Raw genomic sequence first — 112,848 nt, 5'->3', positions numbered from 1 at the left:
GTCCTGACCTACAGCGGCGTGCGGCCGTACGCGCCGGGGTCCTCGGCCATGACCTTGGCCCGGGTGCGCACGCGGTAGCGCCAGATCTGCGTGATGCCGACCGCCCACAGGACGTACTGGAACGACATCGCCCAGCGGAAGGCCTCGGGCGTGTAGGACGTCCCGCCGCCCGGCGTGCGCCAGTCGAGGATCAGGCCGATCGCGATCACCAGCACGAGGCTCGCGATGAAGCCGCCCTGGTTGATGATCCCCGTGGCGCTGGACATGCGCTCGATCGGGTTGGACGTGCGCCCGACGTCGAAGCCGATCATCGAGGCGGGGCCACCGACCCCGGTCACGAGGACCAGGACGACCAGCAGCCAGGCGGGCGCGGTGCCCGGCCAGCAGAGCACGATCGTCCACACCGCGACGATCGAGCCGATGATCGACAGGACGAAGGTCGAGCGGTGCCACGGGTGACGCCCGATGGCCCAGCCGAGGAGCGGGCCCGCGGCCATCATGGCGACCACCATCAGCGTCAGCAGGAGACCTGCGAAGCCCTTGGACGTGTGCTCGCCGCGCACGAAGAACGGATAGCCCCACAGCAGGCCCAACGTCGTCGCGCTGAACTGGGTCGAGAAGTGGATCCAGAAGCCGAGGCGGGTGCCGGGCTGCGCCCACGACGCGCCGAGGCTGCTGCGGATCTGCACGAACGACAGTGCCGGACCCTGGGTGGAGCGGGCGTCCGGCCGGTCGCGGACCACGATCGCGAGGGCGATCGACAACACGATGCCGATCGAGGCCGCCAGCAGGTACGCCTTCGTCCAGCCGAGGTGGCTGAGCGCCGCAGTCATGGGCACCGCGGCGATGATCGCCCCGAGCTGCCCGATCATGCCGGTCAGCTGGGTGATCAGGGGGATGCGCCGCGGGGCGAACCAGGTGTTGACCAGGCGCAGGACACAGATGAACGTCATCGCGTCCCCGATGCCGACGAACACGCGGGCGACGAGCGCGAGGGCGTAGGTGTCGGCGAACGCGAAGCCGGCCTGCGCGACGGTCAGGGTGATCGCGCCGGTCAGCAGCACCCGGCGCGGACCGAACCGATCGACCAGCAGGCCGACCGGGATCTGCATCGCCGCATAGACCAGCAGCTGCAGCATCGTGAACGTCGCGAGCTGCGACGCCACGATGCCGAACCGGTCGGTCGCGGCAAGACCGGCGACCGCGAGGGACGAGCGGTGGAACACCGCGAGCACGTAGACGAGGAGGGCCACGACCCAGATGGCGTACGCCCCGCGGTGGCGCGTCTCGGTCGCTTGGCTCACCGGTCGAGTTTAGTCCTCGCCGACCAGGCCGCATTCGCGGAGTCCTGCACGCTTCCGCGGGCGGATTCGGTGCAGGACCCCGCAAATCTGGGCGGGGTTGGGCGGGGCGGGGTGGGGCGGGCTAGTGGGTGAGCGCCATGGCCGGGTCGCGGAGGATTCCCGCGACGTCGGCCAGGAAGCGCGAGCCCTGCTCGCCGTCGACCACGCGGTGGTCGAAGCTCAGCGCGAGGGTCGTGACCCAGCGCGGCACGATCTGGTCGTTCTCGTCGACCCACGGCCGCCGCTCGATCGCTCCGAGCGCCAGGATGCCGGACTCCCCCGGGTTGAGGATCGGGGTGCCCGCGTCGACGCCGAAGACGCCGATGTTGGTCAGCGAGAACGTGCCACCGGCCATCTGGGCGGGCTGGGTGCGCCCGGCCCGTGCGGTGGCAGTCAGCTCACCCAGCGCCTTCGCGAGCTCGACGAGCGACATCGAGTCGGCGCCGACGATGTTGGGGACCACCAGTCCGCGGTCGGTCGCGGCGGCGATGCCGAGGTTGACCGACTTCTTGATCACGATCTCCTGGGCGTCCTCGTCCCACCGGGCGTTGAGCTGCGGGGTCGTGCGCAGGGCGAGGCAGATCGCCTTGGCCGCGATGAGCGTCGGTGAGACCTTGAGGCCCTCGAAAGATCTGCTCGCACGCAGCGTCGCGACGAGCTCGACCGTGCGCGAGACGTCGAGCGTGACCCACTCGGTCACGTGCGGGGCCGTGAACGCCGAGCGCACCATCGCCTCGGCGGTCCACTTGCGGACACCCTTGATCGGGATCCGCTCGTCGCCCTCGGACGTCGTCTGCCGTGGAGCGTCGACCACCTGCGCGAGACCAGGGGCCGGGGCGGAGTCGGCGTGCGCGTGCACGTCCGCGCGGGTGATGACCCCGTTGGCCGTGCGGATCTCGGCCAGGTCGATGCCGAGGTCCTTCGCGAGCTTGCGGACCGGCGGCTTGGCCAGGGGACGCGGCGCCTTCTGCGCCTGCAGCGCCGGCGCCACAGGCGGAGGGGGCGCCTTCTGGGTGACCTTCTCGGTGTCGACCGACGACACCCGGGCAGGTGCCGCAGCGGCGGGCACCCGGCGACGACGGACCGGGACGTCCGTGCGCGGGCCGTAGCCGACGAGCATCGCCTGGCGCTCGGGTGCCTGCGGCGACGGGTCAGGACCACCGACCGGATCCACCTCGGGGACGGACTCGTCGGGCTCGGGCTCCGGGGTCCCGGCCCCGGGCCCACCGATCGAGATGATCGGCGTGCCGACGTGGACGGTGTCGCCCTCGGCCACCATGAGGGCGTGGACCTCCCCGGCGTACGGGCTGGGCAGCTCGACGATCGACTTGGCGGTCTCGATCTCGACCACGATGTCGTTGATGTCGATCGTGTCGCCCACCGCGACGCACCACCGCACGATCTCGGCCTCGGTCAGCCCCTCGCCGACGTCCGGCAGCTTGAACTCGTTCATGGGTGTCTCCCTCTCAGTACGCGCGAGCGCGGTCGACGGCGTCCAGGATGCGATCGAGCCCCGGCAGGAACTCCTCCTCGACCCGGCTGGGCGGATAGGGCAGGTCGTAGCCCGTCACCCGCTGCACGGGCGCCTCCAGCGAGTAGAAGCACTCCTCGGTGATGCGCGACGCGATCTCGGCACCGAGCCCGAGCGTGCGCTGCGCCTCGTGGACGACGACCGCGTGCCCCGTGCGGCGCACCGACTCGAGCACGGGGCCCAGGTCGAGGGGAGACAGCGTCCGCAGGTCGATGACCTCGAGGTCGAGGCCTTCCTCCGCCGCGGCGGCAGCCGACTCGAGGCACGTCTTGACCATCGGGCCGTACGCGATGAGGGTCGCGTCGGCGCCGGACCGCACGACCCGGGACGTGAGGAGCGGGAGCTCGGTCGAGGCCGTGTCGACCTGGCCCGACTCCCAGTAGCGCCGCTTGGGCTCCATGAAGACGACCGGGTCGTCGGACTCGATCGCCTGCTGGATCATCCAGTGGGCGTCGTGCGGGTCCGCGCACGAGACCACCTTGAGCCCTGAGGTCAGCGCGAACTGCGCCTCCGGGCTGTCGGAGTGGTGCTCGACCGCGCCGATGCCGCCGCCGAACGGGATCCGGATCACGATCGGCATCGGCACCCGCCCGCCGCTGCGGAAGTGCATCCGCGCGACCTGGCTGACGATCTGGTCGTACGCGGGGTAGACGAAGCCGTCGAACTGGATCTCCACGACCGGGCGGAAACCGCGGAACGTCATCCCGATCGCGGTGCCGAGGATCGCCGACTCCGCGAGGGGCGTGTCCATGACCCGGCCCTCACCGAAGTCCTTCTGCAGCCCCTCGGTCACGCGGAACACGCCGCCGAGGCGGCCGACGTCCTCGCCCATCACGATGACCTTGGGGTCCTTGTCCATCGCGGCGCGCAGGCCCGTGTTGAGCGCCTTCACCATCGTCATCTTCTCGGTCATGCGACGCTCCCCTCCAACGAGTCGCGCCAGGCGACGTACTCGGCCTTCTGCTGCTCGGTCTCGGGGGTCGTGTCGACGTGGACGTGGTCGAACAGCGCCGCGAGATCGGGCTCGGGGATGTTCTGGCACGCCTCGCGCAGGTGCACCCCGAGCGCGTCGGCCTCGGCCTGGACGCCGTCGAACCAGTCCTGCGACACGCCCTCGGCGGCCAGGTACAGGCGCACCCGCTCGATCGGGTCCTTGGCCCGCCAGCCGTCCGCCTCCGCGGCCTCGCGGTAGCGGGTCGGGTCGTCGGACGTGGTGTGCGGACCCATGCGGTAGGTCACGGCCTCGATCAGGGTCGGGCCCTGACCGTCGCGCGCCCGCTGCAGCGCCGCGGTGGTCACGGCGTGGCACGCAAGCACGTCGTTGCCGTCGACGCGTACGCCCGGCAGGCCGAAGCCGTCCGCGCGCTGGACGATCGGCACCCGGGTCTGGCGCTCCAGCGGCACCGAGATCGCGTAGTGGTTGTTCTGGCAGAAGAACACGACCGGCGCCTGGTGCACCGCGGCCCAGTCGAGGGCCTCGTTGAAGTCGCCCTGGCTCGTCGCACCGTCGCCGAGGTACGCGATCGAGGCCGCATCGCGCTCGGGGTCGCCGGTGCCGACGAGTCCCTCGATCGTGAGCGCCATCGCGTAGCCGGTCGCGTGCAGGGTCTGCGCGCCGATGATGATGTTGGGCAGCGCGACGTTGTGGTCAGCGGGATCCCAGCCGCCGAGGCTCGACCCGCGGAAGATGCTCAGCAGGTGGACCGGGTCCTCGCCGCGGCACAGCACCACGCCGTGATCGCGATAGGTCGGGAACGCGAAGTCCTGCGCGCGGAGCGCACGCGCCGAGCCGACCTGGGCGGCCTCCTGGCCGAGGGCCGGCGGCCACAGGCCGAGCTCGCCGTGGCGCTGGAGTGCGAACGCCTCGGTGTCGAGGCGGCGGGTCATCACCAGGTCGCGGAAGAGGTCCTGGATGTCGGCGAGCGAGCCGTCATAGGCGTGCTCGGGGCTCGTGGTGCGGACACCCTCGGGGGTCAGCAGCTGGACGAGCGGGCTGTCGGCGACAGCGTGGACGGACGGGTCGGACATGCGTCTCCCTCAATCACCCGGGAGGCGGGGTCCCCGCTCCGGAGTCGAAGTCTGCGCGGCCCGTCCGTCGTCACAGGGTGGTGGACGGCGTCAGGGACGCACGAACGTGACAGGCGTCACGCTCACGACCCACCGTAGCGGTCCGGGGGGCCCAGATCCACCCGAACGCCCCTCAGGAGATGCCGCGCGCCGACCGCCAGGCACCGGCCAGCTCGATGAGCTGGGCGTTGACCGCGGGGGTGCCGACGCTGATGCGTACGCCCTCACCCGCGAACGGCCGCACCGACACCGGGTCGCACGCGGTCGCGAAGTCCAGCGCGTGCTCCCCCAGCGGCAGCCAGACGAAGTTGGCCTCGGTCCGCGGCACGTCCCAGCCCTGGGCGCGCAGCGCCTCGACCATCGCGCCGCGCTCGCGCACGATCGCGGCGACCCGCTCGTCGAGTGCGTCCTGGGCGTCGAGGGACGCGAGCGCCGCCGCCTGGGCGACGTCGGTCACCGTGAACGGCGCCGTCGCCTTGCGGATCGACTCCGCGACCTCGGGGCGGGCGATCGCGTAGCCGACCCGCAGGCCCGCGAGGCCGTACGCCTTGGAGAACGTCCGCAGGACCACCACGTTGTCGTGCCCGGCCAGGGCGTCCAGGCCCTTCGCGGCGTCCGGGTCGCCGACGAACTCGACGTACGCCTCGTCGACGACGACCAGCACGTGATCGGGAACCCGGTCGAGGAAGCGCTCCAGCTCGTCCGCCGTGACGACCGGTCCGGTCGGGTTGTTGGGGGTGCAGACCAGGACAACCTTGGTGCGCTCGGTGACCGCGTCGGCCATCGCGTCGAGGTCGTGGGTCGCGTCGGCGCGCAGGGGGACGCGCACGGTCGTGGCGCCGGTCAGGTCGACCGCGATCGGGTAGGCCTCGAACGAGCGCCACGCGTAGACGATCTCGTCGCCGGCCTCCAGGTGCGCGGTCAGCAGCGAGAACAGCACCGCGACCGATCCGGTGCCGGCCGCGAAGTGCTCCTCGGACAGGCCGAGGCGCTCGGACAGGGCGCCGTAGAGCGCCGTCATGCCCGCGTCGGGATAGCGGTTCATCCGGCCGAGCTCCGCAGCCGCGCGCTCCATGACCCCCGGCAGCGGAGCGTACGGGTTCTCGTTGCTGGAGAGCTTGTGCTCCTCGGTCAGCGCGGGCTTCCCGGCGCGGTAGAGGGGGATCCCGTCGAGGGCCTTGCGAGGACGTGGTGCTGGCATGCAGCCCAACGTAGTCCTGACCGGTCCGGCTGACAGAATCATGCGCGTGCCAGCCCGCAACCCGCGCCTCGGGTACGCCCTCGTGATCGTCGCGGCGGTCCTGTTCGGCATCAACGGCGGCGTCTCGCGCGTCGCGATGGGGTCGGGGCTGGGCCCCGAAGGGTTCACGACGCTGCGGATCACCGGCGCGACGGCCGTGTTCGTCGCGTACGCCGCATGCTTCAGACGGACCGCGCTGCGCCGGCCGCGAGGCTCCGCGCTGATCGTGGTGATCGCGCTCGGCCTCGTGGGGGTCACCGGGCTGCAGCTGACCTACAACGTCGCGATCGACCGGCTTCCGCTGGGCATCGCTCTGCTGATCGAGTACCTCGCGCCCGTGCTCGTGGTGCTGTGGGTCCGGTTCGTCCGCAAGGAGCACGTGCGCCCGCGGATGTGGGGCGCGGTCGCGCTGTCCGTCGTCGGGCTCGCGGTGGTCGGACAGGTGTGGAACGGCATCAAGCTGGACGCCCTCGGCGTGTTCATGGCCCTGCTCGCGGCGGTCTGCTTCGCGGCGTACTTCCTGATCGGTGAGCACAACGTCGGCTTCGACGACCCGCTGCGCGTCATCCTGTGGGCGTTCGTCGTGGCGACCGTCGCGATGAACTTGATCCAGCCCATCTGGACGACACCGGACCTGCCGGGCAGCACGTCGATGCTGGGCCGGCTCGAGGAGCACGCGGTCAACCCGTGGCTCGTGGTCGGCGTCGTCATCGTGATGGGCACGGTCCTGCCGTTCTTCCTGGAGATGATCGCGCTGCAGCACCTGCCGGCCACCGTCGTGACCGTCGTGGCGATGCTCGAGCCCGTCATCGCGAACGTCCTCGGCTGGGCGTGGTTCCGCGAGTCCCTCAACCCCGTGCAGCTGGTCGGCGCCGCGGCGGTGCTGGCCGGCATCGTCCTGGCCCAGACGTCCCGCCGGACCGAGCTGACGATCCCGGCACCCTGAATCGCTCCCGCATCTTGGCGTCCGGAGGTGCGACAATCGACGGCATGGAGCGTTTCATCTCGACCTGGTTCGTCAGCGCCGTGGCCCTGTGCGTCGCGGCGTGGCTGCTCGGTGAGCACATGAACATCGGCGACTCCGCCGATGGGACGGGTCCCCGCGTGCTCACGGTGCTGGTGGTCGCCTTGGTGTTCACGGTCGTCACCGCGATCGTCGGACCCGTCGTCAAGCTGCTCTCCCTGCCGTTCATCATCGTCACCCTGGGGCTCGCGCTGCTGGTGATCAACGCACTGCTGCTGCTCCTGACCGAGAAGATCGCCGAGGCGTTCGACGTCTCGTTCCATGTCGACGGCTTCTGGTGGGCCGTGCTGGCCTCGATCGTCATCTCGCTCAGCCAGACGATCGTCAACGCGTTCGTGAACCCGCCGCGGCGGGAAGTCCGCGTCTTCCGCGGCTGATCGGTGACCTATCGCATCGCCGTGGTCTGCCTCGGCAACATCTGCCGCTCGCCCATCGCCCACGTGGTCCTGGAGGACCGTCTGGCCGCGGCCGGTCTCGACCACCGCGTCGAGGTCGTGTCGTCCGGCACCGGAGACTGGCACGTCGGCCAGCCCATGGACCCGCGAGCCGCCGCGGTGCTGCGCGACGCCGGCTACGACCCGTCGCGCCACCGCGCGAGGACGTTCGACGTCGACTGGTACGCCGAGAACGACCTGCTGCTGGCCATGGACCACACCAACCGCGCCGACATGCTCGATCTCGCGCCGACCGTGGCCCAGCAGTCCCAGGTGCACCTGTTCCGCGAGTTCGACCCCGAGGCCTCAGAGGACGATGACGAGGTGCCGGACCCGTGGTACGGCGGCGACGAGGGCTTCGCGCTCGTCCTGGCGATGATCGAGCGCACGAGCGACGAGCTGGTCAGGCGCCTCCCCGATCTGATCACCCCCTGACGGTGGCCCCCGGGCGAGGGACCGCGACCCGGTAACGTCGGAGGCATGGCACGCATGGCAGGAACCGCCGCACGAGCCGAGGCCCTCCTCGGTCTCGGCGTCGTCTCGACGACGCCTGTGGCCGGCGGCGACATCTGCACCGCGACCCGTCTGCGACTGACCGACGGTCACGGCGCGATCATCAAGACCCGTCCCCACGCCCCCCAGGGCTTCTTCGCCCGCGAGGCCGAGGGGCTGCAGTGGCTCGCCGAGGCCGGTGGCGCGAAGGTGCCCCGCGTGCTCGCGGTCGCGGACGACTGCCTGGTCGTGGACTGGATCGAGCCCGGCAAGCCGACCACCGAGCTCGCGGAGCGGTTCGGGCGCGATCTCGCGACGACCCATCGCGCCGGCGCCGACGCATTCGGCGCCGCCAAGGACGGCTTCATCGGCCTGGCGCCGCTGCCCAACCGCACCCTGCCGACGTGGCCGGAGTTCTTCGCCTCCCGCCGGGTCATGCCCTACGTCCGGGCCGCGGTCGACCGGCGGGCGCTGACGCCCGAGGAGGCCGCCACGATCGAGACCGCGATGCGACGCATCCACGATCTCGCCGGGCCCGCCGAGCCGCCGGCCCGCATCCACGGCGATCTCTGGTCGGGCAATCTCGTCTGGGGCTCCGACGGCGACGTCTGGATCATCGACCCCGCTGCGCACGGCGGTCACCGCGAGAGCGATCTCGCGATGCTGTCGTTGTTCGGCGCCCCGCACCTGCAGCGCATCCTCGACGCGTACGCCGAGGCGTACCCGCTCGCCGACGGCTGGCACGACCGCCTGCCGCTGCACCAGCTGCACCCGCTGCTCGTCCACGCGGTGCTGTTCGGCGGCACCTACGGTGCCCGGGCGGCCGCTGCTGCGCAGGCTGTGCTGTCGGCCTGATCATGGATCGCCGGGATCTCAGGACTCCCTCAGGCACTGCGGGCAGACTGTCACCCATGCGCATCCTTGTCGTCGACGACGACCGCGCCGTGCGCGACTCGCTGCGCCGGTCGCTCGAGTTCAACGGCTACACGGTCGACCTCGCATCCGACGGGGCCGAGGCCCTGGCCCGGGTGCCCCAGATCAACCCCGACGCCATCGTCATGGACGTCATGATGCCCCGCCTCGACGGCCTCGAGGCGACGCGCGCGCTGCGCAATGCGGGCAACGACGTGCCGATCCTGGTGCTCACGGCCCGCGACGCGGTCTCGGACCGCGTCGACGGGCTCGACGCGGGCGCCGACGACTACCTGACCAAGCCGTTCGCCCTCGAGGAGCTGCTCGCCCGCATCCGCTCGCTGCTGCGCCGCTCGTCCCGTGCGGCCGCGGTCGAGCCCGACGAGGAGCCCTTGACGTTCGGCGACCTGTCGCTCGACCCGGTCACCCGTGACGTGACCCGGGGCGGCCGGCCGCTGTCGTTGACGCGCACCGAGTTCGCGCTGCTCGAGCTGTTCCTGCAGCGTCCGCGGCGTGTGCTGGAGCGCTCGTTCATCCTCGAGGAGGTCTGGGGCTTCGACTTCCCCACCACCGCCAACTCGCTCGAGGTGTACGTCGGCTACGTCCGGCGCAAGCTCGAGGCGGAGGGCGAGCCCCGCCTGCTCCACACCGTGCGGGGCGTCGGGTACGTCCTGCGCGAGACCCCGCCGTGATCGAGAGCGTCCATCGCGTCCTGCAGAAGATGACCGGGCGCATGACGCTCGCGCTCCGCGTCGCGATGCTCACCACGATGGCGGTCGCGGCGGTGCTGGGCCTCGTGAGCGCACTGGTCTACGTCGTGGTGCGCGCCGAGTTCGAGAGCTCGCTGGACGAGTCGATGCTGCGCCGCGCCGACGCGGCTGTCAACGCCGGCATCGCCCGGACCGCGATCTCGCGGGGCCTGCCCGCCCAGCTGCAGGAGATCGCGGACGTGCAGATCTTCATCGTCAAGGGCGGCCAGCTGTTCGCGAGCGACGACAACTCCGCGGACCGGGTCGTCCCCTTCAAGAGCTATCGCGAGGTCGAGGTCTCGGTCGGTCAGACCTCCCAGTCCATGCGGACCGTCCGGATCGACGGGGCCCCCTACCGGGTCGTCGCGGTGCGGGCCGGCACCGGCACGGCCCTCGTGGTGGCCCAGTCGATGGAGTCGATCGACCGCGCGCTGGAGCGGCTCAAGCTCATCCTCCTGCTGTCCAGCACCGCCGGGGTGGCGATCGCCGGCCTCGCGGGCTGGGCCGTCGCGACCAACGGCCTGCGACCCGTGCGGCGGCTCACCGCGGCGACCGAGCGCGTCGCGCGGACGTCCGAGCTCGAGCCGATCGAGGTCACCGGCCATGACGAGCTCGCCCGCCTGACGACGTCGTTCAACGCGATGCTCCAGGCGCTCGACGCCTCGCAGGAGCGTCAGCGTCAGCTCGTCGCCGACGCGGGGCACGAGCTGCGCACGCCCCTGACCAGCCTGCGCACCAACATCGAGCTGATCGGCCAGGCCGCGGACAGCAGCGATCGGCAGCTCAGCGCCGAGCAGCGCCACGAGATCATGGACGACGTGCGCGCGCAGCTCGAGGAGCTGACCACGCTCGTCGGCGACCTCGTCGAGCTGGCCCGTGACGAGCCGATGTCGCGGGCGCCCGAGCCGCTCGACCTGGCCGACGTCGTCCGTCAGGCCGTCGAGCGCGTACGCCTGCGGGCGCACGACGTGCAGCTCGACGTCGACCTGCGCTCCTGGATGGTCATGGGCGAGCCGCAGCTGCTCGAGCGGGCCGTCACCAACCTGCTCGACAACGCGGCCAAGTGGAGCCCGCCCGCGGGACGGATCCGCGTCCGTCTCGACGGCGGGGTGCTGACGATCGCGGACGAGGGACCGGGCATCAGCGCCGAGGACCTCCCGCACATCTTCGACCGCTTCTACCGCTCGAGCGAGGCGCGTACGCTGCCCGGCTCCGGCCTGGGGCTCTCGATCGTCAAGCGGGCCGCGGAGCGTCACGGGGGGACCGTCGAGGTTTCGTCCCCGCCCGAAGGGGGCACCGTCTTCACGCTCACCCTGCCCGAGACCGCGGCAGACGACTGACCTCCGAGGTTCTTGCCTCGCTCACACTCCGCTCTCAGAACATCCTCAGCGATAGGCGAGAATCTATGTCCATGACCGATTCGAACGATCCGTTCGCCGCCAAGCCGTACGTGCCGCCGGCGGACCGCGACAACAACCCCCACACCGCTGATCCCGAGGCGCAGTCACCGCAGCCCGCGGCCCCGGAGGGAACGACGTCGGACCCGGTTTCCTCCGAGCCCCCCGCGCCCCCCGCACCGTCGGGCCAGGAGCCCACGATCGTGTCCCAGGAGCCGCTGTACTCCGCCCCGCAGGACGATCCCCCGCCTGCGGCGGACGACCACACGCACCGCTACGAGAGCATGGCGTCGGATCCCCAGCCCGCCCAGGGCTCGTACTCGCCCGGCCCCACGGGCCAGCAGGGCTACCCGCAGGGCCAGCAGGGCTATGAGCACACCGCGCCCCTGCCTCCCTTCGCCGGTGACAACGGCGGCAACGCCGGCACCGGGAACGGCGCCGGCACCACGGGCTCCACGCCACCGCCGAAGAAGAAGAACCGGACCGGCCGCGCACTGGCCGGTGCGCTCGCCCTGATCGTGCTGGCCGGCGGCGCCGGATTCGGCGGCGCGTACGTGTACGACCAGACCAACGACGACGGCGACAGCAACGGCAGCACGATCAGCTCGCTGGACAGCGGCAGCTCCGCCACCGACACCAAGGTCGCCTCCGGCACGGTCACCGCCGTGGCCGAGAAGGTGCTGCCGTCGGTCGTGCAGATCAACGTCAAGGGCCAGCAGGAGTCCGGCTCCGGCACAGGCATCATCATCAGCAACGACGGCAACATTTTGACCAACAACCACGTCGTCGACGTCGCCGGCAACGGCGGCACCATCACGGTCGCGTTCAACGACGGCAGCAACGCCAAGGCCGAGATCGTCGGCACGGACCCCAAGACCGATCTCGCCGTGATCAAGGCCGAGGGCAAGACCGACCTGGAGCCGGCAACGCTCGGCAACTCCGCCGATCTGGTGGTGGGCCAGGAGGTCATCGCGATCGGCTCGCCGTTCGGGCTGGAGAGCACCGTGACCCAGGGCATCATCTCGGCCCTCAACCGTCCGGTGTCGTCCTCGGACGGCAGCGCCACCGGCACGCCCACGACGTTCCCGGCGGTCCAGACCGACGCCGCGATCAACCCGGGCAACTCCGGCGGTCCGCTCGTCGACCTCCAGGGCAAGGTCATCGCGATCAACTCCGCGATCCGCTCCGGCGGCTCGACGTCCGGTGAGGCCGGATCGATCGGCCTCGGGTTCGCGATCCCGATCGACCTGGCCAAGAACGTCGCCAAGCAGCTGCTGGACGGCAAGAAGGTGCAGCACGCCCAGATCGGCGTCAGCGTCGACAACTTCCTCGGCGAGGACGGCATCACCGGCGTCGGCGCCCAGGTCCAGAGCGTGACCGCGGGCGGTGCCGCGGAGAAGGCCGGCATCAAGAAGGGCGATGTCATCACCGCGGTCAACGGCAAGCTGATCCCGAGCTCCGAGGCGCTCGTCGCGGCGGTCCGCGGCTTCAACCCCGGCGAGAAGATCACGCTGACGTACACCCGTGACGGCAAGAAGGCCGAGACCGACGTGACCCTCGGGTCCGACGGCGGCAAGACCGAGTAACGGTCCCCCTCGAACGGCCCCGGCACTCGTCCCCCGACGAGTGCCGGGGCCGTTCGTTCTCGTCAGAGGTCGTGACTAGCGTGGGGCCATGACGACCGACCGCGATCTCTCGCTGCCCGCCATGCTGGTGACGGTGCTGCTGTGGGCCTCGGCGTTCGTCGCGATCCGCGCGGTGGGCGACACCTACTCCCCCGGATCCCTGACGCTGGGTCGTCTCGTCGTCGGCGCGATCGTCCTGGTCGCCCTCGCTCGACCCACCGCGGCCACGCTTCCGCGCGGCCGGGTCCTCGGCCTCGTCGCGGTGTACGGGCTCACGTGGTCGGTCGGCTACAACATCGCGCTCAACGCGGCCGAGCGCGATCTCGACGCCGGCACGACGGCCCTGATCGTCAACATCGCCCCGGCGCTGATCGCCCTGCTGGCCGGGGTCATCTTCAAGGAGGGCTTCCCCCGGCCCCTCGTGATCGGCATGCTGGTCGCGTTCGCCGGGGTCGCACTCATCGCGGTCAGCACCGACCGCGGCGCGGGCGAGGCCCCCGGCGCGTCGACCATGGGCGTCGTGCTGTGCGTCGTCGCGGCCTTGTTCTACGCCACCGGGGCGCTCGTGCAGAAGCCCACTCTCGCGTTCATGAGCCCCGTGATGTGCGTGTGGCTCGGCTGCACGATCGGTGCCGTGGCCTGCCTGCCGTTCGCTCCCACCCTGATCGACGAGGTGTCGACCGCCTCGGTGCAGGACCTGCTCTGGCTGGTCTACCTCGGCGCGTTCCCGACGGCGATCGGCTTCAGCACCTGGTCCTACGCATTGCAGCGGATCTCCACGGGCCAGGCGGCCTCGACGACCTATCTCGTGCCGGCCGTCGCGACCCTGATCTCCTGGGCGGTCCTCGACGAGGTGCCGGCCGCGCTCGCATTCGTCGGAGGGGCGCTGTGCCTGGTCGGCGTCGCGATCACCCGGTACCGCCCGCGAGGAGCTCGCCCACCAGCGACGAACGGGGCGACGGCTCGTCGATGAGCTCATGCACCAGGCGCTCGGCCCGGTCCTCGCCGAGACCGGCGCCGAGCAGGTTGGCGCGCGCCTTGGCCAGCACCGCGGCGGCGTCGACGGGCCGGCCGGCCCCACCGATCACGTCGTCGACCGACGACTCGACCACCCGACCATCGGTCAGGGTCACCTCGATCCGCGCGGGGAACCTGGCCGGGAAGCCGGAGTCCTCCCACACCTCGTAGGAGATGCGGGTCGACAGGTCCAGGCGCTCACCGCCCACCGGCGTGTCGAACAGGTCGAGGTCGACCCGTCCGTCGACCGCGCGGCCCGCCAGGACGTACGGCAGGCTCCAGCGGGCGTCGTGCGGCGTGCGCGGCGTCTGCCGGTCGGCCCACGGCTCGGCGATGACCGGCACCGCACCCCGGGGGACGTGGCAGTGGATGCCGGCGATCTCCCCGGCCTCGATCCCCGCGTCCAGCACGAGTCCGAGCGCCTCGACGAAGGGGTGGATGAAGTGACAGCAGGGGATCAGCTTGAAGGCGGCGTCGGTCAGGTGCCAGCGGTCGCCGAGGGTCGTGAGCTCGTCGCGCAGCCGATCGGGTGCTCCCGGGTCGTCGGCGTAGAGCTGGAAGAAGCCACGCTCCCCCTCGAGCACCCGCGACGGGCCGGTCATCCCGGCCCGGGCGAGCTCGGCCGCCCACAGCCCCGAGTGCGCCGCCCAGGCGGGCTGCCCGGCCTTGACCGTGCTGCCCTCCTCGAGGAAGGCGAAGGTGCCACCGGGCTGGCTGCCCGCGATGCCCAGCGCGTTCACCGCGAGGTCCGGCTCGTCGCCGTGCAGCAGCGACGACACGAGCGCCGCGGCGAACGGTCCCGCCGTCGACGTGGTCTGGAAGCCGCGGGCCTGCAGCGTTCCCGGGCTCGCCTGGCCCATGCGGATGAGGATCTCCCACGCGATCGCGTACGCCGACAGCATCGCGGCCCCGTCGGCGCCCGTCTCCTGCGCGACCGCGAGGGCGGCCGGTGCGAGGGTCGCGCTGCCGTGCATCACGGACGCGACGTGCGTGTCGTCGAACTCGAGGGAGTGGATGTAGGAGCCGTTGACCAGCGCCGCCACGGGCGCGGGCGCCGTGCCGGTCACGCCCAGCACGCTCGATCGGCCGCCTGCGTGCACTCCACCGGCCAGCCGCGAGAAGCCCTTCAGCGGACCACGCCGGGCGCCGAGCGCCCCGACACCGAGGGCGTCGAGCAGGTGAAGTCGCGCGGAGCCGAGCACCTCGTCCGGCACCGCGCCGTGCAGCGCTTGCGCGCGGGCCACGAGGTCTGCCGTCAGGCTCACCCCGGTCATCGCTGCCACGCCTCGGCGAGCACGACGCTCCACGGCTCGCCGTCCAGCTCCCGCGTGGCGACCACGCGGTGGGCGACGGATGCGAGCCTCGGCGCCGCCGACGTGAGCTGGGTGATCTTGTCGAGCACCTGGTCCTCCTCGAGTGGTCGGTCCGGCCCGCCGACCGCGCTCAGGACCTGGGCCTCGAGCGACGTCGCGGACTCGTCGGTGAGCGTCACCGTGAGACGGGCAGGACGATCGTGCGGGGCGGCCGGCAGCGGCTCGAACGGCGCGAGGCGCACCCGCTGACGCAGGCTCGCGACCGCAGGATCGTCGAGCAGCTCCTCGCCGAACGTCGCCGGGTCGGTCCGGCCCGTGACGAGCACCGCGGCCACGACGTGCGGCAGGGAGAACTTCCCGGCCAGGGTCGTCGTCGGCTGCCGGTTGTCGAGCGAGTATGCGAGCGGGTGGGTCGAGACGACGACCTCGGCGATCTCGTCGACCGAGCGTCCCTCGAGCGGACCCTGTGCCAGCTCGAGCGCCGCCTCGAGGGCCGAGTGCGTGTACTGACAGGCCGCGTAGACCTTGTGGTAGCCGTCCAGGATCGCCCACGACCCGTGCGGTCCCGCGAGCTCGAGGTCGTCGGCCGCCTGGCCGTAGCCGGCCGCGAACACGTCGACCGGCCCTGTGGGCTCGCCCCCGAGACCCGCCGAGGCGAGGTCGGAGGCGAGGAAGCCGAGCACCGCGCCCGCTCCGGCCCACGCGTTGCGGACCAGTGCGCCCGAGACCGCGTGGCTGAACGGACCCGACATCGACAGGGTCGCGGCCACGTCGACCGCCTGCATCACGCGCGCGGCCGACCCCGTGCGCAGCCAGGTCACCGCGGCTGCGGCACCGATGGGCGACAGCGTCGCGTGCGGGTGCAGCACGAGCGGTCGGGGGGCGGGGAAGGCGCGGGCGAACGCCGTGACGACCTCATAGCCCACCACGACCGCGGCCAGGACCTCCTCGAGCGTACGACCCGTGGCCTCCGCCTCGGCGATGACCGCGGGCACAGTGTAGAGACCGCCGTGGCAGGTCGCGGGACGATAGCCCTCGTCGAGCTCGTCCCACCCCGCTGCGGCGGCGTTGACCGCGGCGACCTTGTCGCGCGGACCCCTGCTCCCGAGCGCCGTCATCGACTCGCCCGGCGCGATCGGCGACGCGAACGACTGGGCGAGGGCGATGACCTCGGCGTGGGACGCGCCGACGTGCATCGCCGCGAGGTCGTCCATCAGGACGAGGGCGGCCTTGCGGCGCAGCGCGTCGTCGGCCAGCAGCGACCCGGGGGTGACACCCTCGATGCGGGCGGCGAGGCGTTCTCGCCAGGCGGTCCAGTCGGCGGGCACGCCCGTCACGGCTGCACCGTCGCGGCGATCCCCGCGAGCCGGCCCAGCCCGACCGCCGTCAGGAGCCCGTTGCCCGAGGAGTAGCCACGACCGCCGTGCTGGCCGCTGACCCCGGCGGCCACGCCGCCCACGGCGAACAGGCCGGGCACCGGCGAGCCGCCGTCACGCAGCACGCGCCCGTCGACGTCGATGTCGAGACCGCCCTGGGTGTGGAAGAGGCCCGGCGACACCCGTGACGCGACGTACGGCGCCGTCAGCGGCGCGAGGCCGAAGTCGGTCCGGCCGTGGACGTCCGGCTGCTCGCCGCGGGCCGCTGCCGCGTAGTCGTCCAGCGTCGAGCGCAGCGCATCGGCGTCGACGCCGATGAGCGAGGCCAGCTCCTCGAGCGTCGCGCACTCCTTGGCGCCACCCATCTCGACGAGCTCGGCGAACTCGTCCTCACGCAGCGTGATGTCGCGGATGCGCGTGTCGTAGACCGCCCAGATCGGCGCCGTGCCCTTGACGACCTCGGCCGCGAACCCGGAGTAGCCGACGATCTCGTCGCCCAGCCGCACGCCGCGCGAGTCGACGATGACGCCGCCCTTCTCCTGCGTCGTCCACGACAGGATCGAGCCGTGGGGGTATGCGACTGCGGCATAGCCCTGGAACGCCCCCTGGTTGCGCAGGCGTCCGCCCAGCTCGAGGCCCCACTCGATGGCCTCGCCGGTCGAGCCGTGCGCGCCGAAGTACTCCAGGCCCGCGAGCTCGGGGGCCCACTGGGCCACGAGCTCGCGGTTGGCCGCGTAGCCGTTGGCGGCCAGGATCACCGCGTGCGCACGGATCGTGTAGCGCTCGGTGCGCTCGCCCTCGACGACCACGCCGCGCACGACGCCGTCCTCGACGAGCAGCTCGGTGACCGGGTTGCCGGTCACGACGTCGACGCCCGCGCGTCCACAGGCAGCCACGAGGTCGTTCGTCAGGTCGATCCCGCGGCGCGAACGAGGCGCGTGCAGCCGGGTGACCGAGTGGCCCACGTGCTTGTAGTCCGTGATCAGCGCGAGCCCGATCTGGTGGTCGTCCACGAGCCACTCGACGAGCTCGGCCGACGTCTCGGCCAGCCGGCGCGTCAGGTGCTCGGCCTCGTGCGGCCCGCTCTGCCGCAGCAGGTCGGCGGTCATGCGCTCGGGATCGTCCTCGACCCCCGCCTCGCGCTGGAAGCGCGAGCCGGCGGCGGGGATCGACCCGGTCGACAAGGCGGTGTTGCCACCGGGAGCATCGAGCTTCTCCAGCACGACGACCGAGGCGCCGGCGTCGGACGCCGCCAGGGCGGCAGCAAGGCCGCCTCCTCCGGCTCCGACGACGATGACGTCGACGTCGACTTCTGGGGTGGACTGCTGCGTGCTCATGGTGATTCCTTCCGCCGCCGGGGGCGAGCTGTTTCTACGATCTGGACGGTGTCGCTGTGGTCAGGCGGGCACCTTGGCGAGCAACCCGCCGTCGACCAGCAGCGAGGTGCCGGTGACGAACGACGCGTCGTCGGAGGCCAGGAACGCGATCGCGCCGGCGATGTCCTCCGGCGATCCCATGCGACCCAGGGGGGCCGCCGCCCCCGCTCCGGCTGCTGCGCCCGCAGGATCGTCCTGCGCGTCGAAGTAGCCCTGCAGGTTGGGCGTCAGGATGAAGCCGGGGCACACCGCGTTGACCCGGATGCCGTGCGGTCCGCCGTCGAGCGCCATGGCCTTGGTCAGCGCGAGGATCGCACCCTTCGACGCGACGTATGCCGCATCCTGCGGGAAGGCGGCGAACGAGGCCGTCGACCCGAGGGTCACGATCGAGCCGCCGCGCGGCACCATCGCGGGCCACAGGTGCCGGTTGAGCAGGTACAGGCTCGTCAGGTTGACGTCCATCTGGTGGTGCCACTCGGTCGGGGTCAGGGCGTCGAGCGCTCCGACCACCGTGATGCCGGCGGCGTGCACGACGATGTCGGGCGCGCCGTGCTCCGCGAGCAGGCCCGGGACGTGGGCCTCGACATCGGCCTCCGAGGCGACGTCGAACGCGCCGGTGACTGCCTTCGGACCGCAGGTGGCAGCGGCCTCCGCGAGGCGTGCCTCGTCACGACCGAGCAGCACCACCGTCGCGCCCTCGGCGGCGAGCCGCTCGGCCGCGCCACGTCCGATGCCCGAGCTCGCACCGGAGACCCAGGCGATCTTGCCGTCGAAGCGTCCGCTCATGCGTCGCCGCCCATCGGCAGCGCGGGCTCGCCGGCGGTCCAGCCGCCGTCGACCGCCATCACGACGCCCGTCACGGCCGACGACCACGACGAGGCGAGGAAGGCGATCGTCTGACCGATCTCCTCGGGCTCGAACATGCGGCCCAGCGGGACGCGACGCGAGACCGCGGCGTCCAGCTCCGGCGTCATCTGCTGCTTGGCCATGGGCGTCAGCGTGAAGCCGGGGCAGACCGCGTTGACGCGGATGTTGTCGGGCGCCCAGTCGATCGCGAGCGACCGCGTGAGAGCTGCGACGGCGCCCTTCGACGCCGAGTACGCCGACTGGTCGGGCAGGCTCACGAGCGCCGCCTGCGACGCGACGTTGACGATGGCTCCCGCGCCGGACGCCTTGAGCGTCTCGTACAGCGCCTTGCTCGTGTTGAACGAGCCCACGACGTTGACGTCGTACGTGCGGCGGAAGTCCTCTGGATCGACCTCGTGGGCCGGGAGGTTCGCGGTGATGATGCCGGCGCAGTTGACCAGGATGTCGACCTGGCCGTGCTCGGCGACAGCCGCCTCGGCTGCTGCCGTGACCGACGCGGAGTCGGTGATGTCGGTGCCGACGACGCCGGGAGCCTCGTTGAGGTCCCACGCGATGACCGTCGCGCCGGCGCCCCGCAGCACCTCCACGGTTGCCGCGCCGATGCCGGATGCGCCGCCGGTGACGACGGCGACCTTGCCTGAGAGATCGACCATGATGTCGTTTCCTTTCGTCAGCGCTGGGTTGCGCTGGGGTAGTCGGTGTAGCCGCGCTCGCCGAGGGTGTAGAACGTGTCCTCGTCCCACGCGGCGCGCTCGATGCCGTGCCGCCACCTCTCGACCAGATCGGGGTTGGAGATGAACAGCCGTCCGACGCTCACGAGGTCGGACTCGCCCGCCTCGACGATGGGACCGAGGTCCTCGAGCTCGCTGCGGCCCATGTAGCCGGTGTTGATGACGTACGTCGACGACCAGCGCCGGCGCATCTCGACGTGGAGCGTGGACGTCCGCCCGCGCAGGGTGTGCAAGTAGGCCAGCCCGTCGTCGTTGAGCTCGTCGACGAGTGCGAGGTAGGTCTCCTCGTTCCCGCGGTCGCTCATGTCGTTGAACTGTCCGCCGGGGGAGATCCGCAGGCCCACGCGGTCGGCACCGATCCGGGCCGCGACGGCGCGGACGACCTCGACCACGAAGCGTGCCCGGTTGACCGGCGATCCGCCGTACTCGTCGGTCCGCAGGTTCGTCGACGGGCAGAGGAACTGGTGCAGCAGGTAGCCGTTGGCGCCGTGCAGCTCGACGCCGTCGAGTCCGGCCGCGACGGCGCGCTCGGCGGCCGAGGCGAAGTCGTCGATCGTGGTCCTGATCTCCGAGGCCGTCATGGCGCGCGGCTCCAGGGCCGGGACCATCTCGCCGGAGAACGTCGCGACCTCGAGATCCGCGGTCACCGCGCTGGGGGCGAGCAGCTCGCCGCCCTCGGGCAGCAGCGACGGGTGCCCGATGCGCCCGGTGTGCATCAGCTGGCAGAAGACCCGGCCGTGGGCCTCGTGCACCGCCGTCGCGATGTCGGCCCACGCGGCCTGCTGGGCGTCCGTGTGGATGCCGGGGGTGTGGGGATAGCCCTGGGCGGCGGCGCTGGGGTGCGTGCCCTCGGTGACGATCAGGCCGGCGCCGGCCCGCTGGCGGTAGTACTCGGCAGCGCTCGCCGGCAGGACGCCGTCGACGTCGGCCCGGTTGCGCGTCATGGGAGCCATGACGACGCGGTTGGCCAGCTCGATGCGGCCCAGCTTCCAGGGGGTGAAGATCACGTCAGCCATGGGGTTCCCTTCGGGGTGTTCGGATCGACGGCCTGCAGCATCTGCATCGTGTTGTGCAGGGAGGCCGTCAGGTGGCTCTTCATCGCGACGCGGGCGCCTTCGGCGTCGCGCGAGGTCAGATAGGTGATCAGCTCGCGGTGCTCCTCGACCGCCTCTTGAGCCCGGCGGACCGTGGCCCCGGAGCGGGAGCGGGCGAGACGCAGCTCGACATTGACCTGGGTGACGGCCTGCGCGAGGCGATCGTTGCCCGCGTGCCGCACGATCAGGTGGTGCAGGTCCAGGGTGTCGAACACCCCGGGCCGCCGGCTCTGCCGCACCTCGGACGTCGACTGGTCCTGGAGCCGGGCCAGATCGGCCAGGCCCGTGCGGTCGATTCGCATCGCGGCCAGCTCCGCAGCCTCGCACTCCAGCGCGATGCGCAGCTCGAAGAGCTCACGCACCTCGCCGAGGTCGAGGCTGCGGACGAAGGCTCCTCGGTGTGACTCCAGGGTCACCAGCCCGAGGTGTGCCAGGCGCTGGAGCGCCTGGCGGACCGGGCCGCGGCTCACGCCGAGATCGGAGGCGATCTCGACCTCGTTGAGCCGCGACCCGGTGGGACGTTCGCCCTGCACGATCTGATCGCGCAACCTGGCCTCGACCTTGTCGGCCAGGGTCAGGTTGCTGCGGTCGATCGGCGTGACGCCGTCCCCCTTGAAGCTGTTGTCAGGCATCGATGTTGACGCACACCGTCTTGACGTCGGTGTAGTCGTGCATCACGTCGTGGCCCATCTCGCGGCCCCAACCGGACTCCTTCATGCCGCCGAACGGCATCGACGGGTCGAAGACGCCGTAGGAGTTGACCCACACCGTGCCGGCCTGGATCCGCGCCGCGACCGAGTGAGCCGTGGCGACGTTGCTGGTCCAGACGCCCGACGCGAGACCGTACCGGGTGTCGTTCGCCTGCGCGATGACGTCCTCGGTGTCGCTGAACCGCGAGGCCACGACGACGGGGCCGAAGATCTCCTCCTTGATGATGCGGGAGTCGGGCGCCGCGCCCGCGAAGATCGTCGGCTCGATGAAGTAGCCGCGCTCACCGATGCGGGCGCCGCCGGTGACGACCTCGCCCTCACCCTTGCCGACCTCGAGGTAGCCGCTGACGCGCTCGAAGTGCTCCTTGCTCGCGACCGGGCCGATCTCGCTGCTCGGGTCGAAGCCGTCGCCGACCTTGATCTGGCGAGCCTTCTCGGCCATGCCCGCGACGACCTCGTCGTACACGTCGTCGTGGACGTACAGGCGCGAGGCCGCGGCACAGGCCTGACCGGCGTTGAAGAAGATGCCTGCCGAGGAGCCGGCGATCGCGGCCTCGATGTCGGCGTCCGGGAAGATGATGTTCGCGCTCTTGCCGCCGAGCTCGAGGGTGACCCGCTTGAGGTTGCCCTTCGCCGAGTCGAGGATGCGACGTCCGGTCGCGGTCGAGCCCGTGAACGACACCTTGTCGACGTCCGGGTGCTCGGCCAGGCGCTGCCCGACCGTCGATCCGTAGCCGTTGACGACGTTGAAGACACCCGGGGGGATGCCTGCCTCGAGCGCCAGCTGGCCAAGACGCAGCGCCGACAGCGGCGTCGCCTCGGCGGGCTTCAGGACGACCGTGTTGCCGGCCGCGAGGGCCGGGGCCAGCTTCCAGGCGCTGATCGTCAGGGGGAAGTTCCACGGCACGATCAGGCCGACGACACCGAGCGCCTCACGACGCGTGTAGGTGTGGAAGTTGCCCGGCGCCGAGATCGGGATCGTGGCGCCCTCGAGCTTGGTCGCAAAGCCCGACATGTAGTGGAAGAGCCCGGCCGCGGACGGCACGTCGCCGCCCTTCGCGAACGCGAACGGCTTGCCCTGGTCCAGGGTCTCGACGCGACCCATCTCGTCGGCGTCGGCGAGCAGCAGGTCACCGAGACGCCACAGGGCTGCAGCGCGCTCATTGGGCTTCATGCGACGCCACGGGCCGTTCTCGAACGCCTCGCGGGCGACCGCGACCGCGCGGTCGACGTCGGCCGCGCTGCCCTCGGCGACCTGGGTGATGACCTCACCGGTGGACGGGTTGATCGTGTCGAAGACCTTGCCGTCGAGAGCGTCGACGAACTCGCCGCCGATCAGGAGCTTGGTGTGCTCGATGGGCGCGCTGATGTCAGGTGTAACAGTCATGGGTTCTCCTCAGTAGGGCGGGGAAGCGGAGCTGGAGCCGGCCGGCTCAGTGCTCGTGGATCACGACGCCGCGGATGTTGCGTCCCGCGTGCATGTCGGCGACGGCCTCGTTGATCTCGTCGAGCTTGTAACGGCGGGTCACGAGCTCGTCGAGCTTGAGCGTGCCGTCCTTGTACATCTGCAGCAGCTGCGGGATGTCGGCGGTCGGGTTGCAGTTGCCGTACATGACGCCCTGGAAGTGCTTCGCGAAGTTGGTGAAGTCCTGCGGGTTGATCGAGATGCCCTCGGTGGACTGGCCGACCGAGACGAGCACGCACGTGCCGGACTTGCCGACGGCGCGGAACGCGTCGCCGATGATGTCGCCGTCGACACGGCCCACGGTGATGATCGCGACGTTGACGCCCTGGCCGTTGGTCAGGTGGTCGATGCGGGACTGGGCCTCGGGGATCGACGCGTACACCTCGGTCGCGCCGAAGACCGCAGCCTGGTCGTGCTTGGCCGTGACGGGCTCGATGACGATGATGTGATCGGCACCTGCGTGCTTGGCACCCTGCACCGCGTTGGCGCCGACGCCACCGAGGCCCAGGACCAGCACGACGTCGCCGGGCTTGACGCCACCGTTGACGGCCGCGCCGAATCCGGTCGCCACGCCGCACGAGGCAAGGCACGCGAGCTCGAACGGGATGTCCTCGGGCAGCTTGACGGTCTGCATCTCGTGGCACACGAGGTAGTTCGAGAACGTGCCGAGGCGCGTGACGCCACCGACCGGGTTGCCGTCGGCGTCGTGGAAGCGCGGGGTGCCGTCCATGCCCATGCCGGTCTCCATGCCGGCGCCGTTGTTGCAGATGTACTGCATGCCGCGGGCGCAGTACTCACACTGGCCACAGGCCGGGATGAACAGGGTCGAGACGTGGTCGCCGACCTTGACCTTGGTGACCTTGGAGCCGACCGCCTCGACGATGCCGGCGCCCTCGTGGCCACCGACCATCGGCAGGTCGACCGCGATGTCGCCGGTCACGAAGTGGTCGTCCGAGTGGCACAGGCCGCTGGCCATGACCTTGATGCGGACCTCGTTGTCACCGGGCTCCTGGAGGTCCAGCTCCTGGACCTTCCACTCCTCGTTGAGACGGTGGATGACGGCTGCGCGTGTCTTCATGGTGGTGCCTTTCGTGGGGTTCGAGTCTGCGGGTGCGGGATGTTGCTAGGTCGCCACGTCGGGTCGGACCTCGGACTGGCGACGGCGTTCGCCGCGGCTCTTGACGAGCTTGGACAAGATGACGGCGATGACGAGCGCGCCGCCGTAGAAGAGCTGCTGGACGTACTGCTGCGCGCCCATGAGCTGCAGACCGGTGATCCCGGTGACCAGGAAGTAGACCGCGATGAGCGTTCCCCAGGGGTTGAAGCGACCGATCTTCAGAACGGTCGAGCCGAGGAAGCAGGCCGCGAACGCGGGCAGCATGAACGCCTGGCCCGACGTGGGGTCGGCGCTGGCGGTGGTGCCGGCGTAGATGACGCCGGCGACACCTGCGACACCGCCCGAGATGATCATCGAGGTCCAGCGCAGGCCCGAGACGTTGACGCCGTTGAGGCGAGCCACGTCGCGGCTCTGGCCGGCGAACAGCAGGCGCTGACCGAATGCCGTGTGGTCGAAGACGTACCAGATGATCACGCACAGGGCGACGGCGTAGTAGAAGTCGAGGGGGATCGACAAGAAGGGCTGCGTCAGCATCGTCTCGGACAGCTGGCGGTCGACGCCGGTGATCGTCACCGAGTTCGAGACCCAGTAGATGATGCCCTGCACGACGGTGCCGACACCGAGCGTCACGATGAACGGATCGATGTCGAACCGGGTGATGATGAAGCCGTTGACGACGCCCACGAGCATGCTGACGACGATCGCGGCGATGACCGCGGTCCAGATGTTCCAGCCTTCGTTGACGTTCAGCACCGCGACGACGACCGCCGACAGGTTGAGGGTCGAGGCCACGGACAGGTCGTAGTCGCCGGCGCGCAGCGGGACGATGAGTCCCAGCGCGAGCACCAGGAGCACGGCCTGCGAGCCGAGCATGTTGGAGATGTTGGCCGAGGTCGGGAAGGTGTCCGGCTGCAGCAGCGCGAACACGATGAACAGCACGGCCCACACGCCGAGGAGCGCGAACCTCTCGGGCTCCCCGGTGCGCTTGCGCCCGATCTTCTTCTTGGTGGTGCCCGGCGATGCCGGCGTGGTCGTGGTCATGACGCTTCCTCTGCATAGACGGCGGACGCGAGGGCGTCCTTGGTGATGTCGTCCCCGTTGAGCTCGGCCCGGACGTGGCCCTGGTCGAGCACGATCACGCGATCGGCCATCTCGACGAGCTGCTCGTAGTCGGACGTGGCGCACAGGACCGTCATGCCCTCCGCGACCGCGGCCCGGATGAGCTTGAAGATCTCGCGGCGGGCGCCGATGTCGACGCCTTGGGTCGGCTCGCTCAGCAGCATGACGCTGGGCGCGGTGTCCATCCACTTGCCGAGCAGGGCCTTTTGCTGATTGCCACCGCTCAGGTGACCGAACTGGGCGTCCGGGTTGGGCGGCACGACGTTCAGCCGGTCACAGGCTTCCTGCGCCTGGACCGCGAGCGCCTTCCAGTCCACCCGGAAGCCCTTCGCGCGGTCGGTCAGGAACGGCAGCGACATGTTCTCCTTGACCGTCAGGCCGAGCACACCGCCTTGTCCCTTGCGGTCCGCCGGGATCAAGATGACGCCGCGGCGCATCGAGCTGATCGGCTTGGGCTTGGAAACGGTCTCGCCGTTCTGCAGGATCTCGCCCGCACGGGCACGGCGCGCACCGTAGAGCAGCTCGGGGAGCTCCTCGAAGCCCGAACCGGCCAGACCCGTGATGCCGACGACCTCGCCGGCGTACAGGTCGAGATCGAGGTTGTCGATCCGGTTGCCGGTCAGCCCGCGCGCCGACAGCAGCGGCGGCCGGTCGTCGCGGACGACCGCGGTGCCCTTGGCCACGTGCTCGTCGCGAGCGCCGAGGATCAGCTGGACCAGGTCGTCGCGGGTCGATCCCGCAGTCGCCCGGGTGCCTGCGGTCTCGCCGTTGCGGAAGACCGTGACCCGATCGGTGACCTGCAGGATCTCGTCGAGATCGTGGCTCACGAGGAGCACCGCGTCGCCGTTGGCACGCAGGCGACCCAGCAGGTCGAACAGCAGACCGACCTCGTGCCGCGGCAGGAACACCGTCGGCTCGTCGAGGACCAGGATCTGTCCCCGTCGGTCCGCGTCGGAGCTCCGCTCCTGACCGCCCACCGCGCGGATCACGGCGACCATGGCCCGCTGGACGGGGGTGAGCATGTCGATCGTCGCGTCGACGTCGACGCCGACCTCGAAGCGTTCGATGAGGTCGTTGACCCGGCGGCGCTCAGCCGCCCAGTCGACGCGACGCATCGCGCCGGCGTCACCGAAGGCGTCGAGCGCCATGTGCTCCAGGACCGTGCCGGCCGGAGCCAGACCCAGGTCCTGGTGCACGAAGCCCATGCCCTGGTCCCGCAAGCCGCGCGGCCCGAACGGGCTGCGCAGCTCGCGGCCATGGATGCTGACCTGCCCGCCGTCGGCGTCGTGGAAGCCGGCCAGCACCTTGATCATGGTGGACTTGCCGCTGCCGTTCGCTCCGAGGAGACCGTGCACCTCCCCGGGAAGGACGTCGATGTCGACGCCGCGCAGGGCGGGCACGCCGTTGAAGGCCTTGTGAAGGTTCGTGACCCGGAGCAGCGGGGCGGGCGTGACCGCCCCGCTGCCGACGGTCGAGCTTCGAGTAGTCATGGGTTACTTGAGGCCCCACAGCTTGAGGAACGCGTCCGGGTACTCGTCGCCGAATCCCTTGCCGCTCTGCGGCGGGTTGCCGGTCTCGTCGACGTTCGAGGCGTCGATGAGGCGCAGCGGTCCGGTCTCGCCCTTGATCGGGTCCTCGCCGAGCATCGCGCGGAACGCGACGTCCAGGTTGACGTACGAGACCCAGTCCGGGTTCTCCGCGACGTTGACCGCGACCGAGCCCTCCTTGACCATCTTGAGGATGGCCGGGGTGCCGTTGAACGAGTAGACCTTGATGTCACGGTTGGGCGCGGCCTGCTTGATGCCGGGCACCGCGTAGAGCGCCATGTTGTCGTAGATCGGCAGGACGGCGTTGATCTTCGGATCCTTCAGCAGAGCCGACTGCACCTGGCCCTGGATCTGCGTCGACCACTGGGCGACGGGCACGTTCATGACCGTGGTCTTGGAGCCGCTGGGGCCCTCGGACTTCAGGGTGTCCTGGATCGTCTTGACCATGCCGGCCGACGGGCCGGTCTCGGAGGACTGGATGACCAGCGCGTGGACCGGATCGCCCTCGAGGTTGGCGATCGCGTACTGCGTGAACAGACGGGCTGCCTGGTTGAACGGGGCGAACGCCTCGTACTCCAGACCCGGGGTGCCCTCACCCTCGCTGTCGCTGAGGTGGAGCGGGATGACGGGGATGCCGGCCTTCTTGGCCGCGTCGATCTGCGGGCCGAGGGTCTCCGCGAGCGGACCGTTCAGCATGATCGCTCCGGCCTTGGCGTTGATCGCCTGCTGGATGCCCTGCTGGAACGAGGTCTGCGTGCCGTCCGAGGGGAAGGTCACGAACTTGATCCCGGCCTCGGCCGCGACCTTCTTCATGGCCTTCTCGCCGACCGAGTAGAACTCGGCCTTGCTGTCGATCGGGATCGAGTAGATCGTCTTGCCCTTGAGGGACGAGACGTCGATCGGCGAACCGAGGTCATCGGTTCCGGGGACGCCCTTGGCCTCCTCGACCTTGGCCTTCGCGGCCTCGGCCTTTGCGGAGTCACCTCCGCCTCCCGAGCCGCCGTCGGACGAGCTGCTGCCGCAAGCACCGAGCACGAGCAGCGCGGCAACGCCGGCCGCCAGTGCCGAGATCTTCTTGGTCTTCATCAAAAACTCCAATGTGTGGGGGGTGGGGCAGGTGATGTGCTGTCGATCGCCCTCGAAGTGCCGCTATCGGTTCGCGAGAGTGGGGTCTTCAACGAGGTCGTCGTAGATCCGGGCGATGGATCGACGCTGGAACATCTCGACGAGGGAGTCGGGGTAGCCGACGTACTCGTCCGTGTCGACGTGGATGTTGTCCTCGAAGCGGATCTCGTCACACGCCTGATCACGGTTGTGGCCTGCCGCGATCGCGGAGGCAACCTGCGACACGACCTCGCGACCGAGCGAGCGGTAGTGGTCGACCACCGCGCGATCGGCGACTTCGCCGTGTCCGGGAACCAAGTACTGGAAGTCGTACGCCGCGACGGCGTCGATCGCGTCGAACCAGTTCGCGAGGCGCGAGTCCTGGAACGACGGGAGGCCGGCCTCGCACACGATGTCACCGGTGAAGATGACCGCGTCCTGGGGGAACCAGGCGAGCAGGCTGTTGGCGGTGTGGCCCGGACGGAACGTGAGCTCGAGGCTCGCGCCGGGGACGTGGAGGTCGAGCTCCTCGCTGAACACGACGTTCGGCACGCGCACCGAGTAGTCGTCGACGAGCGCGACGGCATCCGGATCGATGCGCGCGAACAGGTCGCGCAGGTACTCGTCGGTCGGCGCATCGGTCAGCAGGCGCTCACGGGTGCCGCGGTGCGCGACGACGTCACCGCCCATCCAGAAGTTGCCGATCGTGTGGTCGGGGTGGTGGTCGGTGTTGACGATGAACCGGGTCTCGCCGAAGGCCGAGACCGTCTTGTTCCACTGCATCGCGTCGGTCGGGCGGTGCGGGGAGTCCACCAGGATGAGCTGGTCGTCGCCCACGATGATCGAGTTGTTGCTGCCCAGGTGGGCGGTCTCGACGTGGACGCGGGACGTGATCTGCTGCAGGGTCATGCGGGGTCCTCCTGGTTGGGCATCGACGGTCCACCGAGGAAACCGACGAGGTTCTCGATGCGCAGCGGGGCGAACACCTCGACGAAGACGGCCTCGCCCTCGATGCTGTGGCCGCCGTGGACCGCGCCACGCGGCACGATCGCGACGTCGCCCGCGCTGAGCGTCAGGTCGGTGCCGTCGATCGTGAACGCGATCTGGCCGCTCAGCATCACGATGGCCTGCTCGGCGTCCTCGTGGGTGTGCGGCGGCAGCTCGGTGGGGTGGACCCAGCGGATGTGGTTGACACCCATCTCGCGACCGGCTGCGGCGCGCCGGAAGTTGTTGGGCAGGCCCTCGACCTCGGGCAGCTGATCCCACGCGGTGACGTACATGCGTCCTGCTTCCGCTCGACGAACTATGACGCGTGTCACGCTATATCCGTCAACTGCAAACTGTCAACAGTTTTCAGTAAACGTCACGTTACGAAGCGAAAGTTCGCCGGGAAAACCCGAGAGGCCCGCGACATCACCCCCCACGGGGATGTCGCGGACCTCTGGTTCTTGGGTGCAGCGTTCAGTTCCCGGCCCGCTGGGCCAAGACCATTGCCTTGGCCGCGGCCCTCGCTTGACGCTTGCGGACGAGACGAGAGAGCACGACGGCAAACACCAGCGCTCCTCCGTAGAACAGTTGCTGCACGTAGTTCTGCGCTCCCAGCAACTGCAGCCCGGTGATTCCCGTGATCAGGAAGTACACCGCCACGAGCGTGCCCCAGGGATTGAAGCGGCCGATCCTGAAGGCCGTCGACCCCAGGAAGCAGGCGGCGAATGCGGGAAGCAGGAAGCTCGACCCAGAGGTTGGATCCGCGCCGCCGAGGGTCGCGCCGTACATCACGCCGGCGACGCCGGCCAGAAGGCCGGACACCGTCAGTGAGCCCCAGCGGACTGCCTCGACATTGACGCCGTTGAGACGAGCCATTTCCCTGTTCTGACCCACGAACAGCAACTGCTGGCCAAGGGGGGTGAACTCGAAGATGTACCAGATCACCAAACACAGGATGAACGCGTAGAAGAAGACGTTCGGCAGACCAAACAGCGAGCGATCGACCACCACGTCCGACCAGCCCTCCGAGAGCCCGGTGATCGTCTGCGAGTTCGAGATGCCGAAGACGAGCCCGGTCGCGACGGTCCCCATGCCCAGGGTCACGATGAACGGATCGATCTCGAATGCCACGACGATCCAGCCGTTGATGAACCCGATAAGCAGGCCGACAGCCAACCCGCCCAGGATCGCCACACCGATCGGCAGGTCGTGGTTGACGTTGAGCACGGCCGTCGTCATCGCCGACAACGTCAGCGTGCTCGCCGCCGACAGGTCGTAGTCGCCCGCACGCAGCGGCGTGAGAAGTGCCAGTGCCGCGATCAGCAGCACCGACTGCGAGCCCAGCATGTTGGTGAAGTTGGACGTCGACATGAACGTCTGCGGCATGAGGATCGAGAAGATCACCAGGAGGGCGACCCACGCGACAAGGAGGGCGTACTTCTGGGGCTCGAACACCTTGCGCGACGGCGCCTTGGCATCCGGTGCCGGGCTGGAGCCGGCATCTGGGGTTTGTTGGATGGTCATTGGAAGGTCTCCTTAGTAGCCGTAGACCGCGGAAGCGATCTCGTCCTTGCCGATGTGGTCGCCGGACAGCTCGGACCAGACGCGCCCCTCGCGGAACACGATGACGCGGTCGGCCACCTCCAGCAGCTGTTCGTAGTCCGATGTGGCACACAGCGCAGCCGCCCCGTCGTCGACCGCGCGGCGCACGAGCGCGAAGATCTCCGCGCGCGCGCCGACGTCCACGCCTTGGGTGGGCTCGTTGAGCAGCAGGATGTCGGGTTCGACCTCCAGCCATTTGCCGATGATGGTCTTCTGCTGGTTGCCGCCGCTCAGGTTGCGAAAGATCGCTTCGGGGTCCTGGGGCTTGACCTTGAGTGAGGCGCACACCGCGGCGATGCTCTCGCGCAGCTTCGCCCAGGTGATACGTCCCCGAACGAAGTTGCGGGACACGAGTGGTAGCGCCATGTTCTCCAGCACGCTCAGCTCGGTCGCCCCGCCCTTGGTCTTGCGGTCCGCCGGCACCAGCACGACGCCGGACTCGATCATCGTGCGCGGCGCAGCAGTCGTTACCTCCCGGCCGCCCACTTCGAGCCTGTCGAACGTCGCCGGCTGCGAGCCGTACAGGAGGTCAGCGACCTCCTCGTACCCTGAGCCGGCAAGTCCCGTGAGGCCGACGACCTCACCCGATCGGAGTGCAAGATCCACCCCGCGGGTGCGCACCCCGGAGAGGCCCTTCACCCGCAGCACCTCAGAACCAACGTCCGACGGTGCCCGTAGCGTGGCCCGGGCCCCTCGCAGCTCGTTGCCAAGGATCATCTGCACGAGGGCGCCGCGGGTGAGTCCTGCGACCTCAACTGTCCCGACATTGCGCCCGTCGCGCAGGACGGTGACCCGGTCCGCCATCTCCAGCACCTCGTCGAGGTCGTGCGAGACGAGCAACACCGCGTCCCCGCGGTCACGCAACCGGACGATCAGCGTCTTCAGGCGCTCGACATCGTGACGCGGCAGGAACACGGTCGGCTCGTCGAGGACAAGCAACCGGGGCAACCCGTCCGACGAGCCGCCCTGGTCGAGAGCACGAATGATGGCGACCTGGGCGCGCTCGATCGGCGACAGAGAGCCTGCTGGGCTATCGAGATCGACGTCGAGCTCGTACTCCGCCAGGAGCGCAGTGAGACGGGCCCGCTCTGCCCTCCAGTTGATCGGTGTCAACCGCTGACCGTTCTCGGGGCGCAGCACGAAGTGCTCCACGACCGTGGCATCTGCCGTCAGGCCGAGGTCCTGGTGGACGAAGCTGAGGCCGCGCTCACGCAGTCCGGCCGCGGAGATGTCACTTGTGACGTCGGCACCGTTCACGCGCACGGTGCCCTCATCGAGCGGGTGGAAGCCGGACAGGATCTTGATGAGGGTCGACTTGCCACAGCCGTTGGCGCCCAGCAAGCCGTGCACCTCGCCCGGCTCGATGACGAGGGCGGCGTCCTGCAGGGCGGGCACGCCGCTGAACGCCTTGTGGACCCCCCGCGCCTCCAGGACAGGAGCCGCGGGGGAAGACGTCGACCCGTGAAGAGATCGGCTCATTAGAGTGGCAGCCCCACGAACTTGCGATCGTCACGGTTGTCGACCGGAGATGGCCACGCACGCTTGGAGTGCGTCAGGCCCAGATCGACAACTGTCTCCGCCACGCGGAGGGCGAGCGGGCCCGGGTCGATCAGAGGGATAGGGCTGTTCGGCTGGGCGAGGCTTGCCGACTCGTGCATCGTCGTCGAGCCGAGCAACACGACGTCCGCGCCGTCCTCTTCCGCCGCCAGCCGGGCCTGCTCCACGATGTTGGCCGCCGTCTCCTCAAGCTTGCCGTCGAGGAGGTTGTTGAGATCGGGCGTCATCCCAAGGGAGCGGACCGAGGCCAGCTTGTCCTTGATCCCGTAGTTGGTGGCGCCCTTCTCGTACAGGTATGCCCACTTGTCCCACATCGTGATGACCGAGAACTTGCGACCAAGCATCCCGGCGAACGCGTAGGCCGCGGACCCGGGACCGATGACCGGGATGTTGAGCCGCGAGCGCAGGTGGAACAGGCCGGCGTCCGACACCGTGTCCATGACGACCGCGTCGAAGCCCTCCTCCTCCGCGTGCATGCCTTCGACGATGACGCCGTAGTCGTGGAGGATGTCCTTGAAGTAGGAGTCGAGCATGTCGCAGCTCGACGAGACCGGGCGGCAGACGATCTCCGTGGTGTCTTTGAGCTGAGCCTTCAGAGCCTGCTCGCGCCGCTTCTCGACGCCCTCTGCGTCGACGGGGACAGGAAGAATGTACAGGATTTTCATTGAATTTCCTTTCGGGAGGACGACTCAGGCGCCGTCAGTGATACGTCCGACAGAACGCTCGTGGGCATGACCGGCGTCGAGCATCGCCGAGAACAGATCAGGCTTGTCGAGCGTCCCCTTGCGGTACGCCGCTCGACTGTGGGTGAGGCCGAGGCTCAGGACCGATTCCGCCAGCTGGTAGGACACCGGGCCGGGGTTGAGCACCGGCACCGGCAGCCGCTCCGCGAGGTAGGCGTGCGCCTGGTGCATCGTCGTGGAGGCCATGAGGATCACGTGCGCCCCGTCCTCCTCGACGCACTGCTCCGCCAGCCGGAGGAGCTTGGGGTAGAACTCTTCCTCCTTGCCGGCCAACAGGTTCTCGACGTCAGGTGTGAAGTCTGTGAGCGAGCGCACCGACGCGCACTTGGCCTCGAGCCCGGAGTCCTTGAGCCCCTTGCGGACCGCCAGCTCCCAGGGGGCCCACATGCTGACGACCGAGAACTTGTCTCCGAGCGTCAGAGCCAGGGCGAACGAAGCCTTCCCGGGCCCGATGACCGGGATGTCCAGCACCGACCGGAGGGCCCAGAGACCGCTGTCGCTCACCGTGTCGATGCACACGGCATCGAAGCCCTCCTCCTGCGCCCGCATCCCGGCCTCGAAGATCGAGACGTCGGCGACCAGCAGGTCGTGGTTGCTGTCGAAGAGGGTGGGACCGGCCTTGACCCCGCGGTAGACGAACTCGATCTTGTCGCTGATCCCGGCGGACTGGGCCGCCCTGTTCGCGAGACCCTGCTCGCCGAACGGGAAGGGGACGATCACTAGGACGCGCTTCATTGGGGACTCCTTGTGGTGTCAGGTGTGGACGCTGTGTGGTCGTGAAGCGTGGTCACTTGGCGACGCCCCAGAGCTCTTCGTAGCCCTTGACGTACGCGTCGCCGTAGCCCTTGCCGAACTCCGGCGGCGTGCCGACCTCGGCGATGTTGCTGGAGTCGAGGATTCGCGTTGCCGTCTTCGGATCGTTGTTGGGCAGCGGCTCGAGGCCGGAGAGCACCCGGAACGCGAGGTCCATGCCCGCCCACCCGAGCCAGACGATGTCCTCGCCGACGTCGGCGACGTACACGTCCTTTTTCTGGATCATCTCGAGCGGCGCGAGGTTGCCGTTGAACGACGCCATCTTGACGCGATCCTTGGCACCCGCCTGCTTGACGCCCGTCGCAGCAAGAGTGCCCATGAAGTCGTAGTGGGGGGCGATCCAGTCGATCTTGGGATTGGCGGTCAGAGCCGTCTGGACCTGCGGGGTGATCTGCTGCGCCCACTGCGTGACCGGGACGTCGATGTGCTCGGTTGTGCACCCGGGGCAGTACTTCTTGATCTCGCCGTTGAACGCCTTGGTCATCGGGTTGTCCGGCGACAGATCGCTCGATCGGATCTCCAGGATGTTTGCCTTGCCCTCGGATTCAGCGATGATGTAGTCAGCCATCAGACGTGCACCACGCTCGAATGGGCCCCGGGTGAAGCCGGCCAGCAGGCCGTCGAGGGCCTTGGGCACCTCTTGGGTGTCGGTGTAGTTGTGGACGCTGATGACCGGGACGCCGGCCTCCTTCGCCTCACGCAGCTTCGGCGCGACCAGACGAGGATCGGTGCCGTTGCCGAGGATGATCACGTCAGCCTTGCGCGAGATCGCTTGGGCAATGCCGGAGGACCACTCGGTGGCCGCACCGTTGTTCTCGTACTGGATGAAGTTGATGCCGAAACGCTTGGCGACATCCTTCATCACCTTGTCCTGGGCGATGTTGAACGGCACCTGACTGTTGTTCGGGATGTTGAAGATCGTCTTGCCCTTGAGCGCGGCGACGTCCACGGGCGGCGCGTCGAGGTCGAACGTCGGCTCTGCCTTGTACTTCTCGACCTGAGCCTTCGCGTGCTCGAGCTGCGCCGGGTCGGACGCAGCATCGTCGTTGCCCGAGCTCTTCTCGCCGACGCCACACCCGGCCAGCACAAGGGCGCTCAGCGCCCCCGCTACGAGGGCTCGCGGTGCCCGCGACATCTCTGTGGTGATCCTGCTCATGATCGGTCCTTCGGTTGGTGAGGACCCGCGGCCGGCCAGGAACGCGTCGTACGACTACAGCGCGTCTCCCGAGCAGACGCATCGTCCAAGCCGCGGCGGGTGTTCGATGCGTCACACCTAAACAGTCTTCACAGCGTGCTGTCAACAGTTGGCAGCAAAACCGACAACAAATTATTTTGTTGTTTACATCGTGTGTTTTCAGACAGAAATCCGGCCCTGGGCGAAAGGGCACAACAAATTCCGGGCACGCCGAAGGCCCTCCGCTCCTGATGCTCAGCGGAGGGTCACGCGACCGGACAGGCCAAAGCCCTGCTCGCGAGGGGTGGCAAAACAGACCGCACGAGCGCACGTCTTGGTGATGGCCAAGAAGGCTCGGGCAAGCCCGGTTTCGGGCGTGCCGTGTCGGTGTTCGCCGGGTCGCGCGCGGACGCGGCTAGAAGGGCTTCAGCGCGTGCTTGGCCTTGAATTTGCGCAGCACGGGTCCACTCCAGTCGACGTATTGGTCGTACTTCTCGCGGCCGCACTGCACCGATGCCTCAGCGACGGTGCAGTGCGGCCCACGGATGGCCATCAGGCCTCGATACCTTGCAGGTGGTAGACGTGAGACGTCGCGGAGTCGTGACGGAACCCCACGACGGCCTGGTAGTCGGCGGAGTCATAGAACTCGGTCACCCGCTCCAGGCTCTCGAACTCGACGAGCACGAGGCGCTCGAACTCCCGACCGCCCTCGCGGACGACGAGCTCACCCTGCGCCGGGAAGGCGTGGGCCAGCAGCCGGGCGCCGTACTTCTCCAGGACGGGCCCGCTGCGCTCGACGTACTGCTCGTAGGTCTCGTGGTCGTGGACCGTGACCTCCGCGACGATGTACCCGCGACCCTGCCCGGCCGTCATGAGCCGATCTCCTGCAGGGTGCCGAGCAGATCGGCGGTCGTCGAGACGTCCGCGTACTTCTGGCCCATGTCGAACAGGTTGACCTCGTGCACCAGCGGGCTGCGGTCGTAGACCGCGTCCGACGGCACGGCCACCTTGTAGTTGTAGGAGAACGCGTCGACTGCGCTGCCGCGCACGCATCCCGACGTCGAGCAGCCCGTCACGACGAGCGAGTCGACACCGGCCTGCACGAGATAGCTCAGCAACGGGGTGCCGAAGAATGCACTGGGGTGCCGCTTGGGCAGCAGGATCTCGCCCTCGAGCGGGGCGATGTCGGGGTGGAACTCATAGCCCTTGTCGGGGATGTCCATGATGCCCGGCACCTTGGCGCCGAGGGCGCCGGCGTCGAAGGCCTTCTTGGGCGCGACGTAGGGATACAGCACGGGCCAGCCCTTGGCACGAAAGAGCGTGAGCAGCTGCGAGATGTTCGCGACCGCGTCCCACGCGACCTCGCCACAGCTCGTCGTGAACTCCTCGATCGCCTCGTCGAAGGGCACCGGCTGGGTGCCGGTCGTGCGGTACTGCACGTCGATGATGAGCAGCGCGGGACGCTGCCCCATCCCGACCGGCCGGCCGAAGCCTGCCGCGTCGTAGCGCTCCTTCGTCAGGTCGTCGATGATCTCGCTCATGAGGGCTCTCCTTCGTGTTCTGCGGCGGCCAGTGCCGCCGCGCCGCTGCGCTCACGGCGCAGGAAGCGTCCAGTGGTCTCCTGGGCGAGCTGCCCGTCACGCAGGGCGAACTGCCCGCGCACGAGCGTGTGCACGACGCTCAGGGGCACCTCGGTGCCCTCCCACGGCGTGTACTCGGCGCCGGAGTGCTGGGTGGCGGCGTTGATGACGTAGCTGCTGTCGAGGTCAACGACCGCGATGTCGGCGTCCGAGCCGACGCGGATCGTGCCCTTCTGCGGATACATCCCGAACAGCTTGGCCGAGCGGGTCGACGTCGCGTCGACGAGGCGCTCGAGCGGCACGCCGCGGCGCAGGCCCTCGCTCAGCGTCAGGGGCAGGACGCCGCCGGTGCCGGGGAAGCCGGCCGAGGCCGTCCAGATGTCCTTCTCCTTGTTGACGCGGTGCCGGGCGTTGTGGTCCGAGCCGACCGTGTCGACCGAGCCGTCGGCCATGCCGATCCACAGCGACTCGAGATCGGCGCGCTCACGGATGGGCGGGTTGACCTTGCCGTACGTGCCGCAGTCGGCGTCGGTCGTCAGTGTCAGGTACTGGGTGCACGTCTCGACGAACAGGTTCTCGTACGAGCGACGCTGACGCTGCATGGCCTCCAGCGCGAGCTGGCTGCTGGTGTGCACCGCGTAGACGGACGCACCGGTGATCTGCGCCATGTACGCAACCCGCTGCACCGCCTCGGCCTCGACGAACGACGGACGCGACTGGTTCCAGGCGCTGAGCGGCCCGCGGGACTCGTCGATGGGCCGGTTCTTCAGCTTCCACACCAGCTCGATGTTCTCGGGGTGAGGGTTGATCATGGCGCCGTTGTCGGCGGCCGTGCCCAGCACGTCGTACATGTAACCGTCGTCATTGCCCGGCAGGCCGAGGTACTTGCCCTCGTCGCCCTTGAAGTTCATGAAGAACTTGAAGCTGGAGATGCCGAACTCGCGGATGTAGGCCGGGATGTCGTGCACGTGGGCGTCCGAGCCCACGACGATGTGGAAACCGAAGTCGACGTAGGAGTCCTGCTCCATGACGGCCTGGGCGCCGGGCACCACGGTGTCGTAGGGCTCGCCGCTCATCAGGTAGACGAGCATCGAGGTGATGCCGCCGGCTGCGGCCGAGGCCGTCTCCAGCCGGGCGTCGTCGGGGTCCTTCGGCACGCGGATGTCCTTGCCGAGGTGCACGTGCGGGTCGATCGCACCGGGCAGCACGAGCTTGCCGTCCAGCTGCACGACCTCGCGCGCCTCGGCGTCGGAGTCGCGCGAGACGATGCCCGAGACGAGACCGTCGTTGATGAGCAGGTCGACGTCCGCGAGGCCGGAGCCGTGGAGGAAGACGCGTCCGCCCGAGAGGCGGGTGTCGTGCACTGTCGTCACGCCACGCCTCCCGTCACCGGGACGTCCGCCGCGTAGCGCCGGTCGAGCTCGTCGAACTCGGGCTTGCGCACGAGGGCCTGGCGGTCCGCCCAGTCGATCATCAGGTGGGCGGCGTCCTTGGTGTCGCCGTGCTCGGCGAGGTGGTCCATGACCTGGCGCATGCCGGCGACCGCGCCACGCATGGCTGCGTTCGCGTAGAGGGCCACCGAGAAGCCGAGCTCGCCCAGCTCGCTGCGCGTCATGAGCGGCGTCAGGCCGCCCTCGACCATGTTGGCCAGGTGCAGGCCCGGGACGTTGCGGATGATGTATTCCATCTGCTCACGGGTGCGGGGCGCCTCGACGAACAAGATGTCGGCACCGGCCTCGGAGTAGGCCGCGGCCCGGTCGCACGCGGCCTCCAGGCCCTCGGTCGACAGGGCGTCGGTGCGCGCGATGATCAGCATGTTCTCGTCGAGACGGGCGTCCACGGCCGCACGGACCTTGCCGACCATCTCGTCCTGGGAGATGACGCCCTTGCCCGCGAAGTGGCCGCACTTCTTGGGGCTGACCTGGTCCTCGAGCTGCAGGGCCGAGGCGCCCGCGCGCTCGAGCTGGCGGACCGTGCGCTGCACGTTGAGGGCGTTGCCGAAGCCCGTGTCGGCGTCGACCACCAAGGGGATCGACACGGCGTCCGCCATCGCTGCGACGTGCGCGACGAGCTCGGTCACCGAGAGCAGTCCGAGGTCGGGCATCCCGAGATAGGTGTTGGTCAGCCCGGCGCCCGAGACGTAGACCGCCTCGAAGCCTGCCTGCTCGATCACGCGAGCAGTGAGCGCATTGGGCGCCCCTGGCAGCAGGATCGGTCCGTCCTGCCGGCTGATCAGCTCACGCAGCTGAAGCGGTGTCGTCATGATTTTTCACTTCCCCTTCGGGATTCGTCGTCGAAGCCCAGGGCAGCAAGAGCGCTGCGCCTGGCGCGGTCAAGGTGTTGGTAGACGAGCTGGGCCGCCTCGTCGGGTGAGCGCGACTGCAGGGCAGTCACGATGTCTGCGTGCTCCTGGAGGGCCTCCTTGGCCCGGACCGGCGCCTTGGCCGACATCGAGCGCGCGAGGTAGATCTGCGCCTGGGTCTCGAGGGCGGCGCGCTCGAGCGTCGCATTGGAGGCCAGGGCGAGCAGTCGCTGGTGGAAGTCGCGGTCCGGCGGATAGCTGCCGCCGGACTCCGAGGACATCGCCTCGGCGGTCTCGGAGACGAACGCCTGCAGCGCCGCGAGGTCCTCGTCAGCGGCTCGCTGGCAGGCGAGCCGGGCGGCGTACATCTCGAAGGCCGTGCGCATGTCGTACAGCTCGTCGAGCTCCCTCGGGTCGAACGTGCGCACGAAGGCGCCACGGTGACTGACGATCGTCAGCAGGCCCTCGCCGGCCAGGTGCTGGATCGCCTCGCGCAGGGGACCGCGACTGATGCCGAGGGAGGCCGCGAGGGCCACCTCGTTCAGGCGTTCACCCGGTGCAACCGTCCCCGACAGGATCATCTCGCGCACGAGAGTCTCGGTGCGGCGCGAAAAGGTGCCGTCTCGGCTCAGCTCAGTCCCGTTGCCATCGCTCACTGGAGGTCCTCACGATCGTGGGCAGGTTCGCAGACAGTCTGACTGATTCTGCTGGGCACGCGAGCGCACTGTCGGTGCGTCGACGCCTCATCCCTTCCATTGTGCGACCCCCCCTGTCAACTGTCAACAGTTTCGCGCCAAGAAGTGTGAGCCACGACTCCCCCTCCTCCGGCACGGCGGCCAGCGGGGCGGAGCCCGGTGGGCTACCGGAGGGCGAGGTCGACCGCGGCCTCGACGTGCAGCGCGGTCGTCGGGAACACCGGCACCTCGAGATCGTCCGCGCCGATCAGCAGCTCGATCTCGGTGCACCCGAGGACGATGCCCTCGGCGCCGCGCGCGACGAGCCGGTCGGTCGCAGCGAGGTAGAAGTCCCTGGACTCCGCGGTCATCACGTCGTGGCACAGCTCGTCGTAGATGATCGCGCTGAGGCGGCTGCGGTCGTCCGCGGGCGGCACCAGCACCTCGATGCTGTGGGCGGCGACCCGGTCGACGTAGAAGGACTGCTCCATCGTGAACGCCGTGCCGAGCAGCCCGACCCGGCTCAGCCCCGCAGCGCGGATCGCCGAGGCGGTCGTGTCGGCGATGTGGACGAAGGGGACCGAGAGCGACGATTCGATGTCGGCGGCCACGTGGTGCATCGTGTTGGTGCACAGGACGATGAGATCGGCGCCCGTCGACTCCAGCCGGCGGCCCGCTGCGGCCAGGTGACCGGCCACCAGGTCCCACCGGTCTGCGAGCTTGAGCTCCTCGATGTCGGCGAAGTCGACCGACTCCATGAGGATCCGCGCCGAGTGCAGGCCGCCCAGCCTCGTCGCGACGGACTCGTTGAGCAGCCGGTAGTACTCCAGCGTGCTGACCCAGCTCATCCCGCCGATCAGGCCGATGGTCCTCATGGGTTCATCATCGGGGTGATCACCAGCCTCGCGGGGCCGCCGCGCTCGATGACCACGATCGCGTTCTGCCCGTACGCCGTCGCGAGCGTGACCGCCTCCGGCTCGGCCAGGTCGAGGGCGAAGAAGCCGTGCTCGGGCTCCCACTCGGGGTCGTACCCCACCCCGATGTGCGGCAGGATCACGCAGCCGAGCTCGCTGAGGTCGGCCTCCAGCCGGTCATTTGCCTCGTCGTTGCTGTCCTGGTCGAGCGGCTCGCTGCGCGGGTTCCACCCGGTGATGAACACCCCGCTCGCGGCGCCGTAGTCGTCCAGCACCGCGTCGACCTCGGCCGAGGTCTCCCCGACGCCGACCGTCGCACGGGCGGAGCCGAGATCGTCCAGGACGACGTAACGGGTGCGCTCGTACTCCCGCACGAGGTCGGTGGCCATCAGCCGACCAGGTCCGTCACGAGATCGCGCAGGATGCCGAAACCGTTCTGGGTCAGGATCGACTCGGCGTGGAACTGCACGCCGCGGTAGTGCGGCCCCGCGACGAGGTGGACGTCGCCGGTCTCGGGATCGGTCTCGACCGACACGCCCTCGGGCAGGCCGGAGTCGGGGACCCGGGCCACGAACGTGTTGTAGAAGCCGACCGTCTCCGGCCGGTCGAGGACGGTGAGGCGGCTCTGCGTGCCCTGGAACACGATGTCCTTGAACACCAGGTCCAGGCCGATCTGGTGGCTGAGCGTCTGGTGCCCGAGGCACACCGCCAGGAACGGCCGCTCCGCCGCGAGCAGATCGGACACGACGCCGTGCAGCACGGCCATCTTGGGGTCCGCGACGTCGCGGGGATCGCCCGGACCGGGACCCACGACCACGAGGTCGTAGCCGTCGAGCGCGCCCGGCTCACCCAGCGCGGGGGCGTCGTGACGGATGATGTCGGTCGCCATGCCGAGCACGCCGAACACGTGCGACAGCATGTTGACGAAGTCGTCCTCGCCGTCGACGATCACGACCCGCTTGCCGGTCAGCGACGGCACGGGGGCCGCACCTGACTGATCGGTGAGCCAGAACTGGCTGAGCCGCTGGTTGCGCGAGCCGAGCGCGATGATGACCTCGTCCTCACGCGTGAACGCGTCGAAGCCCTCGACCGGCTCGGGCGCGGACTCGACCAGGCCGAACGCGCTGAGGATGCCCGAGGCCTTGGCCCAGGTCTCGGTCGTCTCGTACTCCGCGTCGGAGTCGCGGACCAGGGTCGCCCCGGCGGTGACCTTGAGGTTGCCGTCGAGGTCGACATCGGCCGTACGGATGAGGATCGGCGCGTCAGCCATCGGCGCGCCGTCGTCGTCACGACCGATGAGCGCGGCGACGGAGGCGTAGTAGCCGCGTCCCTCCGACTCGTACTGCTTGATCAGGCGGCACGCGTTCTCGACCGGGCTGCCGGTCACGGTGGCCGCGAACATCGAGTCGCGCAGGACCTCGCGGACGTCGCGGTGGGTGCGTCCGGCCAGGAGGTACTCGGTGTGGACGAGGTGCGTCATCGGCTTGAGGTAGGGCCCAAGCACGAGGCCGCCCTCGTGGCAGATGTCGCACATCATCTTGAGCTCCTCGTCGACGACCATGAAGAGCTCGTAGATCTCCTTCTCGTCCTGGAGGAACCTGAGCAGCTCGCGCTTCTTGTCGGCGTGGGTCTCCAGGCCGCGCATGCGGAACGTCCCGCTGATCGGGTTCATGCGCACCTGGCCGGCCTCGAGGCTCACGTGCCGCTCGGGGGACGCGCCGATCAGGTAGCGGTCGCCGGTGAAGATGAGGAACGTCCAGAACGCGCCGCGCTCGCGCTCGAGCAGGCGGCGAAAGACGGTCAGTGCCCGCTCGTGACCCCAGTCGGCGACCTGCGCGCGGTAGTGGCGCCCGATCACCAGGTTCGCGCCCTCGCCGTGGCCGATCTCCTCGTCGATGATCTGCCGCACGATGCCGGCGTACTCCTCGTCGGACGTCTCGAAGCCACCGCGATCGGTGAACTCGACCGGCACGTCGGGCAGCATCGACAGGATCTCCTGGACCGGCACCTCGGCGCTGTAGGCGACCTCGATCGCCGTCAGCGGGGTGCCGTCCTGGTGCGCCTCGAAACCGCGCTCCCGCACCTGGGCGTACGGGACGAGGACCAGGTGGTCCCAGGCCCGCTCGACACCCGCCCGCAGCGGGATGTCCGCGAGCAGGTCGAGGTCGGTGCGCGGGCCGCCGACCAGCGTCACGGTGTCGGAATCGCGCACGCGGATCAGCGCGAATGCCGGTTGAGCGAGGAGCTCGTCGAGGGAGGTCATCTCAGTTCCTTCACGAATGTCTCGACCGGCGGGGCGAGTGCGGCAGAAACGACGATGCCCAGAGCCGGCCACGAGGCGGTCTGGGCAAGATTCGACAGGCCACCCTCAGAGGTGGCGCCACCAGGAGAGGTGTCGGACTGTCATGCGTGAAGCGTATCGCAGGGCAACGACCATCCCGGTGGCTCGGCTGCCAGACTCAGGTCATGGACATCGACGTCGACCTGATCCGGCGCGACCTCGCGCAGCTGGTCAACATCCCCAGCATCGGCGGATCGGACGCCGAGATCGCCGCGCAGCGCTGGTGCGCGGCGCACCTGACCGGCATGGGCCTCGAGGTCGACCAGTGGCGCCTCGACCTCGAGCAGCTGCGCAGCGCCCCCGACTACCCGGGCGAGGAGGTCGAGCGCGAGGAGGCGTGGGGGGTCGTGGGCACGTCCGGTGCAGGCACCCCGGCCCTGATCCTCAACGGCCACGTGGACGTCGTGCCGCCCGGTGACGCCGCGGCGTGGGGCAACGGCGATCCGTGGCTCGTCCGCGAGGTCGACGACCGGTGGTACGGGCGCGGCGTCTGCGACATGAAGGGCGGGGTCGTCGCGATCTTCGCCGCCGCGCGCGCGGTCAGCGAGGTGCCGCTCTCGCGGCCGTTCGCGATCCACACCGTCATCGGCGAGGAGGACGGCGGCATCGGGACGTTCGCGACCCTGCAGCGTGGTCACCGCGGCGACGCGTGCGTCATCGCCGAGCCGACGGCCGGCCAGGTCGTCGCGGCCAACGCGGGCTCGCTGACGTTCCGCCTGGAGGTGCAGGGGCGGGCCAGCCACGGCTCGATGCGCACGACCGGCCACAGCGCGATCACCGCGTTCGAGCTGCTCCACCGGGCGATCGCCGAGCTCGAGGCGGTCCGCAACGCGCATCCGCCGGCCCCGTTCGGCCCCCTCCCGTGGCCCATCAGCGTCGGCGTCATCCGCGCCGGCGACTGGGCCAGCACGGTGCCGGACCAGCTCGTGGCGGAAGGCCGCTACGGGATCATGCCGGGCGAGTCGTTCGCCGACGCCAAGGCGCAGTTCGAGCAGGCGGTGGCCCGGGCGGCCGCGACGGATCCGTGGCTCGCGGACCACCCGCCGGTCGTGACCTGGCCCGGCGGTCACTTCGCCGCGGGCGCGCTCCCGGACGGGGACCCCTTTGGAGCGCAGGTCCGTGACGCGGTCGTCGCCGCCGACGAGAGCGCACCCGAGCTCATCGGTGCGCCCTACGGCTCCGACCTGCGCCAGTACACCGCAGCCGGCATCCCGACCGTGCAGTACGGTCCCGGCGACATCGTCCGCGCCCACGCGGTCGACGAGAGCGTCGGCATCGCCGAGGTCGTGACCGCCGCCAAGGCGTACGCCCAGCTGATCCTCGCCCGCTGCACCTGACCAACCCCAACGCTGAGGCGCGCCTCCCGTCCGCCGACGGGAGAGTTGCGTCCGCCGACGGGAGAGTTGCGTCCGCCGACGGGAGAGTTGCGTCCGCCGACGGGAGAGTTTGAGTCCCTTTTGCCGTGACGGCGGCCTCGCGTCAGCGAGCCGGGCACGCGCGTCAGCGAACCGCAGGCTCGCCTCAGCGGACCGCAGGCTCGCCTCAGCGAACCGCAGGCTCGCCTCAGCGAACCGCAGGCTCGCCTCAGCGAACCGCAGGCGCGCGTCAGCGAACCGCAGGCTCGCGTCAGCGAACCGGAGGCTCGCGTCAGCGAACCGGAGGCGCGCGTCAGCGGGGGGAGGGGGTGAGGGGGGTGTACGCCTGGGGGACGACGTCGCCGCCGGGCTCGAAGTCGACCGGCTGCAGACCCACGGGACGGCCGTCGCGGAACGTGACGATCGTGGCCTGGGCGGTCCGCCGCAGCTTGCTGCCGAGCGCGAACGCGTACGCCGCACCGCCCGTCGAGCCGGTCGTCAGGGTGGTCGTGGACCGGCCGTTCTCGCCCACCGCGGTCGTGGGACCCACCTGCCGGTGCAGGTGACCGGACAGCACGAGATCGGCACATCCCGAGGCCGCAGCCTTCTTGGCCGACGACGGGCTGTGCACCGCGATGACGCTGACGTCACCGGCCTCGCACGCCGCTCGGGTCAGCTCCTCGTCCTGGACCGCGAGCGCGGCGGCATTGTCCTCGGCGTCGCCGAAGTAGCCGGCGGTCAGACCCGAGCTGCGCGGATCGCTGCTGCCGATGAACCGCACGCCGCCCACGGTCACGGGCTTCCCGTCGAGCAGGGTGAAGCCCTTGTCCTTCATCTGGTTGCCGATCGCGTCGCCGGTGTCGTGGTTGCCCGTCACCGAGACGATGTCGAAGTCACGGAACTCGCGCGCCAGCGAGTTGATGCTGAACGTCTCCCAGGCCGCACCGTTGGAGGTGTCGTCCCCCAGGTCGATCAGCAGACGCGCCTGCGCCCGCTCCGCGATGACCCGCGCGACGGGATCCATGCCGATGTTGTCGTGCCGGTCGGTGACCACGAGCGCCGTCGTCTCACCCTCCCCCGGAGTGCGCACGACGGCGGCCTCGGCCGTCTCGGCCATGCGTCCGTAGAAGGCGACCGACGTCTGGTACGTGTCGATGGCCCCCTGCACGAGCGCCTTGCTGCCCGCGCTCGAGGCGCCCTCGATGATCTCGACCCGGTCGAGGACCGGATCGTTCGGAAGCACCGGGAACACCGTCCCGATCGGCACCCAGGACGCGGTCCGGCCCTCCCGAGGGCGATCCGGTGCAGCCACCAGCGCGACCGCCGCGACCACCACGACCACGGTCCCCGCCGCGCCGACGACCTGCCGACGGCGCGGATGACGTGCCGCCGCCAGGATCGCCCGCCGCCGGGGCCCGCCGATGGCGCGCCAGGCCAGCACCGCCACCAGGACCGTCAGGATCGAGACGCCGAGTCCACGCATCGCGGCGTCGGTCGCCATCGACACCACGGTGGACCGGACGGCCGCGATCTCGCCCTGCGGCTGGCTCGCGATGACGGCGTCACGGGCGACGACCTGGTTGAGCTCGGTGACCTCGCTGTCGCCCAGCCGGATGTCGAGACCGATCCCGAGCGGCGCCTCAGCGGGCACCCGGATCTGCGGGATCAGTGTGCCGAAGTCGAGGCGCGCGTAGCCGTCGAAAGTGGGACGGACGGTTGCGTCGTGCGCGCCGATCACGATCTCGCGATCGCTGTGGACGAACGTCGAGTACGCCGTGGGCACCCCGACGACCAGCCCGAGGCCGATCAGCAGCAGGACCTTGAGAACCGTCCGGGTCATGCGATCCGGCTGCTCCAGCGATCTGTCGTGCCCACCGTCGTGAGCAGCTGGGTCGCGCGGGTCAGCACGACGTAGAGGGTGCGCCAGCCGGCACTGGACTCATCGGTGATGCCGTCGGGCTCGACGACGACGACGCCGTCGAACTCCAGGCCCTTGGTGTCGAGCCCGTCGAGCAGTCGCAGGCGATCGGCGTGCCGGGACAAGACGTCGGCCAGCTCGGCGCGGAGCGGCTCCAGACGCGCCCGCGGCGTCACGATCGCGACGGTGCCCTCGACGCGACCGAGGATCTCCTCGGCACTGCGCCGCACGGTGTCCGTCAGCTCGGACTCGGCGACCGTGTGGTGCTGCGGGGACTCCCCCGTACGGCGCACGGCCTCGGCGAGATCGGGGTCGGGCACCGCGACGGCGGCGACCTTCGCCGCCAGATCGTAGATCTCGGCGGAGTTGCGGTAGTTGGTCGAGAGCCGGAACGCGTGCTCGGGCTTGCCCTCGAGGGCGGACCGGCGTGCGGCGGCGGCCTCCTGCGGGTAGGGCCACGACGACTGGGCCTGGTCGCCCACGATCGTCCAGCTCGCGTGACGCCCGCGGCGCCCGAGCATGCGCCACTGCATCGGCGAGAGGTCCTGCGCCTCGTCGACCAGGACGTGCGCGAAGCTGTCGTCCTCGATGCTCTGGGTCGAGCGGAACCGGTCCACGCGCTCCTCGCGCTCGCGGCGCTCGAAGCTCATGAGCTGCTTGGGGTTGTCGTCATCGTCGTCGCCGGAGTCCGGGAGCTCGCCGATGACGTAGCGCAGCTCGTCGATCAGGGGGACGTCCTGGATGCTGGGCTCCTCGGACGCCCAGGACTCCTTGAGCGCCGCGATCTCCTTGGCGTTGAACGCGCCCTGGGCCAGCTGGTCGATCAGGTCCGGGAGCATGCGCCACACCTCGATCGGCTCGACCGGCGGCCACCACTGCTCGACGAAGTCGACGAAGCGGTCGTCCGTCGTGATGGTCTCGACGAAGCCCTCCTGGCCCTTCTCGAGGGCGCGCTCGCCGCGCACCTGGCGCCACAGCGCGTCGACCAGGGCCGACGGCACCTTGGCGTACGCCCGGTTGCGCTTGCTGCCGGCCAGCAGCTGGCGGCGGATGCGCTCGAGCTGCTGGGCGTCGAGGCGAAGGACGTCGTCCTTGTAGAAGTAGCGGAACGACGAGGGGGCGCCGGGCGATGGTGCGGCCGCGGCACGGGCGAGGAACTTGACCATCCGTGACGAGCCCTTGGCCGCGGCGGCGACCGGGTCGTCGTGGCGCGCAGCGCGCAGCCCGTCGACGACCTCGCCCAGCGATCGCAGGGTCACGCTGGTCTCACCCAGGCTGGGCAGGACGCGCTCGATGTAGCTCATGAACACCGAGGACGGTCCGACCACGAGCACGCCGCCGGACTCGAAGCGCCGACGGTCGGTGTAGAGCAGGTACGCCGCGCGGTGCAGCGCCACGACGGTCTTGCCGGTCCCGGGACCGCCGCCGATCGTGGTCGCGCCGCGGGCGGGGGCGCGGATGGCCTCGTCCTGCTCCTTCTGGATCGTGGCGACGACCGAGTGCATCGAGCTGTCGCGGGCCCGCGTGAGGCTCGCGAGAAGCGCGCCCTCACCGATCACGACCATGTCGTCGGGCGCGTTGTCGCCGTCGAGCAGATCGTCCTCGATGCCGATGACCTGGTCGTTGGAGCAACGCAGCACCCGCCGGCGGATCACGCCGGCCGGCTCCTGCGCGGTGGCCTGGTAGAACAGCGCTGCTGCGGGGGCGCGCCAGTCGATCAGCAGGATCTCGCGGTCCGCGTCGCGCACGCCGATCCGGCCGATGTAGCGGGACTCGCCGTTCAGCATGTTGAGCCGGCCGAAGACGAGACCGTCGTGCGCCGCGTTGAGGGCCGACAGCCGCTTGGACGCCTGGTAGACCATCGCGTCGCGCTCGACCAGTCCACCCTCGTTGCCGACGTGACCGCGTGCCATTCCCTCCACCACGAGCGACCGCGCGACCTTGGCAGACGCGTCGAGACGTTCGTAGACGGTGTCCACGTACGACTGCTCAGCCTCGATCTCGCGTTGCTCCGCGTTGTCCCCGCTCACCCGACTCCTTGTGCTGGCCTAGAGAACTCACAAGTGTATTCCGTCCCCGAAATATTCCGCAGGCAGATCGCCACCCGGACGCAGCCCAGCACGGCGACGTCGGCCGTCCTACGCTGGTGGATTCCCTTCCTCGACCTCGCAGGTGCACATCGTGATCAAGATCCTCGGAATCCTCACCGCCCTGGCGCTCGTCGGCACCCCGCTGACCGGCGCCCACGCCGCTTCGACCCGCTACAAGGTCTCGGCCACCGTCAGCGACGACAAGCTCGACATCACCTCCGGCGACGGGTCCAACCGGTCCACCCGCATCAAGGGCAAGGTCACCGGCGGGCCGGTCAAGGGCAAGCGGGTCCACATCTACTACCGCAACGTGAGCACCAAGGCCGCCCCTCGCACGTTCCTGCGCACGGCCCGCCTCTCGTCGTCCGGCAGGTTCTCCACGACGTGGCGGCCGAAGGACGGCGGCCGGTACGAGATCGACGTGGTCAAGCAGGCCGGCAGCGGCAAGCGTGCTGGCACCGACCCGACCCGCGTGTACGTCTACCAGTTCGTGAGCCTCACGCACCTGTTCGATCGCGCCGCGAGCTCGGGATCGGGCTACACCGACCGCGAGAGGTTCGGCAACGGCACGTACTACCGCGACGGCTACGCGATCCTCGGCGGCGGCCGCGCGGTCTTCGACACCCGGGGCTTCCACTGCATGCGCGTCAACTTCAAGACCGGCCTGTCCACCCGCAGCTCCGCCTCGCGGGGCACGATCCGAGTGACCCAGCGCAGGACGTTGGTCACCCGTTCGATGAGCAAGGGACAGGTCTACAAGGCGTCCAAGACCGTGCAGAAGAAGATGAACGCGAGTGACAAGATCACCTTCTCGGTCGACCGGCGCGACGACATCGGTGACCAGTCCCGCCTGCGGTTCGTGGTCGGACGCCCCGTCGCCGCGTGCACCTACCCGACCCGTTCGGCCCCGTACCGCTGATCCCGGGCCGGATGACGACCGGACTCTCAGGACTCCCGCTCGGCCACGATCTGCTCTAGCATCGAGGGACTTTGGTCCCGGTCCGATGGAGGAGGTCCTGATGCGCAGGATCGGCGTGCTGCTCCTGGGGTCGGTCCTCACCTTCGGCCTGCTCACGCCCGCGGACGCCGCCCGGACGTTCTCGATCAGCCTGAGCCCGGCACCGAAGGGCGCGACCGATGCGAAGAAGAGCTACAACGACACGGCGCTCGACGTCAGCGAGGCCACGCAGGACGGACGCGAGAGGACCACGATCCGGGGCCGGGTCAAGCGCGGCAAGAAGGCCGCGTCGGGGCGGGTCAAGGTCTACGCGACCAACACGTCGAGGCCCGGCAGCAGGCGCACCCTCCTCGGGTCCCCGAGGCTCAACCGCAACGGATGGTTCAGCCAGCGCTTCCGCCCCGGGCACGACCGGGCGGGCGTCTACCGGATCGAGGTCGTCAAGGGCGGCAGCCGCGGCTACGCCACGACCACCCGCGCCGTGACCGTCCGGGTCTTCCAGTTCGTCGAGGCCCTCAACGGCTACGACGCGGAGCAGCCCGGCGTGACGCCAGCGTGGAACGCGCCACCGGCCTACGGCACGTTCCACCACCAGTCGTACGTCGTGGAGGGCGGCTCGACCGCGGAGTTCGACTTCACCGGCCACTCGTGCCTGCAGCTGAACTTCCGGATGGCCCGGTCCGCGGACGCGACGGTCGACGGGCGCTTCACGGTCACCCTCGACGGTCGGACCATCGTGCCCTGGACGACTCTCGCCGGCCGCCAGTACCTGCCCAGCAAGACGGTGCAGAAGCGGATGACCGCGGGCGGCCGCCTCCGGTTCACGGTGGCTCCGCACGACGACGGCGACGCGGCGACCGCCGATGACAACCGCCGGGTCACGATGGTCCTGGGACGGCCGATGGTCTCCTGCACGTACCCGGACCCCGTGGTGGCCACGCGGTAGACCGCCGACGCCATGAGAACCATCCGCACCTGGTCCTCCTGAGGGATAGGCACAGCCCGCCCCCGCATGCGTCAATGACAGCATGTCTTTCCCCGGGGTGCGTCGCTGCCACGCGCACCGTCGCGCCCCGCTGCACGCCGGCCACCGCCGTCGTACGTTCGGCGGCCGCGCCGGGCTGGTGCTGGCGTTCGCGCTCGCGCTCGCACTCGGCGTGGGCGGGACGGCCGCATACTCGGCCCTCTACGGCAGCATCCCGACGGCCGAGGCCCAGGACCGGGTCGTGGTGCGCGGTGGCGTCGTCCGGCTCGGCACACACGTGTACCTGCACGCCAACGGCAGCCACGGCGCGATCGGCATCACCCGCGTCGCCCTGGTCAAGAAGTGCCATCTGCGGGTCTACCTGGACCGCCAGCCGGGCGATCGCGTCGTCGCGGCCGTGGCCGAGGAGGACGAGGCGATGGCGCGCCTCGGCGTCCAGGCCGGCATCTCGGGCGGCATCGACGTCGTGGACGTGCGCCTCTACCGAGCCGGCAGACGGGTGTGCGCGAACGACAGGATGTTCGGCGGCCGATCGAATCTCTGGATCAGCGTGACGACGCTGGCACGGACACCGCGGAAGCCGGCCACACCAGCACCGGCCCAGCCGACAGTGCCGGCTGCACCAGCGCCACCGACGTCGTCCGTCGAGCCGGCAGCAGCCCTCGGCTGACCCGTCCGGCCCGCCTCAGGCGGGGTCGAGGATGCGCCGGAGGAACTGCCGCGTGCGCTCCTCGCGCGGATCGCCGATGACCTGGGCGGGAGGGCCGCTCTCCACGACGACGCCGCCGTCCAGGAAGAGCACCTGGTCGCACACCTGCTGGGCGAAGCGGATCTCGTGGGTCACGATCATGGTGGTCCAGCCCTGCTGGGTGAGGTCCTTGATGACCGACAGCACCTCCCCGACCAGCTCGGGGTCGAGGGCCGAGGTGGGCTCGTCGAACAGGACGACCTTCGGCTTGAGCGCGAGCGCGCGGGCGATGCCGACCCGCTGCTGCTGACCGCCGGACAGCTGGAACGGGTGCTGATCGGCCTTCTCGGCGAGCCCGACCTGCTCGAGCAGGACCCGGGCCTCGGCGATCGCCTCCTCCAACGGCCGCTTCTGCACCTGCACGGGACCCTCGATGACGTTCTCCAGCACGGTCTTGTGCGGGAAGAGGTTGTGCGACTGGAAGACCATGCCGCTCTGGGCGCGGAGCCGCGCAGTCGCCGCTCGGCCTGCCTTGCCCCGGGGCAGGGCGCCGAAGTCGACCTCGACGTCCCCGATGCCGATCGTGCCGGAGTCGGGCGTCTCCAGGACGTTGAGCGCTCGCAGGATCGTGGTCTTGCCCGAGCCGGACGGCCCGAGGATCGTGGTGGTGGTGCCCGCCTCGGCAGTGAAGTCCACGCCACGGAGCACGTGGTTGTCGCCGAAGGTCTTGGTGATGCCGCGGACGCGGACGAGGGGATCGGTCATGTCGCCACGAACCTGTTCAGTCGGGTCTCGAGCCTGCCCTGGACGTAGGACATCGCCACGCAGACGATCCAGTAGTACAGCGCCGCGAAGATGTAGAGCGGCAGGAACACCTGCGCCGCAGCGGCAGCGTTCTGGGACGAGCGCAGCACGTCGGTCAGCAGCACGACCGACAGCAGGGACGTGTCCTTGAACAGCGAGATCGCGGTGTTGGACAGCGGCGGCACAGCGGTGCGTGCGGCCTGTGGGAAGACGATCCGTCGCAGCGTCTGCCAGTAGCCCATGCCGATCGAGGCGGCGGCCTCGAACTGGCCCTTCGGCACCGACAGGATCGCGGACCGCACGACCTCCGCGGCGTAGCCGCCCACGTTGAGGCTCAGCGCCACGACCCCCGCGACGTACGACGAGAAGTCGATCCCGATCTCCGGCAGTCCGAAGAACACGATGAACAGCTGCACCAGCAGCGGCGTCCCACGGATGATCGAGACGTAGCCGCGGGCGAGCCCGGCCAGGATGCGGCTGCCGGAGATGCGGGCCAGGGCGACGGCGACCGCGATCGCAAGACCGATGACGAAGCTGATGATCGTGATCGGGATCGAGACCTTGATGAGGCCCTTGAACATCGGCCATGCCGCGTCCTGGACAACCTGCGCATCGCTCCTGCCCTTGCGACCGCCCGAGAGGTCGACACCGCCGTCGTTCTCGACCGAGACGTTGGCCTTGAAGTAGGACTCGGAGATCTTCGCGAGCGTGCCGTCGGCCCGCAGCGCCTGCAGCGCCTGGTTGGCCTCGGCGAGCCGGGGATCGCCCTTGCGGAACGCCAGCACCTGCTTGCTGACCTCGTCGCCCGCGTCGCCGGAGATCTCGATCTCGTCGGACCCGGTGGTGTTGAGGTAGTCGAGCACCGCGATGTTGTCGTTGACGATCGCGTCGACCCGTCCCTGCACGAGCAGCGCCGCGGCCTGGGCGAAGCCCTCGACGCCCTCGACCTTCGCGCCGGCGTCCTTGGCGACCTGCGCCCAGTTGCTCGTGATCGACTGCGCGGTCGTCTTGCCCTTGAGGTCCGCGAGGGAGGTGATGCCCTTCGTGCCGGTCTTCACCACGATGACGCCGCGCGAGTACGTGTACGGCTCGGACAGGCCGAACTTCGCCTCGCGCTCGGGGTTGGTCGAGACCTGGTTGGCGATGACGTCGATCCGATCGGACTCGAGCGCCGCGAAGATCGCATCGAACTGCGTCTCGACGAACTCGAGCCGCCAGCCGGCCTTCTTGGCGACGGCCTTGACCACCTCGATGTCGTAGCCGGTGAGCTCGTCGTTGCCGGACTCGTGGAACGTGAACGGCGGGTACGTGCCCTCCGTCCCGACCCGGACCACAGGGCGGTCGTCGGCTGCGCTCGCGGGCGTCGCGGGCAGCAGGAACAGCGCCAGCAACGCCAGGAGGAGCACCTTGGCCGCACTGCGCATTCGTCCTCCTCGGAGCAGGGTCCTTCGACCGTACGGCGAGACTAGTGACGGCGCAGCGCGGCCCTCCACCCCATCCACGATCTGGGCGGGAGGCAGGGTCGCGCCCGGGTCACTTCCTGCGGTCGAGGAAGGCCCGCATCGCCGCGCGGGCCTCGTCGCTGCCGAACAGCTCTCCCGACAGCTGGGCCAGGTTCGCGCCGTGGGTGTCGATGCGGGCGACCAGGTCGTGGTTGAGCAGCTTCTTGGTCTCGCGCAGGCCCTGCGGATAGGCGCGGGCGAGGTCGCCGACCACGCGGTCGACCTCGTCCGCGAGCTCACCCTCGGGCACCGCTCGGGTGATCATCCCGATCGCGGCCGCCTCCGCCGCGCCGAACGTCCGGGCGGTCAGGAACAGCTCGCTCGCCGCCCGCTCCGTCAGCCGCGGCAGCAGGCTGAGGGAGATGATCGCCGGCGCGAGCGCGAGGCGTACCTCGGTGAGCTGGAACGTCACCGACTCGGCCGCGAGCACGATGTCCGCAGCGCCCACGATGCCGAGCCCCCCGGCACGCACGGGCCCGTCAAGCTCGACCACGACGGGCTTCGAGGCCGTCGCGATGAGCAGCTGCATCGCGACCATGGCCTTGGCGCCCTCGACCATCCCGCCCTCGGACGCCTCGGCCATGTCGGCCCCCGAGCAGAAGACCGGGCCCGCGGACCGGATGACGATCACGCGCACCTGCGGATCGACGTCCGCGGTCTCCACGTGCGCCATGAGCTCGGAGACCAGCTGCTTGCTCAGGGCGTTGCGGTTGTACTCGCTGTCGAGCGTGATCGTGGCGACCCGCTTGTCGATGTCGAGGTGCACGAGCTCAGCCATGGGCGTGCCTTCCGTCTGCGGTTCAGTAGGACTTGGGGAGACCGAGCGAGAACTGGGCGACGAAGTTGAGCGCCATCTCCCGGCTGACCGGCGCGATGCGCGACAGGCGCGAGCCCGCCAGCATCTGCACCAGACCGTACTCGTTGGCCAGCCCGTTGCCACCGTGCGTCTGGATCGCCCGGTCGACAGCGTTGCAGACCGCCTCTCCCGCGGCGTACTTGGCCATGTTGGCCGCCTCCGCCGCACGCATCACGTCACCTGCGGCATAGAGCGCGGCCGCCTTCTGGGTCATCAGCCGGGCCATCTCGATCTCGATGTACGACTGGGCGAGCGGGTGCGAGATCGCCTGGTGGGCGCCGATCGGCGCATCCCAGACCTTGCGCTCCTTGGCGTACTCCGACGCCTTGGCCAGCGCGAGGCGCGCGGTTCCGAGGGCGAAGGACGCCGCCATGATGCGCTCAGGGTTGAGCCCCGCGAACAGCTGCTCGATGCCCGCGCCCTCCCCGCCGATCAGGGCGTCGGTCGGCACCCGGACGTCGTCGAAGAACAGCGTGAACTGCTTCTCCGGCGACACGATGCCCATGTCGATCTCCTGGTAGGTGAAGCCTGCGGAGTCGGTCGGCACGAGGAACAGCGCGGGCTTGAGCTTGCCGGTGCGCGAGTCCTCGGTGCGCGCGACCACCAGCACGTGACTGGCCTCGTCCACGCCCGAGATGTACGTCTTGGTGCCGGTCAGCCGCCAGCCGTCCGCCTCGCGGTACGCCGTCGTGATGATGTTGTGCGAGTTGGAGCCCGCGTCCGGCTCGGTGATCGAGAACGCGAAGGTCGACGTGCCGTCGGCCAGGCCCGGCAGCAGCGCCTGCTTCTGCTCGTCGCTGCCGTACTGCGTGATGATCGTGCCCACGATCGCGGGCGACACGACCATGAGGAGCAGCGGGCTGCCGGCGGCCGCGAGCTCCTCGCAGACCGCCGCGAGGTCGCCGATGTCGCCGCCGCCGCCGCCGTACTCCTCGGGGATCGAGACGCCGAGGAAGCCGTTGCGGCCGGCCTCGGCCCACAGCTCGGTGGTCTTCTTGCCCGTGCGCGCGGCCTCCTCGAAGTAGGTGCGGCCGAACTTGTTGCCGAGGGCGGCGACGGACTGACGCAGCGCGATGCGCTCGTCGGACTCGGTGAAGGCGATGGTCATGGCTGATCTCCTGTGGGTTCGGTCGCCTCGATGACGGCGAGCACGGCTCCGGACTCGACCTGCGAGCCCGGGGTGGCCGAGAGCTGGGTGACGACGCCGTCGGTCGGCGCCGCGATGGTGTGCTGCATCTTCATGGCCTCGAGGACGACGATGACGTCTCCCCTCGCGACCTGCTGACCGTCCTGGACCGGCACCGCGACGACCGCGGCCGGCATCGGGGCGAGCAGCGATCCGGCCGCGACGACGTCGGCGGGGTCGACGAACCGCGGCAGCGGGACCAGGTCGACCGGGCCGAGCGGACCGTCGACGTCCACCCACCCCTCGCCGACCCGGACGTCGTACGTCTCGCGCACCCCGTCGACGTCGAGGACGACGCGTCCGGGCGTGGCCTCGACGACGCTGACGCCCTCGAGGTCGTGCTGCACGAGGCCTGCGCCGTAGTGCACCGTGAGATCCGGCTCGTACGAGCGGGTGCGCGGCTGGCTCGGCACGTTCCGGTAGGCCGCGGGGATGCGGGCGAGCACACGGGCCCCGGCGGCCGCGGCGGAGGCCTCCGCGAGGGCCGCTGCGATCGCGGTCCGCTGCAGGGCGGCGGCATCCAGGTGCGGGCGCGTCCACGCCTCCAGTCGTTGGTCGAGCAGGGCGGTGTGCACGCGGGCCGCGGTGAACTCCTCGTCGCTCAGGATCGCCTGCAGGAAGTCCAGGTTGGTGCGCACCCCGTGGATCCTGGTGCGACGCAGCGCGTCGACGAGCCGGCGCAGCGCCGTACGACGATCCGCCCCGTGGGCGACGATCTTGGCGATCATCGCGTCGTAGTGGATGCCCACCACGGACCCGGACTCGATGCCGGAGTCGACCCGCAGGCCGGGCCCGGTGGGGACCTCGAACGTCCGCACGGCACCGGTCTGCGGCTGCCAGTCGTCGGCCGGGTCCTCGGCGTAGAGACGCACCTCGATCGCGTGGCCGTGCGGACCGGCCGGCTCGTCGCCGAGCGCGGCCCCCTCGGCGATCGCGATCTGCTGGGCGACCAGGTCGAGGCCGAAGACCGCCTCGGTCACCGGGTGCTCGACCTGCAGCCGGGTGTTCATCTCCAGGAACCAGGCACGACCCGAGTCGAGGTGGGCGTCGGAGACGAGGAGCTCGACGGTGCCCGCACCGACGTAGCCGACCGCGCGGACCGCGGCACGCGCGGCGTCGTGCAGCGCCGCTCGGACCGCGTCACTGACGTCGGGCGCGGGCGCCTCCTCGACCACCTTCTGGTGGCGGCGTTGGATCGAGCAGTCCCGGTCGCCGAGGACCCAGCACGTCCCGTGCCGGTCGGCCAGGACCTGGACCTCGATGTGTCGCGCGGTCGGCAGGTACGGCTCGACGAACACCGTCGGGTCGCCGAAGGCCGATTCGGCCTCCGCGGCGGCCCTGGCGAGCTCGCCGTCCAGCTGATCGGGGGCCGCGACGACCCTCATGCCGCGTCCGCCACCGCCGGCCGAGGCCTTCACGAGCAGCGGGAAGTCGTCCTGCGTCGCCGTCCCGGGGTCGACCCGCAGGATCGGCACGCCGGCGTCGGCCATGAGCTCCTTGGCGCGGATCTTCGACCCCATCTGCTCGATCGTGTCCGGGTCCGGGCCGATCCACACGAGTCCGGCCGCGAGCACCTGCCGGGCGAACGCGGCGTTCTCGGACAGGAAGCCGTAGCCGGGGTGGACCGCGTCGGCCCCCGACCGCAGCGCGGCGTCGACGATCAGGTCGCCGCGCAGGTACGTGTCGGCGGGCGCGTCGCCCGCCAGGCGTACCGCGAGATCGGCCTCGGCGACGAAGGGTGCTCCCGCGTCCGCGTCGGAGTGGACCGCGACGGTCCGGATGCCGAGCTCACGGCACGTGCGGAACACCCGGCGGGCGATCTCGCCGCGGTTGGCCACCAGGACGCTGCGGATCTGCGGGCTCACAGGCGGAACACTCCATATCCCTCGGCGCCCCGGACCGGGCGGGTGTGGATCGCTGACAGGCACATGCCGAGCACGGTCCGGGTGTCCCGGGGATCGATCACCCCGTCGTCGTAGAGCATCCCGGACGTGAAGTAGGCCAGGGACTCCTTCTCGATCTGTTCCTCGACGAGAGCGCGCATCGCCAGGTCACCTTCCTCGTCGTACGCCTGTCCCCTCGCCTCGGCCGCACCGCGCGCGACGATCGAGATGACCCCCGCGAGCTGCGCCGGGCCCATCACGGCGGACTTGGCGCTCGGCCAGCTGAACATGAAGCGCGGGTCGTACGCGCGCCCGCTCATGCCGTAGTGACCCGCGCCGTACGAGGCGCCCATCACGACCGACAGGTGCGGGACCGTCGAGTTGGAGACGGCGTTGATCATCTGGGCGCCGTGCTTGATGATGCCGCCCTGCTCGTACTCCGCGCCGACCATGTAGCCGGTCGTGTTGTGCAGGAACAGCAGCGGCGTGTCGACCTGGTTGGCCAGCTGGATGAACTGTGCGGCCTTCTGCGCCTCCTCGCTGAACAGCACGCCCTGGGCGTTCGCGAGGACCCCGATCGGATAGCCGTGCAGCCGTGCGAAGCCGGTCACGAGGGAGGAGCCGTAGAGCGGCTTGAACTCGTCGAATGCGCTGGCGTCGACGATCCGTGCGATGACCTCACGGGGGTCGAACGGGATCTTGAGGTCGGTCGGCACGATGCCGAGCAGCTCGTCGGGGTCGAGCCGCGGCTCGGCGTACGCCTGGTCGGGGATCGTGCCCTGCTTGCGCCAGTTGAGGTTCGCCACGATCGAGCGGCCGATGCGGATCGCGTCGCGCTCGTCGGTCGCAAGGAAGTCGGCGAGCCCCGACTGCCGGGCGTGCATCTCCGCACCGCCCAGCGACTCGTCGTCGGACTCCTCGCCGGTCGCCATCTTGACCAGGGGCGGACCGCCGAGGAACACCTTGGCGCCCTCCTTGACCATCACGACGTAGTCGCTCATCCCCGGCACGTACGCTCCGCCGGCCGTCGAGCTGCCGAACACCAGCGCGATCGTCGGACGGCGGTCCGCGCTCGCCCGGGTGATGTCGCGGAACGATCCGCCGCCGGGGATGAAGATGTCCTTCTGGGTCGGCAGGTCCGCGCCGCCGGACTCCACGAGGTTGATCGTCGGCAGCCCGCACTCGGCCGCGATCTGCGCCGAGCGGCGGATCTTCGCCAGCGTGCTGGGATTGGTCGAGCCGCCCTTGACCGTGGGGTCGTGCGCGACGATCACGCACTCGACCCCCTCGACGACGCCGATGCCGGTCACGACCGAGGCGCCGACCGCGAAGCTCGTGCCCCACGCCGCGAGGGTCGACAGCTCCAGGAACGGGGAGTCCTCGTCGACCAGCAGCTCGATGCGCTCGCGAGCGGTCAGCTTGCCGCGGCGACGGTGCCGCTCGATCGCCCGCTCCCCGCCCGCGTCGATCGCCGCCCGGTGCTGCTCGGCCAGGTCGGCGACCCGCTCGAGCAGGTGCCCGCGATTCGCCCGATAGCTGTCGGACGTCGTGTCGACCGCGGTGCGGATCATGTCAGTACGCCAGGAGCTTCGCGGCCAGGTCGGTCATGACCTCGGTGGCGCCGCCGCCGATGCCGAGGATGCGGGCGTCGCGGTAGTGCCGCTCGACCTCGGACTCGCGCATGTAGCCCATGCCGCCGAAGATCTGCACGGCCTCGGACACGACCCACTCGCACGCGGCGACCGAGACGTTCTTGGCCACGACGGCCTCGAGGAGCGGGCTCTCGCCGGCTGCGGCCTTCTCGACGGCCTCGCGGGTGATCGCCCGGGCCGCCGCGGTGCGGCTGTGCATCTCGACGAGCTTGTGCCGGATGACCTGACGGGTGATGAGCGGCTTGCCGAACGTCTCGCGCTGGCGGGCGTACTCGACGGCCAGGTCGAGCGCGCGCTGTGCCGTGGCGTAGCCCTGCGTCGCGAGGCTGACCCGCTCGTTGACGAACTGGTTGACGATCAGACCGAAGCCGCCGTTGACCTCGCCGACGATGTTGCTCGCGGGCACCCGCACGTCGTCGAACGTCAGCTCGGCGGTGTCGGAGCAGTGCCAGCCCATCTTCTTGAGCGGCTTGGAGACCGTGAAGCCCGGCAGGCCCTTGTCGATGACCAGCAGGCTGATGCCGCCGAAGCCGTCGCCGCCCGTCCGCACGGCCGTGGTGACGTAGTCCGAGCGGACGCCGGAGGTGATGAACGTCTTGGCGCCGTTGACGACGTAGTGGTCGCCGTCGAGGACCGCGCGGGTGGTGAGGCCCGCGACGTCGGATCCGCCGCCCGGCTCGGTGATCCCGAGGGAGCCGATCTTCTCGCCCGCGAGGGTGGGTCGGACGTACCGCTCGATCAGGTCGGGGTTGCCGCTGTCGACCATGTGCGGCACCGCGATGCCGTGCGTGCACAGGCTCGCGAGCAGTCCGCTCGAGCCGCCCGCGGCCAGGACCGCCTCGGTCATGATGGTCGCGTCGATGATGTCTCCGCCGGAGCCGCCGACCTCCTCGCTGAACGCGATGCCGAGCATGCCCACGTCGGCGGCCTTGCGATGCAGCTCGCGCGGCAGCAGGCCCGCGTCCTCCCAGGCCGGCAGGTGCGGGGCGATCTCCTTCTCGGTGAAGGAGGTGACCATCTCGCGCAGCGCGTTTCGTTCGGGAGTGCTCCAGGTGTTCACAGGGCAGCCTCGGCAATCGTCGGGGGTAGGAGGGTGGTGGGGATGGCGCAGTCGCGGGCACGGAGCCACTCGCCGACGCCCTTGGCCTGCGGGTCGAGACGGGTGGACGAGGCCACTCCCTCGCCGAGCAGGCCGTGGATCACGATGTTGACCGCCGCGAGGTTGGGCAGCGGGTGGATCTCGATGTCGAGCAGCGCCGACTCGGGCAGCAGATCGCGGACGGTGTCCTCGTCGAGCAGCTCGACCAGCCAGGCGTACGCGTCGTCGCGGGTCGGGTGGTCGGCCGGGATCCACACTCCGACGTTGGCGTCGCCGCCCTTGTCGCCCGAGCGGGCGTACGCCAGCCGTCCCAGCGGCACCCGCACCGTCTCCGCCGCCCACTCCGCGAGTGGCGCAACCTGGAGGTTTTGGGACGGCGAGTCGTCCACTTCTGCGCCGGTCGCGGATCGGGTTGCGCCAGTGGGCGGCGGGATGTCGGTGACGGTGCCGTCGGCTGCGACGACCCGGTGCGGGACGTCGGCCTGGGGGACGTACGCCGCACGGTAGGTGCCGTAGGGGCTCGCGGCGGCCGGCGGGCGCGACAGGCTGAAGCCCGGGTAGGAGGCCAGGGCGAGCTGCACCGCGGCATCGCTGAACGTACGCCCGACGGCCTCGGCGTGCGCACTCCTGACGTCGAGGCGCAGCAGCGAGGTCGCCTGCGCCTGCGTCGCGGGATCGGGCAGGTCGGTGCGATCGAGGTGCCACTCGACGGTCTCGGGCCGGGTGCCCGCGTCGAGCGCGGACTCCATCTGCTGCTGGACGAGGGCGGCCTTCTCGGTGATGTCGAGCCCGGTCAGCAGGAACTCGACGCCGTTGCGGAAGCCGCCGAGCGCGTTGAGGCACACCTTGGCCGTCGCCGGCGGCGCCTCGCCGACGACGCCGCTGATCGCGACCCGGTCGCGGCCGTCCTGGCGCAGGGTCATGGTGTCGAGGCGGGTCGAGACGTCGGGGCCGAGATACAGCGGCGAGCCGATCTCGTAGACCAGCTGGGCCGTGACGGTGTCGACCGTGACGGCGCCCCCGGTGCCCGCGTGCTTGGTGATGACGCACGAGCCGTCCGCCGCGATCTCCGCGATCGGGAAGCCGAGCGGCGCCGACATGTCGACATGCGCGAAGCCCGAGAAGTTGCCGCCCGTGGCCTGCGTTCCGCACTCGATGACGTGCCCCGCCACGACGGCGCCGGCCAGCTGGTCCAGGTCGTCGCGGCCCCAGCCGAAGGCGGCGATCGCGGGCCCCACGACCACCGACGCGTCCGTGACCCGGCCGGTCACCACCACGTCGGCCCCTCCCTCCAAGGCCGACGCGATGCCGAACGCACCGAGGTACGCATTCGCAGTGAGCACGTCGCCGAGGTCGAGCTCGTCGGCCCGGCCGACCAGGTCGTCGCCTTCGACGTGCGCGACCGCGATCTCGAGCCCCTGCTCGGCGGCGATCTCGCGCAGCTTCGCGGCCAGTCCGGCGGGGTTGAGACCGCCCGCGTTCGCGACGATGCGGACGCCACGGTCCTTGGCCAGCGCCATCGAGTCGGTCATCTGCCGGACGAACGTCCGGGCGTAGCCGAGCGACGCGTCCTTCATCCGGTCCCGGCCGAGGATCAGCATCGTGAGCTCGGCGAGGTAGTCGCCGGTGAGGTAGTCCAGGTCGCCGCCCTCGAGCATCTCGCGCATCGCGCCGAGCCGGTCGCCGTAGTAGCCCGAGCAGTTGCCGATTCGGACCACGGACGTCACCGGTCCGCCAGGGGGACCGGGTCGGCGCCGGGCAGCCCCGCGAACGCCTGGACGATCGTCAGCCAGTGCGCGGCGTGCTCGCCCTCGGCCCGGACGTCGACGTCGTCGAGGTGGCGACGTCGGGTCGCGAGCAGCGCGAAGTCGTGGCCCGACCCGGTGACCCGCTCGGCCGCGTCGTCCGGGCCCCAGGTCCACAGGTCGCCGTCGGGCCCGGTCAGCTCCACGCGGATGTCGACGCCCGGGTCCTGCTCGCCGCGCACCAGGTACGCGTACGGGCGGGCCCGTACGCCGATGTGGCAGACGTGCTTGGCGCGCGAGCTCTCGGGCACCGTGATGCCGATCGCCTCGGCGACGTCGTGGCCGTGGGCCCAGGTCTCCATGATCCGGGCCGTCGCCATCGAGGCGGGGCTCATCGCCGGGCCGAACCACGGGATCTTCTCCCCGACCGGTACGCCTCGCAGTGCCGCGTCGAGCTCGACCCGGCCCTCTCGCCACACGACGAGCAGGTCCTCGGGCGGCAGGAGCGCCATCTCCTCGGTCGCGGTGTCGATGAAGCCGAAGGGGTCCTCGGCGGCGGCGAGCATGACCCGGCCGAACTCGTCGGGATCGACGATCGCGGCGAGGGAGGTGCTGTCGGTCCAGTGCAGGTGGGCGATCTGGTGGGCGACGGTCCAGCCCTCGGGCGTCGTCACGGCGGCCCAGCCGTCGGCCGGCAGGCCCGCGACCCACTGGTCCAGCTGCAGGCTCTCGGCCGTCAGGTCGGACAGGATCTCGTCGAGGACGGTCATGGCATCTCCAGCTCGTGGTCGAGGACGGCGGCCCAGGAGTCCAGGACCGCCGAGCGGCGTCGTGCGTCGTCGCTGAGGGAGGCAGCCAGGCCGAGCCCGCGGACCAGGTCGAGCGTCGCCTGCACGAGCTGGCGGTTGTCCCCCTGAGACTCGTCGATGCCGAGCAGCTCGACTGCGTACGCGTGGGTCTCGCGGCCGATGCGTCGCTCGAGCGGTGCGACCGCCTCACGCAGCTCGGCGTCGGTGCGCGCGGCGACCCACAGCTCGAGTGCGGCGAAGAACACGGGCGAGACGAACTGCGCGGCGAGGATCTCCAGGACGCCACGGATGCGACCCTCCTCGGGCAGATGCGCGGCGCTGCGGCGCATCTCGTCGCGGCGGCGGTCGCTGAGGTGCTCGACCGCGGCCACCACGAGGGCCTGCTTGCTGGGGAAGTGGTGCAGCTGCGCGCCGCGGCTCACGCCCGCACGGCGGCTCACGAGTGTCGTGGTCGTGCCCGACCAGCCGAGCTCGACGAGGCAGTCGACCGTCGCCTCCATCAGGCGCTGGCGCATCGCCCGCGATCGCTCGCCCTGGGGGACGCGGATCGGCGCGGTCTCGGTGCTCACCCGCTCAGCATGGCCGCTCGATCACAAACAGTCAAGCATGATTGTTTGTTTCTGACGAAGTATCAGCCGATTCTCACGACGCGGTCACGGCCATCTCATGCTGTTTCGGTGTGATGGGAGTCACATCCGTCACCACTCTCGGGAGACCTCATGCGCACACCCCTCACCCTCGTCGGCCTCGTGCTGGCCGTCGTCCTGACGCTCAGCGGATGCGGTGGGAGCGACGACGACAAGCTGAGCAGCACCGACCGCGACAAGGCCGCCGATGCCGCACTCACGTACGTGGGTGGGGGCGAGGTCACCGACGTCGAGCGTGGCGACGGCGACGACCGGTACGCGTACGAGGTCGAGGTCAAGCTGCCCGGCGGCACCGACGTCGACGTGGAGCTCGACGAGGACTTCCAGGTCATCAACAACCCTCCGAAGGCCGCCGACCTCGAGTCCGGCGAGGCCCAAACGACGGAACCGACGCCGACGCCGACCGCGACAGCCGACCCCGACGACCGCCCGCTCACCGGATCGACGCTCAAGAAGGCCACGGCGGCGGCACTGAAGGCGACCGACCCGGCGGGCAAGGTCACCGAGACCAGCGAGAGCGACGACGCCGACCACGCCTACGAGGTCGAGGTCCTGCTGCCGAACGGACAGGACGTCACAGTTGAGCTGGACCGGTCGTTCAAGGTCACCAAGATCGATCGCTGACGCCGGGCGGGTTCCCCTCCATAGCGCGGCAGCCTTCGATAGTCTCCTCGGACTCCCACCCGCGCGACGGAAGGATCGTCCATGGCCGAGCAGGCTCCGCCACCGCCACCGCCACCGCCCACCCCGCCGCCACCGCCTCCCCCCACCGACCCCGTGCCGGGCGGCGCGTCACCTGAGCCGGTCGGCTCCGACCGTGGACGCGGCAAGATGGCCGTGATCGGTGGCGTCGCGGCCGCCCTCGTCCTCGGCGGCGGCTACGGCGCGTACGCGGTCTACGACAAGCTCGACGGCGGCGGCGCCCAGCCCCACGACGTCATGCCCGCGTCGACCCAGGTGTACGCCCGCATCGACCTCGACCCGTCCGCGAGCCAGAAGGTCGCGCTGTTCAGGCTCATCCGCAAGTTCCCCGACCTCGCGAAGCAGGTCGGCATCCGCGACGAGGACCAGGACATCCGCAAGCTGGTCTTCGACGAGGCGCTGAAGGGCTGCGACGGAGTCGACTTCGAGGACGACGTCAAGCCGTGGCTGGGCGACCGGGTGGGCGTCGGCGCCCAGATGAAGGACGGCGAGAAGGTCGTCATCGCGGTGCAGACCAAGGACGAGAAGAAGTCGCGCGAGGGCATCAAGAAGCTCTTCGGGTGCGGCGGCGACGCGTACGGGATCGCGTACCTCGACGGCTACGCGATCCTCGCGCCGAAGCAGGCGGACGTCGACGCGTCGATCAAGGCGACCGAGAAGGCCTCCCTCGGGGACTCGAAGCGGTTCATCGACGACTTCGACGAGCTGGGTGGCGAGGGCATCGCCTCGGCGTGGGTCGACGTCGCGTCGCTCGCGGACGTCCCGGAGGCCAAGCAGCAGCTCGGCGCCCAGGCGGACGACCTCGCGGCGACCGGCTCCGTCGCCATGACGTTGCGGGTCGACGGCAACGCCCTGGAGCTCGCGGCGCTGAGTGGGACGCAGCAGGAGCAGGAAGCGAGCCCGGGCGATCTCGCCAAGCTCCCGTCGGACACGGTCGTCGCGATGTCGGTGGCGGGCGTGGGCGACCAAGTCCGATCGACGTTCGACACGTTCGTCAAGACCTTCGACGAGGCCGCGTCGGCGTTCAACGGGATGACAGGACTCGAGCAGCGCGCGATGGGCGGGAGCGACTCGGGCCTCGAGATGGGCGATGAGTACACCGGCACGTACACCCCGCAGCCGCCTCGCAGCGCCCAGGACTTCATCGACGAGTTCGAGCGGGCGACCGGCTTCGCGCTGCCCGAGGACCTCGAGACCCTGTTCGGCGACAGCCTCACCCTGTCGATCGGCGCCAAGAACCTCGAGACGCTTCCCCAGATGTCGGGTCCTGAGGGTCTGAGCGCCCTCGACGTCGCGCTCTCACTGGAGTCGGACCGCACCAAGGCGCTCGATCTCGTCCAGCGCATCGCGGCCCAGGCGCGCGAGGCGGGGATCGCGCTCGTCGCGGTGCCCACCGACGACGGCGCGGTCCTGGCCACCAACGACGGTGCCGCCGCGGCACTGGCCGAGCCCGACGGCAGCCTCGGCGACGTGAAGGCGTTCAAGGAGGTCATCCCCGACGGCGATGAGGCGTACGCGGGCTTCTACCTCGACGTCGGCACGATCCTCGACAAGGTGCTCGAGGCCGATCCGCCCGAGGAGATCCGATCGGGCATCGAGGAGGCCAAGGCGCTGTCCGCGGTCGGCGTGTCGGTGACAGAGAAGGACGGCAACCGCTCGCTGACGAGCCTGCGCATCGCCTTCGAGTAGCCGCGAGGCGGGGCCCGGTCGGTGATCCGGCCGGGCCCCGCCGTCGCGAGCTCAGTCGTCCTCGGGGAAGGCGCAGTACAACGAGGGCTTGGATGCGTTGACGTACACCGGTCGGTCGGCGTTGCGCGCCTCGGCGCTGAAGGTGACTCCGCCGGTCTCGGCGCGAGGGACGTCAGCGGTGAAGGTGACCGTCGTGCCCGGCGTGACCCGCTGGCTCACGATGCGCTTCTCGTCCGCGTGGACTCGGAACTGCGCGTCCGCGCCCGCGGCCGACCGGTCGTCGAGGCCCACGGTGGCGCGCACCCGCTTGCAGGTGTGGAGGGTCACCCAGCGGGTCTTGCCCGCGCCATTGGCATCGGACGACCAGTAGCGGGTGACCGCGGTGCCATTGACGGTCTGCGGACCGTACTGACCGATGTACCTCTCGCCGTACGCGATGCCCATGTCCGGCGCGTTCGCCATCTTGTACCAGGCGTACGCACGCATGATCACGGTCCTGCTGGCACCGCCGGACAGGCCCGCGCCCGACGGCTTGTAGACGCGATAGCTCGTGCTGCCGTCGCGCGGCTCGACCGTCTTGGAGTACTTGCCGCCGGACCTGACGGTCGTCGTGGCGACCGTGCGCCAGCGGTTGCCGCCCTGGTCGACGTCGAAGAACTGGACCTTGAGCTTCGTGCCCTTCGCGGCCGGCGAGACCGTGCCGGAGAAGACGACACGGTCGCCCTGCTTGATCTCGGTCTTGGAGACCGAGAGGCTGACCTTGTACGGGGTGGCGGCCTGCGCCTGGGACGAGAAGGCCGCGGAGGCGATCGCGAGGGCGACCGCACCGGTGATGAGTGCGAGCTTGCGCATGGGTGCTCCTTCGGGACATGGAAGCCCGGCGAGGACGAAAGCCCGATCCGTCGGCGGTGCCGCGGCGTCCGCTTGCGCCCAGTGTGCACCCGCGGGGCCGGTTCACGCAGCAGGTTCGGGGGTGGGAACCACTTCCCCCACCAGGGTCTCCTCGTGCGCCCCGGGGTCGACAGTCGCCGCACGCTCGAGCTCGCCGACGGCCCGTCGGGCGAAGTCGGCCGCGAGCTGCAGGGCCATCTCGGCCTCGGGCAGCGCGTCGGCCAGGACCGGGAAGGCGTGCACCTGCTTGCGCCAGAGGTGGGTCTCGACCTCGACACCCCGCTCGGCAAGCAGCAGCGCCATCGCCTCGACCTCGGGGCGCAGCATCTCGTCCTCGACGGCGACGAAGAACGTCGGCGAGGAGATGAACGCCGCGGCGTGCAGCGGTGAGGCGTACCCCTCGATCGCCGCCCCCTCGGGCAGCCACCGCTCGCGGATCCGGGCGATCCGCTGCACGGGCAGATACGCGTCCCGCGAGCGGGTGACGCGCACGACGGCCTTGTCCTCGCGATCGGGGTCCACGCTCAGCAACGGCGAGAAGCCGAGGATCGCGGCGGGAGCCTGCAGCCCGCGGCGCGCGGCCAGCTCGGCGATCTTCATCGCCAGGTAGCCGCCGGCAGAGTCACCGGCCACGACGACCTTGTCGGGATGCTCGGACGTCTCGAGCAGCGCGGCGTACGCCGTGACGGCATCGCGTACGGAGTCCGCGACCGAGCCCTCGGGCAGCTGCACGTAGTCGACCGAGATGACCGTCGCGCCCGTCTTGAGCGCGAGCCGCTCGCAGATGCGGCGATGGCTCTCGATGCCGCACGAGAAGAAGCCGCCGCCGTGCAGGTAGAGGATCGTCATCTCGCTGCTGGGGCCGTAGCGGTGAGTCATGGACTCGACGCGCACGCCGCCCAGCTCGTGGACCTCGAAATCGACGTGCCGCGACCGCGGGCGCCGGGCCGACCACCGGTCCATCCCGCGGATCACGCGCAGCGAGCGGTCGGTGATGGGCATGAGGCGCAGCATCGGCTTGAACACGATGCGCGCCGACCGCTGCACCACCCGCGCCTTGAGGCTGAAGGTCTCGTGGACGACCGCCTCGCCGTAGACGACCCGCATGGGTCCGCGACCGGGCAGGTCCAGGCGCACCCGGCGAGACCTGCGCCGCGCCCTCCGTGGTCCCGATGCGAGCGTGGGCCGGAGAAGCATGGAGGACCGCGACATGTCCCCGACCATACCTTCGGTATGCCCGGGATTTCAACGCTCAGTCAGCGCGAAACCGGGCATCCACCTCGACGCGGATGACGATCTCCTCGGGTGAGAGATCGAGATCGGGGGCCCCACCGGACCGGGCGTCGGCCGCGGTGAGCAGCGTGGGGACGCCTCGGTCCTCGCCGGCCAGCATCCCCGGATCGGCCAGCTGCACCGCGACGACCTTGCCGCGGCGCACCGCGTCGGCGTACGCCTGCGCCTTGGTCACGGCGTCGTCGACCGCGGACGCGCGGACCTGCGCCTCGTACGCACGACGGTTCTTGGCCGAGACGTCCCACGAGATGCCGCCGATCTCGACGCCGTCGACACCGGACCAGTCGTCGAGGAAGCCGCTCAGCCGCTCGAAGTCGACGAACTCCGCGCGTACGTGCACGCGGGCGACGTGGACCACCTCGCCGCGCCGGCCGTCGGCGTCCCAGGGGCGATGGCTGAAGACACGGACCTGGTCGCTGGACCAGCCGTGCACCGCACGCAGGTCGACCAGGTCCTTGAGCTGCGCCGACAAGGGCTCCTGGATCGCGACCGCGTCGGCGAAGACCGTCTGCTTGTCATCGCCCTCGACCACGGCGGCCATCGCGACGGTCGCGCGCTCGGCGGGATGCTGCTGCTCGGCGGACCCGCGGACGGTGATCTCGAGTGACATAGCGGCAATCCTGCCCCACCCCGCCCAGATTTGCGGAGGCTTGCACGTTCTCGCGGCGTGAAACCGTGCAAGAGTCCGCACATCTGGGCGGGGGCTACCGCGTCCGCAGGCGCGCGCCGTCGAGGGGGACGAGCGCGGTGCGGGTCGCGGGGGCGATCTCGTGCCCCGCCTCGCAGACCAGGTGTGCGTGCACGGCCTCGCCGCAGCCGGCGTGGCGCACCCTCACCGGCGGCCCGGCGGCCCCCGACCGGTGGCGGTCGCCCCAGTCCATGATCGCGACGAGGACCGTGCGGAGCTCTCGTCCCGCGTCGGTCAGCACGTACTCGTGGCGGGTCCGCTCGCCCTCGTCCCGGACCGGACGCGTCTCGACGAGCCCTTCGTCGACCAGCAGCCGCAGCCGCTTGGTCAGCACGTCGCGGGAGATGCCCAGGTGGTCCTGCAGGGCGTCGAAGCGGCGTACGCCGTTGAAGAGATCACGCACCACCAGCACGGTCCAGCGGTCGCCGAGGACGTGCGCCGTGCGCGCGATCGAGCAGGCCGCGGAGTCGTAGTCCGTCCAGGTCATGCGTCCACCTCTGGGTCTGGATATCAGACCCAGATGCTACGCTGCCCGGCACCCGAGCGAAAGAGGCGGACATGAGCGAGCTGACCCGGCAGACGAAGACCATCTCGTGGGTGGACCCCCGGCCCCAGGCCGAGCAGGCCATGACGATGAGCGGGCTGGACTACCTGCGCGCGATGCAGGAGGGGACGATCCCGCCGCCGCCCATCGCGAGCCACATCGGCCTCGAGGTCGTGGACGTCGCCGAGGGCCTCGCGGTCATGGCGGCCACGCCGGACGAGTCGCACTACAACCCGATCGGCTCGGTCCACGGCGGATTCTCCGCGACGCTGCTCGACTCGGTCTGCGGCTGCGCGGTGCAGACGACCCTGCCGGCCGGCACCGCGTACACCTCGCTCGACCTGAACGTCAGCTTCCTGCGCGCGATCACGGTCGACACCGGACGCGTCGTCGCCACCGGCCGGGTCACCAAGCCGGGCTCGCGGGCAGCGTTCGTCGAGGCCGAGATCCGCGATACCGACGGCCGGCTGCTCGCCACGGCGACGTCCACGTGCCTGGTCTTCCAACCCTGAAAACGCGAGGGTTTCCTCAGATAGCATGATCTCGTGGTCACTCTCGACGATCTCCAGGTCCGCTCGCTCGGCACGAGCACGATCGACAGCCCCCTCGCGCTCTACGTCGGGGGGCGCGAGACCAACGAGTACTACGTGGGCGAGACCGACCGGATCCTCTACGACGACACGCTCGAGCTGATCGCAGCGCGCGGCGTGCCGCTGGAGGAGCTGCCGACGTTCGAGGCCGGCGGACCCCGCCGCAAGATCTTCTTCGACCCCGCCACGACACGGGTCGGCGTCGTCACGTGCGGCGGCCTGTGCCCGGGCCTCAACGACGTGATCCGCGCGATCGTGCTCGAGCTGGACACGCACTACGGCGTACGCGACGTCGTGGGGTTCCAGCACGGCTACGCGGGCATGGTCGAGAGCAACGGCCACGAGATCGTCTCCCTGACGCCCGAGTACGTCGCGCGGATCAACGAGCGCGGAGGCACGATCCTCGGCTCCTCGCGGGGCGCGCAGGACCCCGGTCTCATCGTCGACCGGCTCGTCGAGCTGGGCATCGACATCCTCATGGTCATCGGCGGCGACGGCTCGATGCGCGGCGCCCACAACATCGGCGCGGAGATCGAGCGACGCGGCCTGACGATCGGCATCGTGGGCGTCCCCAAGACGATCGACAACGACATCCCCCACATCGGCCAGAGCTTCGGCTTCTCGACCGCGTTCGCCAAGGCCGCGGAGTCGATCAAGGCGGCGCGCGTCGAGGTCGAGGCCGCGGTCGGCGGTGTCGCGATCGTCAAGGTCATGGGCCGCCATGCGGGCTTCATCGCGTGCTACGCCGCGCTCGCCAACCACGACGCCGACTTCGTCCTCATCCCCGAGGTCCAGTTCTCCCTCGACGGCGACAACGGCCTCCTGACGCTGCTGTCCCGGCGGGTCCGCGAGCGTGGCAGCGCCGTGATCGTGCTCGCCGAGGGAGCGGGCCAGGACCTCATCCCGGCCAGCGATCGTACGGACGCCAGCGGCAACGCGGTGCTCGGCGACATCGCGGGCTTCCTGCGCGACCAGATCACCAAGGACTTCGCCAACCGCGGCCAGGCGCTCACGATGCGCTACTTCAACCCCGGCTACGCGATCCGTTCGGTCCCGGCCGACGCCTCGGACTCGGTCTACTGCACGCGACTGGCGCAGACCGCGGTGCACGCGGCGATGGCCGGGCGCACCGACATGGTCGTGGGCCGCCGGCGTCACCGCTTCGTCAACGTCCCGATCCCGTTCGTGACGTCCGGCTCGCACAGCGTCTCTCCCGACGGCGACCTGTGGCTCTCGGTGCTGGAGAGCACCGCCCAGCCGTTCTCGATGTCCTAGGGACCCACTCGCACGGCGGGTTTGACCACATCGTGAGACACCCTTGTCGCTTGCTGAGACGCTGAGACACTGGAGGGCACCGACCTCCAGACTCTCCAGGAGACACCATGAGCGACACCTGGTCATTCGAGACCAAGCAGATCCACGCCGGACAGGTCCCGGATCCGACCACGGGCGCGCGCGCTCTGCCGATCTACCAGACGACGTCGTACCAGTTCCGTGACACCCAGCACGCGGCCGACCTGTTCAGCCTCGCCGAGCCGGGCAACATCTACACCCGCATCATGAACCCGACCCAGGACACCGTCGAGCAGCGCCTCGCCGCGCTCGAGGGCGGAGTCGGCGCGCTGCTGTTCGCCTCCGGACAGGCCGCCACGACCGGCGCGCTGACCAACGTCGCCGAGGCCGGCGACCACATCGTCGCGTCCGCGAGCCTCTACGGCGGCACGGACAGCCTGCTGCGCCACACGTTCCCCAAGCTCGGGATCACGGTGTCCTTCGTCGAGGACGCCAACAACCCCGATGCCTGGCGCGCGGCCGCGCAGGAGAACACCAAGGCGTTCTTCGGTGAGACGATCGGCAACCCCAAGGGCGACATCCTCGACCTCGAGGCCATCGGCGCGGTCGCCAAGGAGGTCGGCGTGCCGTTCATCGTCGACAACACGGTCGCGACCCCGTACCTGCTCAACCCGCTGAAGCACGGCGTCGACACCGTCGTGCACTCGGCGACGAAGTACATCGGCGGTCACGGCACCGCGATCGCCGGCGTCGTGATCGACGGCGGCACGTTCGACTACGCCGCGCACGGCGACAAGTTCCCCGGCTTCACGACTCCCGACCCGAGCTATCACGGCCTGGTGTTCGCCGAGGCACTCGGACCGGCGGCGTTCATCGGCAAGCTGCGCGTGCAGTACCTGCGCAACGTCGGCCCCGCGATCTCGCCGTTCAACGCCTTCCTCATCGCCCAGGGCCTCGAGACCCTGAGCCTGCGCATGGAGCGCCACATCGAGAACACCCGCCGGGTGGCCGAGTGGCTCGAGGCGCGCGAGGACGTCGCGACGGTCACGTGGGCGAGCCTCGACAGCAGCCCCTACAAGGCGCTCGCCGACAAGTACGTGCCCAAGGGATCGGGCGCCGTGCTGACGTTCGAGCTGCCCGGCGGCATCGATGCGGGACGCGCGTTCATCGACGCGCTCGAGCTGTTCAGCCACGTCGCCAACATCGGTGACGTCCGCAGCCTCGCGATCCACCCGGCCAGCACGACGCACTCGCAGGGCACGCCCGAGGAGCACGCCGCGACCGGTGTCACCCCGGGGCTCGTACGCCTGGCGGTCGGCCTCGAGGGCATCGACGACATCCTCGCCGACCTCGACGCCGGATTCCGCGCGGCCAAGTGAGCCTGGTCCCCGGCATCGATCCCTCTCTCGTCACCGGCGCGTGGCGGGAGGGGGACCCCCCGGGTGCACGGCTGTTCGCCGACATCGGCGACGTCGCACTCGACTCGGGGACGACCCTCCCGGACGTACGCCTCGCGTACGAGACGTGGGGGACGTACGACGGGACCAACGCGGTGCTCGTGCTGCACGCGCTCACGGGTGACAGCCACGTGCACGGTCCTGCCGGACCCGGCCACCCCACGCCCGGCTGGTGGGACGCGGTCGTCGGACCGGGGCTGCCGATCGACACCGACCGCTTCTTCGTCGTGGCCGCCAACATCCTCGGCGGCTGTCAGGGATCGACCGGGCCGGCCTCGCCGGATCCCGACGGACTGCCGTGGGGCGGGTCGTTCCCCGCGCTGACCGTGCGCGACCAGGTGCGCGCCGAGGCGGCTCTCGCGGACGTCCTCGGGATCCCGCGCTGGCACGGCGTCGTGGGCGGCTCGGCCGGCGGCATGCGCGCGCTCGAGTGGGCCGTGGAGCACCCCGATCGCGTCGAGCGGCTGTTCCTCCTCGCGACGTCGGCTGCGGCCTCCGCGGAGCAGATCGCGCTGTCCCGCACGCAGGTCGCCGCGATCCAGAACGACCCGGACTGGTTCGGCGGCGACTACTACGACGGCCCCCAGGGCCCGCTGGCCGGTCTCGACCTCGCCCGCCGGATCGCCCACATCGCGTACCGCAGCGAGGGCGAGCTGGAGGACCGGTTCGGCCGCACGGTGCAGGCGGACGACCGCTGGGCCGTCGACTCCTATCTGCAGCACCACGGCGCCAAGCTCGTCCGCCGCTTCGACGCCGGCGCGTACGTCGTGCTGACGTCCGCGATGGACAGCCACGACGTGGGCCGCGACCGCGGCGGCGTCGAGGCCGCGCTGGGCCGGATCACCGCCCGTACGGTCGTCGCGGGCATCGACTCCGACCGGCTCTACCCGATCCACCAGCAGCGCCTGCTCGCCGATCTCATCCCGGGGTCCGGGCCGCTCGAGGTCGTGAAGTCACCCTTCGGCCACGACGGCTTCCTCATCGAGGCCGATCAGGTCGGCGAGCTCGCCCGCGCTCTCCTCGCCTGACTCCCCCAGTCCGCCGACGAGTCACGCACGGGCGCCCACGAGTCACGCATGGGCGCCGACGAGTCACGCACGGGCGCCGACGAGTCACGTAGCGTCCCGGAGCCGTTCACGACGCGCCACGATGCTGGTGAGTACGGAGAGCACGGACCACGCGACGAGCACCGCGACTGGCCGAACGAGCTGGTCCGCGCCGAAGTACGCCTGACTCGTCCCGGCCGCCAGGGCCGCGCCGTGCGGCAGCCAAGGGGTGATCGCGGCCCACGGCTGGGGCAGCAGCAACGGGTGCACGAGCGTGACGAGCGGCGCCGCCGCCAGCACGAGCACCGTGACGGCCACACCGATGCCGATCACGCCGAACAGGGACTCGAACGCGTACGTCGTCGCGCTCACGGCAAAGATCGTGAGCGCCAGGACGATCCACCACCCCGCGAGGCCCGTCCCGTACGCGTGGCCGGCGTACACCGCGAGGAGACCGCCCACCACCACGGCGGCCGCACCGTTCACGGCGAGGCGGCGGGCACCCGCGGCGAGCGTCTCGGACCGCGGCCCGCGGCGCCACGTGCTCACCATCGCGACGACCAGGCCGGTCGCCACGGCCAGGCCGGTCAGCAGGTAGACCCGACGGTGATCGGCGTCCCCGCGGTCGGCCCGCACCACGTCGCGAACGTCGGCCCGGCGACCGTACGCCCCTTCGACCCGGGCCACCTCGCGGACGATCGCCCGGTTGAGGTCCTCGCCGTTGGCCGACGCGACGTACAGCACGTCGGTCTCATTCCTCAGGTCCACCACGACGGCGGCGACGCTGCGGCCGCTCGCGACACTGGCTCGCGCCTCGTCCGCCGTCGTCAGCGCTCGGGCGCTGAACGGACGCCCGTCGAGCGCGTTCGCGCTGTCGACCAACGAGGCCGCGACGACCGGCGGCGCGACGATGCGGATCGGCGCGGCGTGAGGGGAGGCGTCGGGACCGGCCAGCGCGAGGGTCACCACGACCACGAGCTGCATCAGCCCGAGCGCCACCCACACCGCTGCTCGTCGTCCCACAGGCACCGAGCCTAGGGGGACATGTGCGAGCGTTGCCCCATGAGGATCCGCTGGTTGCCGTGGCGGCTGCGCGTCGTGGCAGTCACCCTGCCCGCCGCTGCGGCGATGTTTGCGGCGGTCGCGCTCGCCCCGGGGCCGGAGGACGCCGAGCCGATGCCCGTCGCGCCGGCCGCCGAGACGAGCTGCCTGCCGGTCGGTCCCCTCACCTCGGTCGAGGACCTCAATCGGCTCGCGACGAAGGTCCGCGGCGGTTCGGAGTTCCAGGGCGCGGACGTCGGCGCGGACGTGACGCTGCAGGACGGCCGCCGGCTCTGGGTCTTCGGCGACACGTTGAGGGCCCGGGACTTCGAGGGGCAGCGGTTCGTCCGCAACTCGATGCTGCTGTTCCGGGACGGCTGCGCGGACGTCGTCCTGCCTGCCGACCACGGCGCGCTGATCCCCGACCGCAAGGACGGCGTCGGCTACTGGCCGATGTCGGTGGCCAAGGTCGAGCGTCCCGGTTACGACCTGGTCGGTGTCGCGGCCCAGCGCGTACGCGGGGCGTCGGCACCGGACGGCGCGCTCGCGTTCGAGAACCTCGGCCCGGCGATCGCGGTGTTCATCGTGCCGGCCGGGAAGACGCCCCAGCTGATCCGGGTCCGCGACATCGGCCGTGACCTCTCGGGGACCACGCGACCGACGTGGGGCGCGGCGTCGGCGGTGCAGGACGGCTGGGTCTACCTGTACGGCACGGCCAACGACGGATCGGCGTTCGGCTACTCGCTGCAGGTGGCGCGGATCCGCCCGGACGACATCCTCGAGCCGTCCCGGCTGCGCTATTGGGACGGCAGTCGCTGGCAGCGCGACGCGTCACGGGCGGCGGTGCTCATCCCGGCCCAGGGTGGGGTGTCGCAGACGTTGAGCGTCTTCGAGCAGGACGGCCGGTGGTACGCGGTGAGCAAGCGGGACGAGTTCCTCGGGACCGATCTCGTGGTGTGGTCGGCGCCCGGCCCGACCGGACCGTTCGTCGCGGGGCCGACGGTCGCGCGGATCCCGTCCGACGAGCGGTCGGGAACGCTGCGCTACATGCCGCTTGCGCACCCGGACCTGCTCCCCGAGAAGGGCACGGTCGTGGTCTCGTACAGCCAGAACAACGCCGACGTCGCCCGCGTCGACGACAACCCGTTCCTCTACCGGCCCCGCTTCCTGCGCGTCACCCTCCCCACCCCCTGACCGACCTCCCGTCGCAAAGTTCGCCGACGAGTCACGTACGGACAGTGAGGAGTCACGTACGGACAGTGAGGAGTCACGTACGGATCCCGCGAGTGACTCGTCAGCGACCGTGCGCGACTCGTCAGCGTCCGTGCGCGACTCGTCAGCCACCGTGCGCGACTCGTCAGCGACCGTGCGCGACTCGTCAGCGACCGTGCGCGACTCGTCAGTGACCGTGCGCGACTCGTCGGCGACCGTGCGTGACTCGTCGGCGGGGGGTCAGACGAGGCGGCGGACGATGCCCAGGGGTGCGTACTTCATGACCTGGCCGATCGGCGCCCACGGCCATCCCGGCACCGCGGCGTCGACGACCTCGGCCTCGATCTTCTTGACCAGCGCACGGCAGCCCGTCTCGGTGTCGACCATCATGCGGGTCTCCTGCTGCACGCCCTCGTTCATCTCCGAGGCGATGTAGCCGGGGTAGAGCGTCGTGACCTTGATGTCCAGACCCTTGCGCCCGATGAGATCGGATCGGATGCCCTCCGCGATCATCGCGATGCCGGCCTTCGTCGCGGCGTACGTCGTCATGGACGACGGCATCCCGCGCATCGCCGACATCGACGAGATCACGACGAGGTGGCCGGACTTGCGCTCGTAGAAGTGCTCCATGGCAGCCTCGCACTGCGCGAGCGCCGCGATGAAGTTGGTCTCGGCCGTCTCCTTGTTCGCCGCGAACTTGCCCGTGCCGATGCGCCCGCCCTTGCCGAGGCCCGCGTTGACGATCACCCGGTCCAGGCCGCCGAGATCGCTGATCGCCTGCTTGAACACGGCGAAGACCTGGTCGTGGTCGTTGACGTCGAGCGCGTGCACCACGACCTCGATCCCCGGGTGCGCCGCGGTCAGCTCGTCGCGCAGGGCCTCGAGGCGGTCGACGCGCCGGGCGGTCAGCGCGAGGTGGTGCCCCTTCGCGGCCAGGATGCGGGCCATCCCGGCTCCCAGACCCGAGCTCGCGCCGGTGATGAGAACGTTCGTGCGCATGTCAGTCGCCCTTCGACATCTTGGTGGAGGCCTTGGCCATCATCCGGTAGTAGAGCGGACGCGCGAATCGCTTCGCGGCGTACGCGATCCGCCCGTCCCGGTCGGTCAGGATGAGGTGGCGATCCTTCTCGACGCCCCCGAGCACCTCACCGGCGATGTCGTCGGCGCTGACCCTCGACCGGTCGATGAGCTTGGCGGCCATCTTCTGCGACGCCTCGTCCTTGCCGCGCAGCGACTCGGTCAGGTTGGTGCGGAAGAACGTCGGGCACACCACCGAGACGTTGACGCCGTACGGCTTGAGCTCGTGCAGCAGGGTCTCGCTCAGTGCCACGACGCCGGCCTTGACCGCGTTGTACTCGCTCATGCGCGGCGGGTGGATCAGCCCCGCGGCGGATGCCGTGTTGACGATGTGCCCGCTGCCCTGCTGCTTCAGCATCGGGGTGAACGTCCGGCAGCCGCGCGCCACGCCGAGCAGGTTGATGTCGACGATCCACTGCCACTGGTCCATCTCGGACAGCTCGATGCGTCCGCCGGCCGCGACGCCGGCGTTGTTGAACAGCAGGTCCAGCCCGTCCCACTCCTCGACGACCCACTCGTAGGCCGTGGACCAGTCGACGTCCTGCGTGACGTCCAGCCGCCGGTACGTCACGCCGGTCAGGCCGCGCAGCGACTCCGGGGCCTCGGTGTGGACGTCGGTCGCGAGGACGCGGCAGTCGCGCTCGATGAGCCGGTGGACCAGGGCCAGGCCCAGACCGGACGCGGCGCCCGTGATGAGGACGCGAGACTGCGGGAGGATCTGCATGGTTCAGATACTAGTGGTATTTGGGGGTTGGGGTTCTCGCTGCGCGGCTCCCGGCTGGGTCGGGTTGTCGACTCGCCTCGCCACGCCTCGCTGCTGGCGGCTTCGCCGCGAACGCTCACGCTGCGCTGGCGCGCTGAGACCCCAGGGCGCTGGCGCCCTGGGGTCTCAGCGGAACGTGACCATGTCCTTCGGGAGGTGGCCGTGCTCGTTGAACGCCAGCAGCCGTCGACCCGTCTGCCCGACGATGACCGTCGTCACGCTCGCGTTGATCACGACGTCGTTGAGACTCTGGAACAGGGAGTCGTCGCCGGCCAGCAGGTGCGAGACGACCAGCGCGATCGGCCCGCCCGAGGTGAACACCGCGACCCGCTGCCCCGAGCCGGCCTGCTCCACGACCCGCTCGAACGCGTCCATCACCCGGCCGCGGAAGTCCTCGTACGTCTCACCGGCGCCCGGTGCCCCCGCACGCCACGCTGCGAGCGCGTCGTTGAGCGAGGCCTGGAACGCCTTCGGATCGGCCGCGAGCGCCGCGGGGTCGTGGGCCCGGGTGAGCGCGAGGTGGTCGAACTCGTCCCAGCCGGGGTCCACGTCGTAGCCGTCGCCCTGGCCGCTCGCGTCGATCGTGGAGATCGCGGTCTGCGCATGCCGCTTCATCCCTCCGGCGACGGCCCACGTGGGCGCCCAGCCCGACGCCTCCCACGACATGCCGAGCGCTGCCGACTGCTCGGACCCGAGCTCGGACAGCTGGTCGTAGTCGGCTGCGCCCCAGGAGGCCTGACCGTGACGGATGAGGTGGATGGAGCCCATGCCCGGGAGCCTATCGGGGCCGAGATCAGGTCCTGTTGGCGAACACCCTCATCGTCAGCGGCCCGAAGACCGCGACCAGCGCCGCCGACATGACCAGCACCACGACGATCGCACCGCCGTCCGGATCGCCATCCATCAGGCTGCGGGCCGCGTCGACGAGCACCGTGACGGGGTTGACCTTCACGACGCTCTCGAGCACGTCCGGCATGGTCGACGGGGAGACGAAGACGTTGCTGAGGAACGTGAGCGGGAACAGCACCATCATGCTGACCCCCATGACCGCATTGGGCGTCCGCAGCTTGAACCCGAGCAGGATCCAGATCCAGCTGAGGCTGAAGCAGAACACCAGCAGCAGGGCGATCGCGGCCACGACACCCACCACACCGCCGTCCGGCCGGTAGCCGAGGAGCAGGGTCACGGCCATGATGATCGAGGACGCCATCGTGTAGCGCAGGGTGTCACCCAGCAGCGACCCCACCAGCAGGGATGGCCGCCACACCGGCAGCGAGCGGATCCGGTCGAAGACCCCCTTCTCGATGTCGTTGTTGATCGTCATCGCGGTGTACATCGTGATCATCACGACGGTCTGCACGAGGATGCCCGGCGCGAGGTACGGCAGGTAGTCCTGCGGCGAGCCCGCGATCGCACCGCCGAAGATGAACGTGAACATCAGCGTGAACATGATCGGGAACATCGTGACGTCGAACAGCTGCTCGGGGACGTGCTTGATCTTGAGCAGCGCCCGCCACCCGAACGTCAGGGACGAGGAGAGCGCGGACGCCGGCTCCGGCCGGGGACCCTCGCCGAGCGCGGCGACGACCTTGGCGTCCAGGCCTGCCGTCCCCGTCGTCATGCCGTCACCTTGTCGTCGTCGCGCACGTGCTCGCCGGTGAGCGCCAGGAACACCTCGTCGAGGCTCGGCTGGCCGAGTGAGAACTCCGTGGTCGCGATGCCGTGGTCGCGCAGCCGCGCGAGGACCGCGGGTACGCCTGCGGGATCCGACACCCGCATCGATATCGCGGCCGGATCCCTGCCGCGGTCCGCCTCCCCACCCAGCGTCGTCTCGAGCAGCCGCAGCGCTTCGTCCCGCAGCGCCGGGTCCGCGACGCGTACGTGCAGCGCGCCGCTGCCGACCGAGGCCTTGAGCTCACCGGTGGTGCCCTCGGCGATGACCCTGCCGCGATCGATCACCGCGATGCGGTCGGCGAGCTGATCGGCCTCGTCGAGGTACTGCGTCGTCAGCAGGATCGTCGTGCCTGCCGAGACGAGCGCCCGCACGATGTCCCAGACCTGGTTGCGGCTGCGGGGGTCCAGGCCCGTGGTGGGCTCGTCGAGGAACATGAGCTCGGGTCGGACCACGATGCTCCCAGCGATGTCGATGCGTCGCCGCATGCCGCCGGAGTACTTCTTGACCTGGCGGCCCGCGGCCTCGGTCAGATCGAAAGCGTCGAGCAGGTCCGCCGCGCGCTCGCGCGCCTGCGCCCAGCCGAAGCCGTACAGCCGGCCGAGCATCACGAGGTTCTCGGTCCCGGTGAGGTCCTCGTCGAGCGACGCGAACTGTCCGGTCATGGCGACCTTCGCCCGGACGGTGGCCGCCTCCGCGACGATGTCGTGGCCCAGCACGACCGCCGATCCGCCGGTCGGTCTCAGCAAGGTCGCGAGCATCCGGATCGTTGTCGTCTTGCCGGCGCCGTTGGGTCCGAGCACGCCGTAGACGCCTCCACTCGGCACACGCAGGTCGACCCCGTCGACCGCGCGCGTGTCCCCGAACGTCCGCGCCAGTGCGCTGGTCTCGATGGCAAAGCTGGTCATCGCACTCCTCTCGATCCCACCATCATGGCATCTATTCCTATTAGGAAGAAGGGTCTGGACAAAAGAAAACCCGGCCACCGAGGTGACCGGGTCTTCTGGACCTGCTGAGCGCTCAGATCACTTGGCGGGCATCAGGACGCTGTCGATCAGGTAGACCGTCGCGTTGGCGGTCTTGACGCCACCGCAGATGACCTTGGCGTTGCCCTCGCCGACCGTGATGTCGTCGCCCGAGCCCTTGACGGTCAGGTCGGCGCCGTTGACGGTCTTGAACGTGCCGTCGATGTCGGCAGGAGCGATCTGGCCGGGGATCACGTGGTACGTCAGGATGCCGGACAGCGTCGCGCCGCCCTTCTCCTCCGAGACCGTCTTGACGCCCTCGTCGCCGAGCTGCTTGAACAGCGCGTCGAACGCGGTGTCGACCGGTGCGAAGACCGTGAACTCGTCACCGTTGAGGGTGTCGACCAGGTCGACGTCGGGGTTGATCTGGCCCGAGACGGCCTGGGTGAGGGTCTTGAGGAGCGGGTTGTTGCTGGCGGCCGTGGCGACCGGGTCCTGCGACATGCCGCTGACCGAGCCCGCGCCGTCCGGCACGGTCTTGGCGTAGTCGGCGCAGCCGGCACCGACCAGGTCGGCGGCCGGATCGGCGGCCGCGGTCGACTCCTCGGGAGCGGCAGACGTGGACTCGTCAGACGAGGCCGAGTCGCCCTCGCTGTCGCTCGAGCCGCACGCGGCCGTGAAGAGGGACAGGGAGGCGACCGCCGCGACGGCGAAGCTCTTGGTGGAAGTACGCATTTCGGTTCTCCTTGTGGGGTTGGGAATCGTGCAGTCCTACTCGACGCGGAACTGGACGCTGTGCCAGCCGGTCGTCCCGTTCGGGCGGATGGGTGCCCGGTCGGAAGTCTGTGTGTCGCCGTCCTTGGTGGTGGCGCGGATCGTGAGCTGGTGGTTGCCGGGGGTGGCGTCGTCCCACTGGTAGCTCCACTGCCGCCAGGTCTCGGCGTTGTCCTCGGCGCCGAGCGTCGCCTCGACCCAGTCGCCCTCGTCGATGCTCACCTCGACCTTCTCGATGCCGACGGTCTGCGCCCACGCGACGCCGCCGAAGCGGGCCTTGTCCTGGGGGAAGGCCTGGAACGAGCGCGGCACGTCGATGCGCGAGGAGAACTTGATGGGCGCGAGCGCGGTGTAGTCGCGCGTCGTCCAGTAGCCCTTGAAGTCCGCGAACCGGGTGACCTCGATGTCGGTGAGCCACTTGGTCGCCGACACGAAGCCGTACAGACCGGGGATCACGAGGCGAGCGGGGAAGCCGTGCGCCAGCGGCAGCGGTTCACCGTTCATCCCGATCGCGACCATCGCGTTGCGGTCGTCCGTGACGGTCTCGAGGGGGCTGCCGGCCGTCCACCGGTCCGCGCTCGTGGACTTGATGGCGTCCGCCCCGTCCTGCACGCCGGCCATGCTCAGCAGGGTCGCGGTGCGCACGCCGAGCCACAGGGCGTTGCCGACGTACGGTCCGCCGACCTCGTTGGAGACGCACGTGAGGGTGACCCGGTGCTCCTCGAGCGCCATGCCCATGAGGTCGCGGTAGGACAGGTTCAACTCGCGGTCGACCATGCCGTGGATGCGCAGGTTCCAGCCCTCGGCCGGTACGTCGGGGATCCGCAGCGCGGTGTCGACCCGGTAGAAGTCACGGTTCGGGGTGAGGTAGTCGCTCACGCCACTCACCCCGACCTCGACACCGGACGGCACCGGAGTCGCGGCCTTCGTCGCACCCGGCAGCCGGATCCCAGCTCGTGACGCGGCCGCGGCGGCGTCACCGAACAGCCGGCCGACGACACCGCCGGCGAGCGCCAGCGCGGTGATGCCCAGCGAGGCCTTGAGGAATCCGCGGCGGCCGAGTCCCAGAGGGTGCGCATCGGCGGCCCGCTCCCGCTCGCGCAGGTTGCCGAGCAGCAGGACCAGGGCCCCGAGGCTGACGACGGCGGTCAGGACCGAGGGCACGAGGGTCAGGGCGCGGCTCGCGGTCGTGGTCCGGTCGATCGCGGCGCACACCACGGCGACGGCCCCGATCAGCGCGACGAGGACGACAGCGACGGTGGGGCGACGGCGGCCGACGATCCCCGCGACGACCGCGAGGAGGGCGAGCGTCGCCACGACGCCACCGATCAGCACGGGCTTGTCAGCGGTGCCGAACTGCCTGACCGCGAACTCCTTGAGGAACGGCGGCGCGTAGTCGATCGCGCGGTTGCCCACCGACTCGATCGGCGAGGGCACTCCCTGCAGCAGGGCGGCGACAGCCGTGCCGACGGCGACACCCGAGGCGGCGGCCAGGAAGCCGGCAAGGGCTCCGGCCCACCAGGGCGCTGCTGCGCGGGACGCTGTCGTTGTGCTCACACCCCGTGTTCGACACCCCCGGCGACAGGGATGGGTGGGCGGCCGAAAAAGCTCGGTGTCCAACTCGTGAGTAACCACGATCCGCTTCTAAGGTGAGGCGATGACCGCGCAGACCGGAGTGTCCTTCCCCTCAGAGAGCTCGTCGTCCGCGGCGCGCACCGTGCTGTCCGACGCCCTCCGCAAGGCCGACCCAGTCGGGGCGCGGGCGGTCGAGGGTGAGACCAGCTGGCGCCGCAACTATCTCTCGCACTTCCGGCGGGCGGTCGAGGCCGGGATCGGCGAGCCCCCGGCGGCGCACTCGATCGCCGCGGAGGGGCTGCGCAGCGCGCACGACCTGATGCGCTTCGGTGACGTCGCGCTCGACGAGGCCATCGGCGGCACCGCGCTCACCCAGGCCTTCCACACCCGCACGATCCGCGGGAGCGCGGAGCCCGAGACCGAGCTGTCCATCCCCTACCGCGGCGAGCGGCTCACGGGCCGGGCCCTGCACGACCAGCTCGACACCTGGGTCGCGGACGGCGTCATCACGCCCTCGTGCGCGACGGCCGTGAAGACCGTCCAGGACAATCCCGACTGGCTGCGCCTCGAGGGCGACACCGTGGTCGTGCTGGGCGCGGGCGCGGAGATGGGCCCCTACCGGGCGCTCCTGCGCTGGGGCGCCGAGGTGGTCGCGGTCGACCTGCCCCGCTCCGACGTCCAGGCACGCATCCGCGACCTGGCCCAGGACTCCGCAGGCACCGCCCACGTCCCGGCCCGCATCGTCACCAACGGCGACGACGACTCCGGCGCCGACCTCCTGACCGAGCTGCCCGCCGTCGCGCACTGGCTCGACGGCATCCAGGGCCGCCTCGTGCTCGGCAACTACTGCTACGCCGACGGCGCGACCCACGTCCGCGTGTCCATGGCCGCCGACGCCCTCGCGGAGCACCTGACGCGCGAGCGGCCCGACACCGCCCTGGCCTTCCTCGCGACGCCGACCGACACGTTCGCAGTGCCGGCCGAGGACGTCGAACGTTCCAATGCGGCGTACGCGCGACGTGGCGCCACCCGGCTGATCCGCACCCCGCTGCGCGCGGTCAGCGGCGGCCGGCTCCTCCAGCGCAACTACGCGCCGGGGGCCGATCCGGGGCTGTGCGACGCGATCGTCCCGCAGCAGGGCCCCAACTACGCGCTCGCGAAGCGGCTGCAGCGCTGGCGGGCCACCACCGCGCGCCAGGCCGGCACGACCGTGTCGCTCAACGTCGCACCGGCCACCCGCACCCGCTCGGTGGTCAAGAACAAGGCGCTCGCCGCGGCGTACGCGGGCGCCCACCGCTTCGGGGTCGAGATCTTCGACCCCGCGACGAGCAACGTCCTGATGGCGGCCCTCCTGGCGTACGACCTGCGCTCAGGTGCGGCCCCCCAGCGGGAGCCGTGGCAGGACGAGGCCGTCAACGCGGCCCACGGGGGACTGTGGACCGCGGCGTACGACCCGCGGAGCGCCCTCGGCCTGGCCGCGGTCCTCGGCATCGGCGCGCTGCGCGGGTAGGGCAGCTCAGTCGACGAAGCGGACCGCGTCCTCGATCGGTGCCCGGCGTGACGTGAACCGGGCGGTGGGGTGGTCGGGATCGGGTCGCCCGAAGGAGATGCCGCACACGACCCGTCGGTCGTCGGACAGGTCGAGGACCTCCCGCACCGCAGGCGCGACCTGAGCGATCGCGGCCTGCGCACACGTCCCGAGCCCCAGCGCCTCGGCCGCGAGCATGAACGAGTTCACGTAGAGCCCGCAGTCGATCGCGCCGTAGACCCCGAGATCGGCGTCCGTCGTGATGATCGCGACGTGGGGGGCGCCGAAGAACTCGAAGTTGCGCAGCATCTGCATCGCGGAGCCCTCGCGGTCGCCCCGCTCGACGCCGACGGCCTCGTACAGCTGCCAGCCGACCTCCTTGCGCCGCTCGTTGTAGACGCCCGTGTAGGAGTCCGGGAACGGGAAGTCCGAGGGTGCGGGCTGGCCGAAGGTCGCCATGACGTTCTCGACCGCTGCCTTCGACAGTGCCTCGCGGGCCTCCCCCGAGACGATGTGCACGCCCCACGGCTGCGTGTTGCACCACGACGCGGTGTGCTGGGCGGTGGTCAGGACGCTCTCGATCGTCTCGCGGGGCACCGGCTCGGGGAGGTAGCCCCGGCAGCTGCGCCGAGCGGTCAGAAGACGGTCGACGACCGCGAAGTCGTCCGCTGCGGCGCTCATCGGCCCACGAACTTCGGTGCGCGCTTGGTCATGAACGCGGTCGCGCCCTCGGCGAAGTCCTCGGTGCCGAACAGCTGCACCTGCAGATCGCGCTCCCGGTCCAGGACGGCGTCGAGGTCACCGAGGGTCGCGGCCGTGATCGCCTCCTTGGTCGCCCGGAACGCCACGCCGGCGCCGTTCGCGAGCCGCTGCACGATCGCTTCGACCTCGGTCTCGAGGTCGTCGTCGGGGACGCAGGCGTGGATCAGCCCGGCCGCCGCAGCGTCAGTCGCGGGCAGCCGCTCACCCAGCAGCGCCATCGCGGTGGCCCGCGCCCGGCCGATCGACGCTGCGACGATCGCGGTCGAGCCGCCGTCGGGCATCAGGCCGATGTTGGTGAAGGGCAGCAGGAAGTACGCAGACTGCGCGGCCACCGTGATGTCGGCAGCGAGCGAGATCGAGCAGCCGAAGCCGGCCGCGGGCCCGTTCACCGCAGCCACGACCGGCACCGGGCACGCCGTGACGGCGCGGACCAACCGGTTCGCGACGTCCATCGGCTCGGTGCCGCTGAGCGTGCCGTCGAGACGGGCACCGGTCGAGAACGCCCGGCCGGCGCCGGTCATGACGACCACGCGGATCGTGTCATCGAGCGCTTCCAGCGCGGCAGAGACGGTGTCGAGCATCTCGCCGGTCAGGCCGTTGAGGCGGTCGGGATCGTTCCAGGTGATCCTCAGGACGCCCTCGGCGCTGTGGACCAGCACGGGTTCAGACATGTGTTCCTCTTCCCATTCGGTCACCACAGGCTAGGGGACCCCTGGCCATCGTGACAGTGGTGGTGGCACTATCGGGCCATGTCCCTTGCAGGCAAGACGATCATCATGTCCGGCGGCAGTCGTGGAATCGGCGAGGCCATCGCGGTGCGGGCGGCCCGCGACGGCGCCAACGTCGCACTGCTGGCCAAGACCACCGAGCCGCACCCGGCGCTCCCCGGCACGATCCACACCGCCGCTGCCGCGATCGAGGAGGCGGGCGGGCACGCCCTGCCCCTGGTCGGCGACATCCGGGACGACGCCTTCGTCCTCGACGCGGTGGCCCGGACCGCCGAGGCGTTCGGCGGGATCGACATCGTGGTCAACAACGCCTCGGCGATCGACCTGTCGAGCACCGAGGACATCTCGATGAAGAAGTACGACCTGATGAACGACATCAACTCGCGCGGCTCGTTCCTGCTCGCCAAGTCGTGCATCGAGCACCTCAAGGCCGCCGACAACCCGCACATCCTCACGCTGTCGCCCCCGATCACGCTGGACCCGAAGTGGTTCAGCACGGCCACGGCGTACACGATCGCGAAGTTCGGCATGAGCCTGGTGACGCTCGGGCTCAGCGAGGAGCTGAGGTCGTACGGCATCGCGGCCAACTCCCTGTGGCCGCGTACCGCGATCGACACCGCCGCGGTGCGCAACGTCGTCGGTCCCGGGCTCGTGTCGCACTCCCGCAAGCCCACGATCATGGCCGATGCCGCGTACGAGATCCTCAACCGGCCGAGCCGTGACTTCACCGGCCAGTTCGTGATCGACGACGACGTCCTGGAGGAGGCCGGCGTCACCGACTTCTCGGTCTATCTCAACGGCGGCGACGAGTCCGACCTGGCGCTGGACTTCTGGGTCGAGGGCAAGGGCCCGCACAACCCGGAGCTGTCCCTGCACTGAGCCGCCCACCCGTACGGGCTAGTCCATTCGGATGATCTTGGCCTGTCCGTCACCAAATGCACGCGAATGTCCTGTCCGCCTCGTAACGTCGTCGGGGAGGGAAGGAAGCAGTCGATGAGCGTGTACCTGTTCGACATGGGCGGTCAGCCGATCGCCTTTCGGCGCACCTGGACCGATCCGTTCGTGTTCGACCTCGACGGGCACTGGATCGGCTGGTTCCCGTGGGACGACAACGACGCGGTCGACATCGACGGGCACTACCTCGGCACGGTCGTCGACGACCGGCTCGTGCGCCGCAACGACTGGTATCAGCGGCCCTGCACGGGCACGGCGACCGATCCGGGACGCGTCGAGCGCACCGGCCGCCCGCCCGAGCCGCACCACTTCCACAACTGCTTCGCCTACCAGGACGTCCGCGTCCGGCACCACGCCTGATCAGACGTCGTTGATCTGCGTCTCCGCGGTCGCGCCGAGCGCGAGCGTGCGGCTGACGGTGCACAGACGCTCCTCGGCCTTGCGGATCGCATCGGGCAGCAGCGCACGCGCCGCCTCGCCGCCCTCCCCCTCGGGGAACGCCACGTCGAACGTCATCCGGATGTCGACCAGGTGGCTGCCCTGCTCGTCGCGCACCTTGTCCGCGCGGGTGTGCACCTCGAACGTCGTCGCCTCCGCCCGCCGCGACACCAGGGGGTCGACCGTGATCGCTGTGCACCCGGCCAGCGCCACGAGCAGCAGCTCGACCGGGGTGAAGTCGGCCGTCGACCCGTCCCCGATCTCCAGGGTCGTGCCGCGCACGTTGGTCGCTCGATAGCGGGACGGCCCGGTGCGGGCCAGCTCGACGCTGCGTTCGGTGTCGTCGCTCATGGGTGGACCTCCGTGGGTGTCTGGCCGAGACGCTCGAGGGCCCGCTCGTGCAGGCGTACGACCTGACGTCGCAGATCGGCCCGCTCGACCGCAGGCTCCGTCCACGGCACCGTGACGGACACGGTGCGGCCGCGGACCTGCGCGTCCCACGTGCCCCCGGCACCGTCGAGCCCGGTCATGGTGGCGGCGCTCGCCTCGGGCTCGGCGTGCGCCCGGACGATCGTGAGGCTGTCCTCTGTGTGGTCCTCGTTCATGTGCCGGAGCACGGCCCGGACCACCTCGGCGGGAAATGTCGTCATGCCTCGACGGTAGCCCGTGGAACTGGGGGTGCGGCAGGGGTCCGTGTCCCGAACACTGGGGGCATGCCCCCCACCCGAAGCCTCGTCACCGGCGCCACCGGCTACGTCGGGGGCCGACTGGTCCCCCAGCTGCTCGACGCCGACCACACGGTCCGGGTGCTGGTCCGCGACGAGCGCAAGGCCCGGTCGCACGCGTGGTCCGACGACGTCGAGATCGCGGTCGGCGACGCGACGAAGGACGAGGACGTCCGGTCGGCGATGCAGGACGTCGACGTCCTGTACTACCTGCTCCACTCGATCGGCACCGGTGGCGACTTCGGTGCGACCGAGAAGGACATGGCGCAGCGCTTCGCCGCAGAGGCCGAGCGCGCCGGGGTGAGCCGCATCGTCTACCTCGGCGGGATGATCCCCGAGGGCGAGGAGCTGTCGGAGCACCTGAGCTCGCGCGGGGAGGTCGGCGACGTGCTGCTCGCCTCGGGCGTCCCCACGACCGTGCTGCAGGCCGGTGTCGTCATCGGGTCGGGCTCGGCGTCGTTCGAGATGCTCCGCTACCTGACCGAGCGGCTGCCCGTGATGGTCACCCCGACGTGGGTCAGCACGCGCATCCAGCCGATCGCGGTGCGCGACGTGCTGCGCTATCTCGTCGGCGCGGCAGACATGCCGTCCGACGTCAGCCGGCGCTTCGACATCGGCGGCCCGGAAGTGCTGACGTACCTCGAGCTGATGCAGCGGTTCGCGGCGATCTCCGGGCTTCCGCGTCGGCGCGTCCTCAAGGTGCCGGTGCTCTCGCCGGGCCTGTCGAGCCACTGGATCGGCCTGATCACCCCCGTCCCCGCGAGCCTCGCGCGACCGCTGGTCGAGTCCTTGCGCAACACGGTCGTCGCGGGCGAGACCGACATCAAGACATACGTCCCGGACCCGCCCGAGGGCCTCATCGCCTTCGACCGCTCGGTCGAGCTGGCCCTCACCAAGGTCCAGGACCTGGACGTGCCGACGAGCTGGTCGTCCGCCGCCACCGCGGGCGCACCGGCCGAGGGCCTGCCGACCGATCCTGACTGGGCCGGCGGCTCGCTCTACAAGGACGAGCGGACCCGCGAGGTCCACGCGTCACCCGAGAGCCTGTGGCAGGTCGTGGAGGGCATCGGGGGCCGCAACGGCTGGTACTCGTGGCGCCTCGCGTGGTGGGTGCGCGGGGTGCTGGACCGGATGGTCGGCGGTCCGGGCCTGCGTCGCGGCCGGCGCAACCCGCGCCACCTCGCTGTCGGCGACGCGGTCGACTTCTGGCGGGTCGAGGAGACCGACGGCCACTCGTTCCTGCGGCTGCGCGCCGAGATGCGGCTGCCGGGCCTCGCCTGGCTGGAGATGCAGGTCGGCTCGACCGACGGCGGGACCACGACCTTCCACCACCGTGCCCTGTTCCATCCCAAGGGATTGCTCGGACATCTCTACTGGTGGTCGGTCTGGCCGTTCCACGGAATAGTCTTCGGCTCGATGCAGCGTAATATCGCGGAGGCCGCAGAAGCGCTCGAGCAGTGAGGACCGACATGACGATGAGCCCCGGACGGGCCGGCAGCCAGGCGCAGCACAGCACCTGGCTCAAGCGGGGGGCCCGGGTGGGACTGGTCGCCTTCGGCGTCGTGCACCTGCTCATCGCCTGGATCGCGCTGCAGGTCGCGTGGTCGGGAGGCGGCAACGCCAGCAGCGGCGGAGCGCTCAAGACCCTGGCCGACCAGCCGCTCGGCCGCACGATCTTGTGGGTCCTCGCCCTCGGTCTCGTCGCCCTGGCCGTGTGGCAGATCGCCACCGCCATCTGGGGCTTCCAGACCGAGGACGACCCCAAGCGGCTGTGGAAGCGCGGGGTCGCCGGCGGTCGTGCAGTCGTCTACGGCGCGGTCGCCTTCTCCGCGGGCAAGATCGCCGTCGGCTCCGGCGGCTCGTCAGGCAATGACTCCAAGCAGGAGGACGTCACCGCCCAGCTGCTCTCCGCGCCTGCCGGACGTGTGCTGGTCGCGGCGGTCTGTCTCGCGATCCTGGCCGTGGCCGCGAGCCAGGTGCGCCGGGGTCTCGCGGAGAAGTTCACCCACGACCTCGAGCCCGCGGCGACGAGCGGTGACTCCGGCCGCATGGTCATGGTGCTCGGCAAGGTCGGCTACGTCGCGAAGGGCATCTCGCTCGGCATCGTGGGTCTGCTGTTCGGCTGGGCGGCGCTGTCGTACGACCCCGACAAAGCCGGCGGGCTCGACGATGCGCTGAAGACGGTGCGCGACCAGCCGTTCGGCCCCTACCTGCTCTCGGCCGTCGCCGTCGGCCTCGCGGCGTTCGGCCTGTTCTGCTTCGCGTGGGCGAAGCACGCCAAGACCCGCTGACCACCGGGCCGCGCCGCTCACGCGGCTCTCGCGGTTGCGCCATCGAGGCGCCAGTCACAGGATGAGCGCATGCACCTGTTCCGGATGAAGTCGGTCGAACGCTCGATCGCCGAGACCGACGAGCCGGAGCACCGGCTCAAGAAGGAGCTCTCCGCCTGGGACCTCACGGTCTTCGGTGTGGGCGTCATGGTCGGCACGGGAATCTTCGTGCTGACCGGCGAGCAGGCGTACGTCAACGCCGGCCCGGCGATCGTCATCTCCTTCATCCTTGCCGGCATCACCTGCGGGTTGGCGGCCCTGTGCTATGCCGAGTTCGCCTCGACGGTGCCGGTGGCCGGCAGCGCCTACACGTTCTCCTACGCGACGCTGGGCGAGCTGGTGGCCTGGATCATCGGCTGGGACCTCGTGCTGGAGCTGGCCCTGGGCGCGGCGGTCGTCGCGCGCGGCTGGTCGGCGTACCTGCAGTCGCTGTTCGACCTGCCCACCTGGCTGGCGGGCGACGAGGCAATACCCGACTTCGGGGCGATCGCGATCGTCCTGGCGCTGACGGCGGTCGGTGTTCTCGGCACCAAGCTGTCCGGGCGCATCACGTCGATCCTGGTCGTCGTGAAGGTCGCGGTCGTGACGTTCGTGATCGTGGCCGGGCTGTTCTTCATCAAGGCCTCCAACTACAAGCCGTTCATCCCCGACTCCAAGCCCGCGCCCGAGGCGTCCGGGCTGGACTCGACGCTGCTGCAGACGGTGTTCGGCGTCGACCCGACGGTCTTCGGCGTCTACGGCATCATCGCCGCGGCATCCGTCGTGTTCTTCGCCTACATCGGCTTCGACATCGTCGCGACCTCCGCGGAGGAGACCAAGAACCCGCAGCGGGACGTCCCGCGCGGCATCCTCGGCTCGCTCGCGATCGTCACGGTGCTCTACGCCGCGGTCGCCTTCGTGGTCACCGGCATGCTGAAGTACAGCGACGAGCGGATGAACACCGCCGCCCCCCTCGCCGAGGCGTTCCGGGCCAACGATCTCGGCTGGGCGAGCAAGCTCATCTCGGTCGGCGCGGTCGCCGGCCTCACGACCGTCGTGCTGGTCCTCATGCTGGGCCAGGCGCGCGTGCTCTTCGCGATGTCCCGCGACGGCCTCCTGCCCGTCGGTCTCGCGCGGGTGCACCCGCGCTTCGGCACTCCGTACCGCATCACGATCGTCACGGGCCTGTTCGTGGCAGCGCTCGCAGGCTTCGTGCCGCTCTCGGAGCTGTCCAAGCTCGTGAGCATCGGCACCCTGTTCGCCTTCGTCCTGGTGTCGGTCGGCGTCATCATCCTGCGCCGCACCCGCGCGGACCTGCACCGTCCGTTCCGCGTCCCGGGGGTGCCGCTCATCCCGGCACTGTCCGTCGCGGCGTGCCTGTGGCTCATGGTCAACCTGTCGGTCGAGACCTGGATCCGGTTCCTGATCTGGTTGCTGATCGGCTTCGTCGTCTACTTCACGTACGGCTACCGGCGCTCGCGACTCGGTCGTGGTCTGCGCCAGGCGGGTGCCGACGAAGGGGCTGCCCCGCCGGAGTGAGCGGTGGTCTCAGCGCCACTCGTCGGCCAGGAGCGCATAGACGTACTCGTCCTGCCAGCCGCGGTCGCGGTGGAGCGAGTCACTCACGTGGTGGGCCTCGCGCCGCATGCCGAGGCGTTCCATCAGGCGCCACGAGGGCTCGTTGGCGGTGAAGCACGCGGCCAGCACGCGCCGCACGCCCAGCTCGTCGAAACAGATCCGGATCAGCTCACGCACCGCCTCGGTCGCCAGGCCCTGCCCGTGCTGCGCCGGGTCGAACGTCCAGCCGAGCTCGGCCTCGGTCGCGGCGGCGGAGGTCGCCACCTCGCGCTGCCCGTACGCGTCCTTGATCGTGACCAGGAGGTCACCGATCACCTGACCGTCACGCTCCACGATCACGGCGGTGCCGCCGTCCCCGAAGCGATCCGCAAGCGACTCGACGTCGACGGAGGTGCTCGTGATCCACTCCGCGACGTCAGGACGGGATCGGTACGCGAAGATCTCCGGCACGTCGTCGGGAGCGAATCTCCGCAGCACCAGCCGCTGGGTGACGGCGGGCCAGGAGGCGAGGTCGAGGACTGAGGTCACGCGGTCATCGTGACATGCTCAGCGGTGCGCGGTCACGGTGAAGTGGTGGGTCGCCGCCTCGACGATGTCGCCGGGCGAGGTCTCCAGCGTGCCCTCGATCCACGCGGTCACCAGCTCGGCCACGCCACCGATGAACATCGTGGCCGCCAGGCGTCCCTCCTCCTGGCTCCAGGCCTGCGGGCCGTACAGCTCGCGCGCCTCGTGCTGCGCGAGCTCGGCGAACTGGCGCAGGAGACGGGCCCGGTGCGGACGGAGCGCGTCGAGCGACATCGACTCCACGATCGCGACCCGTCCCTTGCGGGGGTCGTCGGTGAGGATCTCGACGAAGGCGCCGATGCCGGCACGCACGCGCTCGGTCGGTCCGCCTGCGGTCTGCTCGACGGCGGCGACCGCCCGCTCGGCGATCTGCGCCGCGATGTCGTCCATCACGGCCTTCAGCGCGTCGTCGAGACCGCTGAAGCACTGGTAGAAGTAGCGCTCGGTCAGCCCGGCCTCGGCACAGATGCGGGTCATCGTGACCGTGGGTCCGCCGTCTCGCCCCCACACCTGAAGGGTCGCCTCGAGCAGCCGCGCCCGTCGGTCCGCATGACGTTGCTCGGCGGTCATCCCGCGGTACTGACCTGCCTTGACTGCCATGCAGAACATATTGACAGAACGCTCTGTCTGAATCAAGATGCCTGTTGTGAGCCAGACCACCCTTGCCCCTCCCCGCCGCCGCGGGCTGCCCTACGTGGGCCGCACGCTGTCGTACGTCCGCGACCCCCTGCAGATGATGCGATCCCAGTACGACGGCTGGGGGCCGGTCTCCGACATCGACTTCGTCGGCAAGCGCTGGACCGTGCTGCTCGGACCCGATGCGTGCGAGGTTGCCCTGCGCAACGCCGACAAGGCGTTCGCCAGCGGTGACGGCTGGGGCTACCTCGTCGGCCCGTTCTTCGATCGCGGGCTGATGCTCCTGGACTTCGAGGAGCACCACCGCCACCGCCGCATCATGCAGTCCGCCTTCACCCGCGACCGCATCGAGGGCTACACCGCCGCGCTGCAGCCGGCCGTCGCGGCAGGCGTCGCGGCGTGGCAGCCCGGGGAGTCGTTCCTCGCCTACCCCGCACTCAAGGAGCTCACGCTCGACCTGGCCACCGAGGTGTTCATGGGCGGTGCCGACCTCGCGACGCCCGACGAGCTCGACCGGGTCAACCAGGCCTTCATCGACTGCGTGCAGTCGGCGACCGCGATGGTGCGGGCGAACGTCCCCGGCACCCGCTGGGGCCGCGCGATCCGGGGCCGGCGGCTGCTCGAGGAGTTCTTCGGTCGCCATCTCGCGACCAAACGGGCCGCACCGGGCGACGACCTCTTCTCGGTGCTGTGCCACCTCGAGACCGAGGACGGCGAGCGGTTCAGCGACGAGGACGTCGTCAACCACATGATCTTCCTGCTCATGGCAGCCCACGACACCTCGACGATCACGGTGTCGACCGTCATGCAGCAGCTGGGTCAGCATCCGGAGTGGCAGGAGCGTTGCCGCGCCGAGGCGCTCGCCCTCTCCGAGCACCCCACGCTCGCCGAGCTCGACGGCCTGGTCGCGATCGACCAGGTCATGAAGGAGAGCCTGCGTCTCGTGCCACCCGTGCCGGTGCTCGCACGACGGACCGTCAAGGAGACCGAGGTCCTGGGGCACAGCATCCCCGCCGGTCGCCTCGTCGCGGTGATGGTGCACCTGTCCCACCACATGGCAGAGCTCTGGGACGAGCCCGAGCGATTCGACCCCGAGCGGTTCTCCGACGACCGGCGCGAGGACAAGGTGCACCGCTACGCGTGGGAGCCGTTCGGCGGCGGGGTGCACAAGTGCATCGGCATGTTCTTCGCCGGCGCCGAGGTCAAGACGATCCTCGTGCACCTGCTGCGGCAGTTCACCTGGACCGTCGAGCCGAGCTATCGCGCCCCCATGAGCTACACCTCGTTGCCGTTCCCCAAGGACGGCCAGCCCGTCCACCTCACCCGTCGCCCGACCCCCCAGGAGCCGTCATGAACCGATCCCTTCGCCACCAGCTCGTCGTCATCACCGGAGCCGGTCGAGGCATCGGGCGCGCGACCGCGACCCGTTTCGCCGCCGAGGGCGCCCGGGTGGTGATCGGCGACCTCGACGACGACGTGGCGGCCAAGGCCGCGCAGCAGATCGGCCGCGGGGCGGTCGGCCTGACCGTCGACGTCTCGGACCGCGCCTCGTACGCCGCGTTCATCGAGCAGGCGCAGACGCTCGGCCCGGTCGACGTCCTGGTCAACAACGCCGGCATCATGCCGTTGTCGCCCCTGACCGAGGAGTCCGACGAGGCCACCGATCGCATCCTCGACGTCAACCTGCGGGGCGTCATCACCGGCACCAAGCTCGTGATCCCGCAGATGATCGAGCGCGGCCACGGCCACGTCATCAACATCGCGTCCGCGGTGGGCCGCATCGCGGTGGCCAACGGCGCGACGTACAGCGCGAGCAAGTTCGCCGTGGTCGGCTTCTCCGAGGCGATGCGCTCCGAGCTCAAGCCGCACGGGGTCGACGTCTCGTGCATCCTGCCCACCGTGGTCGCGACCGAGCTGGCCGCGGGCGTATCCGCGACCAAGGGCATGCGCGCGGCGCAGCCCGACGACGTCGCGAAGGCCGTGGTCGGCGTCGCGCACCGGCCCCAGTTCGAGACCTGGGTCCCCCGGCACAGCAAGGGCATCTTCTACTCCAGCAACGCCCTGCCTCGCCGGCTCAAGGACACCCTCGGTCACGCGATCGGCGCCGACCGGGCGCTCAGCGACGTGGACGCCGAGGCCCGGGCCGAGTACGAGCGTCGCGCGGCTCGCCCCTAGTCGGGCAGCCGGAGCTCGGCCGCCTCCACCGTCGCGGTCGCGACCGCGTCCAGGAGCCCCTCGACGCTCGTCGCCGCCAGCAGCGACAACTGGTCGTACGCCCCGATGGGCGCGATCGCCGCGAGCTGCCACAGCGCCGCGAGCGGCTCGTCGGCCAGGCCGATCGTGGACGACCAGCGCTGCTCCTCGAACTCGCTGATGCGCGCCATCGTCACCCGGACGAGCTCCTCGACCTCGTCGAAGCGATCGCGCCACCGCTCGTCCCACTCCAGGGCCGGACGCAGGCGCACGGTGGCGCGGGGATAGGGAGCCTCCGGCAGCCACTCGACCACCTCGAGGCGTCGACCGCCCTGCGCCAGGAGGGAGATGAAGCCGTCGCCCTCGCCGACCTCCACGACCTGCGCGACCGTGCCCGTGGCGAACCGATGCTCGCCGCCGCCGACCTCGTGCCCGCGCTCGATCAGCACGACGCCGAACTCCGCCGGCTCCTGCACCAGGACGTCCTGCAGCATCTGCAGGTAGCGGTCCTCGAAGATGCGCAGCGGAAGCGGCATCGCCGGGAACAGGACGGACCCCAGCGGGAACATGGGCAGCTCGACGAGATCCTCCATCGGATCAGGCCAGTGCCTGGATGACCGGCCGGGCCGCGTGGTGGCGGCCACGCGGCACGATCATCGGGGTGCCACTGACCGGATCGGGGACCACGTCGCACGCGAGGCCGAAGACCTCGGTCACGACGTCCGCGTCGATGACGTCGCGCGGGGGTCCCTCGGCCAGGATCGACCCGTCCTTCATCGCGATGATGTGATCGGCGTAGCGGCACGCCAGGTTGAGGTCGTGCAGGACCAGCACGATCGTCTTGCCGGACTCCCGGTTGAGGTCGGTCAGCAGATCGAGCAGCTCGACCTGGTGGTTGATGTCCAGGAACGTCGTCGGCTCGTCCAGCAGCAGCAGGTCGGTGTCCTGCGCGAGCGCCATCGCGATCCACACCCTCTGGCGCTGCCCTCCGGACAGCGCGGAGAGGGGCCGGTCCTCCAGGTCGGTCGTGCCCGTCGCCTCCAGCGCTGCCGCGACCGCCCGGTCGTCCTCGTCGCTCCAGCGCCGGAACCAGCCCTGGTGCGGATAGCGGCCACGGCCCACGAGATCGCCGACCGTGATGCCGTCCGGGGCCACCGGGGACTGCGGCAGCAGCCCGAGCACGCGGGCGACGTCCGCGCTCTTCATGTCGTGCAGATCCTTGCCGTCCAGGATCACCGATCCGGAGCGGGGACGCAGCAGGCGGGCCAGGCCACGCAGCAGCGTCGACTTGCCGCACGCGTTGGCACCGACGATCACGGTGATCTGGCCGTCCGGGATCTGGACGTCGAGATCCCGGACGATGTCGGTCTCGGCGTAGCCGAGCGTGAGGTGCTGGGCACGCAGGTCATGAGAGGTCATCCGCCGCGTCCTTCCCGATTGACGGTGGCGAGGAGCCAGATGAGATAGGGGGCGCCGACCAGTCCGGTGACGACGCCGGTCGGCAGGGCGGTCGGCAGGACCTGCTCGGACACCAGGTCGGCGGCGAGGACGATCACCGCCCCGACGAGTCCCGCGGCCAGCACGCCGCCCGCGGGACCGGTCAGCCGCTGGGCGATCGGCGCCGCGATGAGCGCGACGAACATGATCGGCCCCGCGACGGCGGTCGAGAAACCGATGAGCACGATCGACAGCGCGAGCAGCACGAGCCGGTTGATCTCGACCCGCGAGCCGAGGCCCCTGGCCGTGTCGTCGCCGAGCTCGAGCGCGCGCAGCGGCCGCTCCAGGACCAGGGCGACCGGGACGAGGATCGCGAGCGCGACCAGGAGCGTACGCAGCTCGCCGGCGCCGGCCTGCCCGATCGTGCCGACGAGCCAGGTCATCGCCTCGCGCGCCTCGTAGAGATCGGCACGGGTGATGATGTAGCCGACCAGCGAGAGCAGGAGCTGGGAGACGCCGATCCCGATGAGGATGAAGCGGTAGCCCGAGATGCCGTCGCGCCACGCGAGCAGGTAGATCACGAGCGAGGCCAGCAGTGCCCCGGCGAGCGCGGAGCCGGAGACGACCAGGCTGCTGGCGTTGAACAGCACGATCGAGGAGACGGCGAACAGGCTCGCGCCGGACGAGACGCCCACGAAGTCCGGCGAGGCCAGCGGATTGCCCAGGAGCTTTTGGAACACGTACCCGGACACGCCCAGGGCGAGTCCGACCGCGAGGGCCGCGGACGCGGTCGGCAGCCGCAGGTCCCGCACCACGAAGTCGACCGCGGGATCGTCCTTGAGCATGAACGCCGAGGCGATGACGTCGACGGGCGACACGACGTAGCTGCCGACCATCATCGTCAGCACGAACAGCGCGAACGCGATGACCGCGAGCACGGCCGTGACCACGCCGGAACGGCGACGGCGGGCTCGGCGGCCGGAGCGCACGGTCGTGCGGGGCTCGAGAAGGGCGGTCATCACAGCTCCGCGAGGTTGCGGTAGCGGACGAGCAGGATGAACGCGGGCGCGCCGAGGACGCCGAGGACCACACCGACCTGCAGCTCGCCGGGGGCGACCGCGACCCGCCCGAGGATGTCCGCGAGCAGCAGGACGGTCGGGGTCAGGATCAGCGTGTAGGCCAGCATCCAGCGGTAGTCGGGCCCGCAGAGCAGGCGCGCGGCGTGCGGCACGATCAATCCGATGAACACGATCGGCCCGCACGCGGCGGTCGCCGCTCCGCACAGCACCGCGACGGTCACGAACATCACGACCCGGGTCAGCTTGACCCGCTGGCCGAGCGCCACCGCAAGGTCCTCACCGAGGGCGAGGCCGTTGAGCGCACGACCGGTGCCGAGCGCCACGATCAGCCCGACCACCAGGAACGGGACGGTCTGCCAGAACACCGGGAAGTAGCGGCCCGCGAGCGAGCCCACCTGCCAGAAGCGCAGCTCGTTGAGGGCCTCGACGTTGGTCATCACGATCGCGGACGTGACCGACGAGAGGATCGCGGTCACGGCCGCCCCCGCCAGCGCGAGCTTGACCGGGGTCGCCCCTTCGCGACCGAGCGACGCGATCGCGTACACCGTGACGGTGGCGACCCCGGCGCCGGCGAACGCGAACCACACGTACGTGCTCACGTCCTGCGCACCGAGGACCATGATCCCGAAGACGATGAAGGCCGCGGCGCCTGCGTTGATGCCCATGATCCCGGGGTCGGCGAGCGGGTTGCGGGTCACGCCCTGCAGGATCACCCCGCTCAGCCCGAGCGCCGCCCCCGCGAACAGGCCGATCAGGGTGCGCGGCACCCGCATCTCGCGGATGACGGTCTGCGACGCCGCCGACGGGTCGTAGTCGGTGAACGCCTTCCAGATCGTCGGGATGCCGACTCCGCGCGAGCCCAGGGTGATGCTGAAGAAGCACACGACCGCCAGCACGACCGCCAGGAGCACCAGCCCGCTCGCCAGAGCAGCCCGCGAACGATGCCGGGGAGCGGCTTCGACGGCAGCGGCCGACGTCTGGGTCATGGTCATGGGCGGTGGAGGTCGGCCTTTCGAGGAGTCAACCTCTCCAGCGTAACTTAGGTATGCCTACCCAGACCACAGGAGTGACGCGCTCCACGTCCGTCCGGTGGGCGCGGTGCGTGTGCCACCGTTCGCAGCCGAATTCGCCCGCATTCGGTGGAGCAGGCACCGCGCCCTGCGGAAACGGTGGCAGAAGCACCGCGCCCCCGGAACCGTGTGGTTCCGGGGGCGCGGTGACGCGAGCCGAGGCTCAGGCGAACTTCTCGCCGTTCTTGGCCTTTTCCAGCAGCGAGGCCGGCGGGGCGAACCGATCGCCGTACTTCGCGGCCAGCTCCTGCGCGCGAGCCGTGAACGCCTCGACGCCGATCGAGCCGTCGGCGGCCTCGTAGCCGTTGACGTACTGGATCGCACCGCCCTGCATCGCCGGGAAGCCGATGCCGAAGATCGAGCCGATGTTGGCGTCCTGGGTCGTGCGCAGCACGCCCTCGTCCAGGCACTTGATCGTCTCGAGGCTCATGATGAACGTCAGACGCTCCTTGAGGTCCTCGAACGGGGGCTGCTCGTCGGCGACCGGGAACTTCTCGGCCAGACCGCTCCACAGTCCCTGACGCTTGCCGTCGACGTACTCGTAGAAGCCGGCGCCCTTCAGGCGGCTCGGGCGACCGATCTCGATCATCGTGTCGATGATGTCCTCGGCGGCGTTGGCCTCCCACGTGCCTCCGGCCTCCTCGACGGCGGCCTTCGACTCGTTGCGGATCTTGACCATGAGCTCGAGGTTGAGCTCATCGCTGAGCTGCAGCACGGGGGCCGGGAAGCCGGCCTGGGTCGTGGCGCGCTCGATCGAGACCGGGGAGACTCCCTCGGCCAGCATGCCGATGCCCTCGTTGACGAACGTGCCGATGACGCGGCTGGTGAAGAAGCCGCGGCTGTCGCCGACGACGATCGGCGTCTTCTTGATCGCCTTGGTGTAGTCGATGACGCGCGCGATGGCCTCGTCGGACGTCTTCTCACCCGCGATGATCTCGACCAGCGGCATCTTGTCGACGGGGCTGAAGAAGTGGATGCCGATGAAGTCCTCGGGACGCTCGACACCGTCGGCCAGGATCGTGATCGGCAGCGTCGACGTGTTCGAGCCGAGCAGCGCGTCCGGCTTGACGACCTTCTGCAGCTCGCCGAAGACCTCGTGCTTGAGCTTGACCGACTCGAAGACGGCCTCGATCACGAAGTCGCTGCCCTCGAGGGCGGCGTAGTCATCGGTGGGCGTGATGCGCGCCAGGAGCTCGTCGGCCTTCTCCTGCGAGAGGCGTCCACGGGAGACGGCCTTGTCGACGAGGTTCTGGCTGTACGACTTGCCCTTCTCGGCGGCCTCCATCGAGACGTCCTTGAGGACGACCTCGAAGCCGGCCTTCGCCGAGACGTACGCGATGCCCGCGCCCATCATGCCGGCGCCGATGACCGCGATCTTCTCGGCCTTGGTCGGCGCGATGCCCTCGGGACGGGACTTGCCCGCGTTGATCGCACCCAGGTCGAAGAAGAAGGCCTGCGTCATGTTCTTGAACTGCTGGCCGATGATCAGGTTGACCAGGTAGCGCGACTCGATGCGGCTCGCGGTGTCGAAGTCGACCTGCGCACCCTCGACCGCGGCGCTCATGATCGCGCGGGGAGCCTTGTAGAGCGCACCCTTGGTCTGCTTGCGCAGATTAGCCGGGAACGCCGGCAGGAACGCCGCGAGCTTCGGGTTGGACGGAAGTCCGCCCGGCATGCGGTAGCCCTTGCGGTCCCACGGCTGGGTCGCGGCCTCCTCATTGCCGGCGTTGGCCTCGATCCACGCCTTCGCAGCCGGGATCAGCTCGTCCTGCGAGGCCACGAGCTCGTCGATCAGGCCCTCGGACAGCGCCTTGGCCGGCTTCATCTGCTGTCCCTGGAGCAGGAACTTCATCAGCGCGTCGGAGATGCCGAACATGCGAACGGTGCGGGTGACGCCGCCGCCACCGGGCAGCAGGCCGAGGGTCGCCTCGGGCAGGCCCACGGAGTAGCCGCCGTCGACCGCGATGCGGTGGTGGGCCGCGAGGGCGATCTCCAGGCCGCCGCCGAGGGCCGCGCCGTTGATCGCCGCGACGACCGGCCGGCCGATCGTCTCGAGCTTGCGGAGGGTGGCCTTGATGGCCTCGACCTCGCCGAACAGCCGCTCGGCGTCCGCAGGGGTCGCCTGGGTCATGAGCTTAAGGTCGCCGCCGGCGAAGAAAGTCTTCTTCGCCGAGGAGATGATGATGCCCTTGACGGACTCCGGGTCGTTCGCGATGTCCTGGGCCACGCGGTCGACGGCAGCAGCCATCGAGTCGGCGTAGTCCTGGTTCATCGTGTTGGCGCTCTGGTTGGGATCGTCCAGGACGAGGTTGACGATGCCGTCCTCGACCTCGTGACGCACTGCTTCAGTCATGTGTGTTCTCTTCTCGGAGGTGGGGACGGGGTCAGCTGAGGCGCTCGACGACGGTGGCGATGCCCATGCCGCCGCCGACGCAGAGGGTGGCCAGGCCGTAGCGCTGGTCACGACGCTCGAGCTCGTCGATCAGGGTGCCGAGGATCATCGCGCCGGTCGCACCCAGCGGGTGGCCCATCGCGATCGATCCGCCGTTGACGTTGGTCTGGTCGTGCGGGTAACCGCCCAGGTCCTTCATGAGGCGCAGCGCGACAGCCGCGAAGGCCTCGTTGATCTCGAGCAGGTCGATGTCGCCGATGCTGAGGCCCGCACGGTCGAGAGCCTTGAGGCTGGCCGGGCCGGGGCCCGTCAGCATGATGGTCGGATCGGCGCCGGACACCGCGGCCGACAGGATGCGCGCGCGGGGCTTGAGCCCGTGACGCTCGCCGGCGGCCTCGTTGCCGATCAGCACCAGGGCGGCGCCGTCGACGATGCCCGAGGAGTTGCCCGCGTGGTGGACGTGGTCGATCTTCTCGATCCAGTGGTACTTCTCGAGCGCGACGGCGTCGAAGCCGCCCTGGTCGCCGATCTGCGCGAACGACGGCGGCAGCGACGCGAGGCTCTCGGCGGTCGTGCCCTCACGCACGAACTCGTCGTGGTCGAGGATCGTCAGGCCCGAGGCGTCCTTGACCGGGATGACCGAGTTCTTGAAGTAGCCGTTGGCGATCGCCTTGGCGGCACGCGCCTGCGACTCGGCGGCGAAGGTGTCTACGTCGAGGCGGCTGTAGCCCTCGACCGTCGCGATGAGGTCGGCGCCGATGCCCTGGGGCACGAAGTCGGTGTCGAACGCGGTCTGCGGGTCCATCGCCCACGGGCCGCCGTCGGAGGCCATGGGCACGCGGCTCATGGACTCGACGCCACCGGCGAGGATCATGTCCTCCCAGCCCGAGCGCACACGCGCCGAGGCCTGGTTGACGGCCTCGAGGCCCGAGGCGCAGAAGCGGTTGAGCTGGACGCCGGCAACCGTGTCGGGCAGGCCTGCCGCGATCGCTGCGGTCTTGGCGATGTCGCTGCCCTGGTCACCGACCGGTGAGACACATCCGAGGACGAGATCGTCCACGGCGTCGGTGTCGAGGGAGGGGTTGCGCGTGCGGATCTCGTCGATCAGGCCGGTGACCAGCGAGATCGGCTTGACCTCGTGGAGCGACCCGGACTTCTTGCCGCGACCTCGCGGCGTACGGATGGCGTCGTAGACGAAGGCCTCGGTCATAGGAAATGTCCTCGCAGAATCTGGTGGATGACGCGTCAGCAGAACTGACACGACTGATTGTGACACCAACACTGTCATTGTCAAAGGATCGAGGGTGTGTGAGACGTCTCGTCACCCGGTAGGTGGCATAAGGTCAGCCCATGACTCCCAGTCCCGCCGACACGATGAGCGTCGAGCAGCTCGCGTCCCGCGTCGGCATGTCCGTGCGGACCGTGCGCTTCTACGCCGGTCGCGGTCTCATCCCGCCGCCCCGCCGCGAGGGTCGCAACGGCTTCTACGGCCCCGACCACCTGGCCCGGCTCGAGCTGGTCAAGGAGCTGCAGGCCCACGGCTTCACGCTGTCGGCGATCGAGGGCTACCTCGAGAACATCCCGTCCGACGCGACGCCCGAGCAGGTGGCGGTGCACCGCACGCTGCTCGCGCCGTGGATGGCCGATCGCCCCGAGGAGCTGGACCGGGCCGCCCTCGAGCTGCGGGCGGGCCGTGCGCTCAGCGACGACGACATCGAGATGCTGGTCGCCCTGGGCGTGGTCGAGCCGACCCCGACCGAGGACGTCTTCCAGGTCGCGCCGGCCCACCTCGCGGTGGGGATCCAGTTCATCGAGACCGACATGCCGATCGAGGTCGCGCACGCCTCGCGCCGCATCTTCGACGAGGCGGGCCGGGCCGTGGCCCGCGAGATCACGGAGGTGTTCCGCACGATGTGGTGGCCCGAGCTGCGGGCCTCGGGACGTCCGGTCGAGGACATCACCGCCCTGATCGAGCGGTTCAAGCCGCTCACGATCCAGGCCCTCGTGACGGCCTACGAGACCGCGGTCGACGAGTCCAAGCGCGAGACGGTCCGCCGTCGAGCCGAGAGCTGACGACGGACCGCGAGGCTCACAGGCCCATCGTGCGCCCGATGATCTCCTTCATGATCTCGGTCGTGCCGCCGTAGATCGTCTGGATCCGGCTGTCGGTGTACGCCTTGGAGATCGGGTACTCGCTCATGTAGCCGTAGCCACCGTGCAGCTGCAGGCACTTGGCCGCGGCCCGGTTCTGCAGCTCGGTGGTCCACCACTTGCCCATCGCGGCTTCCTCGATCGTCAGCTCGCCCTTGGACAGCGCGACGATGCTCTTGTCGACGAAGGCCTGACCGATCTGGACCTCGGTCTCGAGCTCGGCCAGCACGAAGCGCGAGTTCTGGAACGAGCCGATCGGCTTGCCGAACGCCTTGCGCTCCTTGACGTAGTCCAGCGTCATGTCGATGATCGCCCGGGTCGCGGCGATCGCGCCGACCGAGATCGCGAGGCGCTCCTGCGGCAGCTTCTCCATCAGGTAGATGAAGCCCTTGCCCTCTTCGCCCAGCAGGTTCTGCACCGGGACGCGCACGTTGTCGAAGAACAACTCGGCGGTGTCCTGCGCCTTCAGGCCCATCTTGTCCAGGTTGCGGCCGCGCTCGAAGCCCTCCATGCCGCGCTCCAGGACGATGAGGGAGACCCCCATCGCGCCGGCGTCCGGATCGGTCTTGACCGCGACGATGACCAGGTCGGCCAGGATGCCGTTGGAGATGAACGTCTTGGCGCCGTTGACGACGTAGTGGTCGCCGTCGCGCACCGCGGTGGTCGTGATGGCCTGCAGGTCCGAGCCCGTGCCCGGCTCGGTCATGGCGATCGCGGTGATCGCCTCACCGGTGCAGAACTTCGGCAGCCAGCGCTGCTTCTGCTCCTCGGTGGCGTACGAGAGCAGATATCCCGAGACCAGGTCGGTGTGCAGGACGAAGCCGACGCCGCTCGCGCCGATGCGGATCATCTCCTCGGACATGATCGCGTTGAAGCGGAAGTCGTCCATGCCGCCTCCGCCGTACTCCTCGGGCATCATGAATCCGAGCAGGCCCAAGGCGCCGGCCTTCTCCCACAGCTCGCGCGGGACGATGCTGTCCTTCTCCCACTGGTCGTGGTACGGCGCGATCTCCTTCTCGCAGAACGTCCGCACGGTGTCGCGGAACGCGTCGTGATCGGCTTCGTAGATGCCTCGCTGCATGATGCCCTCTTCTTGATTCAGTCGGCTTGGACGGCGACGCCGTCGGCGATGAGCTGGTCGACATCGGCGATGCCCCAGGCGCTGAGCGCTTCTGTGGTGCTGGCACCCGCCCGCTCGGGCGGGGTGGTCAGGGTTGCGGGCGTCGCGGAGAAGCGCGGCGCCGGCGCGGGCTGGGTCAGCCCGTCCCGCTCGACGTACGTCCCGCGGGCCACGTTGTGGGGGTGCGTGTACGCCTCCTCGATGCTCAGCACCGGGGCCACGCACGCGTCGGTGCCGTCGAAGACCTTCTCCCACTCCGCACGGGTGCGGGACGCGAACGCCTCGGTCAGCATCTGGCGCAGCTCGCCCCAGCGCGCGAAGTCGTACTGGCCCGGCGCGTCGGTGAGCTCGAGGCCCTCGATCAGCGCGGCGTAGAACTGCGGCTCGAGCGGACCGACCGACATCCACTCGCCGTCCGAGGTCTCGAACACGTCGTAGAACGGGGTACCGGTGTCGAGCATGTTGGTGCCGCGGGGGCCGCTCCAGGTGCCCGACTGCTGCATCGCGACGATCATCGACATCAGGTGTGCGGTGCCGTCGGTGATCGCGGCGTCGACGACCTGCCCCTCGCCGGTGCTGCGGGCGTGCATGAGCGCAGCCAGCACGCCGGTCACCAGGTAGAGCGATCCGCCGGCGAAGTCACCGACCAGGTTGAGCGGCACCTGCGGGGGCCCGCCCGCCCGTCCGATCGCGCCGAGCGCACCGGCGACCGAGATGAAGTTGATGTCGTGCCCGGCGGTCTGCGCGAGCGGGCCGTGCTGGCCCCAACCGGTCATCCGGCCGTAGACCAGACGCGGATTGCGCGCGTGGCACTCCTGGGGCCCGAGACCGAGCCGCTCGGTGACGCCCGGGCGCAGGCCCTCGATCAGGATGTCGGCCGACTCGACGAGATCGAGCACGGTCGCGACGCCGCGGGGGTTCTTCAGGTCGATCGCGACCGACGGTCGTCCGCGGCCGAGGATGTCCTTGTCCGCGGAGCCGAGCTGCAGCGCATTGCCGCCGGGCCGGTCGACCCGGATGACCTCGGCTCCGAGGTCGGCCAGGAGCATGGCGGCGAACGGGCCGGGGCCGATGCCGACGAGCTCGACGACGCGGACGCCGTGAAGGGGACCGGACTGCGTGGTGATGGTCACACTATGATTGTGACAGTTGAACTGTCACGGTTGCAAGTGGCGTCCCCGCATACCATCGGTATCTTGGCGACATGCTTTCCGAACTGGTCCACACCCGCAAGGGCTCGGGCGAGCCACTCGTCCTCATCCACGGCATCGGTCACCGCCGCCAGGCCTGGGACCCCGTGCTCGAGACGCTCGCCGAGTCGTACGACGTCATCGCGGTCGACCTGGCCGGCTTCGGCGAGTCCCCGGCCTATCCCCTCAGCGCTTCGTACGACATGGACTCCGCGTGCGACAACCTCACCGACAACTTCGCGCTCTGGGGCATCGAGCGGCCCCACGTCGTCGGCAACTCCCTCGGCGGTGCGATCGCCCTGGAGCTGGGCGCCCGCGGCCTCGCCCGGTCGGTGACCGCGCTGAGCCCGGCCGGCTTCTTCGGCACCCTGAACCGCCTGCAGACGTTCGCCCTGCTCATCGCGCTGCGGCTCAGCAGCCAGCTGCCGGTGGGTGCACTGCGCGCGCTGTCGCGGCGCGCCTGGGGACGCCGCCTCGCAGGCGCCTCGCTCTACACGCACCCCGAGCGCTTCACCGCCGACGAGGTCTTCGGCGACGCGCTGGCGCTCAAGCACTGTGCAGGCTTCGAGCGCACGATCGTCAAAGGGGTCAACTACGCGTTCCGCGGCCGCCTCGACGTGCCGACCACGATCGCCTGGGGCACACGCGACGTGATCCTGCCCTACAGCTCCTCGGCGATCGCGCAGGAGCGGCTGCCCGACGCCCATCACGTGGCCCTTCCTCGCTGCGGACACGTGCCGATGATCGACGACCCGGCCCTGATCGCCCGCGTCATCGAGAACACGATTGCCCGGACGGAGGAGACCGCCGCGGCCTAGGGTCGGGACATGCAGTTCACCACCACCGGATCTGTCCCCCGCCTCAACCTGACGCTGATGATCGAGGTGATCGAGACGCTTCGGGCGGAATGGGCCGCCCTGCAGTTCGCCGCCGACGGCAACGTCATCAACCCGCTGACCAGCCAGCCGGTCGACACCCTGCGGCTCGCCGAGGGACGACACCGCGCCTCGGGCGCTCGCTACGAGATCGTCACGCGCACCCCCGTGATGGCGGTCGATCCTGAGAAGCAGAGCGCGCTTCAGGCCGAGCTGCTGACCGCTACCGACATCGACTGGGACGAGTACGGTCGGCGACTGACCGAGATCACCGTCCCGACCGGCGAGATCAGCGAGAGCCGGACCACTTTCACCCTGCGCCACGACGACGCGCGCACCCTGGCCGTGACCGTCGCCGACCCCTCGGAGCTGTGGTCGGTCGACGTCGACATCGTCCACGGACGTCTGCCCCGAGTGCAGCTCGCCGGCCGTCTCGACGCCACCAAGATGCTGATGGCGGAGGGCACGCCCACGTTCTTGGCCCGCCGCCTGGGCGGGACCGGCACGGGCACCGCGACGATCGACCTGGGCACGATCGAGCGTGCCGGCGGCGGGACACTCGCCGAGGGCTCAGGCCGGCTGAACCGGTTCAGCGCGGACGGCTCGGCCACCGTTCGGACGACCGCCCGGTCCTGGGACGTCGAGGGACAGGCAGAGCTGACCGGCACCGGACTGGGCCGGCTCGTCCTGCGGTTCATGCGCAGACGCATCCAGACTGCAGCCGACGCCGCTGTCGCGCAGTGGTGGGACGGGGTGCCCTCGACCGTCGTCGGAGCGCAGACAGCGATCCGCGAGGCCGAGAGGCTGATCGAGCAGGAAGGCGGGCTGGCCAGGGTCGTCCACCACACCCTGTGGGAGGAGGGATACGCCGACCGCATGGAGGCGACGTACCCGCCGGAATCAAAGGCCGCCGAGCTGGGTTGACCCGGCCGTGGAGATCTACGACTCGCTGGTGATCGGTGCAGGACAGGCGGGGCTGTCGGCGTCGTACCACTTGGCCCGTCGCGGCATCCGGCACGTCGTCCTCGACGCGGACGACCGTCCCGGCGGCGCATGGCAGCACCGCTGGGACGCCCTGACGATGCACGACGTGCACGGGGTCGCCGACCTGCCGGGCGCCGAGATCCCGCCCGACACGGGACGGGAACGGGCCAACCGGTTCGTCCCCGCGTACTTCGCGGACTACGAGCAGCGCTTCGGGCTCCCGGTCGTGCGGCCGGTCGCGGTGTCGCGGGTCCGCGACGACGACGGCCTGCTGGTCGTCGAGGCGGACGCGGGCTCGTGGACGACCCGCACCCTGGTCAACGCGACCGGAACGTGGAGCCGGCCGTTCGTCCCGCACTACCCGGGCATCGAGACGTTCCTCGGCGAGCAGCTGCACGCCTCGGACTACCCCGGCCCCGACCACTTCCTCGGCAAGCGCGTGGTGGTGGTCGGCGGTGGCGCGTCGGCCGTGCAGTTCCTCGGCGCGCTGGCCCCGATCACCGAGACCGTCTGGGTCACGCGTCGCGAGCCGGTGTGGCTCGACCACGACTTCACGCCCGAGGTGGGCCGGGCCGTCGTCGCGAAGGTCGAGGAGCGCGTACGCCAGGGGCTGCCGCCGCGCAGCGTCGTCAGCGTGACGGGTCTGCGGCTGCGCGAGCAGGAGCGCGAGGCCGAACGCCTCGGCGCGTACGCCGACCGCCGCCCGACGTTCGCCTCGATCGAGCCCCACGGGGTGCGGTGGGGAGACGGCTCGTTCGAGCCCGCGGACGTGATCCTGTGGGCGACGGGATTCCGCCCGGCGATCGAGCACCTTGCCCCGTTGCGCCTGCGCAGCCCGCTCGGTGGCATCCAGCTCGACGGGACCACCGCCGTGGCCGATCCCCGCGTCCAGATGGTCGGCTACGGCCCCTCCGCCAGCACGATCGGTGCCAACCGGGCCGGGCGCACCGCCGCGCGGGGGGTCGCCGACCGGCTCCGGGCGGCTGCGGCGGTCAGCCCCGGCGGGTGAGGAAGCTCGCGTCCAGGTCTGCCGCACGCGGGCAGCCGAGGAGCGCGAGCGCATTGTCCAGCTCGTCCACGAGCTGCTGGATCACCTGCTGCGCACCGGCCGTACCCTCGCAGGCCAGACCCCACAGCACGGGTCGCCCGACCAGCACGGCGTCCGCGCCGAGCGCGAGTGCCTTGGCCGCGTCCCAGCCCCGGCGGATCCCGCCGTCGACGAGCACGTCGATGCGTCCGTCGACCGCCTCGACGACCGGGCCGAGCGCATCTGCTCCCGACAGCACGGTGTCGAGCTGGCGTCCGCCGTGGTTGGAGACGATGATGCCCGCGACACCGGCGTCGACCGCCCGCTCGGCATCGGCCGGGTTGAGGATTCCCTTCAGCACGACCGGCAGCCCTCCGGCCTCGCCGATCGCTGCGACGTCGTCCCAGGTCAGTGACGGATCGTGCATCGCGTGCCGCTCGGCCGGTGTCGCGGGGCCCTTCGTCAGCTGCGCATAGGTGGGGTGGGCGAGGACGTGGTGCGAGCGCTCGTCCCGCTCACGGCGACCCCCGGTCGGGAAGTCGACCGTGATGACCAGCGCCTCGTAGCCGCCGTCCTTCGCCGCCTGGACCAGGTCGTCGGTGACGGCACGATCCTGGAAGACGTACAGCTGCATCCACCGATCGGCCTCGCCCATCGCCCGGGCCACCTCGCGCGGGTCCGTCGTGGTCTGCGACGACAGGACGTACGTCGCGCCGGTCGCCGCCGCCGCCGTGGCCGTGCCGATCTCGCCGTCGGGGTGCGCCCCGAGCTGATAGGCCATCGGGGCGACGAGGAACGGATGCGGACGGCGGCGCCCCAGGAGGGTCACCGAGCTGTCGCGCTCCTTGACGCCGACCAGCACCCGGGGGGCCAGGACCAGGCGGCGCCACGACTCGACGTTGTCGCGCAGCGTGATCTCGTCGCCGGCCCCGCCCGCGAAGTAGCCGTACGTCGCCTCGTCGAGCAGCTCGGCGGCCCGCGCCTCGAAGTCGTTCACGAGCTCACCTTAGGCGCGTCAGCTGCGATGGCGGGCCAGGAACTCGGCGGTCCGTGGGCTCCTCGGCGCGGTGAAGATCTGCTCGGGCGGTCCGGACTCCTCGACCAACCCGTCCGCCATGAAGACGATCCGGTCGGAGATCTCCCGCGCGAAGGTCATCTCGTGCGTGGCCATGACGATCGTCATCCCGTCGCGGCGCAGCTCACGGATCACGTCGAGCACCTCACCGACCAGCATCGGGTCGAGCGCCGAGGTGATCTCGTCCAGTAGCAGGAGCCTCGGTCGCATCGCGATCGCGCGCACGAGGGCGACCCGCTGCTGCTGCCCACCGGACAGCGCATCGGGATATGCCTTGGCCTTCTCAGCCAGGCCCACGCGCGCGAGCAGCTCAGCGGCCCTCGCCTTGGCGTCCGCGGCCGAGACGCCGCCGGCCTCCGTCGGGCCGAGGGTGATGTTGCGCTCGACCGAGAGGTGCGGGAACAAGTTGTACGCCTGGAACACGATGCCGATCTGGCGGCGGACCTCGTCCTCGTCGATGCGCGGATCGGTGATCTCCTGGTCGTCCAGCCAGATGTCTCCGTCGTCGACCTGCTCGAGCAGGTTCAGGCAGCGCAGCAGCGTGGACTTTCCCGACCCCGAGGCGCCGATGAGGCAGATGACCTCGCCCTCGGCGACGTGCAGGTCGATGCCCTTGAGCACCTCGTTCGTCCCGAACGACTTGCGGACGGCCTCGGCTCTCAGCAGCGGCGGCGTCATGTCACCAGTCCGTTCTCGCGGCGCAGCGAGCGCACCGTCAGGTAGTCGGTGATCCGAGCGAGCGGGATCGTCGCGGCGATGAAGAACAGGGCCGCGACGACGTACGGCGTGAAGTTGAACGTGCGGCTCTGGTCGACCTGCGCCGAGCGCAGGGCCTCGACCAGCCCGATCGTCGCGAGCAGGGCGGTGTCCTTCTGCAGCGACACGAAGTCGTTGAGCAGGGCCGGACCGACCCGCCGGATCGCCTGCGGCAGCACGATCTTGCGCATCGTCACGCCGTACGAGAGGCCGAGCGCGCGACCGCTGGCCCACTGGGTCGGGTGGATCGACAAGATGCCGGCCCGGATGACCTCGGCGACGTACGCGCCGTAGCTCAGGGTCAGGGCGATGACGCCGAGCCAGAACAAGCTGGTCGGCACACCAGTGAGCTGAAGGGCGGGCAGGCCGAATCCCACGAGCAGCACCACGAGGAGGGTCGGCGTGCCGCGGAAGATGTCGGTGTAGAGGACCGCCAGGACCTTGATCGGCGCGAGCGCTGGCGCCGGGACGACCCTGATGATCGCGATGAGGACGCCGAGCAGCAGCACCAGCACCTCGATCACGAGGAACAGCCGGATGTTGAGCCAGAACGACTGCGCGATGCCGGGCAGGGAGTCCTTGGCCTGCGCGAGGTCGAAGAAGGTCCGCCGGACATTCGACCAGCCCGGCGACTGCGTCACGGCGAGGGCCAGACCGCCGAGCACGACGATCGTCGAGACCGCCGCCACCGCACCCCGGCGAAGGGTGCGGCGGCGGCGGTACTGCTCGCGCTCGAGCTGGCGTGGGCTGGGACTCACTTCAGCTCGGGGACGTCCGTGGCCTGGTCGAGCCACTCGTCCTCGAGCTGCTTCAACGTGCCGTCGTCCGCGAGCGCGTCGACTGCGGCGCTGACGCACGGGGTGAGCTTGCTGCCCTTGGCGAGCAGCAGGCCGAACTCCTCCTGGTCACCGGTCTCGGGCTGGAACTGACCGACGATCGTGCCGCCGTCGATCTCGGCGGCGGTGAGGTAGTACGCCGAGGGCAGGTCGGCGACGATCGCGTCGACCTGCTTGTTCTGCAGCGCCTGGACGGCCTTGGTCGTGTCGTCGTAGACCAGCGCCTTCGTGGACGGCTTGATCTGCTCGTTGACCGCCTGGAGCGATGTCGTGCCGACCTGGGCGCCGAGCTTGGCGTCCTTGAGCTCGTCGAGGGTCTTGGCGTCCTTGAACGGCGAGGAGTCGAGCGTGATGATCGCCTGCGCGGCGGCGTAGTACGGGCTGGAGAAGTCGACGGCCTTCTTGCGGTCCTCGGAGATCGAGAACTGGTTGATGTCGAAGTCGAAGTTCTTCTTGCCGGGCTGGATGACCTGGTTGAAGCCCGCCTTGACCCACGTCACGTCGTCCTTGGCGAAGCCGAGCTTGTCGGCGACCGCGTACGCCACGGCGGACTCGAAGCCCTTGCCGTTGCTGGGGTCGTCGTCGCTGAACCAGGGGTCGAACGCGGGGTCGTCGGTCGCGACGGTCAGGGTGCCGTCCTTGAGGAGCGGGAGGTCATCGACCTGGCAGTCCGCGAGGGACGAGGCGGCCGAGGTGCTGGCGTCGTTCGAGTCGCCGTCGGAGTCGGCGGGAGCGCAGGCCGCGGTCAGCGCGAGGGCCAGCGCGGCGATGGCGGTGAGTCCGCCGGAGGGGGAGATCTTCATGGCGCAAGCGTAGGGCTCCGCTTCCCGCGCGGCGGACCGCTTCCACGGGTCGGACGGGAGGTGCCTAGCCGAGCGCCCCCAGCTCGAAGACGTCATCGGCCTTGGGCGCCTTGGCGGGGTCGACGTCGTCGTAGTCGAACGTCAGCTTGCCCGATCCGCCCTCGGGATCCAGGCGGATCGGCCGCGCGTCCGACCTGTCGACGTACAGGGTGCCCGTCTTGGTCGTGAGGCCGACGCAGTCGACGCCCTCGACCTTCTTGCCCTTGGTCTTGGTGGGGGTGGTGTCGGGGGTCAGCAGCTGATCGATGAAGCTGTCGCGGTTCGCGAAGGTGACGATCTGCTTGAAGGCGTCACCTGACGCCAGGATCCACTTGTCGCCGATGGTCCTGGCGATCTGATCGCCGTTCGCGCCGAACTGCGAGTAGACCTCCGGACCGGCCTTGAAGTACGTCTTGTCGTCTACCGAGAGGAGCTCGATCTCGGCGTTGTCGGCCGAGATCGACCCCTCGCCGGTCGTTTTGGTGAACTCCATGTCGACCTCGATCCGGGTGGTCCCGGTCTGGCCCTCGCCCTCGACGGTCAGCGAGTCGGCGTCCTTGGCGGCGGCCTTGCTCTTGGCGAGGATCTCCTTCGCGGACAGGTCGCTGACGTCGTCGTCGCTGCCACCACCGCACCCGGCGAGGGCGAACGTCGCGGCGGCGAGCACGGCGAGAACACGGGTACGCATCATGGAGAAGCACTCCTTCGAGAAGGGAAGGGGCCTGTGGGTCCCCGGTCCGGCTCCCACGCTAGCGACTCGCTGCGCACTCCGCCGAGGTCTCTTGCCACTGCATCGAGTTGCATAGTACGGTCCAGGCATGGCCCTCGAGCACGCGATCCTCGTCTCCCTCGCGGAGCGGTCCGCCTCGGGCTATGACCTGGCCCGCCGCTTCGACGCGTCGATCGGCCACTTCTGGAAGGCCAGCCACCAGCAGATCTACAAGGTGCTGGGGCGGATGGAGGGCGACGGCTGGGTCACGTCCGAGGTCGTCCCGCAGGACGGCCGTCCGGACAAGAAGGTCTACGTCATCACCGACGTGGGGCGCGACGAGCTCGCCCGGTTCACCACCACGTCGACGCCTGTCGAGCCCCTGCGCAGCGCGTTCGCGGTCAAGCTGCGCGCCCTGCCGTTCGGTGACGCCGACGCGATCCGGCAGGACGTCCGGGTGCGGCGGAGCGCGCACGAGCAGCAGCTCGCCTACTACGCCGAGAGCGCCGCCCGGTTCTATCCCGATCCCGACCACCTCACCGACGACGAGCTCGGGGGCTGGCTCGTGCTGCGCGGCGGCATCCTGGCCGAGGAGGCCGGCATCGCGTGGTGCGACGAGATCCTTCAGCGGCTGGCGGAGCGGTGAGCGCGCAGGCCCACGACCAGGACGCCCAGCCCGATCGCGATCGCGCTCGTGATCAGCACCGCGTGGACCCAGAAGAACGCCTGCGGCTCGCTGTGCCAGTGCTCCCCGGCCCAGGCACGGTCGTCGTCCACGATCGCCTTGGCGAACCGGGGCCAGACCACGATGTTGAACAGGCCTGCGAGCACCAGGAACCGAGCAGCATTCTTCGAGATCACCCCACCATCCCATCACAGGAGACCTCATGAACGAGTTCCGCGTCGCTGTCGAGGCCGGCGACTTCGCCGCACTCGGCGACCTGCTGGCCGACGACGTCGTGTTCCGCAGCCCCGTGGCCTTCACCCCCTACGAGGGCAGGCCGATCGTGGCCGCGATCCTGCGCGGCGTGGGCCGGGTCTTCACCGACTTCCGCTACGTCCGCGAGCTCGAGGACGCCGACGGACAGGGCTCGGCGCTGGTCT

General features: G+C 70.2%; 110 protein-coding genes (2 of these 110 cut by a window edge). 34 read left to right on the top strand and 76 right to left on the bottom strand.

The genetic code is table 11. The features are described from left to right. A protein-coding gene (locus GEV27_RS01400; RefSeq protein WP_153933277.1) for a MarR family winged helix-turn-helix transcriptional regulator crosses the window boundary here: on the top strand, nt 1–7 show its 3' portion. The gene continues 491 nt to the left of window position 1, outside the view; the window shows 7 of its 498 coding nt (coding positions 492–498); its start codon lies beyond the left edge, outside the window; the stop codon is at nt 5–7. Nucleotide 8: 1 nt separating this feature from the next. Here GEV27_RS01400 and GEV27_RS01395 read toward each other — a convergent pair whose 3' ends face one another. The 5 genes from GEV27_RS01395 to hisC form a co-directional block, all read right to left on the bottom strand. Then, the gene (locus GEV27_RS01395) at nt 9–1,304 is read right to left on the bottom strand and encodes a nitrate/nitrite transporter (RefSeq protein WP_243838811.1); all 1,296 of its coding nucleotides are present in this window, start codon (nt 1,302–1,304) and stop codon (nt 9–11) included. A 121-nt stretch (nt 1,305–1,425) separates the two neighbouring features. After that, a complete protein-coding gene (locus GEV27_RS01390; protein WP_153933276.1) occupies nt 1,426–2,796 on the bottom strand; it encodes a dihydrolipoamide acetyltransferase family protein in 1,371 nt (456 codons plus the stop codon). A gap of 13 nt (nt 2,797–2,809) precedes the next feature. After that, nucleotides 2,810–3,787, bottom strand: a complete 978-nt coding sequence (locus tag GEV27_RS01385) for an alpha-ketoacid dehydrogenase subunit beta (RefSeq protein WP_153933275.1) — start codon at nt 3,785–3,787, stop codon at nt 2,810–2,812. Continuing rightward, nucleotides 3,784–4,902, bottom strand: coding sequence for a pyruvate dehydrogenase (acetyl-transferring) E1 component subunit alpha (gene pdhA, locus GEV27_RS01380; protein WP_153933274.1), 1,119 nt, complete (start codon nt 4,900–4,902; stop codon nt 3,784–3,786). Before pdhA ends, GEV27_RS01385 begins: the two co-directional genes overlap by 4 nt. Before the next feature lie 172 nt (nt 4,903–5,074). Beyond that, nucleotides 5,075–6,142 (bottom strand): histidinol-phosphate transaminase, encoded by a 1,068-nt coding sequence (hisC, locus tag GEV27_RS01375; protein WP_153933273.1) that lies wholly within the window; start codon nt 6,140–6,142, stop codon nt 5,075–5,077. A gap of 46 nt (nt 6,143–6,188) precedes the next feature. On the opposite strand from hisC, the gene GEV27_RS01370 reads away from it, so the two are divergent. From GEV27_RS01370 to GEV27_RS01335, 8 genes are all read left to right on the top strand, one after another. Next, nucleotides 6,189–7,127, top strand: coding sequence for a DMT family transporter (locus tag GEV27_RS01370; RefSeq protein WP_194944101.1), 939 nt, complete (start codon nt 6,189–6,191; stop codon nt 7,125–7,127). A gap of 44 nt (nt 7,128–7,171) precedes the next feature. After that, nucleotides 7,172–7,582: a phage holin family protein gene (locus GEV27_RS01365; protein WP_153909822.1), complete on the top strand. Its 411-nt coding sequence runs from the start codon at nt 7,172–7,174 to the stop codon at nt 7,580–7,582. A gap of 3 nt (nt 7,583–7,585) precedes the next feature. Beyond that, a complete protein-coding gene (locus tag GEV27_RS01360) occupies nt 7,586–8,074 on the top strand; it encodes a low molecular weight protein-tyrosine-phosphatase (RefSeq protein ID WP_309221965.1) in 489 nt (162 codons plus the stop codon). A gap of 45 nt (nt 8,075–8,119) precedes the next feature. Continuing rightward, complete coding sequence (locus GEV27_RS01355; RefSeq protein ID WP_153654744.1) at nt 8,120–8,986, top strand: fructosamine kinase family protein; 867 nt, start codon at nt 8,120–8,122, stop codon at nt 8,984–8,986. A 56-nt stretch (nt 8,987–9,042) separates the two neighbouring features. Further along, on the top strand, nt 9,043–9,735 hold the full coding sequence (locus tag GEV27_RS01350; RefSeq protein WP_153654745.1) for a response regulator transcription factor: 693 nt from the start codon (nt 9,043–9,045) through the stop codon (nt 9,733–9,735). Continuing rightward, the gene (locus GEV27_RS01345) at nt 9,732–11,132 is read left to right on the top strand and encodes a HAMP domain-containing sensor histidine kinase (RefSeq protein WP_243838812.1); all 1,401 of its coding nucleotides are present in this window, start codon (nt 9,732–9,734) and stop codon (nt 11,130–11,132) included. Before GEV27_RS01350 ends, GEV27_RS01345 begins: the two co-directional genes overlap by 4 nt. Before the next feature lie 71 nt (nt 11,133–11,203). Further along, nucleotides 11,204–12,775: a S1C family serine protease gene (locus GEV27_RS01340; RefSeq protein WP_194944100.1), complete on the top strand. Its 1,572-nt coding sequence runs from the start codon at nt 11,204–11,206 to the stop codon at nt 12,773–12,775. Nucleotides 12,776–12,863: 88 nt separating this feature from the next. Continuing rightward, nucleotides 12,864–13,787, top strand: coding sequence for a DMT family transporter (locus GEV27_RS01335; protein ID WP_153933270.1), 924 nt, complete (start codon nt 12,864–12,866; stop codon nt 13,785–13,787). Here the strand turns inward: GEV27_RS01335 and GEV27_RS01330 are convergent. The 27 genes from GEV27_RS01330 to GEV27_RS01200 form a co-directional block, all read right to left on the bottom strand. Then, a complete protein-coding gene (locus tag GEV27_RS01330; protein WP_153933269.1) occupies nt 13,723–15,105 on the bottom strand; it encodes an MmgE/PrpD family protein in 1,383 nt (460 codons plus the stop codon). The two genes, GEV27_RS01335 and GEV27_RS01330, sit on opposite strands and share 65 nt — an antisense overlap. After that, complete coding sequence (locus GEV27_RS18175; protein ID WP_153933268.1) at nt 15,102–16,481, bottom strand: MmgE/PrpD family protein; 1,380 nt, start codon at nt 16,479–16,481, stop codon at nt 15,102–15,104. Before GEV27_RS18175 ends, GEV27_RS01330 begins: the two co-directional genes overlap by 4 nt. Next, nucleotides 16,478–17,857, bottom strand: a complete 1,380-nt coding sequence (locus tag GEV27_RS01320; RefSeq protein WP_153933267.1) for an FAD-dependent oxidoreductase — start codon at nt 17,855–17,857, stop codon at nt 16,478–16,480. The genes GEV27_RS18175 and GEV27_RS01320 overlap by 4 nt, the downstream gene beginning before the upstream one ends. Before the next feature lie 60 nt (nt 17,858–17,917). Further along, nucleotides 17,918–18,682, bottom strand: a complete 765-nt coding sequence (locus GEV27_RS01315; RefSeq protein WP_153933266.1) for an SDR family NAD(P)-dependent oxidoreductase — start codon at nt 18,680–18,682, stop codon at nt 17,918–17,920. Further along, nucleotides 18,679–19,416, bottom strand: coding sequence for an SDR family NAD(P)-dependent oxidoreductase (locus GEV27_RS01310; RefSeq protein WP_153654752.1), 738 nt, complete (start codon nt 19,414–19,416; stop codon nt 18,679–18,681). The genes GEV27_RS01315 and GEV27_RS01310 overlap by 4 nt, the downstream gene beginning before the upstream one ends. 17 nt (nt 19,417–19,433) lie before the next feature. Beyond that, nucleotides 19,434–20,510, bottom strand: coding sequence for an alkene reductase (locus GEV27_RS01305; protein WP_153933265.1), 1,077 nt, complete (start codon nt 20,508–20,510; stop codon nt 19,434–19,436). Then, complete coding sequence (locus GEV27_RS01300; RefSeq protein WP_153909815.1) at nt 20,498–21,220, bottom strand: GntR family transcriptional regulator; 723 nt, start codon at nt 21,218–21,220, stop codon at nt 20,498–20,500. The genes GEV27_RS01305 and GEV27_RS01300 overlap by 13 nt, the downstream gene beginning before the upstream one ends. Next, nucleotides 21,213–22,685: an aldehyde dehydrogenase family protein gene (locus GEV27_RS01295; RefSeq protein WP_153909814.1), complete on the bottom strand. Its 1,473-nt coding sequence runs from the start codon at nt 22,683–22,685 to the stop codon at nt 21,213–21,215. Before GEV27_RS01295 ends, GEV27_RS01300 begins: the two co-directional genes overlap by 8 nt. 46 nt (nt 22,686–22,731) lie before the next feature. Then, nucleotides 22,732–23,841 carry a Zn-dependent alcohol dehydrogenase gene (locus GEV27_RS01290; RefSeq protein ID WP_153909813.1) on the bottom strand — a complete coding sequence of 370 codons (1,110 nt, stop codon included), beginning with the start codon at nt 23,839–23,841 and terminating at the stop codon, nt 22,732–22,734. A gap of 45 nt (nt 23,842–23,886) precedes the next feature. After that, entirely contained in the window at nt 23,887–24,921 is a 1,035-nt protein-coding gene (locus tag GEV27_RS01285) for an ABC transporter permease (protein ID WP_153909812.1), read from the bottom strand. Continuing rightward, the gene (locus GEV27_RS01280) at nt 24,918–26,489 is read right to left on the bottom strand and encodes a sugar ABC transporter ATP-binding protein (RefSeq protein ID WP_153909811.1); all 1,572 of its coding nucleotides are present in this window, start codon (nt 26,487–26,489) and stop codon (nt 24,918–24,920) included. Before GEV27_RS01280 ends, GEV27_RS01285 begins: the two co-directional genes overlap by 4 nt. Before the next feature lie 3 nt (nt 26,490–26,492). Then, nucleotides 26,493–27,632, bottom strand: a complete 1,140-nt coding sequence (locus GEV27_RS01275) for a sugar ABC transporter substrate-binding protein (RefSeq protein ID WP_153909810.1) — start codon at nt 27,630–27,632, stop codon at nt 26,493–26,495. Nucleotides 27,633–27,695: 63 nt separating this feature from the next. After that, nucleotides 27,696–28,559: an MBL fold metallo-hydrolase gene (locus GEV27_RS01270; protein ID WP_153933264.1), complete on the bottom strand. Its 864-nt coding sequence runs from the start codon at nt 28,557–28,559 to the stop codon at nt 27,696–27,698. Continuing rightward, nucleotides 28,556–28,930, bottom strand: a complete 375-nt coding sequence (locus tag GEV27_RS01265; protein WP_153654761.1) for a cupin domain-containing protein — start codon at nt 28,928–28,930, stop codon at nt 28,556–28,558. Before GEV27_RS01265 ends, GEV27_RS01270 begins: the two co-directional genes overlap by 4 nt. A gap of 181 nt (nt 28,931–29,111) precedes the next feature. Then, entirely contained in the window at nt 29,112–30,161 is a 1,050-nt protein-coding gene (locus tag GEV27_RS01260; protein ID WP_153909808.1) for an ABC transporter permease, read from the bottom strand. 12 nt (nt 30,162–30,173) lie between these two features. Continuing rightward, a complete protein-coding gene (locus tag GEV27_RS01255; protein ID WP_194944099.1) occupies nt 30,174–31,634 on the bottom strand; it encodes a sugar ABC transporter ATP-binding protein in 1,461 nt (486 codons plus the stop codon). 83 nt (nt 31,635–31,717) lie between these two features. After that, a complete protein-coding gene (locus tag GEV27_RS01250; protein ID WP_153909806.1) occupies nt 31,718–32,461 on the bottom strand; it encodes an aspartate/glutamate racemase family protein in 744 nt (247 codons plus the stop codon). Nucleotides 32,462–32,485: 24 nt separating this feature from the next. Next, nucleotides 32,486–33,274: an aspartate/glutamate racemase family protein gene (locus tag GEV27_RS01245; protein ID WP_194944098.1), complete on the bottom strand. Its 789-nt coding sequence runs from the start codon at nt 33,272–33,274 to the stop codon at nt 32,486–32,488. 52 nt (nt 33,275–33,326) lie between these two features. Further along, nucleotides 33,327–34,508 (bottom strand): sugar ABC transporter substrate-binding protein, encoded by a 1,182-nt coding sequence (locus GEV27_RS01240; RefSeq protein WP_153909805.1) that lies wholly within the window; start codon nt 34,506–34,508, stop codon nt 33,327–33,329. Between the two features lie 570 nt (nt 34,509–35,078). Beyond that, nucleotides 35,079–35,399 carry a DUF1330 domain-containing protein gene (locus tag GEV27_RS01235; RefSeq protein WP_153909803.1) on the bottom strand — a complete coding sequence of 107 codons (321 nt, stop codon included), beginning with the start codon at nt 35,397–35,399 and terminating at the stop codon, nt 35,079–35,081. Continuing rightward, entirely contained in the window at nt 35,396–36,067 is a 672-nt protein-coding gene (locus GEV27_RS01230; protein WP_153909802.1) for an isochorismatase family protein, read from the bottom strand. The genes GEV27_RS01235 and GEV27_RS01230 overlap by 4 nt, the downstream gene beginning before the upstream one ends. Further along, nucleotides 36,064–37,479 carry a dihydroorotase family protein gene (locus GEV27_RS01225; RefSeq protein ID WP_194944097.1) on the bottom strand — a complete coding sequence of 472 codons (1,416 nt, stop codon included), beginning with the start codon at nt 37,477–37,479 and terminating at the stop codon, nt 36,064–36,066. The genes GEV27_RS01230 and GEV27_RS01225 overlap by 4 nt, the downstream gene beginning before the upstream one ends. Then, nucleotides 37,476–38,369 carry an oxaloacetate decarboxylase gene (locus tag GEV27_RS01220; protein ID WP_153654765.1) on the bottom strand — a complete coding sequence of 298 codons (894 nt, stop codon included), beginning with the start codon at nt 38,367–38,369 and terminating at the stop codon, nt 37,476–37,478. The genes GEV27_RS01225 and GEV27_RS01220 overlap by 4 nt, the downstream gene beginning before the upstream one ends. Further along, a complete protein-coding gene (locus tag GEV27_RS01215) occupies nt 38,366–39,064 on the bottom strand; it encodes a GntR family transcriptional regulator (RefSeq protein ID WP_153909800.1) in 699 nt (232 codons plus the stop codon). Before GEV27_RS01215 ends, GEV27_RS01220 begins: the two co-directional genes overlap by 4 nt. 203 nt (nt 39,065–39,267) lie before the next feature. Beyond that, nucleotides 39,268–39,957: an aspartate/glutamate racemase family protein gene (locus GEV27_RS01210; protein ID WP_153933261.1), complete on the bottom strand. Its 690-nt coding sequence runs from the start codon at nt 39,955–39,957 to the stop codon at nt 39,268–39,270. After that, nucleotides 39,954–40,385 (bottom strand): DUF3293 domain-containing protein, encoded by a 432-nt coding sequence (locus tag GEV27_RS01205; RefSeq protein WP_153909798.1) that lies wholly within the window; start codon nt 40,383–40,385, stop codon nt 39,954–39,956. Before GEV27_RS01205 ends, GEV27_RS01210 begins: the two co-directional genes overlap by 4 nt. Next, nucleotides 40,385–42,259 (bottom strand): anthranilate synthase family protein, encoded by a 1,875-nt coding sequence (locus GEV27_RS01200; protein ID WP_153909797.1) that lies wholly within the window; start codon nt 42,257–42,259, stop codon nt 40,385–40,387. The genes GEV27_RS01205 and GEV27_RS01200 overlap by 1 nt, the downstream gene beginning before the upstream one ends. 203 nt (nt 42,260–42,462) lie before the next feature. Between GEV27_RS01200 and GEV27_RS01195 the strand changes: the two genes are divergently transcribed. Beyond that, nucleotides 42,463–43,674: an ArgE/DapE family deacylase gene (locus GEV27_RS01195; protein WP_153909796.1), complete on the top strand. Its 1,212-nt coding sequence runs from the start codon at nt 42,463–42,465 to the stop codon at nt 43,672–43,674. 331 nt (nt 43,675–44,005) lie between these two features. On the opposite strand, the gene GEV27_RS01190 is transcribed toward GEV27_RS01195, so the two are convergent. Continuing rightward, nucleotides 44,006–45,532, bottom strand: coding sequence for a metallophosphoesterase (locus GEV27_RS01190; RefSeq protein ID WP_153933260.1), 1,527 nt, complete (start codon nt 45,530–45,532; stop codon nt 44,006–44,008). Then, the gene (locus GEV27_RS01185) at nt 45,529–47,640 is read right to left on the bottom strand and encodes a UvrD-helicase domain-containing protein (RefSeq protein WP_309221964.1); all 2,112 of its coding nucleotides are present in this window, start codon (nt 47,638–47,640) and stop codon (nt 45,529–45,531) included. The genes GEV27_RS01190 and GEV27_RS01185 overlap by 4 nt, the downstream gene beginning before the upstream one ends. 151 nt (nt 47,641–47,791) lie before the next feature. Here GEV27_RS01185 and GEV27_RS01180 point away from each other — a divergent pair, with 151 nt between their 5' ends. The 3 genes from GEV27_RS01180 (at nt 47,792) to GEV27_RS01170 (ending at nt 50,313) form a co-directional block, all read left to right on the top strand. Continuing rightward, nucleotides 47,792–48,619, top strand: coding sequence for a hypothetical protein (locus GEV27_RS01180; RefSeq protein ID WP_153933259.1), 828 nt, complete (start codon nt 47,792–47,794; stop codon nt 48,617–48,619). 100 nt (nt 48,620–48,719) lie between these two features. Beyond that, nucleotides 48,720–49,604 (top strand): hypothetical protein, encoded by an 885-nt coding sequence (locus tag GEV27_RS01175; RefSeq protein ID WP_153933258.1) that lies wholly within the window; start codon nt 48,720–48,722, stop codon nt 49,602–49,604. Nucleotides 49,605–49,686: 82 nt separating this feature from the next. Continuing rightward, the gene (locus GEV27_RS01170; protein WP_153933257.1) at nt 49,687–50,313 is read left to right on the top strand and encodes a hypothetical protein; all 627 of its coding nucleotides are present in this window, start codon (nt 49,687–49,689) and stop codon (nt 50,311–50,313) included. 15 nt (nt 50,314–50,328) lie between these two features. Here the strand turns inward: GEV27_RS01170 and GEV27_RS01165 are convergent, their stop codons facing one another. From GEV27_RS01165 to GEV27_RS01120, 10 genes are all read right to left on the bottom strand, one after another. Next, on the bottom strand, nt 50,329–51,096 hold the full coding sequence (locus tag GEV27_RS01165) for an amino acid ABC transporter ATP-binding protein (protein WP_153933256.1): 768 nt from the start codon (nt 51,094–51,096) through the stop codon (nt 50,329–50,331). Next, nucleotides 51,093–52,559, bottom strand: coding sequence for an ABC transporter substrate-binding protein/permease (locus tag GEV27_RS01160; protein ID WP_153909791.1), 1,467 nt, complete (start codon nt 52,557–52,559; stop codon nt 51,093–51,095). Before GEV27_RS01160 ends, GEV27_RS01165 begins: the two co-directional genes overlap by 4 nt. Nucleotides 52,560–52,668: 109 nt before the next feature. Continuing rightward, a complete protein-coding gene (locus tag GEV27_RS01155; protein WP_153909790.1) occupies nt 52,669–53,415 on the bottom strand; it encodes an enoyl-CoA hydratase-related protein in 747 nt (248 codons plus the stop codon). Nucleotides 53,416–53,437: 22 nt separating this feature from the next. Continuing rightward, nucleotides 53,438–54,601 carry an acyl-CoA dehydrogenase family protein gene (locus GEV27_RS01150; protein WP_153909789.1) on the bottom strand — a complete coding sequence of 388 codons (1,164 nt, stop codon included), beginning with the start codon at nt 54,599–54,601 and terminating at the stop codon, nt 53,438–53,440. Then, nucleotides 54,598–56,544, bottom strand: a complete 1,947-nt coding sequence (locus tag GEV27_RS01145) for a biotin carboxylase N-terminal domain-containing protein (protein WP_309221963.1) — start codon at nt 56,542–56,544, stop codon at nt 54,598–54,600. The genes GEV27_RS01150 and GEV27_RS01145 overlap by 4 nt, the downstream gene beginning before the upstream one ends. Then, nucleotides 56,541–58,133, bottom strand: coding sequence for an acyl-CoA carboxylase subunit beta (locus tag GEV27_RS01140; RefSeq protein ID WP_153933255.1), 1,593 nt, complete (start codon nt 58,131–58,133; stop codon nt 56,541–56,543). The genes GEV27_RS01145 and GEV27_RS01140 overlap by 4 nt, the downstream gene beginning before the upstream one ends. A 1-nt stretch (nt 58,134) precedes the next feature. Beyond that, nucleotides 58,135–59,274 carry an acyl-CoA dehydrogenase family protein gene (locus tag GEV27_RS01135; protein ID WP_309221962.1) on the bottom strand — a complete coding sequence of 380 codons (1,140 nt, stop codon included), beginning with the start codon at nt 59,272–59,274 and terminating at the stop codon, nt 58,135–58,137. Then, the gene (locus GEV27_RS01130; RefSeq protein WP_309221961.1) at nt 59,271–61,031 is read right to left on the bottom strand and encodes an acyclic terpene utilization AtuA family protein; all 1,761 of its coding nucleotides are present in this window, start codon (nt 61,029–61,031) and stop codon (nt 59,271–59,273) included. The genes GEV27_RS01135 and GEV27_RS01130 overlap by 4 nt, the downstream gene beginning before the upstream one ends. Nucleotides 61,032–61,036: 5 nt before the next feature. Further along, nucleotides 61,037–61,828 carry a TIGR03084 family metal-binding protein gene (locus GEV27_RS01125; protein ID WP_153933254.1) on the bottom strand — a complete coding sequence of 264 codons (792 nt, stop codon included), beginning with the start codon at nt 61,826–61,828 and terminating at the stop codon, nt 61,037–61,039. Next, nucleotides 61,825–62,436, bottom strand: coding sequence for a TetR family transcriptional regulator (locus GEV27_RS01120; RefSeq protein ID WP_309221960.1), 612 nt, complete (start codon nt 62,434–62,436; stop codon nt 61,825–61,827). Before GEV27_RS01120 ends, GEV27_RS01125 begins: the two co-directional genes overlap by 4 nt. 150 nt (nt 62,437–62,586) lie before the next feature. On the opposite strand from GEV27_RS01120, the gene GEV27_RS01115 reads away from it, so the two are divergent. Both GEV27_RS01115 and GEV27_RS01110 read left to right on the top strand, forming a co-directional pair. After that, entirely contained in the window at nt 62,587–63,138 is a 552-nt protein-coding gene (locus tag GEV27_RS01115) for a PepSY domain-containing protein (RefSeq protein ID WP_153909786.1), read from the top strand. Between the two features lie 81 nt (nt 63,139–63,219). Beyond that, complete coding sequence (locus GEV27_RS01110) at nt 63,220–64,905, top strand: DUF3352 domain-containing protein (RefSeq protein ID WP_153933253.1); 1,686 nt, start codon at nt 63,220–63,222, stop codon at nt 64,903–64,905. Between the two features lie 51 nt (nt 64,906–64,956). On the opposite strand, the gene GEV27_RS01105 is transcribed toward GEV27_RS01110, so the two are convergent. From GEV27_RS01105 to GEV27_RS01090, 4 genes are all read right to left on the bottom strand, one after another. After that, on the bottom strand, nt 64,957–65,757 hold the full coding sequence (locus GEV27_RS01105; protein ID WP_153933252.1) for an NPCBM/NEW2 domain-containing protein: 801 nt from the start codon (nt 65,755–65,757) through the stop codon (nt 64,957–64,959). A 102-nt stretch (nt 65,758–65,859) separates the two neighbouring features. Then, nucleotides 65,860–66,933: an alpha/beta hydrolase fold domain-containing protein gene (locus GEV27_RS01100; RefSeq protein ID WP_194944096.1), complete on the bottom strand. Its 1,074-nt coding sequence runs from the start codon at nt 66,931–66,933 to the stop codon at nt 65,860–65,862. A 115-nt stretch (nt 66,934–67,048) separates the two neighbouring features. Beyond that, nucleotides 67,049–67,699, bottom strand: coding sequence for an SIMPL domain-containing protein (locus GEV27_RS01095; protein ID WP_153933250.1), 651 nt, complete (start codon nt 67,697–67,699; stop codon nt 67,049–67,051). 94 nt (nt 67,700–67,793) lie between these two features. Continuing rightward, on the bottom strand, nt 67,794–68,264 hold the full coding sequence (locus GEV27_RS01090) for a helix-turn-helix domain-containing protein (protein ID WP_153933249.1): 471 nt from the start codon (nt 68,262–68,264) through the stop codon (nt 67,794–67,796). Nucleotides 68,265–68,335: 71 nt separating this feature from the next. On the opposite strand from GEV27_RS01090, the gene GEV27_RS01085 reads away from it, so the two are divergent. From GEV27_RS01085 to GEV27_RS01070, 4 genes are all read left to right on the top strand, one after another. Beyond that, complete coding sequence (locus GEV27_RS01085) at nt 68,336–68,833, top strand: PaaI family thioesterase (RefSeq protein WP_153933248.1); 498 nt, start codon at nt 68,336–68,338, stop codon at nt 68,831–68,833. 33 nt (nt 68,834–68,866) lie between these two features. Then, nucleotides 68,867–70,186 carry an ATP-dependent 6-phosphofructokinase gene (locus GEV27_RS01080; protein ID WP_309221959.1) on the top strand — a complete coding sequence of 440 codons (1,320 nt, stop codon included), beginning with the start codon at nt 68,867–68,869 and terminating at the stop codon, nt 70,184–70,186. Between the two features lie 107 nt (nt 70,187–70,293). Beyond that, nucleotides 70,294–71,583, top strand: a complete 1,290-nt coding sequence (locus GEV27_RS01075; protein WP_153654792.1) for a bifunctional o-acetylhomoserine/o-acetylserine sulfhydrylase — start codon at nt 70,294–70,296, stop codon at nt 71,581–71,583. Beyond that, a complete protein-coding gene (locus tag GEV27_RS01070) occupies nt 71,580–72,689 on the top strand; it encodes a homoserine O-acetyltransferase (protein ID WP_309221958.1) in 1,110 nt (369 codons plus the stop codon). Before GEV27_RS01075 ends, GEV27_RS01070 begins: the two co-directional genes overlap by 4 nt. A gap of 84 nt (nt 72,690–72,773) precedes the next feature. On the opposite strand, the gene GEV27_RS01065 is transcribed toward GEV27_RS01070, so the two are convergent. Then, nucleotides 72,774–73,730 carry a hypothetical protein gene (locus GEV27_RS01065; RefSeq protein ID WP_153933247.1) on the bottom strand — a complete coding sequence of 319 codons (957 nt, stop codon included), beginning with the start codon at nt 73,728–73,730 and terminating at the stop codon, nt 72,774–72,776. A gap of 39 nt (nt 73,731–73,769) precedes the next feature. Here GEV27_RS01065 and GEV27_RS01060 point away from each other — a divergent pair, with 39 nt between their 5' ends. After that, on the top strand, nt 73,770–74,942 hold the full coding sequence (locus tag GEV27_RS01060; RefSeq protein WP_153933246.1) for a DUF4185 domain-containing protein: 1,173 nt from the start codon (nt 73,770–73,772) through the stop codon (nt 74,940–74,942). Between the two features lie 258 nt (nt 74,943–75,200). Here GEV27_RS01060 and GEV27_RS01055 read toward each other — a convergent pair whose 3' ends face one another. From GEV27_RS01055 to GEV27_RS01025, 7 genes are all read right to left on the bottom strand, one after another. Next, nucleotides 75,201–75,959, bottom strand: coding sequence for an SDR family oxidoreductase (locus GEV27_RS01055; RefSeq protein WP_153933245.1), 759 nt, complete (start codon nt 75,957–75,959; stop codon nt 75,201–75,203). Between the two features lies 1 nt (nt 75,960). Beyond that, the gene (locus GEV27_RS01050; RefSeq protein WP_153654799.1) at nt 75,961–76,761 is read right to left on the bottom strand and encodes an SDR family NAD(P)-dependent oxidoreductase; all 801 of its coding nucleotides are present in this window, start codon (nt 76,759–76,761) and stop codon (nt 75,961–75,963) included. Nucleotides 76,762–76,926: 165 nt separating this feature from the next. Continuing rightward, nucleotides 76,927–77,568, bottom strand: a complete 642-nt coding sequence (locus tag GEV27_RS01045; protein WP_153933244.1) for a histidine phosphatase family protein — start codon at nt 77,566–77,568, stop codon at nt 76,927–76,929. Between the two features lie 25 nt (nt 77,569–77,593). Continuing rightward, nucleotides 77,594–78,421 carry an ABC transporter permease gene (locus tag GEV27_RS01040; protein WP_153933243.1) on the bottom strand — a complete coding sequence of 276 codons (828 nt, stop codon included), beginning with the start codon at nt 78,419–78,421 and terminating at the stop codon, nt 77,594–77,596. Beyond that, the gene (locus GEV27_RS01035; protein ID WP_153909777.1) at nt 78,418–79,380 is read right to left on the bottom strand and encodes an ATP-binding cassette domain-containing protein; all 963 of its coding nucleotides are present in this window, start codon (nt 79,378–79,380) and stop codon (nt 78,418–78,420) included. Before GEV27_RS01035 ends, GEV27_RS01040 begins: the two co-directional genes overlap by 4 nt. 117 nt (nt 79,381–79,497) lie before the next feature. Then, nucleotides 79,498–80,172 (bottom strand): fasciclin domain-containing protein, encoded by a 675-nt coding sequence (locus GEV27_RS01030; RefSeq protein ID WP_153909776.1) that lies wholly within the window; start codon nt 80,170–80,172, stop codon nt 79,498–79,500. 36 nt (nt 80,173–80,208) lie between these two features. Then, a complete protein-coding gene (locus GEV27_RS01025; protein ID WP_153654804.1) occupies nt 80,209–81,768 on the bottom strand; it encodes a molybdopterin-dependent oxidoreductase in 1,560 nt (519 codons plus the stop codon). Nucleotides 81,769–81,868: 100 nt separating this feature from the next. Between GEV27_RS01025 and GEV27_RS01020 the strand changes: the two genes are divergently transcribed. Next, entirely contained in the window at nt 81,869–83,296 is a 1,428-nt protein-coding gene (locus tag GEV27_RS01020; RefSeq protein ID WP_153654805.1) for a hypothetical protein, read from the top strand. 6 nt (nt 83,297–83,302) lie between these two features. On the opposite strand, the gene GEV27_RS01015 is transcribed toward GEV27_RS01020, so the two are convergent. Both GEV27_RS01015 and GEV27_RS01010 read right to left on the bottom strand, forming a co-directional pair. Continuing rightward, nucleotides 83,303–83,995, bottom strand: a complete 693-nt coding sequence (locus GEV27_RS01015; protein WP_153933242.1) for a nitroreductase — start codon at nt 83,993–83,995, stop codon at nt 83,303–83,305. Continuing rightward, nucleotides 83,992–84,747, bottom strand: a complete 756-nt coding sequence (locus tag GEV27_RS01010; protein WP_153909773.1) for an enoyl-CoA hydratase — start codon at nt 84,745–84,747, stop codon at nt 83,992–83,994. The genes GEV27_RS01015 and GEV27_RS01010 overlap by 4 nt, the downstream gene beginning before the upstream one ends. 78 nt (nt 84,748–84,825) lie before the next feature. Between GEV27_RS01010 and GEV27_RS01005 the strand changes: the two genes are divergently transcribed. Both GEV27_RS01005 and GEV27_RS01000 read left to right on the top strand, forming a co-directional pair. Continuing rightward, nucleotides 84,826–85,683 carry an NAD(P)-dependent oxidoreductase gene (locus GEV27_RS01005; RefSeq protein ID WP_153654808.1) on the top strand — a complete coding sequence of 286 codons (858 nt, stop codon included), beginning with the start codon at nt 84,826–84,828 and terminating at the stop codon, nt 85,681–85,683. Between the two features lie 114 nt (nt 85,684–85,797). Further along, nucleotides 85,798–86,118 (top strand): hypothetical protein, encoded by a 321-nt coding sequence (locus GEV27_RS01000; protein ID WP_153933241.1) that lies wholly within the window; start codon nt 85,798–85,800, stop codon nt 86,116–86,118. Here the strand turns inward: GEV27_RS01000 and GEV27_RS00995 are convergent, their stop codons facing one another. Continuing rightward, nucleotides 86,119–86,547: an OsmC family protein gene (locus GEV27_RS00995; RefSeq protein ID WP_153654810.1), complete on the bottom strand. Its 429-nt coding sequence runs from the start codon at nt 86,545–86,547 to the stop codon at nt 86,119–86,121. Beyond that, complete coding sequence (locus GEV27_RS00990; RefSeq protein ID WP_153933240.1) at nt 86,544–86,846, bottom strand: DUF2470 domain-containing protein; 303 nt, start codon at nt 86,844–86,846, stop codon at nt 86,544–86,546. The genes GEV27_RS00995 and GEV27_RS00990 overlap by 4 nt, the downstream gene beginning before the upstream one ends. Nucleotides 86,847–86,909: 63 nt before the next feature. Between GEV27_RS00990 and GEV27_RS00985 the strand changes: the two genes are divergently transcribed. The 3 genes from GEV27_RS00985 (at nt 86,910) to GEV27_RS00975 (ending at nt 90,769) form a co-directional block, all read left to right on the top strand. Further along, on the top strand, nt 86,910–88,382 hold the full coding sequence (locus GEV27_RS00985) for an SDR family oxidoreductase (protein WP_153909769.1): 1,473 nt from the start codon (nt 86,910–86,912) through the stop codon (nt 88,380–88,382). A gap of 8 nt (nt 88,383–88,390) precedes the next feature. Next, nucleotides 88,391–89,212 carry a DUF1206 domain-containing protein gene (locus tag GEV27_RS00980; RefSeq protein WP_153654813.1) on the top strand — a complete coding sequence of 274 codons (822 nt, stop codon included), beginning with the start codon at nt 88,391–88,393 and terminating at the stop codon, nt 89,210–89,212. Between the two features lie 69 nt (nt 89,213–89,281). Beyond that, a complete protein-coding gene (locus tag GEV27_RS00975) occupies nt 89,282–90,769 on the top strand; it encodes an amino acid permease (protein WP_153933239.1) in 1,488 nt (495 codons plus the stop codon). Nucleotides 90,770–90,778: 9 nt separating this feature from the next. Here GEV27_RS00975 and GEV27_RS00970 read toward each other — a convergent pair whose 3' ends face one another. Together GEV27_RS00970 and GEV27_RS00965 are read right to left on the bottom strand one after the other, a co-directional pair. Then, entirely contained in the window at nt 90,779–91,336 is a 558-nt protein-coding gene (locus tag GEV27_RS00970) for a GNAT family N-acetyltransferase (RefSeq protein WP_153654815.1), read from the bottom strand. Between the two features lie 18 nt (nt 91,337–91,354). Then, nucleotides 91,355–91,972, bottom strand: coding sequence for a TetR/AcrR family transcriptional regulator (locus GEV27_RS00965; protein WP_153654816.1), 618 nt, complete (start codon nt 91,970–91,972; stop codon nt 91,355–91,357). 37 nt (nt 91,973–92,009) lie between these two features. Between GEV27_RS00965 and GEV27_RS00960 the strand changes: the two genes are divergently transcribed. Next, complete coding sequence (locus GEV27_RS00960) at nt 92,010–93,362, top strand: cytochrome P450 (RefSeq protein WP_153933238.1); 1,353 nt, start codon at nt 92,010–92,012, stop codon at nt 93,360–93,362. Further along, complete coding sequence (locus GEV27_RS00955) at nt 93,359–94,183, top strand: SDR family oxidoreductase (protein WP_153654818.1); 825 nt, start codon at nt 93,359–93,361, stop codon at nt 94,181–94,183. Before GEV27_RS00960 ends, GEV27_RS00955 begins: the two co-directional genes overlap by 4 nt. Here the strand turns inward: GEV27_RS00955 and GEV27_RS00950 are convergent. The 6 genes from GEV27_RS00950 to GEV27_RS00925 form a co-directional block, all read right to left on the bottom strand. Continuing rightward, nucleotides 94,180–94,794 carry an LON peptidase substrate-binding domain-containing protein gene (locus tag GEV27_RS00950; protein ID WP_153933237.1) on the bottom strand — a complete coding sequence of 205 codons (615 nt, stop codon included), beginning with the start codon at nt 94,792–94,794 and terminating at the stop codon, nt 94,180–94,182. The genes GEV27_RS00955 and GEV27_RS00950 overlap by 4 nt on opposite strands. Before the next feature lie 4 nt (nt 94,795–94,798). Next, nucleotides 94,799–95,620, bottom strand: coding sequence for an ABC transporter ATP-binding protein (locus GEV27_RS00945; protein ID WP_153933236.1), 822 nt, complete (start codon nt 95,618–95,620; stop codon nt 94,799–94,801). Beyond that, nucleotides 95,617–96,657 carry an iron chelate uptake ABC transporter family permease subunit gene (locus GEV27_RS00940; protein WP_153933235.1) on the bottom strand — a complete coding sequence of 347 codons (1,041 nt, stop codon included), beginning with the start codon at nt 96,655–96,657 and terminating at the stop codon, nt 95,617–95,619. The genes GEV27_RS00945 and GEV27_RS00940 overlap by 4 nt, the downstream gene beginning before the upstream one ends. Continuing rightward, a complete protein-coding gene (locus GEV27_RS00935; protein WP_153909763.1) occupies nt 96,657–97,709 on the bottom strand; it encodes an iron ABC transporter permease in 1,053 nt (350 codons plus the stop codon). The genes GEV27_RS00940 and GEV27_RS00935 overlap by 1 nt, the downstream gene beginning before the upstream one ends. Nucleotides 97,710–97,950: 241 nt before the next feature. Continuing rightward, the gene (locus tag GEV27_RS00930) at nt 97,951–100,140 is read right to left on the bottom strand and encodes a 3-hydroxyacyl-CoA dehydrogenase NAD-binding domain-containing protein (RefSeq protein WP_153909762.1); all 2,190 of its coding nucleotides are present in this window, start codon (nt 100,138–100,140) and stop codon (nt 97,951–97,953) included. Nucleotides 100,141–100,171: 31 nt separating this feature from the next. After that, on the bottom strand, nt 100,172–101,389 hold the full coding sequence (locus GEV27_RS00925; RefSeq protein ID WP_153933234.1) for an acetyl-CoA C-acetyltransferase: 1,218 nt from the start codon (nt 101,387–101,389) through the stop codon (nt 100,172–100,174). A gap of 140 nt (nt 101,390–101,529) precedes the next feature. On the opposite strand from GEV27_RS00925, the gene GEV27_RS00920 reads away from it, so the two are divergent. Further along, nucleotides 101,530–102,252, top strand: coding sequence for a MerR family transcriptional regulator (locus GEV27_RS00920; protein ID WP_153654825.1), 723 nt, complete (start codon nt 101,530–101,532; stop codon nt 102,250–102,252). A gap of 16 nt (nt 102,253–102,268) precedes the next feature. On the opposite strand, the gene GEV27_RS00915 is transcribed toward GEV27_RS00920, so the two are convergent. Continuing rightward, entirely contained in the window at nt 102,269–103,411 is a 1,143-nt protein-coding gene (locus GEV27_RS00915; RefSeq protein ID WP_153654826.1) for an acyl-CoA dehydrogenase family protein, read from the bottom strand. 17 nt (nt 103,412–103,428) lie between these two features. Next, nucleotides 103,429–104,583, bottom strand: coding sequence for a CaiB/BaiF CoA-transferase family protein (locus GEV27_RS00910; RefSeq protein ID WP_208430992.1), 1,155 nt, complete (start codon nt 104,581–104,583; stop codon nt 103,429–103,431). A gap of 71 nt (nt 104,584–104,654) precedes the next feature. Between GEV27_RS00910 and GEV27_RS00905 the strand changes: the two genes are divergently transcribed. From GEV27_RS00905 to GEV27_RS00895, 3 genes are read left to right on the top strand one after another with little or no spacing between them, the layout of a single operon-like run. After that, nucleotides 104,655–105,458 carry an alpha/beta fold hydrolase gene (locus GEV27_RS00905; RefSeq protein WP_153933233.1) on the top strand — a complete coding sequence of 268 codons (804 nt, stop codon included), beginning with the start codon at nt 104,655–104,657 and terminating at the stop codon, nt 105,456–105,458. Nucleotides 105,459–105,467: 9 nt separating this feature from the next. Continuing rightward, entirely contained in the window at nt 105,468–106,439 is a 972-nt protein-coding gene (locus GEV27_RS00900) for a hypothetical protein (RefSeq protein WP_153933232.1), read from the top strand. 7 nt (nt 106,440–106,446) lie between these two features. Further along, a complete protein-coding gene (locus GEV27_RS00895; RefSeq protein WP_309221956.1) occupies nt 106,447–107,508 on the top strand; it encodes an FAD-dependent oxidoreductase in 1,062 nt (353 codons plus the stop codon). Here the strand turns inward: GEV27_RS00895 and GEV27_RS00890 are convergent. The 5 genes from GEV27_RS00890 to GEV27_RS00870 form a co-directional block, all read right to left on the bottom strand. Continuing rightward, nucleotides 107,492–108,523 carry an alpha-hydroxy acid oxidase gene (locus GEV27_RS00890; RefSeq protein ID WP_309221955.1) on the bottom strand — a complete coding sequence of 344 codons (1,032 nt, stop codon included), beginning with the start codon at nt 108,521–108,523 and terminating at the stop codon, nt 107,492–107,494. The genes GEV27_RS00895 and GEV27_RS00890 overlap by 17 nt on opposite strands. A gap of 18 nt (nt 108,524–108,541) precedes the next feature. After that, complete coding sequence (locus GEV27_RS00885; protein ID WP_153933231.1) at nt 108,542–109,279, bottom strand: amino acid ABC transporter ATP-binding protein; 738 nt, start codon at nt 109,277–109,279, stop codon at nt 108,542–108,544. Further along, on the bottom strand, nt 109,276–110,115 hold the full coding sequence (locus GEV27_RS00880; RefSeq protein WP_153654832.1) for an amino acid ABC transporter permease: 840 nt from the start codon (nt 110,113–110,115) through the stop codon (nt 109,276–109,278). Before GEV27_RS00880 ends, GEV27_RS00885 begins: the two co-directional genes overlap by 4 nt. Next, entirely contained in the window at nt 110,112–110,996 is an 885-nt protein-coding gene (locus GEV27_RS00875; protein ID WP_208430993.1) for an ABC transporter substrate-binding protein, read from the bottom strand. Before GEV27_RS00875 ends, GEV27_RS00880 begins: the two co-directional genes overlap by 4 nt. 64 nt (nt 110,997–111,060) lie before the next feature. Next, complete coding sequence (locus tag GEV27_RS00870) at nt 111,061–111,726, bottom strand: hypothetical protein (protein WP_153933230.1); 666 nt, start codon at nt 111,724–111,726, stop codon at nt 111,061–111,063. Nucleotides 111,727–111,853: 127 nt separating this feature from the next. On the opposite strand from GEV27_RS00870, the gene GEV27_RS00865 reads away from it, so the two are divergent. Further along, on the top strand, nt 111,854–112,390 hold the full coding sequence (locus GEV27_RS00865; RefSeq protein ID WP_153933229.1) for a PadR family transcriptional regulator: 537 nt from the start codon (nt 111,854–111,856) through the stop codon (nt 112,388–112,390). Here the strand turns inward: GEV27_RS00865 and GEV27_RS00860 are convergent. Next, nucleotides 112,369–112,605: an SCO4848 family membrane protein gene (locus tag GEV27_RS00860; RefSeq protein WP_208430721.1), complete on the bottom strand. Its 237-nt coding sequence runs from the start codon at nt 112,603–112,605 to the stop codon at nt 112,369–112,371. The two genes, GEV27_RS00865 and GEV27_RS00860, sit on opposite strands and share 22 nt — an antisense overlap. A gap of 26 nt (nt 112,606–112,631) precedes the next feature. Between GEV27_RS00860 and GEV27_RS00855 the strand changes: the two genes are divergently transcribed. After that, a protein-coding gene (locus GEV27_RS00855; RefSeq protein ID WP_153909755.1) for a nuclear transport factor 2 family protein crosses the window boundary here: on the top strand, nt 112,632–112,848 show its 5' portion. The gene runs 194 nt beyond the window's last position; the window shows 217 of its 411 coding nt (coding positions 1–217); its start codon is at nt 112,632–112,634; its stop codon lies beyond the right edge, outside the window.

It is taken from the genome of Aeromicrobium sp. S22 (assembly GCF_009661045.1).
GTDB lineage: Bacteria > Actinomycetota > Actinomycetes > Propionibacteriales > Nocardioidaceae > Aeromicrobium > Aeromicrobium yanjiei.
The sequence above is the reverse complement of the archived record's forward strand: the minus strand, read 5'-3'. Positions and strand labels throughout refer to the sequence as shown.

Coding starts and splice junctions, on each gene's coding strand:
- GEV27_RS01110 (WP_153933253.1), top strand. CDS start 63,220: ATGGCCGAGCAGGCTCCGCCACCGCCACCGCCACCGCCCACCCCGCCG.
- GEV27_RS00990 (WP_153933240.1), bottom strand. CDS start 86,846: ATGACGACATTTCCCGCCGAGGTGGTCCGGGCCGTGCTCCGGCACATG.
- GEV27_RS01035 (WP_153909777.1), bottom strand. CDS start 79,380: ATGACCAGCTTTGCCATCGAGACCAGCGCACTGGCGCGGACGTTCGGG.
- GEV27_RS00975 (WP_153933239.1), top strand. CDS start 89,282: ATGCACCTGTTCCGGATGAAGTCGGTCGAACGCTCGATCGCCGAGACC.
- GEV27_RS01265 (WP_153654761.1), bottom strand. CDS start 28,930: ATGTACGTCACCGCGTGGGATCAGCTGCCCGAGGTCGAGGGCCTGCCC.
- GEV27_RS00870 (WP_153933230.1), bottom strand. CDS start 111,726: ATGATGCGTACCCGTGTTCTCGCCGTGCTCGCCGCCGCGACGTTCGCC.
- GEV27_RS00905 (WP_153933233.1), top strand. CDS start 104,655: ATGCTTTCCGAACTGGTCCACACCCGCAAGGGCTCGGGCGAGCCACTC.
- GEV27_RS01050 (WP_153654799.1), bottom strand. CDS start 76,761: ATGCAGATCCTCCCGCAGTCTCGCGTCCTCATCACGGGCGCCGCGTCC.
- GEV27_RS00930 (WP_153909762.1), bottom strand. CDS start 100,140: ATGACTGAAGCAGTGCGTCACGAGGTCGAGGACGGCATCGTCAACCTC.
- GEV27_RS01005 (WP_153654808.1), top strand. CDS start 84,826: ATGTCCCTTGCAGGCAAGACGATCATCATGTCCGGCGGCAGTCGTGGA.
- GEV27_RS01190 (WP_153933260.1), bottom strand. CDS start 45,532: ATGACCCGGACGGTTCTCAAGGTCCTGCTGCTGATCGGCCTCGGGCTG.
- GEV27_RS00925 (WP_153933234.1), bottom strand. CDS start 101,389: ATGACCGAGGCCTTCGTCTACGACGCCATCCGTACGCCGCGAGGTCGC.
- GEV27_RS01250 (WP_153909806.1), bottom strand. CDS start 32,461: ATGAAAATCCTGTACATTCTTCCTGTCCCCGTCGACGCAGAGGGCGTC.
- GEV27_RS00980 (WP_153654813.1), top strand. CDS start 88,391: ATGACGATGAGCCCCGGACGGGCCGGCAGCCAGGCGCAGCACAGCACC.
- GEV27_RS01040 (WP_153933243.1), bottom strand. CDS start 78,421: ATGACGACGGGGACGGCAGGCCTGGACGCCAAGGTCGTCGCCGCGCTC.
- GEV27_RS01105 (WP_153933252.1), bottom strand. CDS start 65,757: ATGCGCAAGCTCGCACTCATCACCGGTGCGGTCGCCCTCGCGATCGCC.
- GEV27_RS01275 (WP_153909810.1), bottom strand. CDS start 27,632: ATGAAGACCAAGAAGATCTCGGCACTGGCGGCCGGCGTTGCCGCGCTG.
- GEV27_RS01055 (WP_153933245.1), bottom strand. CDS start 75,959: ATGCGCACGAACGTTCTCATCACCGGCGCGAGCTCGGGTCTGGGAGCC.
- GEV27_RS01245 (WP_194944098.1), bottom strand. CDS start 33,274: ATGAAGCGCGTCCTAGTGATCGTCCCCTTCCCGTTCGGCGAGCAGGGT.
- GEV27_RS00900 (WP_153933232.1), top strand. CDS start 105,468: ATGCAGTTCACCACCACCGGATCTGTCCCCCGCCTCAACCTGACGCTG.
- GEV27_RS00965 (WP_153654816.1), bottom strand. CDS start 91,972: ATGGCAGTCAAGGCAGGTCAGTACCGCGGGATGACCGCCGAGCAACGT.
- GEV27_RS01155 (WP_153909790.1), bottom strand. CDS start 53,415: ATGGCTGAGCTCGTGCACCTCGACATCGACAAGCGGGTCGCCACGATC.
- GEV27_RS01210 (WP_153933261.1), bottom strand. CDS start 39,957: ATGAGGACCATCGGCCTGATCGGCGGGATGAGCTGGGTCAGCACGCTG.
- GEV27_RS01305 (WP_153933265.1), bottom strand. CDS start 20,510: ATGGCTGACGTGATCTTCACCCCCTGGAAGCTGGGCCGCATCGAGCTG.
- GEV27_RS01340 (WP_194944100.1), top strand. CDS start 11,204: ATGACCGATTCGAACGATCCGTTCGCCGCCAAGCCGTACGTGCCGCCG.
- GEV27_RS00885 (WP_153933231.1), bottom strand. CDS start 109,279: ATGACGCCGCCGCTGCTGAGAGCCGAGGCCGTCCGCAAGTCGTTCGGG.
- GEV27_RS01350 (WP_153654745.1), top strand. CDS start 9,043: ATGCGCATCCTTGTCGTCGACGACGACCGCGCCGTGCGCGACTCGCTG.
- GEV27_RS01165 (WP_153933256.1), bottom strand. CDS start 51,096: ATGACCGATCCCCTCGTCCGCGTCCGCGGCATCACCAAGACCTTCGGC.
- GEV27_RS01330 (WP_153933269.1), bottom strand. CDS start 15,105: ATGACCGGGGTGAGCCTGACGGCAGACCTCGTGGCCCGCGCGCAAGCG.
- GEV27_RS00945 (WP_153933236.1), bottom strand. CDS start 95,620: ATGACCTCTCATGACCTGCGTGCCCAGCACCTCACGCTCGGCTACGCC.
- GEV27_RS01295 (WP_153909814.1), bottom strand. CDS start 22,685: ATGACTGTTACACCTGACATCAGCGCGCCCATCGAGCACACCAAGCTC.
- GEV27_RS01010 (WP_153909773.1), bottom strand. CDS start 84,747: ATGTCTGAACCCGTGCTGGTCCACAGCGCCGAGGGCGTCCTGAGGATC.
- GEV27_RS01270 (WP_153933264.1), bottom strand. CDS start 28,559: ATGACCCTGCAGCAGATCACGTCCCGCGTCCACGTCGAGACCGCCCAC.
- GEV27_RS01170 (WP_153933257.1), top strand. CDS start 49,687: ATGTCTTTCCCCGGGGTGCGTCGCTGCCACGCGCACCGTCGCGCCCCG.
- GEV27_RS01290 (WP_153909813.1), bottom strand. CDS start 23,841: ATGAAGACACGCGCAGCCGTCATCCACCGTCTCAACGAGGAGTGGAAG.
- GEV27_RS00865 (WP_153933229.1), top strand. CDS start 111,854: ATGGCCCTCGAGCACGCGATCCTCGTCTCCCTCGCGGAGCGGTCCGCC.
- GEV27_RS01195 (WP_153909796.1), top strand. CDS start 42,463: ATGGACATCGACGTCGACCTGATCCGGCGCGACCTCGCGCAGCTGGTC.
- GEV27_RS01000 (WP_153933241.1), top strand. CDS start 85,798: ATGAGCGTGTACCTGTTCGACATGGGCGGTCAGCCGATCGCCTTTCGG.
- GEV27_RS01390 (WP_153933276.1), bottom strand. CDS start 2,796: ATGAACGAGTTCAAGCTGCCGGACGTCGGCGAGGGGCTGACCGAGGCC.
- GEV27_RS01230 (WP_153909802.1), bottom strand. CDS start 36,067: ATGAGCGAGATCATCGACGACCTGACGAAGGAGCGCTACGACGCGGCA.
- GEV27_RS00950 (WP_153933237.1), bottom strand. CDS start 94,794: ATGGAGGATCTCGTCGAGCTGCCCATGTTCCCGCTGGGGTCCGTCCTG.
- GEV27_RS00955 (WP_153654818.1), top strand. CDS start 93,359: ATGAACCGATCCCTTCGCCACCAGCTCGTCGTCATCACCGGAGCCGGT.
- GEV27_RS00960 (WP_153933238.1), top strand. CDS start 92,010: ATGCCTGTTGTGAGCCAGACCACCCTTGCCCCTCCCCGCCGCCGCGGG.
- GEV27_RS01125 (WP_153933254.1), bottom strand. CDS start 61,828: ATGACCGTCCTCGACGAGATCCTGTCCGACCTGACGGCCGAGAGCCTG.
- GEV27_RS01355 (WP_153654744.1), top strand. CDS start 8,120: ATGGCACGCATGGCAGGAACCGCCGCACGAGCCGAGGCCCTCCTCGGT.
- GEV27_RS01310 (WP_153654752.1), bottom strand. CDS start 19,416: ATGGTCGATCTCTCAGGCAAGGTCGCCGTCGTCACCGGCGGCGCATCC.
- hisC (WP_153933273.1), bottom strand. CDS start 6,142: ATGCCAGCACCACGTCCTCGCAAGGCCCTCGACGGGATCCCCCTCTAC.
- GEV27_RS01285 (WP_153909812.1), bottom strand. CDS start 24,921: ATGACCACGACCACGCCGGCATCGCCGGGCACCACCAAGAAGAAGATC.
- GEV27_RS01235 (WP_153909803.1), bottom strand. CDS start 35,399: ATGACGGCCGGGCAGGGTCGCGGGTACATCGTCGCGGAGGTCACGGTC.
- GEV27_RS01085 (WP_153933248.1), top strand. CDS start 68,336: ATGAGCGAGCTGACCCGGCAGACGAAGACCATCTCGTGGGTGGACCCC.
- GEV27_RS01095 (WP_153933250.1), bottom strand. CDS start 67,699: ATGTCACTCGAGATCACCGTCCGCGGGTCCGCCGAGCAGCAGCATCCC.
- GEV27_RS01260 (WP_153909808.1), bottom strand. CDS start 30,161: ATGACCATCCAACAAACCCCAGATGCCGGCTCCAGCCCGGCACCGGAT.
- GEV27_RS00985 (WP_153909769.1), top strand. CDS start 86,910: ATGCCCCCCACCCGAAGCCTCGTCACCGGCGCCACCGGCTACGTCGGG.
- GEV27_RS01140 (WP_153933255.1), bottom strand. CDS start 58,133: ATGATCCGCACCGCGGTCGACACGACGTCCGACAGCTATCGGGCGAAT.
- GEV27_RS00995 (WP_153654810.1), bottom strand. CDS start 86,547: ATGAGCGACGACACCGAACGCAGCGTCGAGCTGGCCCGCACCGGGCCG.
- GEV27_RS01015 (WP_153933242.1), bottom strand. CDS start 83,995: ATGAGCGCCGCAGCGGACGACTTCGCGGTCGTCGACCGTCTTCTGACC.
- GEV27_RS01150 (WP_153909789.1), bottom strand. CDS start 54,601: ATGACCATCGCCTTCACCGAGTCCGACGAGCGCATCGCGCTGCGTCAG.
- GEV27_RS01220 (WP_153654765.1), bottom strand. CDS start 38,369: ATGACGACACCGCTTCAGCTGCGTGAGCTGATCAGCCGGCAGGACGGA.
- GEV27_RS01200 (WP_153909797.1), bottom strand. CDS start 42,259: ATGACCTCCCTCGACGAGCTCCTCGCTCAACCGGCATTCGCGCTGATC.
- GEV27_RS01315 (WP_153933266.1), bottom strand. CDS start 18,682: ATGAGCGGACGCTTCGACGGCAAGATCGCCTGGGTCTCCGGTGCGAGC.
- GEV27_RS01030 (WP_153909776.1), bottom strand. CDS start 80,172: ATGCGTACTTCCACCAAGAGCTTCGCCGTCGCGGCGGTCGCCTCCCTG.
- GEV27_RS01280 (WP_153909811.1), bottom strand. CDS start 26,489: ATGACTACTCGAAGCTCGACCGTCGGCAGCGGGGCGGTCACGCCCGCC.
- GEV27_RS00940 (WP_153933235.1), bottom strand. CDS start 96,657: ATGACCGCCCTTCTCGAGCCCCGCACGACCGTGCGCTCCGGCCGCCGA.
- GEV27_RS01240 (WP_153909805.1), bottom strand. CDS start 34,508: ATGAGCAGGATCACCACAGAGATGTCGCGGGCACCGCGAGCCCTCGTA.
- GEV27_RS01320 (WP_153933267.1), bottom strand. CDS start 17,857: ATGAGCACGCAGCAGTCCACCCCAGAAGTCGACGTCGACGTCATCGTC.
- GEV27_RS01090 (WP_153933249.1), bottom strand. CDS start 68,264: ATGACCTGGACGGACTACGACTCCGCGGCCTGCTCGATCGCGCGCACG.
- GEV27_RS01300 (WP_153909815.1), bottom strand. CDS start 21,220: ATGCCTGACAACAGCTTCAAGGGGGACGGCGTCACGCCGATCGACCGC.
- GEV27_RS01060 (WP_153933246.1), top strand. CDS start 73,770: ATGAGGATCCGCTGGTTGCCGTGGCGGCTGCGCGTCGTGGCAGTCACC.
- pdhA (WP_153933274.1), bottom strand. CDS start 4,902: ATGTCCGACCCGTCCGTCCACGCTGTCGCCGACAGCCCGCTCGTCCAG.
- GEV27_RS01205 (WP_153909798.1), bottom strand. CDS start 40,385: ATGGCCACCGACCTCGTGCGGGAGTACGAGCGCACCCGTTACGTCGTC.
- GEV27_RS01385 (WP_153933275.1), bottom strand. CDS start 3,787: ATGACCGAGAAGATGACGATGGTGAAGGCGCTCAACACGGGCCTGCGC.
- GEV27_RS01175 (WP_153933258.1), top strand. CDS start 48,720: ATGCGCAGGATCGGCGTGCTGCTCCTGGGGTCGGTCCTCACCTTCGGC.
- GEV27_RS00920 (WP_153654825.1), top strand. CDS start 101,530: ATGACTCCCAGTCCCGCCGACACGATGAGCGTCGAGCAGCTCGCGTCC.
- GEV27_RS01335 (WP_153933270.1), top strand. CDS start 12,864: ATGACGACCGACCGCGATCTCTCGCTGCCCGCCATGCTGGTGACGGTG.
- GEV27_RS00935 (WP_153909763.1), bottom strand. CDS start 97,709: ATGACCATGACCCAGACGTCGGCCGCTGCCGTCGAAGCCGCTCCCCGG.
- GEV27_RS01020 (WP_153654805.1), top strand. CDS start 81,869: ATGACCGCGCAGACCGGAGTGTCCTTCCCCTCAGAGAGCTCGTCGTCC.
- GEV27_RS00875 (WP_208430993.1), bottom strand. CDS start 110,996: ATGAAGATCTCCCCCTCCGGCGGACTCACCGCCATCGCCGCGCTGGCC.
- GEV27_RS01115 (WP_153909786.1), top strand. CDS start 62,587: ATGCGCACACCCCTCACCCTCGTCGGCCTCGTGCTGGCCGTCGTCCTG.
- GEV27_RS01075 (WP_153654792.1), top strand. CDS start 70,294: ATGAGCGACACCTGGTCATTCGAGACCAAGCAGATCCACGCCGGACAG.
- GEV27_RS01160 (WP_153909791.1), bottom strand. CDS start 52,559: ATGCGCAGTGCGGCCAAGGTGCTCCTCCTGGCGTTGCTGGCGCTGTTC.
- GEV27_RS01045 (WP_153933244.1), bottom strand. CDS start 77,568: ATGGGCTCCATCCACCTCATCCGTCACGGTCAGGCCTCCTGGGGCGCA.
- GEV27_RS01365 (WP_153909822.1), top strand. CDS start 7,172: ATGGAGCGTTTCATCTCGACCTGGTTCGTCAGCGCCGTGGCCCTGTGC.
- GEV27_RS00915 (WP_153654826.1), bottom strand. CDS start 103,411: ATGCAGCGAGGCATCTACGAAGCCGATCACGACGCGTTCCGCGACACC.